We start from the raw sequence: 111,367 nt of genomic DNA, 5'->3' as shown, positions 1-111,367 counted from the left end.
ATCCAGACGACCGGTGCCGTCATAGATCAGCGCGGCCGGCATTGTGGTGATCGGCGCCACGAGGCGCGTCTTGAAACCTTCGACCGTCTGATAGAATCCGCCGCCGATCAGGCGAAGCTGGCCGGGACCCATATCGAAACGATAGGAGCAGGTGGCGCCGTAATTGCGGGTGCTGATCTTGGTTTCGATATTGTCGTTGACGCCAAGCCAGTCAGCGCCGGGATTGGTGTGTGCGCCGAAGGGTGTCGAAAAATCGCCCATGCAGTCGATCGAGTCGCCGAGACCAACCTTCACGCCGAGATAGGGGACCCAGTAATCCTCGGTATCATCCGCCGTGGTCGAACCGCCGCCGATGCCGTTGGTGCCGAGGCCATCGGTGGGATCGGTGTCCTTGACGTTCTTCAGCTTACGCTGCGGCATGACATAGGTCGCACCGGACTGCACGGCAAACCGCGAATTGTCGAAGAGAAGGTCGATATTGTATCCGCCGCGCTCCAGACCGCCGGCAAAGGATGGCGATGCAAGCGACGAAAAAAGAACGAGCGATGTTATGCCCTTGGAAAACCTACGAGATGCCATTGTGTCTCCCCCACTCCAGCAATTGATGTGACCCCACTCTAGTAAGTGTTCGCGTGATATGGCAACGCGCCCCTCAGCGGCGCTCCCGGCCATTGCAGTGGCTAATTTACGTAAAGAAATTGACGGACACGTCAAAAAATCTGGTTAATAAAATTTTTTTCGAACTTGGCGGCATTTCAGCGGTACTTTTGGGTTTTCATTCCAAACATTGCAGAAGCTGTATCAATCCGACAACAGTGGCACTTTTCGCCGGCAGGCCCCTTGTACGACAACAATCCACAGGCTGAGACGCCTAAAATCTGCTGGTTCGGGACCGAATCGCATGAGGCAGCAGTAAAAAAGACGCACCCCGCAAAGGGCGCGTCTTTGAAATAACTTACCAAAATGGGTCGGGGAAATTTACCCGGCTTCGCTCACCCTGGAAAGAGCGGTCGTCAGGCTGCCGATCTGACCCTTCAGTTCCTCAAGGCGCTCGCGTTCGGCCTCGACCACTTCGGGATTGGCATTGGCGACGAACTTCTCGTTGGAGAGCTTGCCGTCGATCCGGGAGATCTCGCCTTCCATCTTGGCAATCGCCTTTTCGAGCCGAGCCTTTTCGGCGGAAAGGTCGATCAGCTTGCCGAGCGGCAGGCAGATGGTGGCCTCGGCGACAACGATCTGTGCGGCACCCTTCGGCGCGTCCTCCGCCAGCGATATCGCCTCGACGCGCGCAAGCCGCTTGATGGCCGCGTCGTGGCGGAACAGCCTTTCACGCGTCAGGCTGTTGGCCTTGACGACGACGAGCGGGGCTGTCGCCGACGGCGGCACGTTCATTTCAGCGCGCACCGAGCGGATGCCGGAGACGAGGTCGATCAGCCAGTTGATCTCGTCGGCGGCGCCGTCGTCGGCATAGGAGGGCGCAGGCCATTCGGCGTGGCAGACCAGTGTGTCGCGCTCTTTGCCATCGCCTGCGGTATGGGCCCAAAGCTCTTCGGTCATGAAGGGCATGAAGGGATGCAGCAGCTTGTAGATCTCTTCGAGAATATAGGCGCTGCAGGCCTGGGCTTCAGCCTTGGCGCCCTCGTCCTCGCCGTTGAAGACCGGCTTCAAGAGTTCGAGATACCAGTCGCAGACCTCGTTCCAGACGAAGCGATAGAGCGCACCGGCGGCATCGTTGAAGCGGAAGGCTTCGAGTGCTTCCGTAACGTCACGTTCCGTACGGGCAAGTTCCGTCAGGATCCAGCGGTTGATGGTGAGCTCGGCCGCCTCCGGCACGAAATGCGGATCGCTCTTCGCCCCGTTCATCTCGGCAAAACGCGTGGCGTTCCAGAGCTTGGTGCCGAAATTACGGTAGCCGGCGATGCGGGCCGGATCGAGTTTCACGTCGCGGCCCTGCGCGGCCATGATCGCCAAGGTGAAGCGCAGCGCGTCGGCGCCGTATTCGTCGATCAGTTCCAGGGGATCGATGACGTTGCCCTTCGACTTCGACATCTTCTGCCCGTTCTTGTCGCGCACCAGCGCGTGGACATAGACGGTCTGGAAGGGCTCGACGGGCTGCCCGTCCTCGTCCTTCATGAAGTGCAGGCCCATCATCATCATGCGGGCGACCCAGAAGAAGATGATGTCGAAACCGGTGACGAGAACGTTGGTCGGGTAATAACGTGCCAGCTCCGGCGTCTCGTCCGGCCAGCCGAGCGTCGAGAAGGGCCAGAGCGCGGAGGAGAACCATGTGTCGAGCACGTCCTCGTCCCGCGTCAGGATCTCGCCCGGCTTGAAGTTTTCGAGCAGGTCCTCGACATAGGCCTTCATCGGCCCCTCATGCGAGAGGTAATGCTGGATCGCCGCCTGCAGCGCCTCTTCCTCGGTCTTTTCGACGAAGACCTGGCCGTCCGGGCCATACCAAGCGGGAATCTGGTGACCCCACCAGAGCTGACGGGAGACGCACCAGGGCTGGATGTTTTCCATCCATTCGTAATAGGTCTTGTCCCAGCTCTTCGGCACCATCCTGGTGCGGCCTTCGCGGACCGAGGCGATCGCCGGCTCGGCGAGCGTCTTGGCATCGACATACCATTGTTCGGTCAGCCGCGGCTCGATCGGCACGCCGCCGCGGTCGCCATGCGGGACCATGTGCTTGTGTGGCTCGATCTTGTCGAGAAGGCCGGCCTCTTCGAAAATCTCGACGATGACCTTGCGCGCATAGAAACGGTCCTGCCCTTCCAGGCGATCCCAGGCGCCATGCAGCGCCGCCGGATTGTCGAGGCCTTCGAGAAAATCCTCATTGTCCTTGATGGTGATCGTGCCGTCGATATTCAGGATGTTGATCGCGCGCAGGCCAGCCCGTTTGCCGACGTCGAAGTCGTTGAAGTCATGCGCAGGCGTGATCTTGACGGCACCGGTACCGGCGGTCGGATCGGCGTAGCCGTCAGCAACGACCGGAATGCGGCGGCCGACGATCGGCAAGATGACGTGCTTGCCGATGATCGACTTGTAACGCTCGTCCTCCGGATTGACGGCAACACCGGTATCACCCAGCATCGTCTCCGGTCGCGTGGTCGCAACGACCATATAGTCGCGCGTTTCCCATTCGGTCGGCTTGCCTTCCTCGTCGAAAGCGATCGGGTACTGGTAGGTAACGCCCGGCTCCAGCGGATAACGAAGATGCCAGAGATTGCCCTTGATCTCGTGCTGTTCGACTTCAAGGTCGGAGATCGCCGTCAGGAGCTTCGGATCCCAGTTGACCAGACGCTTGTCCTTGTAGATCAGCCCTTCCTTGTAGAGCGTGACGAAAACCTCGAGAACGGCCTTCGACAGGCCCTCGTCCATGGTGAAACGTTCGCGCGACCAGTCGCAGGATGCACCCAGACGTTTCAGCTGGTTGAAGATCAGTCCGCCCGATTCGGCCTTCCATTCCCAGACCTTGTCGATGAAGGCGTCGCGGCCCATGTCGCGGCGGCCCGGCAGCTGCTGTTCCATCAGCTTGCGCTCGACGACCATCTGCGTGGCGATGCCGGCATGGTCCATGCCCGGCTGCCAGAGCACGTCCTTGCCGCGCATGCGCTCGAAACGGACCAGGATATCCTGCAGCGTATTGTTCAGCGCATGGCCCATATGCAGCGAACCGGTGACATTCGGCGGTGGGATCACGATGGTGAAGGTCTCGGCCCCGGGCTTGGCGTTCGCGCCGGCGCGGAAAGCGTCCGCCTCATCCCATTTCGCGGCGATTTTTGGTTCGACGGCGGCGGAATCATAGGTCTTGTCGAGCATTTTCTGACCAATTTCGAGGTTCGAGGATGGAGGTTGTAAATAGGATGGCCACGGGCAAGTCAATAAAAAAGCCGCCCCGGAGACCGGAGCGGCTTTTCAGGAAAAAGCAATCCGATCAGCGGCGCGGGCCGCGTGCCACGCGCTCAATTTCTTCGCGCACCAACCGCTCGACCAGTGTCGGCAAATTGTCATCAAGCCATTCGCGCAGCATCGGGCGCAGCATGTCCTCGGCGATTTCGTCCAGCGAGCGGCGTTCAGCACCGTCGATCGCGGCGGCGAGCTCCTCGAAGGAACGGCTGATCTGCAGGCCGGCATCTTCCGAAAGCAGCGCCGGCTGGACCTCGTCCATAACGCTCGGCAGGAAACGCTCGACCGACGACTGAGCAGGCTCCATAGCCGGCGGCGCTGTTTCGACGGCAGGCGCCGGCTCGGCGACGGCCACCCCAGGCGCTTCCGTCAGCACCGGCTCGGCCGGCTGCTGGATCGGAGCATGCTGAGCAGGCGCTGCGGCAGCCGGGAAAAAGGGCTGTGAGGGTTGCGGTTGGGGTTGTGGCGCCACGGCGCGCGGCGGCTCCGGTATTGCGGCCGGTTGCGGTTCGGGCTGACGGAAGCCGCTCGGAATTTCGCGCAGTGCCTGACCGGCCTGCACGGCGCTGCGCTCGGAGGCGGCGCGCACGCGGGCGGCGACATCGGCAAGCGACAGCGCGCGGGCCGGCACTTCCGCTTCGGGGGTGCCGGCCGAATTGGCGGCGACAAAACGCGGATCGGAAGAGCGCATGACCGGTTCGGGGAATTCCACACCGGCATAGGTGTCGTCGACCGTCAAATGGATTTCGGAGCTGTTCTCATCCTCGTCGGCGCCGTAGACCGGCGGCAGGGATGGGGAAATCGCCTTGCCGGCGCCGGGCTCATTGCTTTCGATAATCTGGCGGATGGAGGCCAGAATTTCTTCCATGGACGGTTCACGCGCTACACTTGGCTGAGCCATATCTATCCCCGTTATTCCAAAACAACGACCGGATGGTGTGGAGCATTCATCCGAATCACCACGACCTTAGAATACCCCAGGCGGGAAAAAAATCATCGCGAATCAAATGAATGCGGCCATGCACAGTTTTGTTACCCAATGTTTGCCACCCGCAAAGCCTGCCGTGATTTTGTGGCGGCGTCAGGATAAATTATGTTTGTGAAGGCTTTCCAGCGGCGCTCATAAAAAACGGGCGCCGATGGCGCCCGTCGTTGAATTTCGTCGACAAGAACGATGTCAGAAAACGAATTCGCGCGCCTTGGCGAAACCCGGCAGCGGCTTGACCGAGGCATTGAAGAAGACGTTTTCCGAAACCGCGCCGCGTTCGGCGACGAAGACCTTGGCGCGGGCGGCATTGCCGTAACCCTCGACCGTGATCAGGCGGCCACCATCGCGCAGTTGACCGAGAAGGGCTGCTGGAACTTCCTCGACGGCGCCGTTGACGAAAATCAGATCATAGGGAGCGCCGGCAGCGTAACCTTTTTCGAGCGGGCCGGTGACGACCTCGACTTTGGCATAGTCGGCAAGCTTGGCCTTCGCCTCGGCGGCCAGCGTCTCGTCGCATTCGAGCGCGATGACGGAGCCGGCAACCATTGACAGCAGCGCCGAGGTGTAACCTGTGCCGCAACCGACTTCGAGGACGAAATCATCCTTGGTGATCGCGGCGAGTTGCAGCAGCTTGGCGAGCGGAGACGCCTCCATCAGGAATCGGGCCGGCTTTCCCGGTGCGGCGGCTGATATTTCGACATCGTTGTCGATATAGGCCAACAGCTTCGCCTTCTCCGGCACGAAAGCCTCACGCGGCACCGTGAGAAGCGCCATCAGCACGGAATGGGAGGTAACGTCCGTGGTGCGAACCTGAGTGTCGACCATCTTTACGCGCGCTGCTTCGAAATCCATCATGTCCTCTCGCTCTTTGAAAAGCGGTTCCTGTCCTTCGTCTCTTAATCCCCGCCACGGATGCTTTCAAGGCTTGGCAGCCGCCGGCGAAAAGAATCCGGCAGACGCCTCTTCCGCGCCACAGGAGACGGAGTGGACGCTGCAACTCCAGCGTGGAAGCTTCTGCCCCTTCATGATATGATCTGCAACGGAGGAAATGGGAGGAGCAGGCCATGTCTGCGATTTTCGAATATTTCACGCTGTTCGATTTCTTCATCCTCGCAGCGCTTGTCGGCATATTCTGCTGCGGGCTGCTGGACGGCGAAACGACCTGGAGGCGATAGCGCGCCGAACTACGCTCGGCGATCTCCCCCGCATCGCGTCTGCGGCAACCTCACGCTGGCGGACGCAGTTTTGACATGCGCTCCATTCCACTTGAAATAGCGGCGCGACCGCAGGTGCGCGCATTTTTCCAACAGTTCCAACCCTTTGCGACCGCACGCACATTAACGTTACGTCAACCATTTTGTTGCAGCGCCCTCACCTTCCGCTATGGGTGCGCGCATGCAAACCTTCCTGATCCAATCGCGCGGTATAGAAGCGCTTCACTACAACGCTGATGCCCGGCTGTTGCTGATCAAATACAGCAGCGGCGACATTCGCAGTTTCACCCGCATTTCGCCGCAGGGCATGCGACGGCTGCTCGGCGACGGCCCTGAAATCGATGACCGGTCTGAATTGAGCGATCTGCAATATCAGGCGGAAATCCGCAAAGGCGGCCTGAAGGCGCTCTACCGCCTCACCGGAATCAATCCGTCACAGTTCGATTTTTCGCCTGGCCAGCGGGTCTGGTAGCATTTGCGCCTGAAGCGCCCATGCAGCGCCCATCGTTTGGGCGCATTTCAGACGGGTTTGTCATGTGGGAAGATGTTGGAGGCCTCGCCCGGAATTGAACCGGGGTACAAGGATTTGCAGTCCTCTGCGTCACCACTCCGCCACGAGGCCTCACGCGCTCGTTATCTGAGCCGTGGCGAGCGTTTAGAATGATCGTAAGGAAATCGCAAGAGGGCATTTCGGAAAAACGCCATTCCACCTCTACCGAAAAGGGCATTTTCCGATCCCGGAACGGCACGGGTGCAGGCTGGAATTTCCATGACCGTCGCGATGCCCCATTTCCTGCCAATGATTGCATTTGAAACAAATTGGCAGCTTGACTTCGATCGCCGTCCAGGCCTCAATTATCCTCGGGAGGGTAAGGAGCTGCGATGGATTGGGCTGCCCTCAAATCTAAGCATATGCATGCCGCATACGATGCCGAAACCAGGGATCTCCATGTAAAGTTTCCCGGTTCTACGCCGGTGAAACACGCGAATATCCCACCGCACGTCTATCGGAACCTGCTGGAAACGGATGATCCGCACTTCTATTATAAATATTATATAGCGCCGTCTCGCGTATCACAGGGCCGTCGGCAACCGGTTTCCGTGGCGTCTTACACCATGAAGCTCGTCCTCCTCCTTGCCGCCTGCAGCCTGTTGATGGCGACCAGCCTCGACCCGGACCATGGCGGAGTTTTCGAGGAAAGCGAACTCAGATCCAACTAGACCCGAATTTGCATAGGCGGCACGCCCAGTTCCATCACAGGGCCGGCGGCAAGGCGGTTGGCTGTGGGGGCGAAATTGTCGCTTCTGTTCTGAGAACGATAACGACGATTGTTCCGGTCGCGGTCATTGTCGCCATTGCGCTCGTTGCGACCGTTGAAGTTGCGATAGTTGCGAGGTCCGCTATAGCCACCCTGGCCATGATCGACCACGCAGCCTTCGGGCCGGCGGCAGATGCCGCGGGCGTCGAAACCGCCGCTGTCGACACTCTGGGCCTCGGCGGGAGCGCCGGAGAGCATGCTCGCCGCGGACAGGACAACCACAAAAAATAGCTTCATTTCGTCACCTGGGCCATTGTGGCGCACTTACACTTCATAAACCACAAATGCGAAAAGCGCTCCACCGTTCCACGGGGGCGGCCGTCAGCCAGCTGGTTTCCCCCGCCTGTGCCACCAGACCGCCAGCCGACGCCGAAGCCGGCGCGCAAACGGCAGATCGTGCGAGAGCACGATGAAGCCAAGCGGCAGCATCCAGAAGCCGAGGATGGGCAGGAAGCCCAGGAACCCGCACAAGATGAGAGCTACGCCGAGCCCCATCCGCGCGATGCGCGAGCGCGGCAAGCCGATGCTGAAGGAGCCGAGCACAAGCCTGCCGCTGGCATGATCGATGCCGAAGCGCCTTGCCCGCGCCTCGCGCTTTTCGCCGCCCCTCGTCTCTCTGCGATCATTCCCTTTTGTCATTCCCCAGAGATGGGCGCAGGCAACCCAAATACAAGTTCATTTCATTTTTTTGAAAAAACCGCTTGGCAAATCGGGAAAGCGTTTGTATTAGCCCACTCACACCGCGCCAAGCAGTGATCCCTGGTAGCTCAGCGGTAGAGCATTCGACTGTTAATCGACAGGTCGCCGGTTCGAATCCGGCCCGGGGAGCCATTTTTTCAAGCAATCGCCTGTTTCGTTGATGAATCCGAAAGCAGGCGTTTTCTTCCCCCTCGGCGGACAACGCGCTTTTTACGACGGGTAGGCATTCGCTGGCCAACCAACCGCCGGCGGTGTAAAGCAAACGCCATGGCGTTAGATCCCGAAAAAGCATTTTTAGATTACAGTGCGGCGGACTGCAGCGTGCAGTTCTGGACCGCCAACGCACCGGCCGTGCAATTCACATCTTTGGAAGCCGCCGTCAGGTTCGCAAAAGACCATGGCGGCAGGTGGGAAGAGATTGAGATAACAGTCCATCTGCCGCGCGAGGACATCGCGTTCGCGACCGGAAAAGTGCATCAACTCATTGACGCTTTGCCAGGTGATCTCCGGAAAAAACGGTAATGGGATGGATGGGCCGTCGAAGGACAATCCGGCGCGGCCAGCCTCGGGATCTGCCACAAGCTCTCGTGCCGTTCATCGTCCGCAATCCAGTCGGCGTCAAATCGGTCGAGCTCTCCGATCGCCATGGCGATAGGAATCGGAATAGGCGGCGCATTCGGCCCGATACTGTTCGATGACGCTGCGATCGGCGCTGCCGTTGCGGCTGTCACTAAACGGAATGACCGCTTACGCAGCACCTCTCTCGCAAGCGACAAAGAGGCGGCTATCTCTAATAGCTACACGAACGGCCGTCACCGGGACGGAAGCCATCCGCACAGGCCCGGTTCATTGAATCGCCCGGCTGATATCCTGATGCCGTGCCATATGAATTCGGCGGCGTCGAGCAGGCCGAGGCCATGACGGCAAGACTGATTGCGCCGGCTGCGACAAATGCCCGAAATCTGTTCATCGATGCTTCTCCCGTTTAGGCCGTGACCGAGCGATGAAAGCCGCTGCTCTCCCTTCCAGATCACCTTTCGCCTGAAGATATAGGGGCGCTGCCCGGCTTGCGTTAGTTCCGAATGCGGAAGATTCTTGTCGCTTCCTATCAGCATCGTCGATGACCAAGCCGGCCGGGAACAAAGACCGTGGTTCAAAGTTGAGTGGCATCAACCACGTAACGTCAGGTTCTGACAGGAGGTCTTTCATGGGTCGCGGTATTTTGCTTTGGCTGCTTGGTGTTCCACTGCCGATCATCATCCTTCTTGCTCTGTTTATGCGATAGGAACAGATCATGTCGGTTTCAATGACAGGTGCCGGAGAGATTGCTACTCCGGTCGAATCCTCCAAATCCGCCATGGCATGGGGGCCTATCTTCGGCGGCGCCGCTGCGGCCATCGGAGTGACCCTCATTCTGTTGCTGCTTGGATCCGGGGTCGGGTTGACGATGGTGTCGCCCTGGTCGGGCCAAAGCAGTTCGCTCGGCACCGTGGGGGTCACGGCAGCGATCTGGCTCGTTGTCGTGCAATGGCTCTCCTCCGGGCTCGGCGGCTATATCACCGGGCGGCTGCGAACCAAGTGGGCGGCCGTCCACACTGACGAGGTGTTCTTCCGTGACACGGCGCATGGCTTCATAAGCTGGGCGCTGGCGACGATCTTCGTCGCCGGATTTCTCGCCTCGTCGCTGACTTCGCTTGCCGGTGCGGGCGCACAAGCCGTGAGTTCGGCCGCCACTGCCGCCGGTACTGCAGCAGCATCGTCGACTTCATCGCCTGTCGATCTCTCCACCGCCTATTTTACCGACGCATTGCTGCGTCCTGAACAGGCCCGAGCAGGCGCGACATCCGATGATACTGCGGCAACGGCTGAGGTCTCCCGCATTCTCCTCAACGGTGCCGCCGCCGGCCAGATCCCGGATGACGACAAGGCCTATCTTGCCACGATCGTCGCTGCGCGCACCGGCCTTTCCGAAGCCGATGCACGCACCCGCGTCGACACCGTCCTGAAGCGCATTGAAGACGCCAAGGTCGCCGCCCAGAAAGCCGCCGATGAGGCACGCAAGGCGGCCTCCACGACGGCCTTGCTCGGCTCGTTGTCACTTCTGATCGGGGCTTTCATCGCCGCGGCCGCTGCAGCTTTCGGCGGATCGCAACGCGACGAAGAGGAAGATCTTATCGTTACCTCCCGAACCTAGGGGCAGACGAAACGGGGACGCGAGGTCGAAAGGCTCCGCGTCCCAATTTTATCCGGGGCTATCCCTGCCTCGTGTGGCTGGTTCTCGGCCGCAGTGAAGCGGCTTCTCTCCTCAGTGGCGGTTTATTTCGCATAAAGCGGAACATGTGGCCATTGTGGAGCTTCGGTTAGGTCACACCCTTTCCGGAGAATAGAGATGGCCAAGAACACGTCCAAAACCTCGCCCTCGGACAATGCAACGATCCATGATCAGAAGCTGCACCGCGGCGCAGGCGGCGAGCTTCATCAGTTTGCCGAAGACGGCAAGCCTGTGCTGACCACCGCTCAAGGCGGCCCCGTGTCCGACGATCAGAATACGCTTCGCGTCGGCTCCCGCGGCCCTGCCCTCATCGATGACTTCCACTTCCGCGAGAAGATCTTTCATTTCGACCACGAGCGCATCCCCGAACGGGTCGTCCATGCCCGCGGTTACGGCGCCCATGGCTACTTCGAAACATACGCATCCCTGGCCGCCTATACCCGGGCCGATCTTTTCCAGCGGCCCGGCGAAAAAACACCGGCTTTCGTGCGGTTTTCGACCGTCGCCGGCAGCAAGGGTTCGTTTGATCTGGCGCGCGACGTGCGCGGTTTTGCTGTGAAGATCTACACCCAGCAGGGAAATTGGGATCTGGTCGGCAATAATATCCCGGTCTTCTTTATTCAGGATGCAATCAAGTTTCCCGACATCATCCATTCGGTAAAGCCGGAGCCCGACAAGGAATTTCCGCAGGCGCAGTCGGCGCATGACAATTTCTGGGATTTCATCACGCTGACGCCCGAAAGCATGCACATGATCATGTGGGTGATGTCGGACCGCGCCATTCCACGATCCTTCCGCTTCATGGAGGGTTTCGGCGTGCATACCTTCCGCTTCGTCAATGCAGCGGATGAGTCGACCTTCGTCAAATTTCATTGGAAACCGAAACTCGGTCTGCAGTCCGTCGCCTGGAACGAAGCAGTCAAGATCAATGGTGCCGATCCGGATTTCCATCGCCGCGACCTCTGGCAGTCGATCCAGTCGGGAGCCTTCCCGGAATGGGAACTCTGCGTGCAGCTCTTCGATCAGGACTTCGCCGACACGTTCGACTTCGACATCCTCGATCCAACGAAGATCATTCCGGAGGAGATCCTTCCGGTCAAAGCGATCGGCCGTCTCGTTCTCGACCGAATGCCGGAGAACTTTTTTGCGGAGACCGAACAGGTCGCCTTCATGACGCAGAATGTTCCTCCCGGCATCGACTTCAGCAACGATCCGCTTCTGCAGGGACGGAACTTCTCCTATCTCGACACGCAGCTGAAACGTCTGGGTGGTCCGAATTTCACACATCTGCCGATCAACGCGCCGAAGTGTCCCTTCCACAATTTTCAGCAGGATGGCCATATGGCGATGCGCAATCCTGTCGGGCGCGTCAATTACCAGCCGAACTCCTGGAATCAGGGGCCACGGGAATCGCCGGTGCAGGGCTATCGCCACTTCCCCGCCGAGGAACAGGGTCCCAAGGTTCGGCTGCGGCCGGAAAGCTTTGCCGATCATTACAGCCAGGCCCGGCAGTTCTACATCAGCCAGACCCCGCCGGAGCAACGCCATATTGCCGCGGCGCTGATCTTCGAACTGAGCAAGGTCGAAACGCCGGTCATTCGCGAGCGCATGGTCTCGCATCTGATGAACATCGATGAGACTCTGGCCAGCAAGGTCGGCCACGCCCTCGGATTCAAGTCGATGCCGAAGCCTGCCGACGCGGCCATGCCGACCCGGCAGGATCTCGAGCCGTCGCCGGCGCTCAGCATTATCGAGCGCGGCCCGGGTCGGTTCGAAGGACGCAAGCTCGGCATTCTTGTCAGCGACGGCAGCGATGCCGCTGTCTTCAAGGCGCTGCTTGCCGAGATCACCGAGCAGAAGGCAACATTCGAAGTGATCGCGCCGAAGATCGGCGGCGTGACGCTCTCGGACGGCAATTGGATCGAGGCGCATCAGATGATCGACGGCGGACCTTCGGTGCTTTACGACGCCGTCGCCCTCCTCCCCTCGGCCGAGGGAACCGGCGATTTGCTGAAGGAGGCAACGGCCCGCGATTTCGTGGCGGATGCCTTCGTGCACTGCAAGTTCATCGGCTATGTGGAGACAGCGCTGCCGCTGATGCAAAAAGCCGGCATTGCCGATTCTCTGGATGAGGGCGTGATTGCACTCGGAGCGGCGAAGGATGTCAGCGCCTTTATCAAGGCGCTTGGCAAACTGCGGGTCTGGGGTCGGGAGCCATCGGTCAAATTGAATTGACCGTCTCGTCGTCATGTTCGTAACGTAAAACCCGTGGAAACGCGGGTTTTAGGTCGTTTGCAGCGTCTATTTATCAGCCGGGGCAATGGAAGCTGTCCCGATCTGCTCTATTTTCCTTTTACGCGCTGTGGAGAGCCGTATGCACTGGCGCTTTCGACAGATCTCTGACTTGGCCGTCTCATGGGCAGGGCATCGTGTGGTCCCGGTCATGCTGATCGCGTTCATAGCTCTATGGGCGGCAGTGGGTCTCAGCATTTCCTTCCCACGGCAGTGGTTTCTGCTGACCAACATGCTCGGGACACTCACTATATTTTTCATTTTGCTGCTGGTGCAGCACTCCCAGAATCGGGACATGATGGCACTCCATGCCAAGCTCGATGAGTTGATCCGCTCAAGCAAGGCAGGAAACCACTGGATTGCGGCTGAGAAGAACGACGCCGACGCAATCGAGGGAATGCGCCAGCAACATCACGGCCAAATCTCAGAGAGCGCGAATTAGGCGGACGCTGCCTCTGCGGCAGATTTCTCATCCGCTTTTTCCTCGACGCATTCTGCCTTTTCGGCAAGGGTCTTGCTCATTTCCCTGAGTTCGCCCTCCTCCAGCTTTTCGATACCGACAAATTTGTTGGCGGCCTGGCTCGTCAGGATGAGTTCGTCAAGCTTGGCCTGCAAAGCCTTTCCGTCACGGTTCTGGCTGTTCTGCAACACAAACACCATCAGGAATGTGATGATGGTCGTGGTGGTATTGATGACAAGCTGCCAGGTTTCAGAATAGCCGAAAAACGGGCCTGACACCGCCCAGACGAACACAAGCGCCAGAGCCGCGACAAAGGTGAACGGCTTTCCCGAGAGGTCGGCGACGGCAGTTGCAAAGGAAGAGAAGAAGTTGGGTTTGTTCGACATCTGAAAGGCCTCGTTCAATCGCAGCATCAGTGCTGTCAATCGACAACATCAACTCCATATCCAGGCCGAAGTTCCTCGCGCCGCCGAGGCCGATCAAGTTGGGCGGCCGTCTTTGCTGTGCCAGCAAGCTGCCATCGAATTGGCAGCCTTCACAAGTTGAACCGCCGCCATGAAAAAGCCGGCCCTGGTGAAGGCCGGCTTTCCAAAACTATTCGCAGAAGATCAGATACGCGGGCCGGTCGAATACCGGCCACGTTCGGCATCCACTTCGGCCGGTGTATAGGGGTCAAGCGTATCGTCGAAGCGCTCCCAGCCGTTTTTGGTATAGGATGCGCGCCGCTCGGCAATGTCGACACTTTCGGAGCGGTCGAGAATCGCTCTGGCCGCCATGGCCTTATCATCCTCGACACGGGCTGTGACCAGCGAGCCGCCGCGACGGACGCCTTCGGCGTAGACGTGGGCGTCTTCTTCGGGCACACCCGATTTGACGAGCGCGCCAACCACGCCGCCTGCGGCCCCTCCGACGACTGCGCCGGCAGTTGCTCCGGCCAGCGTTGCGACCAGCCATCCCGCGGCAACGACAGGGCCGACACCCGGAATGGCGATCATGCCAAGACCCGTGAGCAGACCGCCAGCACCGCCTGCGAGAGCGCCGATCCCGGCGCCGGTGCCGGCGCCTTCGGCAGCGTTACTGCCCTGCCCCTCGACGGTGCGGCCATCGCCGGTATTCGAAACGATGCTGATTTCCTTCGATGCAATGCCGGCGGCTTCGAGCTCACCAACGGCCGACTTCGCATCTTCGTAGTTGTCGAACAGTCCTGTTACAGTCTTCATAATGTTATCCTTCGATGTTGAGGAAAGGGTCGGCCGTCACTTGACGACGATGTTGCCCTGGTAATCGAGTGCCACCTGCACCTGCTTGGCATCCTTGGTCGCGGACGCACGCCACACGCCCTGATCGTCAAGCTTGAGACCGGTGACGGCGCTGTAGCCCGCATCCTCAAGCCGCGACTTGGCCTGGTCTTCGGTGAAACTGTTCTTGCCTTGGACAGGCGCGCCCGGGTTGTTGGTATCAGGCGTCGCCACAGCCGGCGTTTCCTGGCTTGTCGTCGGTGTCTGGCTCTGTGCGAGCGAAACGGAGGCCGCCATCAGGAAGGCAGCCGTTGTCAGTAGAATCTTTTTCATTGGTTTCCTCGCGTTCATATCTTCATGGGGAAGATTGCCGCTGATAACCCGGTGCAAGCGGGTATGTTCCCTCGTTTTGCTAAAAGAAAATAAGATATCTGAATAACTTAGCGGGTGCGCTCCTCAGGAGAGCGCGCCCGCCCTTGGAAAGGCTGCCGTTCCAAAAATAAACATTGTGCAGTGCAGCAACCTTTCGTAGGCTGAAGCGTTTAGTCAGGCATCACCGCCATCCCGGCTGCTGATTGGCGGAGAGTTTCATGAGATCTATGTCAGACACCCTTGCACGCCTTGCTGCGCTGCGAGGAACACTTCGCACTCAACCCACGCAGGGCAACTCCGATCTCGTCGCCCTGGACGCGTTTGGCACAAACCCGGGTGCCTTGGGGGGCTACACCTATTTGCCGTCGAAGCGCGGGAAAAACATGGCCCTGGTCGTTGTCCTGCACGGCTGCACCCAGACCGCCGCCGGCTATGATAGCGGATCCGGGTGGTCGCGATTGGCCGAGGACTATGGCTTCGCGCTGTTGTTTCCCGAGCAGCAAAGGGCAAACAATCCAAACCTCTGCTTCAACTGGTTCAACCCGGAGGATATTCGCCGGGATTATGGCGAGGTCTCTTCCATTCGCCAGATGATCGCAAAGGTCGTTGCGGAACATGGTATTGACGGCAGACGTGTGTTTGTGACGGGGCTGTCGGCCGGCGGCGCCATGGCCGCCGCCATGCTCGCGACCTATCCCGAGTTTTTTGCCGGCGGCGCGATCATCGCAGGCCTGCCATACGCAAGTGCCGCGACCATTCCCGAAGCGTTCGACCGGATGCGCGGTCAAGGTGGCCCGACTGGCAAAGAGCTTGAACTGCGGTTGAGAAACGCTTCAAAACACAAAGGCCCGTGGCCGACATTGTCACTCTGGCAGGGGACCGCAGACAGAACCGTCGCCGCATCCAACGCGAATGCGATCATCGAGCAATGGAGACATGTCCACGGCGTCGGCGCATCGCCGGCGCGCATCGAAGATATCGGACAACATCAGCGTCAGGTCTGGACCGATCCGCACGGTAGCGAGGTGATCGAACTCTATACGATTGCCGGCATGGGTCACGGCACGCCACTCGATGTCGGCACCGGCTACGGGGCAAGCGGCCCCTTCATGCTTGACGTCGGAATTTCCTCGACTGTCGAAATTGCCAGGTCCTGGGGTCTCGTTCCCTCGTTTGAGAAACGGCGCGACGCGAGGCCCTCAGCTACTCAACCGGAAAATACCCCGGATCCATTTGGCGCGGGCAGCGACCGTGGCGGTATTCAGAAGGTCATTGAAGATGCCCTCCGGTCCGCCGGGCTGCTGCGCTAGGTATCGATGAGGGTTCCACGACATGTCGCTAATTAAAGTGGAGATTTGTAGACAAGATTAAATACGCGGAATAGGAATGGCGCTCATCGCATATGCCTGTACGGGGAGACACCATGGTTCCGCTTTCGCTTGTTATCGCAACTGCTTGCCGCCGCCGCATGGCGGCAGCCCTTGCCGCCGTGCTTTTTGCACCGGCAGCTTTTGCCGAAGAGATCGTCTTCAAGGATCAGGGAAACCGCGAGGTACGGCTGGCAAAAGCGGCCGAGCGAGTCGTCTCGATCGTCATCCCGATGGCGTCCACCGTCATTGCGCTGGATGGCAGCACCAGGAAGCTCGTCGGCATGAACCCGACGGCGAAGAGTGCCGTGGTCGAAGGGATTCTCGGAAAGATCTTCCCCGAAGCCAAGGATATTCCCTCCGACGTGACGGCGCCGAATTTCGTACCGAATGTCGAGGCGCTGACCGCCGCCAATCCCGACCTCGTGATCCAGTGGGGCGATCGCGGCGCCGATATCGTCGCACCGATCACCAATGCCGGCCTCACCACGATGCTGATCCTCTACGGCACGGAAGAGCTGACCCGCGACTATATGACCATGGCTTCGAAGGCGATCGGCAAGCCCGAGCGGATCGGCGAACTGGTGGAATGGCGCGACCGCGTCCAGAAGGATATCGAAGCCAAGGCGACCGTTATTCCCGATGACAAGAGGCCGAACGTTCTCTATCTCGGCCGCGCGCTCTCCGATATCAGCGCATCGGGCACCAAGGGCAATTACAATGCCTGGTCCATCGCGCTTGCGGGCGGGAAAAACGCCTCTGCCGAACTCAACGGCACGGTCTCGGTGAACAAGGAACAGATCGCGCAATGGAACCCCGACGTCATCTTCCTCAATGCTTTTGAGGCCAAGCTGAACGTCGACTGGGTCTATAAGGATCCGATCCTGTCCCTGACCAATGCCGCCAAATCCAAGCGAGTCTATAGGATGCCGCTCGGCGGCTATCGCTGGGATCCGCCGAACCAGGAATCACCGTTGTCCTGGATGTGGACCGCCAACCTGCTCCATCCCGATATCTTCAAATACGATCTGCGGGCGGAAATGAAGACGGCCTACAAGACGCTTTACAACTACGACCTGACCGACGGCGATATCGACAATATCCTTTGGCTGAAGGATCAGGGCGCCTCCGCCGACTACGCGCAGTTCGAGGCTAGGTAATGTCATGACGACGATGACGCAGGACGAGGCGGTGCCCGCTGCCCGCCGAATCCACCTCGCCAGGCAGACGCTGATTTTCGCCTTGCTGCTGGCGCTGCTGGTGATTGCCTTCACCGTCAGCCTCTGCGTCGGACGGTTCTCGGTGCCGCCAGGACGTGCGCTGGAGCTGATCTGGCAGGGGATCAGCGATCCGTCGCGGGAGCTTGCCGGGATCGACGAACGCATCGTCTTGCTGGTGCGGGCGCCGCGCGTGGTGCTGGCAGCACTTGCCGGCGCCGGGCTCGCCATCTCGGGCGCCGGCCTTCAGGGTGTGTTTCGAAATCCCCTGGTCTCGCCCGACATATTGGGCATATCCCAGGGTGCAGCCTTTGGCGGCGCCCTGGCGATCATGCTCGGTATCTGGGGATTTCCGCTGATCGCCATGGTGTTTTTCTGCGGCATGGCGGCCGTCATCCTGGTGGGACTGCTCTCGCGCATCAACGGCCGGTCGGAAACGGTGACCGTGATCCTGTCGGGACTGGTCATCAGTTCGATGTTCTCGGCGGTCGTCTCGCTGCTGCAATTCATCGCCGATCCCAACACATCCCTTCCCGCCATCGTCTACTGGCTGATGGGATCGTTTGCGACCGCCACCTGGGAACGCACGTTGGTGGCGGCACCGGGCCTCATCCTCGGAAGCTGCTTCCTGTGGATGCTCCGTTTCCGGCTCAACATCCTGTCGCTCGACGAGGCCGAGGCCCGCAGCCTCGGCGCCAATACGACACGCGAGAGATGGCTGGTCTTCTGCCTCATCGCCGTCATCGTCGGCAGCCAGGTCGCGGTCTCCGGCATCATCGGCTGGATCGGCATCGTCATTCCCCACGCCGCCCGCCTGCTGGTCGGTCATGATCACCGCGCGCTACTGCCGGCGGCCGCCGTGCTCGGCGCAGGGTTCATGGTCTGCATCGATACGCTCGCCCGCGCGGCGACGGCGGCGGAGATCCCGCTCGGCGTCATTACCGCCCTCGTCGGCGCGCCGATCTTCGCAACGCTGCTGCGTCATCACTATCGGGAAAGGACGGGATCATGATCGGCTTGACGGATGCGGTCGTCAGGTTCGGGACGCGCATCATTCTCGACCGTCTCAGCTTCTCGGTTGCCGTCGGGCGGTCGCTCGCCATTCTCGGCCCCAACGGGCGCGGCAAGACGACGACGCTGAAAGCACTGCTCGGTTTTCAACGGCTGGACGAAGGCAGCCGCGTCGCGCCCGCCATTGTCGGTTATGTCCCGCAGACCGGAAGCAGCAACCAGCGCTACCGCGCCATCGATGTCACCGTCATGGGACGGGCAGCGCATCTCGGCCTCTTCGGACAGCCGGGACCTGATGATTTCGAGATTGCCCATGCCGCGCTCGAGCGGGCGGGCGCTGCCCGCTTTGCCGATCATTTCTTCGACCGGCTTTCCGGCGGCGAACGGCAGCTCGTGCTTCTGGCACGGGCGCTCGCCACCGGCTCGCAGGCGATCGTCCTCGATGAGCCGGCAGCGGCACTCGACCTTCGCAACCAGGAGCGGCTGCTCGACCTGCTCAAGAGCCTTCGCGAGCCGCGCGACAAGGCGATCGCCTTCACCACACATGATCCGAACCATGCGCTCGCGGCCGCCGACGACGCACTGCTGATGATGCCTGATGGTCAATCGCTGTTCGGCCCGGTCGCGGAGACGATCACGCCGGACCATCTGGAACGGCTCTACGGGGTGCCGATGCGGGTTGTCGAGCTTGTCGGTCCGGCAGGCGAAAGACATCAGGCGGTCCTGCCCGCCTTTGCAGGAATTCGCGCCGCATGACCATTCTTCTCATCCAGTCGCACTATCAGGACCCCTTCACCCTGAGCGCGCCGGCTTTCGCGGAGGCAACCGCGCAGGGCAAGCTGATGACGGTACGCGAGACGGAGCTTGCGGAGGCGCATTTTGCCGCCGCAAGCGGCCTGATCACCACCATCCATCTCGATCAGATCGGCTTTCTCAAATATGCCTCGGCGGTGGCGTCCTTCCTCGATCGCGGCGGCCGGTGGATCTTCAACGGCCATATGCTCCGGCCGATCCTGCCGGAACTCGGCGTCTATATTCCCATGCCGCAGCCGAAGCGGTCAGACTTCGCCCAAATCAGGCGCTTCGATCATCCGGTCTTTGCCGGCATCGATCAGAGGATGCTGGAAACGAACCGCGGCGTCGCCGGGTTCTACGGCCGGGGACACAATCCGATGCCATCAGGCGCCGTCGCGATCAATACATTGGGACCGGCTGCGGTGCCCATCGACTGGATCTGGGCGCGGCCGGCGGGCGGAGAGGTATTGTCGCATGCCGGCAACGAATTCTGGGGTTGCGGAGACGATCCCGACATCCAGAAGCAGCTGGCCGGCCGCGCCATCGCCTGGCTGGCGGGGGAACTGAACCGATGAGCGTGCTCGCGATCCATCCTGGCGCCTACTACCATATCGAGACGCTGGAAGCGCCGCGTTACCGGCATTATTTCGACAGCCTGGTGCGGCCGGAGGACCTGCCCTCGGTCGAACTCGGCAAACACCAGGTGCTGTTCATTCCCTGCCGCACACCGGCGGACCGGTTGGCGCCGCATGCGGCCCAGCTGCGCGACTATCTCGATCAGGGCGGCACGATCGTCGCGACCGGCGAGACGGCCTGGCAGGCGTTCCTGCCTGCTATCCATTTCACACCTCAGCCGACGAACTGGTGGTGGTGGCTGACCGAGGGCGCCGATCTCGGCGTCAGGATCGCCTCCCCGCACCATTCACTGTTCGAACATCTCGGGCAGGACGACCTGACCTGGCATCTTCACGGCTGGTTCGATCCACCCGAGGGCGTCGAGGTTCTTGCGGTGAATGAGGAAGGCAAGCCGATCCTCTATGTGGACGAGGTCACGACGGCGGGGCGCATGGTGATCACCAGCCTCGACCCCTGCTTCCACCACGGATCGCATTTCATGCCGGCGACGACGCGTTTCCTGGATGGTTTTCTTCCCTGGATGCGCCGGGAATTGGACAAAGGAAGATCGAGATGAACGAAGCGAAGATCGAAGTTCTCGAAGACGGCAAGCCGCTTGCCTACGGCTTTGCCGATATCATGCACTATCATGGCTACGGTTTTCCCGGCGGTGTCGCCCATGCCTTCAAGGTGATGGAGCGCGCGTTTCCGCTGCTCAGCGTCGATGGACCACCGGAGCGCCGCGAAATCTCGATCCGCACGGCCTTTCGCGGTCCCGGCGGGCGTGACGCCTTCGAAATGGTGACGCGTGCGCTGACGGAAGGACGCTATAGCGTCGACCCCTCGCTCGACCGGACGGAGCGCGGCGACATCCTCGCTCGCTACGTCTTCGAACTCAGCTATCGCGGACGAACCGTCACCCTGCAATTGCGTGACGGCCATGTCCGCGAGGAGTTCATCACGCTCGGCCGCAAGACCGACCGGACGCCCGCGGAAGAGGAGCGCCTCGCCTGGCTCAAGCAGGAGATGGCCGACCGGTTGCTGGCGCTGCCGCCAGAGGCAGTTTACGAAGAGGCAACGGCCCGCTTTTGATGGCTGAGGACGAGTTCGTTCTGGACATCCTCCTGAAACCACATCACCCGCTGACGGACGTCGCTCTCCGGTATCCCGGCCGCCAGAAGCTGATCGGCAAGCCTGCGGCATTCGGCCTTCCAGAATTCCAGCGCATCCGCGCCATGCCGTCGGCCGAGTTCGCGGGCGCAACGCTCGATATTGGCAGTTCCGGTTCCGGAGGGGAAAGCAATCACCCTGCCTTCACTGGAGGCGGCGGGGCGGTGGGTCATTTCATCAGCCATCGAACACAGGTTCCCTTGATCCTGTTCGTTATCTAAGGGACTATGGTTAATGCTTTCTATTGCTGCAGTCAGAAGATCAATCAGGTGGATTTTTGGCGCTCCGCAATGTCACCAGACAATCGGATGGGTCTTGCCTGTGAGCACGTTCACGAACCCCTCCGGCGCCAGCTCCGACGGCGCGACCAGGACCCAGCGCCAGGGTGAGCAGGTAAGCGTTGCAAACGACAGGCGTTCGGGAAAGCCCGGCCACCATCGAGGCGAAAAGGTCGGCTCGTACATCCAGTCGATCCCGGCACCGGCCGCATAAAGAGCCTGCATCTCCGCATCGAGCGCTTCGGCCGAACGGGCCGTCATCAGGCCGCCGACCTCGTAGCGGACGCGGGCGAGAATCTTGCCGCCGGATACCAGCGCCCAGCCGCCCTGCTGCTCGTTCAGGGCATTGACGGCCAGCGCCATCGCCTCGTCCGACGAACCGACCGTCCAGATATTGTGCTTGTCGTGCCCGAGCGTGGAGGCGAGCGCCGTCTCCGGCGTGCGCGGTCCGGTGCCCAGCCAGAACATCCTGGAGATCTTGGCCTCCCCGGAAAACCGGTCGACAATCGAGAATTTGGTAACATTGCGCGCGGGATCCCGCTGCACGAGGCCATCTTCTACCGGCAATTCCATGGTGATGAAATCGTCGTGCCAGTGAAACGGCCGCAAAAGTGCTGTGTTGACCGTGGCCCGGTTCGGCGGCGCCTCGATGCGGAAATCGTCTGCCGTGACCGTCCTGTCTATGGTCACGGTGCGCGTCGCCCATTGCGGCCAGTCGATTTCCGGGCGCACGCCAATGAAGGTCGCACCCTCGGACACAGGACGCCCGTCCGCCCACACCTTTTCGATCGACAGGCTGCCGACGTCGCTGAGAAGAACGATATCGGCGAAGCGGCCCGGTGCGATCGATCCGACCCACGGCGTCAGCCGCATATGGCGCGCCGGATTGAGGGTGACGCATTGGATGGCGATCTCCGGCGCAAGGCCGTTTTCGATGGCGAGGCGGACATTGTGGTCGGTCGCACCGATTTTCAGCGTGTCCGAGGCGCTGCGGTCGTCGGTCACCAGGGCGATCTGCGACCAGTCCGTCAGCCCCTTGTCGATCAGGCCGCGGATGACCTCCGGCAGGGAATGTGGCCTGAGCTCGATGAAAAGACCGTGGAGGAGTTTCTGCCAGATCTCATCGAGGAACCAGCCTTCGTGATCGGAGGCGAGACCCGCCGCGGCAAAGGCGTTGATCGAGGCCATGTCGCGCAGTCCGGCACCGTGGCCTTCGATGACGCCGCGTTGTTCGAAGGTGGCGCCGATCATGCCCCACAGCCGGTTGTAGGAAGGATTGCCGGGATCGGATATGGACGGCCAGTCCATGACTTCGTCGAGCCCGGCGACCATCAGGCTTTCGGACAGGAAGGCCTTCTGTTCGTCGTAACCGAACCAGCCGCCACCCCACTCGTAGGCGGTCGGCGGCACGGCGGAGCCAGGCAGGGGAAAGATTTTCATCGGCGATCCGCGCCGGCGCGCTTCCAGCCAGAATTCCAGGTTGCGGGCGCCGTTGACGTTGGAAAATTCGTGGCTCGCCTCACACGTCCAGGTCACGCCATGCGGCATTACCAGCGCCGCCTCCCATTCGGGCGTCAGATGGGAGCTTTCGATATGTTTGTGTGCCTCGCCGAAGCCCGGCACGGCCGCAAGATCCGGCTCGGAAAAGCGCTCGTTCACCTCGCCAACATAACTGCCGGCAGGGCCGACATAGGCGATACGGCGGCCCTTGATGACGATCTCCTGATCGTCGAGCCATGTCCTGGTGTGGACATCGAGCAATCTGCCGACGCGCAGCAGCCTGTCGGCGGGCCGGCGTCCGAGCGCCGTCAGCACAAGATCCTGGCGCGTCCGAACCTCGTCGGACGCGTTGATCAGCAAGTCATCAGGAAGTGCGGTGCGCGAGGTAACCATGAATGAAATGCCCGTGAGACGCTGGAACCGCCGCGGACCGTAAAGACCACGCGCGAATGTGTAAAGCGCTGGCGCAACACGCTTTGCGATCAACAACAAGACGTCATCAACCGAGAGCTACTGATGGTTCGATCTTGGAAAATTCCCCAAGCAAGTACGCATTTGCCCAAGTATTGAGCTTGCGAGCCGATCGATCAAAAAATAGTATCCCTCAAATCCAAGGGGCATGATCCCGATTATCAACGCCGTTTTCACAGAAGGATATTGCTCATGAAGGCCAGACGTTTCGCCCGAATCCTGTCTCTTGCGCTGCTTGCCGCCGCCGGCGGCACCGCTGCGGCCCATGCGCAATCGAAGACGCTGACCATCTCCTGGTGGGGCTATAACGGCGAGAAGATGAACGCCAACATCATCACGCCCTTCAAGAAGATCTGCGGCTGCGAGATCGTGTTCGAGACCGGCAACAACGCCGACCGGCTCAACAAGCTGAAACTGCGCGATGGCAAGGGCGTCGATGTCATCTACCTCACCGACAGCTTCTCGCAGCTCGGCATCGAACAGGGATTGTTCCAGGAGATCGATCCCTCGAAGATCCCCAATCTTGCGGATATCTACGAACTGGGCAAGGCGCCTCAGGGCAAATACGGCCCCGCCTATACGATCGGGCGCGTCGGCATCGTCTATGATTCCGCCAAGGTCAACCCGCCGATCACCGCCTGGGGCGACCTGTGGCGCGACGATCTGAAAAGCTCCGTCTCCCTGCCCGGCATCACCACCACCGCCGGCCCGCTGGTCGTTCTGGAAGCCGGCAAGCATGGCGGCGCGGATGCCTATGAGGACACCGACAAGGCCTTCTCGGAAATCGAGGCGCTGAAGCCCAATGTCGTCAAGAACTACAACACCGGCTCGGAGCTGGTAAACCTGATATCGACAGGCGAAGTGCGCGTTGCGCTGGCCCAGGACTTTACCCTGGCATCGATGCAGGCGGCCGTTCCGACGATGACATGGGCCAAGCTCAAGGACGGCGACATCGCCACGCTGAATACGGTGAACATCCCGAAGGGTTCGGAAAATGTCGAACTGGCGCATCAGTTCATCAACTTCATCCTGTCCAAGGACGTCCAGCAGGCTGAAGCCGAACAAGGCGTCGATGCGCCGATCTCGACCAAGGTCAGCCTGACTCCGGATCAGGCGAAGATCTGGACCTATGGCGCGGATATGGTCGCGAGCCTCACCCGCATCGACTATGCCAAGATGAATGCCGCCAAGGCTGACTGGATCGACCGCTGGAACGAAGTCTTCGCTCAGTAAGCTGCCGGTATCCCGGCCCGAGGCCGGTTTATTGCCGGGCCTCGGTCAGACCTGGAAGCGCCGCACATCCGAGTCCGAGATGCGGCGCTCCCGATATCAGGACATGCCACGAGTTTTGAGATGAAGCATTTTGCCAGATGGGGATTGACGATGCCGGCGACGATTGCCGTCGTTGCGCTTCTCATCGTTCCCGTCGCCATCACCATCGCGGCGACGTTTGCGGAACCGAAGGGCGTGTTTGCGCCCTATGTGACATTCTTCAGCAGCGGCTTTCGCCGGGCGGTTCTTTACCGAACGCTGGAGATCGCTCTGATCACCACGGCGATCTCCCTCACCGTGGGTTTCATCACCGCCTATGTGATCGCCCAAATGCCCGGCCGCGCGAAGAGTATCATGATCATCGCAGCGGTTTTTCCACTGCTGACAGGTGTCGTCGTCCGATCCTTCGCATGGCTGATTATTCTCGGGAAGAACGGCATCCTCAACACCATGCTGATCTCGACCGGTATCCTCAGTGAGCCGCTTTCGATGCTCTATACCGAAGGCTCGGTGATCGTCGCCATGGTCTATCTCTTCGTTCCCCTGATGATCCTGACGCTCGTCGGCGTGCTTGAGGGCATCCCGCGCGATCTGATCGATGCATCGGCTTCGCTCGGCGCCAGACCGCTGATGACATTCCTTCAGGTGATCCTGCCGCTGGCGACACCCGGCCTCATCGTCGGCGCCGTGCTGGTGTTCACCGGCAGCTTCACCTCCTATGCGACACCGCAACTGCTCGGCGGAGAAAAGCAGATGATGATGGGGACCTTCCTCTACCAGCGCGCCATGGTCACCTTCGATTGGGTGGGTGCATCGACGATCGCCGCCATCATGGTGGTGCTGACGCTCGGCGTCGTCCTCATCATGAGCCGCGTTGCACGCCGGCTCAATCCGATGGCGGTGTGATGGACAGGCGCGTTCACCCGATCCTCGCCGCCTTCGCGGCCTGCGTTTTCTTCTTCCTGCTCGCACCGCTGGTCATCATCGTCGGTGCGGCCTTCAGCGACACGACCTATCTGACCTTCCCGCCGCAGGGCCTGACATTGCGCTGGTTCGTCAATATCTTCGAGATCGAGGCCTTCCGCACGACGGCGCTGACCAGCCTGCAGGTCGCCTTTCTCGGCACGGCGCTATCGCTGCTGATCGGCATCCCGGCCGCCTATGCGATCAACCGCTACCGGGTGGAATTGCCGCGCTGGCTTTCCACCATTTTCGTCCTGCCGATCCTGGTGCCGGAGATCGTCTTCGGATTCTCGCTGATGAAGTCGGTCACGATCGGCCTCGGGCTTCCGATCTTCATCAGCCTGCTGGTCGGTCATGCGCTGCTGATCCTGCCCTATTCGGTGCGGGTCGTCGGCGCCAGCCTGGCGGCCTTCGATTTTTCCGTCGAGGAGGCGGCGATCAGCCTGGGTTGCCCGCCGCTGAAAACCTTCCTGACCGTGGTCCTGCCAAATATCCGCGCCGGGGTCATTGCCGCCTTCATCCTCGCCTTCATCACCTCGATCAACGACGTGTCGGTGTCAGTCTTCCTGACCGGTCCTGGCATCTCGACGCTGCCGATCCAGATCCTTGCGCATATGGAACAGTTCTTCGATCCGACGATCGCCTCGGTATCGGTGCTGCTGATGTTCGTGACAGTCGGCGTCATGGCCGTCGTCGAGGCCACGCTCGGTCTCACCTTCCTGACAAAGTAGAACGCTCTTGACCGTATCCCTCACCATCGATTCCATCTCCGCCCATTACGGCAGCACTGAGGTTCTCAAGGACCTGTCGATCTCAGTCATGGCCGGGGAGCTGGTTTCCCTGCTCGGCTCCAGCGGCTGCGGCAAGACGACGACATTGCGCCTGGTGGCCGGTTTTCTGCAGCCGACCAGCGGCAGCATCAAGCTCGGCGAACGCGACCTCACCGGCCTTCCTGCGCATGCGCGCGACATTGGTCTGGTCTTTCAGAACTACGCGCTTTTTCCTCACCTGAGCGTGCAGGACAATGTCGCCTTCGGCCTGAGGCAGCGTCGTGTTCCCCAGCCGGAACGGACGAAGAGAACGATGGCCATGCTGGAGCGCGTCGGCCTTTCCGCCTTCGCCGACCGCCTGCCTTCGGCTCTCTCCGGCGGCCAGAAACAGCGCGTGGCGCTCGCCCGGGCACTGGTCATCGAGCCGCCGCTGCTGATGTTCGACGAGCCGCTTTCCAATCTCGATGCAAAGCTCAGGATCGACATGCGCGTCGAGATCAGGCAGCTCCAGCGCGCCAACGGCACGACATCGCTTTACGTCACCCACGACCAGGAAGAGGCATTCTCGATCTCCGACAGGGTGGCGATCATGAATGCCGGGCGCATCATGCAGCTCGATGCGCCGGAGGTGCTGTACCGCCAGCCGGCCAATGCCTTCGTCGCCCGGTTCGTCGGCTTCGAGAACCTGATCCGGATGAAGGTAACCGCGCGCAACGGAGCGATCGTGACCGCCGAAGCGACGGGCGGCGCACGGCTGCATCTGTCTCAGGATGCATTCGGGCCGATCAAGGACGACTTCGTGCTGGCCTGCCGCGCAGACGGCCTTGCCGTCAGCCGTGACGGCGATGGCATCGCCGCCGTGCTCGGCACCCGCACCTATCTCGGCCGGGCCTATCAGTATAAATGCGCGACATCGGCGGGAGAGATTACCGCCAATGGAGCTTTGTCCGACCCGCTGGAAACAGGGGCGTCCGCCGTACTGATCCCGCTTGCCGAGCAGTGCTGCATTCTCGACCCGGAAGATTGAGCCGCTGAGGAGAAACCATGGCCAGTATCAGCAATCAGGATATCGACGCCGTTCTTGCCCATGTGGACCGGAGCCTCGATGACAGCCTGGCGCGGCTTTTCGAGCTGATCCGCATTCCGAGCGTCTCGACCGACCCGGCTTATCGCGATCAATGCCGCGCCGCCGCCGAATGGCTGAGCCGGGATCTGGCTGCCATCGGCTTCGAAGCATCGGTGCGCAAAACGACCGGCCATCCGATGGTGGTCGCGCATGAAAAGGCGGCATCCGCACCGCATCTGCTGTTTTACGGCCATTACGATGTCCAGCCGGTCGATCCGCTGGCACTGTGGACCAGCGATCCGTTCGAGCCGCGCATGGAAGCCTTGCCGAACGGCGATACCGCGATCGTGGCGCGCGGCGCCTCCGACGATAAAGGACAATTGATGACCTTCGTCGAAGCCTGCCGCGCCTGGAAAAGCGTTACCGGGAAACTGCCGGTGCAGGTGAGCATGCTGTTCGAAGGCGAAGAAGAGGCCGGCAGTCCGAGTCTCGCACCCTTTCTGGATGCCACGGCGGACGAGTTGAAGGCCGATGCTGTTTTCGTCTGCGACACGGATATGTGGGATCGTGAAACGCCTGCCGTCACCACGATGCTGCGCGGTATCTACACCACGGAAATCGAGATCACCTGCGCCGATCAGGACCTGCATTCCGGCATGTTCGGCAATGCCGCACGCAATCCGCTGCAGGTGTTGTCAGACATCGTTTCAAGCCTGCGGCGAACCGATGGCGGCGTTGCGGTCGAAGGTTTCTATGACGGCGTGAAAGAGCTCCCCGACGCCATCAAGGCGCTGTGGAAAAGACTGCCCTTCGACGAGGAGGCCTTTCTCGGCGATATCGGCCTGAGAGATCCGGCCGGCGAGGCAGGCCGTTCCGTCCTCGAACAGATCTGGGCGCGGCCGAGCTGCGAGATCAACGGCATGAGCGGCGGCTATACGGGCGAAGGCTTCAAGACGGTCATTCCGGCGAAGGCAAGCGCCAAGATTTCGTTTCGACTGGTGGAAGGACAGGATCCCCAAGCGATCCGCGATGCCTTCCAGCGGCATGTGCGCGCACGTATCCCCAGGGATTGTTCGGTCAGTTTCAGGGATTATGGACTTTCGCCGGCCACCGTCATGCCGATCGACAGTCCGTTTCTCACCAGGACGCTTCAGGCGCTTTCGACAGAATGGCAATGCGAAGCGGCTCTTGCCGGCACGGGAGGCTCGATCCCCATCGTCGGCGACTTCAAACGCCGGCTCGGATGCGATGCCCTCCTGGTCGGCTTTGCCCGCTTCGACAACCGCGTCCACAGCCCGAACGAAAAATATGATCTCTCCAGCTTCCACAAAGGCATACGATCCTGGGTTCGTATCCTGGCGGCCCTCGCCGACTGACGCGCGGCACTGTAACAGTTTGAATTATGCAATAGGCTGTGGTGCGGCCAATGTCTTGCGGACCTTCGGGGCCGAGAATTAAAGCACTGTCCCATCCCTATCGACACCGAAGCAGCAGAGACCACCGATGAGGATATCAGCTCCCCGCGACTTCCTGAAAAGCCTGTTCGACGCGGCGGTTCGCGCCGCCGATCCGCTGACCGGCATCAAAGCGCATCTGCCTGACAGGCCGAAGGGAAGGACCGTGGTGATTGGCGCCGGCAAGGGCGCGGCGCAAATGGCGCGTGCCCTCGAAAGCGTCTGGGACGGAGCGATCGAAGGCCTGGTGGTCACCCGCTACGGCTATGGTTGCGAGACGCTCGGCATCGAAATCATCGAGGCCGCCCATCCGGTACCCGATGCCGCGGGGCTCGCCGGGGCAAAGCGGTTGATGGAAACGGTGAACGGCTTGACGGAAGACGATCTGGTGATCGCGCTGATCTGCGGCGGCGGCTCGGCGCTGCTGCCCGCTCCGCCGGAAGGGCTGACCCTCGAAGACGAGATCGCTCTCAACGAAATGCTACTTGCCTCGGGCGCGCCGATTTCGGCGATGAACGTCGTGCGCAAGCATCTCTCCACCATCAAGGGCGGAAGGCTTGCGGCAGCGACCAGAGCGAAGGTCGTCAGTCTTGTTGTCTCCGACATTCCCGGCGACAACCCGGCCCATGTCGCCTCCGGGCCGACGGTGCCGGATGGTTCGACACGACACGATGCGCTCGAGATCATCCGGCAATATGGATTGCAGCTGCCGCAGGCCGCACTCGACCATCTGAACTCGCCGAAGGCCGATGCCCCTCGCCCGGACGATCCGGTCTTCTCACGGCACGCGCACCACATCATCGCCTCCGCGGGCGTTTCGCTGGAGGCCGCTGCGGCACTGGCAAAATCGCAGGGGATCGAGCCGGCGATCCTTTCGGATGCGATCGAGGGGGAATCGCGCGACGTGGCGCTGGTGCATGCAGCGATCGCCCGCGAAGTATTGGGCCGGAACAGGCCGTTTTCGAAGCCGGTCGTCATCCTTTCCGGCGGCGAGACGACGGTGACGCTGCGCGCCAAGGGCGGCAAGGGCGGACGCAACGGCGAATTCGCGCTCGCCATGGGGCTTGCGATCGACGGACAGGAGGGCATCCATGTCCTTGCTGCCGACACGGACGGGATCGACGGCTCGGAGGATAATGCCGGCGCCTTTGCCGATGGCGGCACGGTGAAGCGCCTGCGCGCCGCCGGGCTCGATCCGCGCCGCCTGCTCGACGGCAATGACAGCTATTCAGGCTTTGCGGCCAGCGGCGATCTGTTTGAAACCGGCCCGACCGGAACCAATGTCAATGATTTCAGGGCTATCCTGATCCGTTAGCAGCCCGCGGCAATGGTGGGTCAGGTCTTGATCCGCCCCTGCCCGACCAGCCAGCCGACCGATTCCTGCACCGCCTGCAGCGACTGATATCTCGGGGTAAACCCAAGCAAGCGCCTGGCTTTGGCGATCGAGCAATTCGGGCTGCGGGCGATATGCTCCCAGGTCGCCTCCGCATCCTCGGCCGTCTGGCCTTTGGCCCAGGCATCGAACGGCGCGAAGGTGAGCTTCGGCTCATGCCCGAACCACCGCGACATGGATTCGGCGTAGCCGCGAAGCGTCAGCGCCTGCTGAGAGACCGCGTGGAAACTTTCGCCGATCGAGGCATTCCAGTTGGCGATCGCATCCATGAACATCGCCGCCACATCATCGGCATGGACGTGATGAACGGTCTCCAGACCGAAATTGGGCAGCGCCAGGGTCTCTCCGCGGGCAAGGGTTGAAAAGACCTGCAGGTTGAAATTGCCGGCTGGATTGAGCGGCGCCCAGCCCGGACCGACAATATGACCGGGATGGATGATGGTGGCCGGAAATCCGCGAAGCCTTGCCTGCTGTAGCAGGTAGGTTTCGATATCAGCCTTCTGCGTGCCGTAATCGCCGAAGGGAGATTTCGGCGCCTCTTCCAGCGTCGGCACGGCGCTGGCATGGCCATGCGTCCAGATCGTGCCGGTATGCAGGAAATGGCCGACATGCCCCGACAGCGCCGTCACCAGCTGCTCGGCACTTTCCAGCGTGAAGCAGATCATGTCGATGACGATATCGGCTTTCACTTCACGGACGGCCGGGCCGAAATCACCCACCCGCTCCATCGCCGCCCGATCCATCTGACGCTGATCGACAGAAGCCCAGGCATGGTTTTCCGTATAAGGCTTCGCCGTGCCGCGGCTGATCGTGACGACGTCATGACCTGCCTCCACCAGGCGGGGAACGAGATAGGTTCCGACATGGCCCGTTGCCCCGATTACCAAAACCCGCATCGTCATTCCTCCTTTGGCATTTCCGTGTCGAATATGCTGCGCTCAGGCGATCCTGCAAGCAGACTTTTCATGATCCAGGCGGCTGGGCCAGGCCCGCTACCGGTTCTTGAAAACAAGGCAGGTGCCGCCGTGTTTGCGGATCTGGTTGCAGAGATCATTGGCTTCCATACGCGTCTGCCGACCGATGCGGGCAGCGTAGCGCGGGCGAAAACCGAAGCTGCGATCGCGCTGGCGCAGGATCAGCGGCTGCTCGGCATTCAGGGGCGCAGGCAGATCCTGCACGGCATCGAGAAACATGCGTCGGGCCACCGCGACATTCGCATTCGCCGCAAGCTGGACGCCCCAGGGGGCCCATTCGCCCTCCTGACGCCAGGGCGTGTCCTTCAACGTCCGTCTCTCCGCGAGCGCCACGCAACCATCGATGAAGGACTTGTCCTTGTCGAGCGGGGCGGCCGCATCTTGCGGTGGGTTATCCTTCCATTCCTCGACCGTATGGGCAGTGATCGCCGTGACATAGCTGCGCGTTTCGTAGGGTAATCTTCCTGACGTAAGGTAAGATGCTAGGCCGTTTTCGCCGGCATTATAGGCGGCAGCGGCAAGGCCGAGATTGCCGAAGCGATTGCGCAGTTCGTCGAGATACTGCGCCGATTTCCGCAGGGCTTCCAACACCTGGTAGCTGTCTTCAAGACCGCGCAGTTTCGCCGTACCGGGCATGAACTGCGCAATCCCCTGCGCTCCTTTGAAGCTGACGGCATCGGGGCGAAAGGTGCTCTCGCGCCAGATGAGACGGGCGAAATAATCCGGCGGCAATTGATTGGCGCTGGCGAAATGCTCGATCGCGACGCAAAGGTCACGATTGAAACTGTCCTTACGGATGCAGAGCGCTTCACCCGATCCCGACGCTGAAGGACCTGAATAGAGACAGGCCGGCGGTCCCGCGCTTCCTTCCGGCTGAGCCGTGACCGCATCCACGTGGGAAAACAGAAGGCAAAGCGAAAGCATGGCCTTCGCCGATCTCCTCCCCATGTCGGACTGACATTTCCGGCCTATCATCGGATCTCGGCGGGTTCGAACTTCCATCGCGACGCGGAATTCTCAATACCATCGATACGGGTAGGAAGCTTCCCCCATTTCCATCTCTGCACCAGGTTTCTAATTTCGCCATCAATTTTGGAACAGATATATTCGACCTGCCAAGGTCGCAGCGTCATCCTGATCGCCAGGAAATCCCGAGCGAACGAGGACGCGCAGATGATTGATCTCCACTACTGGCCGACGCCGAACGGCAAGAAGGTTTCGATCTTCCTGGAGGAAACCGGCACGCCCTACCGGCTGGTGCCGGTCAATATCGGCCGGGGCGACCAGTTCAAACCCGATTATCTCAGGCTCAATCCCAATCACCGCATGCCTGCTATCGTCGACCACACGCCTGCCGACGGCGGCGGGCCGCTCAGCGTCTTCGAATCCGGTGCAATCCTCTTCTACCTCGCCGAAAAGACCGGAAGATTCTGGCCGCAGGATCTGCGCGGCAAATACGACGTGACGCAATGGGTGATCTGGCAGATGGCCAACCAGGGACCGAAACTCGGCGAAGCCGGTCACTTCCGCCGTCTCGGCGATCGCGAGGGCGATCAGTCCTATGCGGTGCGGCGTTTCACCGACGAAGCCAACCGCCTCTACGGTGTTCTCAACATGCGGCTTCGTGACCGGCGTTATCTCGCCGGCGACGAATTCACCATCGCCGACATCATCAGCTATCCCTGGACCGTCAACTGGCAGGCGCAGGGCCAGGACATCGACGAATTCAAGCATTTCAAGCGATGGTTCGAGGAGGTCGGCGCACGGCCCGGCGTCCAGCGCGGCCTTGCGGTCGGCGCCGACCTTGGCACCGACAACAGCAAGCTCTCCGAAGAGGAACAGTCGCGCATCCGCAAGATCCTCTACAACCAGCGCGCCCTTCCCGTTCCGGATTGAGCTTCGGCCCGGCTGGAGATAACCATAGCCACAACCGAGCCGGCAGCCAGCACCGGTCGGTCCCGGTTTCCAGGCGCTTTAAATCACCTGCCGGGGAGCCAGGGGGCTTGGACAGCAGCTGGCGTTGCGACTTGGGTGTGACTTGGGGGTGTAACCGGCAATGACAAGACCTGTAATCGGCATCATCGGGAATGCCCGCATCGTCGAAAGCCGATTTCCGGCTCAGCATGTCGGAGAAAACAATCTGCGGGCCGTGGCCGATGTCGCCGAAGCCTTGCCGCTGATGTTTGCCGGCAACCCCAAACTGGCCGATATCGCCGATCTGCTGGCTGTCGTCGACGGCATTCTGCTGACAGGCGCCAGAGCCAATGTCCATCCCAGCCGTTTCAACACGGTGCCGGATCCCAAGCATGAACCTTATGACGAGGATCGTGACGGGCTGGCGCTGCCATTGATCGAAGCCTGTGTAGCGCGCGGCGTTCCTATTTTCGGCATATGCCGCGGTTTCCAGGAAATGAACGTCGCGGCCGGCGGCTCGCTGCATCCCGAAATCCGGGAATTGCCCGGACGCATGAACCACCGAATGCCGCGCCTGGAAACCGGCGAGATCCATCCCGACCTCGCCATCGTTTTCGGCGATCGTCACGATGTTCAACTTATACAGGATGGGATGTTTGCACGCATCCTCGGCCGGGAGACGATCCGGGTGAACTCCCTGCATGGACAGGGCATTCTCGAGCTTGGCGACAGGGTCGTTGCCGAAGGCATTGCAGAGGACGGGACGATCGAGGCGATACGGTTCAAGGATGCGCCGGGATTTGCGCTCGGCGTGCAATGGCATGCCGAATACGATCCGCAGACCAACCCCGTGAACCGTGCGTTGTTTCAGGCATTCGGCGATGCGGTTCGGGCACGAAAAGCCACCGCTTAATCTGACAACTACGGCGATCATCACCGCCTTCCGCATCAACAAAAAGCCGCCGCGAAACTGCTTTCGCGGCGGCTTTGTAGCAGTTGGGAAGCAGCGATCAGGCGGTCGGCTGCTTGGTCTTCCTGAGATAGGGCAGAACCGTATCGAAGGAACCGAAACGCGTGATCGCGTCTTCGTTGGAAACCGCAGCGGTGATGATGACGTCCTCACCCTGGTTCCAGTTCGCCGGCGTCGCCACCTGGTGCTTGGCCGTCAGCTGGATGGAATCGATGGCGCGCAGGATCTCATTGAAATTGCGGCCCGTCGTCATCGGATAGGTCAGGATCAGTTTGATCTTCTTGTCGGGACCGATGATGAAAACCGAACGCACCGTCGCATTGTCGGCAGGCGTGCGGCCTTCCGAGCTCTCGCCGGCGCCGGCCGGCAGCATGTCATAGAGCTTGGCGACCTTGAGGTCCTTGTCACCGATCAGGGGATATTCGACGTCGAAACCGGTGGCGGTCTTGATGTCGTTCTTCCACTTGGCATGGCTTTCCACAGGATCGACGGAGATGCCGATGATCTTGGCACCACGCTTGGAAAACTCCCCCGCCAGGCCGGCCATGGCGCCGAGCTCGGTGGTGCAGACAGGCGTGAAATTCTTCGGATGCGAGAACAGGACGGCCCAGCCATTGCCGATCCAATCATGGAAGCTGATCGGTCCCTGGGTGGTGTCGGCGGTAAAATCGGGGGCAATATCGTTGATGCGTAAGCTCATGGTCGGCCCTCCAAAGCCTTGTGTTCAATGTTGTTCTTCTCAAATCGAGGCCATGGGATCCGTCCGCCGGGAGCGGTCGCGAGATTGCGGTCAACAGGATCGCACCGGCCGAAGGTAAAAGACTTCCCATTCCAGGATTTTAAGTAAGTCATATACCACGATTACCGAAGGCATGCTCTTTCGATTTCCGGCCTGCTCCGGCATTATTTTTCCGGCATGTGCGCGCGACAAAGAGACCGATGGTTTTCCATCGGTCCCGTCAAAAGCGGCAGGCACAACTGCCTTGCCCCTTGCTTCAGGCGGCCTGGATGGATTTGATCCTGTCGATGCCGCCGACAACAGGCGCGAAATCGTCCCATACGCCCTGGGCGCCCTTCTGCCATTCGTCGAAGGCTTCCGGCTTCAGGAGCTTCCGCCATGGCCAAGCGCCGTCTCGACGAATTTGGCTTCACCATCGACGATCAGCTGGTTGAAATAGGCGGCTCCTTCGCTGAAGGCCTGCTGGAACACCGCGCCATGCAGTGCGGTCATGCGCTGCTGGCCGACGGAATGCCCTCGCCCGAAAATGCGGCAATTTGATTATTTTTTGCGCATATCTATTTTTGCACAGTTTTCAGGCGACACCTTGCCAAAATTGCTGCAGCGCGTCATAAATATAGCAATGACGCATCGCGATCTGACAATTCTGGTGATCGACGAAAATGCCATTCGCGCCTCCATCATCGAAGAGGGGCTGCGCGAGGCAGGGCATGCGCACGTCACCGTGGTCCATGAGGTCAACGGCATTGCGCGAATCATCGAAACGCTGATGCCCGACGTGATCATCATCGATATCGAAAATCCCAATCGCGACATGATGGAGCATCTCTTCCAGCTGACGCGCACGGTCAGCCGTCCGATCGCCATGTTCGTCGATCGCTCCGACACCGCCTCGATCGAGGCCGCCGTCGATGCCGGCGTCTCGGCCTATATCGTCGATGGCCTGAAGAAGGAACGCGTCAAGCCGATCCTCGACATGGCCGTCAGCCGCTTCAACGCCTTCAGCCGGCTGCGGCGCGAGCTTGCCGATGCCCGCTCAGCGCTGGAAGAACGCAAGCTCATCGAGCGCGCCAAGGGCATATTGATGAAGATGCGCGGCCTGTCTGAGGAAGAGGCCTTCGCGCTGCTGCGGCAGACGGCGATGAACGAAAAGAAGAAGATGTCGGAAATCGCCCAGAGCGTCGTCACCGCCGCGGGGCTGTTGATGTAATGGCCGACCTGATGAATTTCCGGAGGAAACCGGAGTGGATATGATGACGAAGACCGCCAAATCAGGCGGCGAGTTGCCCTCGCCCATGCGCCTGAATGCCGAAGGACCGAAAGTGCTCAGGGCCGGTTTCATTCCGCTCGTCGATGCGTCAGTGCTGATTGCAGCGGCGGAATTCGGTTTCGCGCAGAAGGAAGGCCTGACGCTCGATCTCGTCAAGGATGTCTCCTGGGCGAATGTGCGTGACCGTCTGGCATTCCGCCAGTTCGATATCGCCCACATGCTGTCGCCAATGCCCGTCGCCTCCATGCTCGGCCTCGGCTCCAATCCCTCACCGACGATCACACCGTTTTCGCTGGGGCGCGGCGGCAATGCGATCACCCTGTCGACGCGGCTCTTCGACAGGATGCGCAATGACGCGGGACTGCCGGAAACGGCAGGCGCGCTCGACAATGCCCGCGCCCTGGCAAAAACACTGGCGGCGATGAAGGTGCGCGGCGAACCGCTGCCGACCTTCGGGGTCACCTATCCCTTCTCCTCGCATAATTACGAATTCCGCTACTGGCTGGCCGCCGGCGGCATCGATCCCGATAAGGACGTCAAGCTCGTCGTGGTGCCGCCGCCGATGACTTCGGATGCGCTGGCCGCCGGTGCGATCGACGGTTTCTGCGTCGGCGCGCCGTGGAATATGGTCGCTTCGGAGCGCGGCGTCGGCCGCATCGTCGCCGCCAAGCAGGATATCTGGCCGTCCGCCCCGGAAAAGGTGATCGGCATGCGGCCGGATTGGGCGGAAACCCATCCGGAAACCGTTTCCAGGCTGATCGTGGCGCTCGATGCGGCAGCCCGCTGGTGCGACCAGCCGGACAATCACGATGCGCTGGCGGCCGCTCTTGCCGACCCCCGCTATATCGCTGCCCCCGTCGAGATCATCCGCCGCGTGCTCGCCGGCGAATTCAGCCTCGACGCAAAGGGCAACCGGCGCATCATCGCCGATTATTTCATGTTCCATTCCGGATTCGCCAATTATCCTCGGCCAAGCCAGGCGCTGTGGATATACAGCCAGATGATCCGCTGGGGGCAGGCCGAGGCCAGCCTCAACATGGCAAGGGCTGCCGCGTCCGCCTACCGCCCGGATCTCTATCGGACAGCGCTCGGCGACGGCAACGCACCCGATGATGCCGATATCCGCATCGAAGGCGGCGACGAGGGCGACCGTTTCATGGACGGCCATGTCTTCGACCCGGCGAGGCTGCCTGATTATGTCGCAGGCTTTGCCGTCAAAAGCGCCCTGCCCTTCGTTACCGGCGACGAAATCTGATCCACGCCCGCCTGCCCAAAACGCCAGCAAGGATCTGCGCCCCACATGGCAAGCGCACAAAAGATTAGCACAACTGTCGACAGCTCGAAAAACAAGCAAACGGCCGATTTCGAGAAATGTAAATAAATCAATACATTACACAAAAAGCGACAAACTGGCACGCAGCTTGCAAGGATATTACCGCACCGGTCAAAGGCGATCTGCGCAGAAAGAGCGCCAGCAGGCGTTCACGGAAGACACGGAGATCCTCTTCAAATGGAAGAAGCAGATCTCGGTGATTTGAAATCAAATACCTGGGCGATCATGTCGATTGTCTCCGGGTAACCGGCCGGAAGGCCCAAGAATTCGGCGTCCAACGGCGGGCGCCACCAGCAAAGCCGCTGATCAGGATATTTCGCGCACCTCGTGTATGCGCGTCCTGACCAGCGGCTTTTTGTTTTAACCCTCAGCGATGGATCGGCACGACCTTGTCGGGCCCCGGAGAAGTTATGTCTGTCATCGAGAAAGTGCCACCCATGTCCGCCGGCGAACCAGCCAAAGCATTGTGGATTTCCACGGTCGCCTTCACCCTCTGTTTTGCCGTCTGGACGATCTTCGCGATCATCGGCATTCGCATCAAGCAGGATCTCGGGCTGAACGAGGCCGAGTTCGGCCTGCTGGTCGGCACTCCGGTGCTGACCGGTTCGCTCGTGCGCATCGTCCTCGGCATCTGGACGGGGCGTTACGGCGGCCGTCTCGTTTACACGCTCACCATGCTGGCCGCCGCATTGGCGACCTTCCTGCTCTCCTATGCCCAGACTTATACGCAAATGCTGATCGCCGGCCTCGGTGTCGGCCTTGCCGGCGGCTCGTTTGCGGTCGGTGTCGCCTATGTCTCGCCTTTCTTTCCGGCGGAGAAGCAGGGAACCGCGCTCGGCATCTTCGGCGCCGGCAATGTCGGCGCAGCCGTGACCAAATTCGCCGCTCCTTTCGTGCTGCTCGCCTGGGGCTGGCAGGCGGTTGCCGAGATCTGGGCCGTCTGTCTGGCGCTGATGGCAATCGTCTTCTGGTTCACCACGACCGATGATCCGGCCTACCGTCTCCGCCGCGAGCGCAACGTCGCGTCCAAGAGTTTTGCCCAGGAATTCGCGCCGCTGCAGAACGTTCAGGTCTGGCGCTTCTCGCTCTACTATTTCTTCGCTTTCGGCGGCTTCGTCGCCCTGTCGCTGTGGCTGCCGCGCTACCTCGTCGGCGTCTACGGCTTCAACCTCGAAACTGCCGGCATGATCGCGGCCGCCTATTCCATTCCCGGCAGCATCTTCCGCGCCTTCGGCGGCGTGCTGTCGGACAAGAAGGGCGCGCGCAGCGTCATGTATACGATGTTTGCCGTGTCGGCCGTCGCCACCCTCATCCTGTCGCTACCGGCTGCGACCATCACGCCGGTCATCTTCATCGTGGTGATCTTCGTGCTCGGCTTCTTCATGAGCCTCGGCAAGGCCGCCGTCTACAAGCACATTCCGGCCTACTATCCGGAAAACGTCGGCGCAGTCGGCGGCGTCGTCGGGATGATGGGCGGCCTTGGCGGCTTCATCCTTCCGATCGCCTTCGGCCTCCTCAAGGACATGACCGGCCTCTGGTCCAGCTGTTTCCTGCTGCTGTTTGCGATCGTCGTCACCTCACTCATCTGGATGCACCTGTCCGTCAAGCAACTGTCGCGCCAAGGGCACTCGGCGCCCGTGGCTGCAACCTGATCTAAGGACTTGGAAATATGACCGAAAAACTCGTCATCATCGGCAATGGCATGGCGCCCGGGCGCATGCTGGAGCACCTCTTCGAACAGGCGCCCGGACGCTATGAAGTTACGATCTTCAATGCCGAGCCGCGCGTCAACTACGACCGCATCATGCTGTCGCCGGTTCTCTCCGGCGAGAAGGATTACGAGCAGATCATCATTCACGGTGACGGCTGGTATATCAAGCACGGCATCATGCTCTACAAGGGCCACAAGATCGTCAATATCGATCGCGTCGCCAAGACCGTCACCTCCGACCACGGCGTCACCGAAAGCTACGACAAGCTGGTGATCGCAACCGGTTCGGTGCCCTTCATCATCCCCGTTCCCGGCAAGGATCTGCCCGGCGTCATCACCTATCGCGATCTCGACGACGTGCAGGCCATGCTGCTTGCCGCCCAGTCGCGCGAAAAGGCTGTCGTGATCGGCGGCGGCCTGCTTGGCCTGGAAGCAGCCGCCGGTCTTGCCCAGCGCGGCATGGACGTCACCGTGCTGCACGTCATGCCGACGCTGATGGAGCGCCAGCTCGATCCCGCCGCCGGCTATCTATTGCAGAAGGCGGTGGAGGAGCGCGGCATCAAGGTCATCTGCAAGGCCAATACCAAGGCGATCATCGGCAACGGCAAGGTCGAAGGCATCGAGCTTGACGACGGCCGCATCATCCCGGCAACGCTTGTTGTGATGGCCGTCGGCATTCGTCCCAGTGTCGGCCTTGCGAAGGACGCCGGCATTGCGGTCAATCGCGGCATCGTCGTCGATTCCGGCATGCAGACCTCGGATGGCGATATTCTCGCGCTCGGCGAATGCGCCGAAGTGGGCGGCATGGTCTATGGCCTCGTTGCGCCGCTCTATGAAATGGCCCGAATCGCTGCCGCGCATCTCTCTGGCGATCGCTCGCCCGCCTTCGTTCACGCCGATACGCCGACCAAGCTCAAGGTCACCGGCATCGAGCTTTATTCACTCGGTGACTTCGCCGACGGCGACGACCGCGAGGAGATCGTGCTGCGCGATGCCAGCGCCGGCGTCTATAAGCGCCTGGTGCTGAAGGACAACAAGATCATCGGCACTGTGCTTTACGGCGAGACCGCCGACGGGGCATGGTTCAACGATCTGAAGAAGAAGGCCACCGATATTTCGGAGATGCGCGAGACGCTGATCTTCGGACAGGCCTATCAGGGAGGGTCGCCGCTGGACCCTATGGCGGCCGTTGCAGCCTTGCCGGATGACGCGGAGATCTGTGGCTGCAACGGCGTATGCAAGGGCAAAATCACTTCGACGATTTCAGGCAAGGGGCTGACGTCGCTCGACGACGTCCGTGCCCACACGAAGGCATCCGCCTCGTGCGGCTCCTGTACCGGCCTCGTCGAGCAACTCATGGCACTGACGCTCGGCGACAGCTACAATCCGGCCGCCGTCCAGCCGATGTGCACCTGTACCGAACTCGGCCATGACGATGTCCGCCGTCTGATCAAGGCCAAGGGCCTGAAGAGCATACCTGCCGTCATGCAGGAGCTGGAATGGAAGACTTCCTGCGGCTGCGCCAAATGTCGGCCGGCGCTCAACTATTACCTCGTCTGCGACTGGCCGGACGAATATGCCGACGACTACCAGTCGCGTTTCATCAATGAGCGCGTGCATGCCAATATCCAGAAGGACGGCACCTACTCCGTCGTTCCGCGCATGTGGGGCGGCGTCACCAATTCGAACGAGCTGCGCGCCATCGCCGATGTCGTCGACAAATTCGAGATCCCGATGGTCAAGGTGACCGGCGGCCAGCGCATCGACCTGCTCGGCATCGAGAAGGAAGACCTGCCCGCCGTCTGGGCCGATCTCGGCAAGGCCGGCTTCGTCTCCGGCCAGGCCTATGCCAAGGGTCTGCGTACCGTGAAGACCTGCGTCGGCTCGGACTGGTGCCGCTTCGGTACGCAGGACTCCACCGGTCTCGGCATTCGCATCGAGAAATTCATGTGGGGCTCCTGGACGCCGGCCAAGCTGAAGATGGCCGTCTCCGGCTGCCCGCGCAACTGCGCGGAAGCGACCTGCAAGGACATCGGCGTGATCTGCGTCGATTCCGGTTTCGAGATCCATTTTGCCGGTGCGGCCGGTCTCGACATCAAGGGCACGGAGGTTCTTGGGCTTGTCCGGACCGAGGACGAGGCGCTGGAGCATATCGTGGCGCTGACGCAGATGTACCGCGAGCAGGCCCGCTATCTCGAGCGCATCTACAAGTGGGCCAAGCGCATCGGCCTGGAGGAAATCCGCCGCCAGATCATGGGCGATGCCGAAAAGCGCCAGGCCTATTACGACCGCTTCGTCTTCAGCCAGAAATTTGCCCAGGTCGATCCCTGGTCGGAGCGTGTTTCCGGCAAGGACAAGCACGAGTTCAAGCCGATGGCGACGATCGGCTATCCGCAGGCAGCCGAGTAAGGAGATGGACATGAACTGGCCCAATGAAAACTGGCATCCAATCGGTGACATCTCCGACATCCCCTTACGCGGCGCGCGCTGCGTGAAAACACCGCAGGGCAAGATCGCCGTCTTCCGCACGGCTGAAAACGAGGTCTTCGCCATCGAAGACCATTGCCCGCACAAGGGCGGCCCGCTCTCCCAGGGCATCGTGCATGCCAAGGCGGTCACCTGCCCGTTGCACAACTGGGTGATCTCCCTCGAAACCGGCAAGGCGCTCGGCGCCGACGAGGGCCAGGTGCGGACCATCCCGGTCCGCAATGAGGACGGCGCCCTCTTCATCGCGCTCGAAAGCCTGATGATGGCGGCGGAATAGATGGCGGCTGAGGTCAAGACCACCTGTCCCTATTGCGGCGTCGGCTGCGGCGTCCTCGCCACGGTCGATGAGGCCGGAACCGTCAGCGTCAAGGGAGATCCCGAGCATCCGTCGAATTTCGGCCGGCTCTGCTCGAAGGGGTCGGCCCTTGCCGAAACCATCGATCTCGACGGCCGGATTCTCTATCCCGAAATCGCAGGCGAACGGAGCGGTTGGGACGAAGCACTTGACCTGGTCGCCCGGCGTTTTTCTGAAACGATCGCCGAACACGGGCCTGACGCTGTCGCCTTCTACGTCTCGGGCCAGTTGCTGACCGAGGATTACTACGTCGCCAACAAGCTGATGAAGGGCTTCATCGGCTCGGCCAATATCGATACCAATTCAAGGCTCTGCATGTCCTCCTCCGTGGCGGGGCATCGCCGCGCCTTCGGCGCCGACACGGTGCCCGGAACCTATGAGGATATCGAACTCGCCGATCTGGTGATCCTGACCGGCTCCAACCTTGCCTGGTGTCATCCCGTCATCTACCAGCGGCTTGCCGCCGCCAAGACGGCGCGGCCCAACATGCGGATCGTCGTCATCGATCCGCGCCGGACGATGACATGCGATATCGCCGACCTGCACCTGGCGATCCGCCCCGACGGCGACGTCGCGCTGTTCATGGGACTGCTTGCCCATCTCGCGACAAGCCCGGCCATCGATCAGAACTATATCGGCGCCCATACGGAAGGTTTCGGCGAGGCTTTTGCGGCGGCCGCAGCACTTGATATCAACGAACTCCTGGAACGCACCGGCCTGCCGGCCATGCAGATCAGGGAGTTCTTCCGCCTGTTCGAGACGACGCCGAAAGTCGTCACCTGCTACAGCCAGGGCGTCAATCAATCCGCCTCCGGCACCGACAAGGTCAATGCCATCCTCAACTGCCACCTGGCGACCGGCCGCATCGGCCGTCCCGGCATGGGACCGTTCTCGCTGACCGGCCAGCCGAACGCCATGGGCGGGCGCGAGGTCGGCGGCCTTGCCAATATGCTTGCCGCCCATATGGCGATCGAGAATACCGATGACCGGGACCGCGTGCAGCGCTTCTGGAATTCGCCCGTCATCGCCGCAAAACCCGGCCTGAAGGCGGTCGACATGTTCCGCGCCGTGGCCGACGGACGCATCAAGGCGCTCTGGATCATGGCCACCAATCCCGTCGTCTCGATGCCGGATGCCGATAGCGTCGAAAGCGCGATCGCCGCCTGTCCCTTCGTCGTCGTGTCGGACATCCTCAAAGAGACGGATACGACCCGGCACGCAGACGTGCTTTTGCCCTCGCTCGGCTGGGGCGAGAAGGACGGGACCGTCACCAATTCCGAACGGCGCATTTCCCGGCAGCGGCCGTTTCTAGGGCTCCCCGGCGATGCAAGAGCCGACTGGTGGCAGCTTGCCGAGGTCGGGCGCCGCATGGGATTTGCCGCCGCCTTCGATTTTGATGCGCCAGACGCAATCTTTGCGGAGCACGCCGCGCTTTCCACCTTCGAAAATAACGGCAGCCGCGATTTCGACATCGGCGCGCGCGCCGATATCAGCGGCGACGCCTATGACGAGCTTTCGCCCTTCCAGTGGCCGCAGCCGGCAGGGACCGCACCCGGCGTCACCCGCTTCTTCGCCGAGGGTGGATTCTTCCATCCGGATGGCAAGGCACGTTTTGTCGCGGTCAAACCGCCGGCCACGGATCGCACCAGTGCCGATTTCCCCTTCACGCTGAATACCGGGCGCATCCGCGACCAGTGGCACACGATGACGCGAACCGGAAAGAGCGCACGCCTTTCCGCCCACATCGCCGAACCCTTTGCCGAGATCCATCCGCGTGACGCGATCGAGACCGGTATATCAAGCGCCGGTCTGGTCGAGATCGAAAGCCCCCATGGCAAGGCGATCGTCCGGGCGCTGGTGACCGATCGTCAGGCTCGCAGCGGCGTCTTTGCGCCGATGCACTGGAACGATCAGTTCGCCGCGAAAGCGCGGATCGATGCCGTGGTCGCGCCGATCACCGATCCCGTTTCCGGTCAGCCGGCGTCGAAGAATGTTGCTGTCGCCATCCGGCCCTTCCGCGCCACCCATTATGGCTTCGCCGTCTCTGCTACAAAACCGGCCACGCCCAACGCGGCCTATTGGGCGCTGGCGAAAGCCTCCGGCGGCTGGCGGCTGGAGCTTGCCTTCGGTGAAGCTGTCGAAGACTGGACAGCCTGGTGCCGGGCGGTGTTCGCCATTCCGGCCGAGGTCGAACCACTGGGTTATGCCGACCGGCAATCCGGCGACCTCAGGCTAGCCTTTTTCGATGGCGAGGTCCTGCTTGCCGCGCTGTTTCTCGCCCGCGAGCCGGTCGCCGTCGCGCGCAATTGGGCGATCTCGCAGCTTACTGCCTCGCATGGCGACCTCAGGAAGCGCTTTGCGCTGGTCGCTGGCCGTCCCGGAGCCGGCAGGCCGGATCCGGGCGCCACCGTCTGCTCCTGCTTCAGCGTCGGAGTCAATCAGATCGCTGCCGCCGTGCGCGGCGGATGCCACAGCGTCGAGGCGGTCGGCAAGGAAACGAGCGCCGGAACCAATTGCGGCTCCTGCCGCAGCGAAATCGGCAGGATCATCGATCGATGTCTTGCCGCAGCCGCGGAGTGAAAGCGCAAAGGATGCTGTAACGCGGCGGGACTGATGTCAGGCCGTGGCGGGGACGATCAGCATCTTACGCTCGGCAGAGATGCGAACCGCGATCTCGTCATAGGATGAGAGCGTCGGATGGGGCGTTTCCATCTTGTCGTGATGGGTTGCGGTGACGACCATGACATCGGCGCCCGCCGCTTCGCCGGCGGTGATGCCGGCTGCGACATCCTCGAATACCAGGCAGTCCCGCGTGCCGACGCCGAGGCGTTCGGCGCCGAGAATGTAACATTGCGGATCGGGTTTTCCGACCTTCACGTCCTCCGCCGTCACCATGAATTTCGGCAGCGGCAGCCCCGCCGCCTCCAGCCGCCTGTGGGCAAGGCGCAGAGGCGAGGAGGTGACGATCGCCCAGCGATCCGGCGGCAGTGAACTCAAAAATGCCGCAGCACCCGGGATGGCAACGACATCGCTGACATCGGCGATCTCGGCCTCGGTCACCAGCCTGGATTCATGTTCGGGATCGACGCCGGGCAGGTTCAGCCGGGTGATCGTGTCGATGCCGCGCGATCCGTGCATCTTCGGCAAAAAGGTTGCGACATCGAGCCCGTGGCGCCTTGCCCAGTCACTCCATGCACGCTCGGCCGCACGGATCGAATTGAGGATGGTGCCGTCCATATCGAACAGGAAGGCGGCATAAGGCTTCTCGAAGCCGCGGGGCATCGGCAGGGACAAAGGCGGATCCTTTTAAGGAAGAGTGTCGGATGGTCGTCGTATCGCTCGATCAAACGGCAAATCATGGCCTTTTGCAAGCTTTCGCGAGACGAGCCTATCCACACGCCCGGCCACTCGGATCAACGAAGCAGCTTTAGCGAGCCCGTCAGCGAGCGGATCCATTTCGTCGGGCCGGCGAGCCCGACGCCGTCGATGACCTCCGACGAGAGGTCGCGTTCGGGCATCGAAGCCTCATAATCGGCATAGACGTGCAGCGCTCGAGCAAAACGCGGGAACGGCACCACCAGCGCCCCTTCGGGCGCCGGCAGTGCCTTCAGCAAGAGCGATCTCAGATCGGCCGCTGCCGCCTGCAGCACCGGAACCGGCTTATTGGCACTGACATGAAATGCCCGACCGGCATGATCGCTCAGCCGTGCCCCGGCAAGTGCGGGTGCCGCGGCACCGAGGCCGATCGACAGCACCGCAACCGTATTGGCGAGTTCGCCGGCCGGCAGCCCCGGCTCGACGATCACGGCGACACGCCAGTCCTCAACCATCATTCGTCCGCTCCTTCTCGGTTCGACGTCCTCACCCTATCGAAAGGCAGAGAAATATCCTGCCTATTCCTGACGTCTCACATCCAAATCAGGTAGGATTTTCCCGGCGACCGAAAAAATTCGAAAGGACATACCGATCATGGAATTCGAGCCGGGAGATATCCGCATATTGAAGGCGCTGCAAAGCGAGGGGCGGCTGACGAACCAGGAGCTTGCCGAACGCGTGGGGATGTCGACCTCGCCTTGTTGGCGCAGGGTGAAAAGGCTTGAAGAGGCCGGCGTCATCCGCGGCTATCAGGCTGTTGTCGATCGCCGCGCCGTTGGCCTCGGCGTCCTCGCTTTCGTCCGCGTCCAGATCGACACGCATTCCCATGACGAGGCCGAACGGTTCGAACGCGAGGTCGGCGCACTGGAAGCGGTGGTCGCCTGTTATTCCGTCGCCGGCGAGGCCGATTTCCTTTTGCAGGTGGTCGCGGCCGATCTCGACAGCTATGCCGAATTCGCCATGACGGTGATCCGCCGCCTGCCCGGCATCAAGGAGATGCATACGATGTTTGTGCTGAAGGACATCAAGGCATCGACGATCCTGCCCGTTCAGACGGCGGCCGCCAGCCGTTCGCGCTGAAGTCATCGCCTGCCTCGCTGCCTATGCCTGCGGGCTGGAGGCTGCGGAGAGGCTTCGCCTAAAAGGCTGTGCTGGCGGTCGTGGTGATCAGGTCGCAGGAGAGCCGGAGGCCGATCGGATCGTGGCAAAAATCATCCGCGGCGCCGGCGAGTTCCAGTCCGGCTGGAGCGTCGGCACGCAGGTAGGTCTGTGTGGTCAAGTCGACGCGCACCGGAACGGCGGTCCAGAGCGAGGGACGGCTGACGTTGATCGCGGAAATTTTAGTCTTGTCATTCCTGACGGCGTAAGAGGCGACCGCCATGCCGCTCACCGTCAAGGTGAGTGCAAGTGCGATCTGGAGACCGAGATCTGCGGCTTCGCGAAAGGAGATGAACATTGCGGCCTCATGCCACGGTTTTTTAGTATCTCCGCATGCAAGTAGGGCATGCGCTGGCACCGATCCAGCGACATCGCCCGTTAAGGTTTACGCATAACCATGTCGGCCACGCCGTGCGGCTTGAATGCAGGTTTTCGGCAAATTTCGGAACAATGATTCAGCCTGGCAGTTACATCAGGGTCATCCAAGATGAAAATCCAAGGAGGATATATCCCATGTCTAGATCCCTTATCGCCGCTTCGTTACTCGCGATCGGCATGGCATCGTCGGCCTTTGCCCAGTCGAACCCGGATCCGATCGGGCCGACGAATGGCGGCTCGACCGATCCGAGCTCGGGTACCTATTCGTCCGATTACACCAACGATGACAATGGCATACGCCCGGTCCCCGTCTCGCCGGTCGATCCGATGACGACCCAGAGCATCGGGCGGCCGCAGACGATGGAATGCCCCGGAATGCCGCAACAGATGTCCGGCGTCGACACGCGCGGCGGCCAGAGCGGTGCATCGATCAGCGAAGCCTGCCGCGAATACGACAACTGAGCGGACAGTCCCCCGCTCTGAGCATGTCGCACAAACGTGCGCCATGCTTGAAAAAGGCCGGTTCACACCGGCCTTTTTCATGACAGCCATGAAAGCTTTTCTTTCGGATGAAACTTTTGATCCGCGTGTTCCGTACCGCCGTAACAGCTTGAAAGAACACGAACGGGAATGGCTTCATTGGCAAAGGACACGGCAACACCTGTTATCCTCTGGTTTCGCAAGGACTTGCGCCTTGACGACAACCAGGCTCTCAACGCCGCCCATCACTCCGGACGGCCGGTCATCCCTCTCTATATCAGAGAGCCGCAGGCGGCAGGCACCGGTCCACTGGGTGCCGCGCAGGCCTGGTGGCTGCACCATTCGCTGGCGGCGCTGGACGGCTCGCTGGGCAAGCGGCAGGGGCGGCTGGTGCTGGCCAGCGGCGATGCGCTTGCGGTGCTCTGCGCCCTGATCAGGGAAAGCGGCGCGGAAGCCGTCTTCTGGAACCGGCGCTACGATCCATCCGGAATGTCGATCGACATCCGGATCAAGCACGAACTGGAGAAGCAGGCGGTCGAAGCGAGAAGCTTCGGCGGTCAGTTGCTGCACGAACCTTCCCGGCTAATGACCGGCAATGGCACGCCCTATCGCGTCTATACGCCATTCTGGCGCGCGCTGGAGGGTGGCTGCGAACCGGAGCCGCCGCTGGATGCGCCGGCGAAACTGCTTCTCGCATCGCAACTTCCGAACTCGGAAAGGCTGGAGAGCTGGAAGCTGCTGCCGGTGAAACCGGATTGGGCAGGCGATTTCGCCGATCTCTGGACACCTGGCGAAGAAGGCGCCCGGAAGAAGCTCCATGCTTTCGCCGAGGACGCACTCGACGGCTACAAGCAAAACCGCGATTATCCGGCAAGACCGGCAACATCGATGCTGTCGCCGCATCTGGCTCTCGGCGAGATATCCCCTGCCCGCATCTGGCACGCGACACGCGGCCTGTCGAAACGGGTGCCGGCAACCGATATCGTGCATTTCCGCAAGGAGATCGCCTGGCGCGAATTTTCCTATCACCTGCTCTTCCATTTCCCGCGTCTTGCCTCGGCCAACTGGAACGATCGTTTCGACGGCTTCGAATGGCGCAACGACGGCGAGGATTTCAAGGCGTGGTGCAGAGGGCTGACCGGTTATCCGATCGTCGATGCCGGCATGCGCCAACTCTGGCGCCACGGCTGGATGCACAATCGCGTGCGCATGATCGTCGCCTCCTTCCTTATCAAGGATCTGATGATCGATTGGCGACGCGGCGAGGCCTGGTTCCGTGACACGCTTGTTGATGCCGATCCCGCCAACAATGCGGCAAGCTGGCAGTGGGTGGCAGGCTCGGGAGCCGACGCCTCGCCGTTCTTCCGCATCTTCAATCCGGTGCTGCAGGGCGAAACCTTCGATCCCGGCGGCGACTATGTCAGAGCTCATGTGCCGGAGCTTCGAGGGCTCGGGGCAAAATACATCCACCGGCCATTCGAGGCGCCGCAAGGCGTGCTCGACGAGGCCGGCATCACGCTGGGCCAAACCTATCCGAAACCGATCGTCGATCATGCGAACGCACGCAACCGAGCGCTCGCCGCCTACAACGCCACGAGGGATGCCGCATGAACGCGCATGTCCGTCCCGCATCGCGCCGGCTGAAGATCGCCGTCATCGGCTCCGGCATATCGGGCGCCTCCGCTGCCTGGGCGCTGAACACCGTGCACGACGTCACGCTCTACGAGAACCAGGCGCGGGCCGGTGGCCATACGGCGACCGTCGACGTCGATTACAACGGCTTTCGGATTGCGGTCGACACCGGCTTCATCGTCTATAATGAACAGAATTACCCCAATCTGACGGCGCTGTTTGCCGAGCTCGGCATTGCGACGCATGCCAGCGACATGAGCTTTTCGCTCTCGCTCGACCACGGCAGGCTGGAATGGAGCGGCGGCGGACTGTCCTCGGTCTTCGCGCAGAAGCGCAACCTGCTGCGGCCGTCATTTCTGTGGATGATCCGCGAGATCCTGCGCTTCAACCGCAGCTGCCTCGAAGATCGGGCCGCCGGCCATCTCGCCTCACGCTCGATCGGCGATTATCTCGACTGGCGCGGCTTCTCGCCCGGTTTCACCAACAATTATCTGATGCCGATGGCGGCGGCAATCTGGTCGACGCCGTCCGCCCGCATGCTGCAGTTTCCGGCCGAGCACTTCGTCAATTTCTTCGACAATCACCGGCTGATCTACCGCCGGCAGCACCAGTGGCGGACGGTCACCGGCGGCAGCCGCACCTATCTCGACCGGCTGCTTCGACCCCTCGGCGAACGGGTGAAACTTTCCTGCGGCGTGCGCGCCGTCATCCGCTCCGAGCACGGCGTGACGCTCATCGACGAAACGGGCGGCGAACACCTGTTCGACAAGGTGATCTTCGCCTGCCATAGCGATCAGACGGCACGCCTGCTCGCCGATGCCAGCGATAGGGAAAGCAGGCTCTTTGCCGCCATTCCCTACCAGCCGAACCGCGTCGTCCTGCACCGCGACCAATCGTTGATGCCGCAGCGGCGCAAGCTTTGGGCCTCGTGGAACTATTTGCGCTCCAGCCGTGAAGAGGGAAATGCCGGCGTTGCCGTCACCTACTGGATGAACCGGCTGCAAGGCATCGACGACAATTTTCCGTTGTTCGTCACTCTCAATCCCGACCGGGAGCCGGAACGTGACAAGGTGTTTGCCGAATTCACCTACGACCATCCGCAATTCTCGGCGGACGCCATGGCTGCACAACAGGCGCTTGTCACCATTCAGGGACAAAGCCATTGCTATTTCGCCGGCGCCTGGACGGGCTACGGATTCCACGAGGATGGCCTCGTTTCCGGTCTGGCGGCGGCGGAAGCCTTGGGCGGGATCATCCCCTGGCGAACTACCCGAACCGCCATCCTCAAGCCTCAACCGGACGTAGCGGCATGACAGGGCGCGGCGAAAAACACGGCATGAATACGATGACCAACGGCCCTCCACCAGATGCCGCGGCAACGCTCTATGTCGGCGACATCATGCATCAACGGATGAAACCGTTCGGTCATCGCTTCCGCTACCGCGTCTTCTCGCTGCTCGTAGACCTCGACAGGCTGGATGAGGCTGGCAGGCTATCGTCGCTGTTTTCCGTCAATCGGCGCAATCTTGTCTCGTTCCACGAGAAGGACCATGCCAGTGCCGGGAGCGCGACGCTGCGCGCCTATGTCGACAGGCTGTTCGCCGAGACGGGGCTCGACCGCGCGGACAGGATCCTGCTCGTCTGTTACCCCCGAATTCTCGGCTATGTCTTCAACCCGCTCTCTGTCTATCACGCCTATGATGGCGGCGGCGCACTCGTCGCGATGATCTATGAGGTGCGCAATACGTTTGGCGAGCGGCACAGCTATGTCTGTCCCGTCGGCCCCGGTGAGATGTCGGAAAGCGGGCTTCGCCAGAGCTGCGACAAGCGCTTCCACGTTTCGCCCTTCATCGGCATGGCGGCGCGTTATCATTTCCGCATGCTGCCGCCCGGTGCCGAAATCCGCTGGCGCATCCTGGAAAACGATCATGAAGGCCCGCTTCTCTCGGCGACATTTTCCGGAAGGCACATGCAATTGACCAGCGCCTCGCTGCTGGGGCTGACGGCGCGCATCCCCTTCCTCACCTTCAAGATCATTGCCGGGATCCATTGGGAGGCGCTGAAATTGTGGCTGAAGGGCGCTCGCTACATCAGGCGTCCGGCACCGCCGCCTGAAGTAAGCGTCCGACAGCCCCGCCCGCTTGCGGAAGCCGCGGAATGACATGACAGCCTCGTTGCCCCGCGCAAAGGAGCCGTAACTTTTTGAACTGCTAAATCTATTCCGATTTCGGGAATTATGCGGTAGCGTTCGATGCAATGGCCGAGGGGGCGGCCGTGCATATCATAATGGGTGTATCGTCGTCCCTAACCGGCACGAAAATGCTGGAGGAGAAAAGATGAGCAAGGCGCAGGATTGGAACCTGCTGGCTCGTGATGCGGTGACGCTGACGGCCGAAAATATGTCCCGCATAGTGAAGGGTCTGCCCTTCAAGGCAAGGCTAGCCCTGCGCGGACTTCTGCACATGCAGCACGGTTCGCTTGCCGTCACACTCCCCGACGGCCGCAGGCTGCTGGTCGAGGGCAAAAAGGCGGGACCGAAGGCGGCACTCCACCTCCGCAACTGGAACCTTGCCTATAGGGCGCTGACGAGCGGCACGATCGGCGTCGCCGAAACCTATATGGATGGCGACTGGGACAGCCCCGACATCGCCGCCTTCCTCGAGCTCTTCCTCGTCAACGGCGAGGCCGCGCACAGCTATGCGCATGGCAAGGGCGGCCTCGGCCGCCTTTTCGAGCGCGTCCGCCATTGGATGAACGCCAATACCAAGACGGGCTCGAAACGCAACATCTCCGCCCATTACGATCTCGGCAACGATTTCTACAGGCAATGGCTCGATCCGAGCATGACCTATTCCTCAGCGCTCTATTCCACGGGCGCCAACGACCTGCAATCGGCCCAGAATGCCAAATACCGGGCGCTTGCCGAAGCGACCGGCATCGGCCCCGGCGACCACGTGCTTGAGATCGGCTGCGGTTGGGGCGGTTTTGCGGAGTTTGCCGCAAGCGAGCTGAACTGCAAGGTAACAGGCCTGACGATCAGCCGCGAGCAACTCGCCTTTGCCGAGGAGCGCATCCAAAAGGCCGGCCTCGACGACCGCGTGAAATTCCGCTTCCAGGATTACCGCGATGAAACAGGCCTCTACGACCGGATCGTCTCGATCGAGATGTTCGAAGCGGTCGGCGAGAGGTACTGGCCATCCTATTTTTCAAAGCTCAGGCAATGTCTGAAGCCGGGCGGCAAGGCCGGCCTGCAGATCATCACCATCCGGCCGGAATCCTTCGACCAGTATCGCAGCAACCCCGACTTCATCCAGAAATACGTCTTTCCCGGCGGCATGCTGCCGACGCGCAATCATCTGGCCGAGCTTGCCGGCAAGGTCGATCTGTCGCTGGTCAAGGATTTCGGCTTCGGGCTCGACTATGCCCGCACGCTGGCCGAATGGCGCGAACGCTTCTGGTCGGTCTGGGAGCGCATCCGCCCGATGGGCTTCGACGAGCGTTTCAAGCGGCTCTGGGAATTCTACCTGTTCTATTGCGAAGCCGGCTTCCGCGCCCGCAACATCGATGTGCGCCAGGTCGTGTTCTCGCGCCGTTGATCATTCCGCCGGATGCGGCGTCGCCGGATGGTGACCAGCCAAGGGCGGCCGCTCCCGCCAGCCGGTCGCGCGGTTCACCAGCGCGAAATAGGCGCTGTAAGGCAACAGGCGTCCGAGCTTCAGCATGGTGGTGAAGCGCTTCGGGAAGGTGATCTCGAAGACCTGCGATTTCAACCCGGCAGCAATCTGCCGGGCGGCCTCCTCGACCGATACCAGGGCCGGCATCGGAAAGGCGTTCTTCCGCGTCGCCGGCGTATCGACGAAGCCCGGGCTGACGAGCTGGATGCGGATGCCCATCTTATCGAGATCGAATTTCAGGCTCTCGGTCATATTGATCAACGCCGCCTTGGTGGCGCCGTAGGCAGCGCCTGTCGGCAGGCCGCCATAGCCGGTGACGGAGGAGACGATGGCGATCTGCCCCTGCTCCTTTTCCTTCATATGGCGGATTGCCGGCAACAGGCAGTTGACGACGCCGGAAAGATTGACGGCGAAGCTCTTCTCGAAATCGGCGCGGTTCAGATCCTCGGCATGAACAGGCAGGTAGACGCCGGCATTGAGGATCGCCATGGCGAGCGTGCCGTGCTCATATTCGATGGAAGCCATGATATGTTCCATGTCCTCGGCATCGGTGACGTCGCCGTCGAGAACGACAATACTGCCGGAAAGGCCGCTGGCCTCGGTCTGCAGCTCGACCAGCTTTTCATGGCTTCTGGCAGTGACGGCGACCTTGTATCCTTCGCCGGCCAGCTTCAGCGCCAGCGCCCGGCCGATGCCGGAACTCGCGCCCGAGATCCAGACGATTCCATGTTCGGGACGGGCGATGAAATCACGCATGACATGTTCCTCCGGGCTGCCTGATCAATGTGAAAACAGGTCCGGAAGTTCCTCACCTCTCCCGGATTTATGGCTCTATCACACCATTGTGGCTGCTTTCAGCCGATCAGGTCGCCGATCAGCTGACGAAAGGATCCCGTGAGTCTGACCGGCCCGTCGGAAACGGCAAAGGCGATGCAAGGCCTGTCCTTTTCGGCGACCGGCCGATGGTCGACCGTCTCGTCGGCAATAGAGATGTCGCCGGGGCCGAAGCGGCCGCGTTCATCGTTGAAGGCGCCGTCGAGAATGAGGATCAGTTCCATGCCCTTGTGGGTGTGCGCCGGCAAGGCGCGGCCCGGACGGATCCACATCAGGTTGACCTCGCAGCCGTCCATGTCGAGCGGATATTCCCTGAAGCCCGGCAGCCGCGTGCGCCAGGGCACATCCTCGGCCTCGAAGCCGACGAGATCGCGCAAGGCTTGGGGAAACAGCGCGTTTTCCGGCCGCGCCGCCGCCGGCGGCGGCGTTCCGGGAGATGCAGAGGAAAAGATCGTCGCAAGCCGCCCGTCGCGATCGGCAATAGCCGCTTCAGGCACGTTTTCCAACGCTTCGCCGGCCAGCAGCTCGAGGCTGTTCACCAGGCTGCGATTGTCCGGTTTCATTTCGAGATGAGACTGTACCAGCACGCGCGCCGGCTCGGGCAAGGAGCCGGCAACATAATGCGCCATCAATGCATCGATCGTGTCGATCTGCTCGTGAACCATGTCTGTTTCGGTCACGCCCTGTTGCCGCGCTCCGTTTCGCTTTGTCGTCATCCGTACGGGGAAAGTCAATCTTCGGATCACCCTCACAGGGCGGGATTGCGGGCCGTACACAATTTCGGGGAGGAAAGCGAAATTTTATCGTGTCCAACAGAGGCGTGGAATAGCTTTTCTTGCCAACCCAGCCTTGTGAAGGGAAAAGACCGTTCCTAAAGTAAGAGTTCGAATAGAGGCAGATTCCATGACCTTCCACCCCTCCGTCCTCGAAGCCATCGGCAACACGCCCCTGATCAAACTCAAGGGCGCCTCAGAGGTGACCGGCTGCACCATTCTCGGCAAGGCGGAGTTCCTGAACCCCGGCCAGTCGGTGAAGGATCGCGCCGCGCTCTACATCATCCGCGACGCAGAGCGGAAGGGACTGCTTCGCCCGGGCGGCGTCATCGTCGAAGGCACGGCCGGCAATACCGGTATCGGCCTGACGCTGGTCGCCAAGGCGCTCGGTTACCGCACCGTCATCGTCATCCCGGAAACGCAGAGCCAGGAAAAGAAAGATGCGCTGAAGCTGCTCGGCGCCGAACTGGTCGAAGTGCCCGCCGTTCCCTACAAAAACCCGAACAACTATGTGAAGGTATCCGGGCGGCTGGCAGAACAGCTGGCGAAGACCGAGCCGAACGGCGCAATCTGGGCAAACCAGTTCGACAACGTAGCCAACCGTCAGGCGCATGTCGAAACGACCGCCAAGGAAATCTGGAAAGACACCGACGGCAAGGTCGACGGCTTCATCTGCTCCGTCGGCTCCGGCGGCACGCTGGCCGGCGTGGCGGCCGGCCTCAAGGCTTTCAAATCAGACGTCAAGATCGGCATCGCCGACCCCGACGGCGCTGCACTCTATGAATTCTACCAGAACGGCACGCTGAAATCCGAAGGATCCTCGATCACCGAGGGCATCGGCCAGGGCCGTATCACCGCCAATCTCGAAGGCTTCACGCCCGATTTCTCCTATCGGGTCTCCGATGCCGAAGCGCTTCCCTATCTTTTCGATCTCGTCGAGAACGAGGGCCTGTGCCTCGGCGGCTCGACAGCCATCAACATTGCCGGCGCGGTCAATCTCGCCCGGGATCTCGGCCCCGGTCACACGGTGGTGACAATCCTCTGCGACTACGGCAACCGCTATCAGTCGAAGCTCTTCAACCCGGATTTCCTGACGTCGAAGGGACTACCCGTTCCGGGCTGGATGGCCAAGTCGCCTGATATCCACGTTCCCTACGAGCCCGCGTGAGACCCCATGCCCGTTAATGCCCTCTATCGTGACGACTTCTATCTCTCGACGTGCGAAGCGGTCGTCACGGCCGTTCACGAAGACGGGGGCATCGAACTGGATCAGACCTGTTTCTATGCGACATCAGGTGGCCAGCCTGGTGATACCGGTGAGTTCGAACGCGCCGACGGCAGCAAGATCGCGCTCGGCCAGACGAAGCATGGTCCGAGCAAGGATATCATCATCCATGTGCCGCTCGAAAACGAGCCGAGGCCTGTGATCGGCGAAACGCTGGTGCTGCATGTCGACTGGCCGCGCCGCTACAGGCTGATGCGCATGCACACGGCCTGCCACCTGCTTTCCGTTGTCTGCTCCTATCCGATAACCGGGGCTGCCGTCGGCGAGGAGGAGAGCCGCGTCGATTTCGACATGGCCGAGACGATCGACAAGGATGAGGTGACGGCCAAGCTGATGGAACTGGTCGGTGACAACCATCCGGTCTATCTGCAGTGGATCACCGACGAGGAGCTTGTCGCCAATCCTGACATCGTCAAATCGAAGAATGTACGCCCGCCGATCGGGCTCGGGCGCGTCAGCCTCGTCTGCATCGGCGAGAACTCCTCGATTGACAGCCAACCCTGCGGCGGCACACATGTCTCCGAGACCCAGGAAGTCGGCCGGATCCATATCGCCAAGATCGAAAAAAAGGGCAAAGAGAACCGGCGCTTCCGCATCCGCTTCGGCACGCCCGGCGACGAAGCCTGACCATCAAGGGAGACCATCATGAGTGAGACCAAGAGCCGTTTCGTCGTTTCGGCCGATTGGCTGCAGTCCGAACTCGGGAAAGCCGATCTGCGCGTGCTGGACGCCTCCTTCTATCTACCGGCGCAAAAACGCGATGCCGATGCCGAATATGCGGCCGGCCATATTCCCGGCGCCATCCGCTTTGACCAGGACAAGATCGCCGACCACTCGACATCACTGCCGCACACGATCCCCTCGCCCGACTATTTCGCCACCGAAGTCGGGCGGCTCGGCATCAGCGAGAAGGATCGGATCGTCGTCTATGACGGCATCGGCCTGTTCGCCTCGCCACGCGTCTGGTGGCTGTTCCGGGTGATGGGGGCAAAGAATGTCTTCGTGCTCGACGGCGGCCTCGATGGCTGGAAGGCAGAAGGCCGTCCGCTGGAAACCGCAGCACCCAACCTTGCGCCGGCGAGTTTCACGCCTGACTTCGACGAAAGCCGCGTGGTGACGCTCGATAGAATGCGCGACATCGTCTCCAGCGGTGCCATGCAAATCGCCGATGCCCGCAGCGCCGGCCGCTTCGCCGCCGCCGAGCCCGAACCGCGTGCCGGCATGCGCTCCGGCCATATGCCGGGCGCCCGCAGCCTGCCTTCCGGCGTATTTGCCAACCAGGGCCGGTTCAAATCGCTGCCCGAACTCAGGCAGACGATCGAGGATGCCGGCATCGATCTTTCGAAGCCCGTCGTCACCTCTTGCGGCTCGGGGATCACCGCAGCGATCATCACGCTGGCGCTGGAATCGCTCGGCCATAACGACAACAAGCTTTATGACGGCTCGTGGAGCGAATGGGGCAGCCGTGACGATACGCCCATCGTTACCGGTCCGCCGACACCGGTCAAAGCCTGATCGCCATGGGGAAGACACCTGCTTCGCTGAAAGCTCACATCACCCGGCTCGAAATGACGTCGCCGCCGAAGGCAAGCATGCCGGTGCCCGTCAATATCCAGACGGCGATCATGCGCGCTCCCCAGATTCCGCTACCCTTCTATCGTTATCTCTACCGGCAGGTGGGCGCGCGCTGGCAATGGGTGGACCGGTTGCGCATGAGCGACGAGCAGCTTGCCGAGACATTGAACGACAAGCGCAACAATATCAGCGTTCTCTATGTGAACGGCGCACCCGCCGGATTCTACGAATATTTCTGCGAAGACGAGGATGTGATCGAGCTCAGCCATTTCGGCCTGATCGAACATGCGCTCGGTCTCGGCATCGGCAAATGGTTCCTGCTGCAGGCGCTCTATGCCATCTGGTCGCTCAATCCGAAGCGGGTCACCACCACCACCAACAATCTCGACCACCCGCGCGCGCTGCAGCTCTATCAGATGTACGGCTTCTCCCCCGTCTCCACCGGCACCGGAATCGTCCGGCCGCTGAGCGACAAGGAGCTTCTGGAGCTCGCGCGGAAAAGTTGACGGCCTCCTCCCCGACATAGGTGGAGATGACTAACGCTGTGTAAGGCTGTTCGGGCGGCGCGGATCGTTGCGGCGCTCGAAATCGAGCGTGCGGCCCGACTGTTCCTTGAGCTCCGCCACCTCCCGGCGCAGAGCCCTCAGCTCTTCCAGTATTTCGGCATTCTGTTGCGCCAGCAGCGCGAGATCGACGTCGGCCAAGGGTTTCTCCTTTTCGTCATGCAGTGTTGCGGCGGACCCGGAAAGGCTCTAGCCGTGCCGGTGGCCGGTGATCAGCCATGCGCGCGAATCGAACTGAATTCCATGGGATGTCTGGTGCGCTCGCAGCATGTCGAGTAGACGCGCCCGTATTTCGGACGCAGCAGTGGGATGATTGAGAGCCGTCTCGACATTTTCAAATGTCTGAATAGTCGCCAATGCAGTCTCAGGATCCGGACCGTAGAACACAGGCTCGCTGATTTCACGAAACTCGACGGCAGTGAACCCGGCCGTCTCGAGCAATCGAGACGTCACCGAGGGTTCGCTCAGTGAAAAGGCTTTGCCGGCCGCAACCGGACCGGTTGAATCCGGGTTGAGCGCCTCATGTATAGCGGTCGCCCACTCATTGCGATCTCTGCCCTGCCAGACCATGAAAACGAAACGCCCGCCCGGCCGTACGGCGTTGGCGATATTGGCGAAGGCGGCCGCCGGATCGGCAAAGAACATGACGCCAAATCGGCTGATGCAAAGGTCGAACCCCCCTTGTGCGAAGAAATGGTTCTGTGCATCCGCCACTTCGAACGTAACATTGGACAACCCCTCCTCGGCGCTGCGGCGACGGGCGATATCCAGCATCGTCACGGACAGGTCGATTCCATGCGCTCGTCCTGTTTCTGTAACACGAGCGGCATCACGAGTGGTTTGTCCGGCGCCGCAACCGATATCGAGCACACAATCAGACTGCCCAACCGCGGCGGCGACCCGAAAATGCGCGTTATGAAGAGCAAGCTCGGCATCATAGAAGTCCGCGAAATTCAATGCCGTTTCGTCAGCCATGATCTATCCCTAGAAACCGAAATTCGTGAGGAGTTAGCCGCCCGGCCCGCGCAGCCTCTCAGACCCAGCATGGGCCGTACATGTACCGTCCCGATCGTGTATCACGGGATGAAGACGCCAGACATACCCGCCGCGGCGACGAGAGACACGATTGACGCGACGATAGCATTATACCGCAGAGGCAAGCTGGCCCACGATCGCCCAATGCCTGCGGCGCGCAAGAAACGGGTGGCTTGCACGCTCGTCCGGGTGCATTTCATGGCAATCACAAAGGAGATCTGCCATGACCGCCATTCGTTTTGTCGCCATGCCGACGACCGACGCCGAACACCTCTGGAACGGCGGGCGCGACGCCTATGACAGGCTGCCCGAGACGATCGTTTCCGATGGTCCCGGCCATCCCTGCCGCCACTGCCTTCAGAATATCGATGCCGGCAAGGCGTTGCTGGTCTTCGCCTACCGGCCCTTCCCGAAGCTGCAGCCCTATGCCGAAACCGGCCCGGTCTTCCTGCACAAGCAACCTTGTGCACGTTATGCCGCCGAAGAGATCATGCCGCCGGTGCTGACGACGAGTCGCGACTTCATCGTCCGCGGCTATAGCGAGAACGACCGCATCGTCTACGGTACCGGCGCGGTGACTGAGATCGGCGATATTCCGGCCTATGGCGAAGAGCTGCTGGGACGATCTGATATCGCCTATGTGCATGTGCGCTCCGCGCGCAACAACTGCTTCCAGTGCCGGATCGACAAGCTAAAGGCGCCGGCCCTGGCGGAGGCTGGCGCCTGATCGGCGGCCGTCGAGGCGCAACAAGAAGTCGTGAATTCGCCGGCACGCTCCTTCTGCTGTAATCGGCGGGCCGTTTCGGTTTCCCCGGACGAATGCTGCCAGGATCGCGCCCTCGAATGTTATCAAACGCCGCGTAAAGCAATGATCCGCGAACCTGCGGCAGCCTGCCGTTGGTGTGCGAGCGGCGCATATTCGGGCGATGCAAAGAGACCACGGATGGCATCCATATCGAGAAACTCGATGATCAGCATATTCGTCGCCTGCCAGCCTTCGAGTTCGAGGGGGGCGTCATCGAGAGCGATGAGACGGCCGCCGGCCTTTGCCACCAGAGGCAGGGCCTTCGAACGGTAATCGGCAATGGCTTCGGGGTCGTGGATATCAAGATCGACAACGAGGTAGGCGGACATGATTATATCCTTTCAATCAATGTGAAGTTTGGGATGTGTGTTTTGCGTGCGGCGGCGCGCCTTATGGCAAGTGCCGCCACTTAACCATGCGCTTCCGGAGATCGAGTGTGCCGCCATCCACGGTGAAGCTGCCGTCGCCACGATGATGCATGGTCCGCCGTTCCTTGCGGGCCTCGTCGATCCAGATCCTCTTCGCTTCGAGGATGAAGAGATTGTATCGATCGACGAGGCTCGGATCGGCAAGACGGCATTCGATATTGGCAAGGCAGTCCACCAGCAACGGCGCCGCGACATCCTTTGCTGGACGAGTCCCCAAGCCGAACCGCTCGAACTTGTCCACCGTGTCACCGGAGCAATTGCCGATGTCCACCACGGTTTCGGCAAGATCGGTGGCTGGAATCGCAATCACGCATTCGCCGGTCTTTTTCAAAGTCTGGTGGCTGAAGTCCCAGGGGCCGATGACGCAACCGATCAGCGGCGGTGCGTGCTGGACCATCATGTGAAAACCCATTGTCATCACATTGGGCGTTCCCTCAAGGCTCGTCGTCACAAGAACGATCGGGCCCGGTTCGAGCAGGCGATAGGCCTGGGAAGCGGAAATCTCTTTCATCGTGCGGTTCCTTCGCGAGTTTCTTCCCCGCACGTATGCAGGGAAGCTGAAAGACCTTCTGGCGTGGTTACCAGCCCTGTTCGACCGGCAGAACGAAGAGTTCCGCGACATTCACATGTGCGGGCGCCTGCGCCGCAAAGACGATGGTGTCGCCGATGTCCTCGCCCTGCAGGAACGTCATTTGCTTGGCAAGATCGTCCATCTGCTTGATATAGCCGGGTTCGGTGATGTGATCGTACAGCTCGGTCGCCACGGCACCCGGCTGGATGCAGGTCACCCGAATATTGTGCTTCTGGCCCACTTCCATGCGCAGGCCGTCGGAGAACGCGGCCACCGCGTGCTTGGTGGCGCAATAGATCGACAGGCCTTTGAAGACCTTGCGGCCAGCGATCGACGACATGTTGAAGATGTGGCCGGAATGTTGATTGATCATCTGCGGCAGAACGGCAGCCGTGGTATTCAGCAGGCCCTTCACATTGACGTCGACCATCCGGTGCCATTCGTCGACTTTGAACTGATCGACATCCGAAAGCGGCATCAGACCGGCATTGTTGACGAGAATGTCGATCGAACCATAGGCACCCAACAGCTTTTTGACGCCGGCTTCGACGGAGGCTGGATCGACCACGTCCATTTCGATCACAAGGGCTTCACCGCCCCTGGAGGCGATCTCCTTTTGGAGGCCTTCAAGTTTGTCGGTGCGACGGGCGGCGATCCCAACCTTTGCGCCGGCCTCGGCGAGCTTCAACGCGGTAGCGGCGCCGATGCCGCTCGAGGCGCCGGTGACCAGCGCGATTTTTCCACTGATATTCGTCATGGTTTATCTCCTTGTCTGGCGCCCTTCCAACCGAAAGGACGGTCGTGTTCGACAAGGAGGAACATAAGGAAGCGGGCATGATCCCTCTCTCGGGACCTTGCGGGACCTGTTGGGATCTTGCTCAAAACCGCAAGGACCAAGCTGAATTCCTAAAGCATGCCACGCAAAACTGTGCAGCGATTTTGCGAGACATGCGCAAAAACAAAGGCCTAAAAGCGCAAGGAGCCAATCTGAAAGATCGCGACGCGTTTTAACTGCGACGGTAGTCGCTGGGGGAGACGCCGGCCTCCCGGCGGAAAATCTGAGCAAAATGGCTGGGGCTCGAATACCCCACGGACATGCCGATCTCGATGATGCTGGTGCTGGTTTCCTGCAGAAGTTGCTGGGCTTTGGCTATGCGTTGGCGAATGAAGTAATGGGATGGGGAAAGGCCGGTGGCTTTCTTGAAGAGGCGGCTGAAGTGAAAAGCGCTCATGCCGGCCGTTTGCGCCAGACGTGCGAGATCAAACGGCTCTTGAAGGTTGGCTTCCATGAATGCGATGGCCCGCCGTAGCTTGGCGCCCGGGAGGGCATTTGACGGCCGTGTCTCTGCATCAAATGTTGCATATTGTCGAATAAGATGAACAGCGAGCGTCTGCGCCAATCCCTGCACGAAGAGCCGACTTCCCTGCCCTTCTGCCGTCAGTTCAGCATGGATCAGTTCCAGCATGGTGGAAAGATGCTGGTCGCGGCCGCCAGATACGTCGCGCAGGCGCATGGCGCTGGCAGCCTTGCCGAGAACCCCTTCCGCCACCCGGTCGAACAACGGAACGGAGAGATAGAGATGCATTACCTGGAAAGGTTCGTCTCCCTCGGCATGCCAGCGCATTTCGTATGGCGTGGGCGACCGCGTCAGAAAAAAGTCCCCAACTTTGACTGTATTGGCCTCCCACTCCCCGCCCAGATCGCGTTCCTCGACACATGCTTGGCCTGAGATCACCCAAACAACGAGAGGCTCGGCGACTGCCGGAACAAGAAAGGGGTGTTGCACCTTCAGGCGGGAAAACACCTGCACGAATATGTCGGTCCAGGCTGGGCCATCCCCGCTGACGAGTGTTCTGCCGGCAATATATGTTTCGAGCCCGGTCGGTGACGTTCGAAGCGGAACCGGCGATGTTTGCTCTCGACTCTCAACCGTCATTGCTGCTCCGTTTGGATGGCGACTGCACATCGGCATGATACGATGGCAACTGTTCGGGAGGGACACAACTCATCGCGCTGCCTGACGAGGAAAAACATAGCTCCAACGCCGCCGACGGTCGCGGTTCGATTACAGGTGCGCCGTCATACAAAGAAGGCGGCATCCCTTCGGATACCGCCCTGCCGATCGAAGAATAATGCTGTAAGCCATCACCTTGAGTGAGATAGCTTACGCTACGTTCAGTACGCTCTCCGGCGCGAAAGCTTCGTAACCCAGTGCGTCGGCGACCGGCTTGCTGGTGATGCGGCCCTTGTGGACGTTGAGACCATTCCTCAGATGCTTGTCTTCGGCGATGGCGCGCAGGCCGCGATCGGCAAGCGCCAGACCATGAACCAGCGTGGCATTGTTCAGCGCATGCGCCGAGGTGACCGGCACGGCGCCCGGCATGTTGGCGACGCAATAATGCACGACGCCGTCAACCTCATAGGTCGGATCGGAATGGGTCGTCGCATGCGAGGTCTCGAAGCAGCCGCCCTGGTCGATGGCGACATCGACAATGACGGAGCCCTTCTTCATGCCGGAAAGCATTTCCCGGGTGACGAGCTTCGGAGCAGCAGCGCCGGGGATCAGCACCGCGCCGATAATCAGGTCGGCCGAAAAGACTTCCTCCTCCAGCGCCTGGATGCTGGAATAACGGGTGTGGATGCGGCCGGAAAAGATATCGTCGAGCTGGCGTAGGCGCGGCAGCGACTTGTCGAGGATGCTGACATCGGCGCCGAGACCGGCGGCCATCCGGGCCGCATGCAGGCCGACGACGCCGCCGCCGATCACCGCGACCTTGGCCGGCAGCACGCCGGGTACGCCGCCGAGCAGGACGCCGAGGCCGCCGTTGGCTTTCTGCAGCGCGGTCGCTCCTGCCTGGATCGACAGGCGTCCTGCCACTTCCGACATCGGCGCCAGCAGCGGCAGGCCGCCGCGCTCGTCGGTCACCGTCTCATAGGCAATCGCGGTCACCCCGGAGGCGATCAGACCCTTGGTCTGTTCGGGATCCGGCGCCAGATGCAGATAGGTGTAGAGAAGCTGACCGTCGCGGAGTTGCGCCCATTCAGAGGGCTGCGGCTCCTTCACCTTGACGATCATGTCGCACTTTTCGAAGATATCTTTAGCAGAGGCGGCGATCTTGGCGCCAGCCGCGGCATAGGCGGCATCATCGGCGCCGATGCCGGTGCCCGCCTTGGTCTCGACCCAGACTTCGTGCCCGTGGGCGACATATTCGCGCACCGAAGCCGGCGTCAGGCCGACGCGATATTCATGATTCTTGATTTCCTTCGGGCAACCGACACGCATTGGCGTTCCTCTCATGTCACTCCGCAGTCGCGGATCTCCTCAGACGATGAATCCAATCATCAAGGCCGCGAAATGTCCTTGCAAAGACGATTTGCACAAATGCATTTTTTCGGCGATTATTGTGCAATGCCCCTCTTTCTTCGAAGGTTCTTCGAATGGCCGATCTCGACACCATCGATCTTGCGATTCTGAAGGTGCTGCAGGCCGATGCCCGCATCACCAATGCCGAGCTTGCCGAAAGGATCGGACTGTCGCCTTCGGCCTGTTCACGCCGGCTCGACATCTTGGAAAGAAGCGGCGTCATCGACGGCTACCATGCCCGCCTTTCGCACAAGGCGCTCGACTACAAGATGATCGCCATCGTGCATATCTCGCTCTCCGGCCAGTTCGCCAAGACGCTGGCCGAATTCGAGGCGGCGGTGAAGCTCTGCCCCAACGTGCTCGTCTGCTACCTGATGTCGGGCGAATACGATTATATCCTGCGCGTCGCCGCGCGCGATCTCGAGGATTATGAGCGCATCCACCGCGACTGGCTGTCTGCCCTGCCCCACGTCGTCAAGATCAATTCCAGTTTCGCGCTCAGAGAAATCATCGACAGGCCGAATGTCGGCCTTTGAGGCCTTGCATATTCATTGAAAGCCTGCCCAGACTTTCGGTGCGCGCGGGCGTTTCCCGCTCAACGGCATGTCATGACATCGAAGACCCACGGCTATATTTTCGCCCTGCTGGCAATCACCATCTTCTCCTTGCAGGACGCGATCTCGAAACATCTGGCATCGACCTATCCGCCGATCTTCGTGACGATGATCCGCTACTGGGCTTTCGCGCTCTTCACGATCATTCTCGCCTCGAAGATGCGCGGCGGTCTCAAGGCGACGGCCCGCACCAAGCGGCCTTTCCTGCAGGTGACGCGCGGCGTTCTGCTTGCGATTCAGGTGGTTCTCGCCATCACCTGTTTTGCCATGATCGGCCTTGCCCGTTCACAGGCGATCTTTTCCGCGACGCCGATCCTGATCGCGCTGCTGGCAATGCCGATCCTCGGCGAGCGGGTCGGGTGGCGGCGGTGGGCGGCGATCGGCGCCGGACTGTTCGGGGTGTTGCTGATCCTGAAGCCGGAAGGCGAATTTTTCGACCTCAAGCTGCTTCTGGCCGTCATTTCCTGCTTCAACTTCGCCTTCTATGTCATCGCCACCCGCCTGGTCAGCCGCGACGATTCGTCGATGACCAGCTTCTTCTATACCGGCGTCGTCGGCGGCGTCACGATGACGCTGGTCGGACCATTCTACTGGAGCTGGATGTCGCCGGGCGACTGGGGCTGGATGGCGCTCGTCTGTATGACCAGCATCTCCAGCCATTATTTCCTCATTCGCGCCTACGATATTCTCGATGCTGCCGCCGTCCAGCCGCTGACCTATCTGTCACTTGTCTACGCCTCGATCATCGGCATGGTGATCTATGACGAAACGCTCAGCATCAACATGATCGTCGGCTCGGCGATCGTGGTCGCCGCCGGCATCTTCACGGTCTGGCGCGAACATGTAGTGGGACGCAGAGCCGCCGCGGCAAACTGACGGTTTCACTGCAATTTTAGCCAAGCCCCTAAAACCATTTCAATTTTCGGGCGCTATGCTCCCTCGCTGTAGAAGGGAGACAGTATGACTCGTAATTTGAAAATCACGGCCCGAAAGGCCGACCGGAAAAGCTGCCGCGTTTTCGGCAATGTCAAATATCTGAACAGCCAGGTGGATGCCCGCATTCTCAACCTGTCGGTAACCGGCGCCGCCCTGGAGATGAAAGGGCCGTTCCATGCCGCCTCCGGCAGCAAGGTGCGGATCGAGGCCGAAAACCTCGGGCTGCTCGAAGGCGTCATCCGCTGGAAGCACAACGGCCGCGTCGGCATCCAGTTCGACGTGAACTCTAATGCGCGGGCACAGGTGTCCTCCTATTTCCGATTCTTCCATAAAGAAGTCCGGCCGGTACTGGCGACCCGCCCGTTGACCATATCAGGCGCCAATGGCGATCGGACGCCTCACTTGGCGGCATCGACACTGAAATCGTAAGGCTGCACCGCCTTTGCCCCGAAGGAGCGGCTAAGATCGTTCCAGTAGCTGCGGTTGACGTTGACGTCGAGGGTGACCGCCCCTTGCGTCTACGACAGCCTGACGCCTCCGAAGTCGATGGCGGCGCTCTTGGCGTTGACGGCGGAGCAGGATCGATCCTGCCGATGATCCGTCCCCGATGAAATTTCAGCCGGACCACTGCACCATAAATTGTATTTCGGAGCCACGCTGCTTTCCCGGCGGATTGTTTTGACGTCCTGTCATTTTCGCAGTGTACTCCACGGCAAATCGTCCTAATTCTGACGGGCCGGACGATGCATGATCCTTGAAGGAGAGTTTCCATGTCTTCTATTTTCGATGTTGGCGTAATGAGCCGCCGTTCCCTGCTCGGCGGCCTCGCCGCCACTTCCGCCCTGGTGCTGCTGCACCCCTTCAGCGCGCGGGCCAGCGCCAACCAGGCGCATCTGAGGCTGATGGAAACGACGGATATTCACGTCAACGTCTTCCCCTATGACTATTATGCCGACAAGCCGAACGACACGATGGGTCTTGCCCGCACCGGGACGATCATCGACGGCATCCGCGCCGAGGCCGTCAACTCGCTGCTGATCGACAATGGCGACGTGCTGCAGGGCAATCCGATGGGCGACTACATGGCCTATCAGCACGGCATGAAGGAGGGCGACGTCCATCCGGTGATCAAGGCGATGAACACGCTCGGCTATACGGTGGCAACGCTCGGGAATCACGAGTTCAACTACGGCCTCGACTTCATGTTCAAGGTACTCTCGGGCGCGAACTTCCCCTTCGTCTGCGCCAACCTGACCAAGGGCCAGCTTGCCTCGGACCCGAAGCAGGACGACCTCTTCTTCAAGCCCTACGTCGTCTTGGAAAAACAGATCAAGGACGGCGCCGGTAATGAGAGCCCGGTCAAGATCGGCTTCATCGGCTTCGTCCCGCCGCAGATCATGCTCTGGGACATCAAGAACCTCGAAGGCAAGGCGCAAACGCGCGATATCGTCGAGGCCGCCAAGGCCTGGGTTCCCGCCATGAAGGAGGCCGGCGCCGATATCGTCATCGCACTCTCCCATTCCGGCATCGACGGCAGCGCACCGTCCGAAAAGATGGAAAACGCCTCACTGCATCTGGCGGCCGTCGACAGGATCGACGCCATCTTCACCGGTCACCAGCATCTCGTCTTCCCCGGCCCGAAGAGCTGGGACGGCATCGCCAATGCCGATCCGGTCAAGGGCACCCTGCATGGCAAGCCCACCGTGATGGCCGGCTTCTGGGGCTCGCATCTCGGCCTGATCGACCTGCTGCTCGAAAAGGACGGCAATAGCTGGAAGATCGTCGATTTCACCGCGGAAGCCCGGCCGATCTATCATCGCGACGACAAGAAGAAGGTGGTGGCCGATTACGCAGACAAGAAGGAAGTGGTCGAGGCCGCCAAGGCCGAGCACGAGGCGACCCTTGCCTATGTCCGCACCCCGGTCGGCAAGACGTCCGCACCGCTCTACTCCTACTTCGCGCTGGTCGCCGACGACCCTTCGGTGCAGGTCGTCTCACAGGCGCAGACCTGGTACATCAGGCAGATGCTCGCCGATACCGCTTTCAAGGACCTGCCGGTGCTTTCGGCGGCGGCTCCCTTCAAGGCCGGCGGGCGTGGCGGCGCCGACTACTATACCGACGTTCCAGCCGGCAATATCGCCATCAAGAACGTCGCCGATCTCTATCTCTACCCGAACACGGTGCAGGCTGTCGCCATCACCGGCGCACAGGTGAAGAACTGGCTCGAAATGTCGGCCGGCATGTTCAATCACATCGAAGCGGGCTCGAAGGACGCGCCGCTGCTCAACAGCGACTTCCCGTCCTATAATTTCGACGTGATCGACGGGGTCACCTACCAGATCGACCTGTCGCAGCCGCCGAAATATGATTCATCCGGCAAGGCGATCAATCCGGACGCCAACCGCATCCAGAACCTCGCCTTCGATGGCAAGCCGATCGATCCGGCCCAAAAGTTCGTCGTCGTCTCGAACAATTACCGCGCCGGCGGCGGCGGCAATTTCCCGGAGATCACCGCAGACAAGGTGATCTTCCAGGCGCCGGATACCAACCGCGACGTCATCGTCCGCTATATCCATGACCAGGGCACGATCAATCCGTCGGCCGACGCAAACTGGACCTTCAAACCGCTTCCCGGTACGACCGCGACCTTCGAAAGTGGCCCGAAGGCGAAGCAGTTCCTCGGCGAGGTAAAGAGCGTCAAGATCGAGGATGCCGGCGAAGGCGCCGACGGTTTCTCCAAGTTCAGGCTGGTTCTCTAGAGCGCCGTGCGTCCTTTCGGACGCACAAAGGACGCTCTAACACCTTGAATCTACGCATCGAAGGATATGTAGACGAAGGCGCGGCACCCGCGCCTTCATCATTCTGCCGCGAGCGGTGCCGCGGGTTCCTGGAGTTCGGCCATCTGCGCATGGAAATCGGCCTGGCTCGGGCAATGGGAAAGCCGCGAGCGGAACGCATCAATCATCCAGGTGGCGGCAGGTCCGGGCGGGTTGGCGAGCTGGCGCACCGAATATATCGGATACTCCCCCTGTTCATAGGCATCCAGATCGAGATGGACGAGCGTGCCGCTCACCAGATCGTCATGGATCAGGGAAGCCGGGAGGCCGCCCCAGCCAAGACCGGCTTTGATGAGCTGGTGCTTCGTTGCAATATCGCTGACGCGCCAGGTCTTGTAGGACAGAACGTTGAAATCGCGGCCCTTCGTCCGGCCCGACGCATCGGTAACGACGAGCTGCACTTCCTCACGCACATCGCCCAGCGTCAGCGGCCGGCCAATCCCAGCCAGCGGGTGGTTGCGCGCGGCAACCGGCAACATGAAGGAATGACCGATCCGCTCCGTAACGATCGAATCGTCCTGCTTGACGACTGCGCCGCCAATGCCGATCGTCGCCTTGCCGCTGAGGACGAGATCCATGACCATTCCGAGCTCGCCGACATTGAGGTTCAACGAAACGGTGGGAAACATCTCGCGGAATTCGCGCAATACATCCACCATGGCCCGTGACGGCACCATGACGCTGATGGCGACGGACACCTCCGCTTCGAGCCCTTCCCTCAGGCTCTTGACCCGCGCCCGCATGACCTGCAGGTCGCCCAGAATGCGCCGCGCATCCTCCAGCATCGCCTTGCCCGCTTCCGTCAGCTTCGGCTGGCGCGCACCGGAGCGCTCGAAAAGCGGCACTTCAAGCTGCGCCTCCAGATTGGCGATCGTATAGCTCACCACCGATTGCGCCCGGTTCAGCGCCCGCGAAGCGGCCGAGAAGCTGCCGGTTTCGGCAACGGTCAGAAACACCTGCAATTGGTCCAGCGTTGGGTTCGGCAGCATCTTCCATCCATTCCATCGATAGTTTCGATCGACATTATCCCCGTTTTTTCGATAGCAGGCCAGACCTATTTTCCTGATCGAGACTGCGGCTCATCTCCCAGCAACGGGCCGTCAAATTCAATTCGAAAGGAAATGCACCATGTCGTCCATCCTTCTTCTGACGTCCAGCCCGCGTGCCGAATCGCTCTCGACGCCGATCGCCGTCGATCTCGCCGAAAAGCTGAAGAGCCAGAACCCGGGCAGCGTCGTCGTCCGCCGTGACCTGGCCACCAACCCGCTGCCGCATATCGATGACCTCTTTACCGGCGCGATCCGCAAGCCGGCAGAAGCCCGTACCGCCGAAGAAATCGCAGCCATCAAAACCTCCGACGAACTCGTCAACGAGTTGTTTGCCGCCGACACGATCGTCATCAGCACCGGCCTGATCAACTTCAACATCTATTCGTCGCTGAAGACCTGGATCGACAACGTCGCCCGCGCCGGCGTGACCTTCAAGTACACGGAAAGCGGCCCGGTCGGCCTCCTGACCGGTAAGAAGGTTTATGTGGTACTGGCTTCCGGTGGGGTCTATTCGCAGGGACCGGCTGCTCCGCTGAACCATGCCGTTCCGTACCTGAAGTCGGTTCTCGGCTTCCTCGGCATCACCGATGTCGAGACCATCTATGTCGAAGGCCTGGCCTTCGGACCGGAAGCTGCCGAAAAAGCCATCGGCGCCGCCAAGTCGCGCGTCCAGGAAATCGCCTTAGCCGCCTGATCGGCGCCTAAAACGCTCCATGGAACGGCCGGCTCTCGCCGGCCGTTCGTCATTTGTCGATATCGGCGACAAAATCCCGGACGGTCGCCAGGATTTCGGCCGAGAGTTCTTCATCGGATGAAATCCTGGCAAGGCCAACGCCGCCGGCCATCATCGCGAAGGCCATGATCGCCTTGCGCCGCCGTTCTCTATCGTCCGCTCCCGCAGCCTTGCCCGCCAATGACGCGAAATTACGCCGGAGCCCGTCCGTCGCGATCCCCCGCGCCTTCTCGCCGCTGCGGGATATGTCGGAGGTCAGCGCGGCAAAAGGGCAGCCCTCACCCGGATTGTCACGGTGATAGGCGCTGACATAACGATCGGCGACATCGGCGGCCGTCATCTCCGCCGGGTTGATGCCTTCGGCCTCCAGCTTGCGTCCCCATGAATCGAAAGCGGACTGGATCGCCTCGGCGACCAAATCGTCGCGGGAGGCGAAATGCTTGTAGAAGCCGCCGACGGTCAGTCCGGCTTCCTTCATCAGGTCGGCGACGCCGATACCGTCAAGCCCCTCCTCGCGCAGCCGCTTCGACGCGGTCTCGACAATCTTCTCGTGCGTCTTCTGTTTCTCCAGCTGCGAACGGCCCATCCGAAATCTCTCCAGTACTGCTTCTTGACTCATATGGATTACTATCGTAATCCTGATAGATAACGATCATAATCTAGATCGTTGCCAATTCCAAGAGGAGCATGAATCATGCGTCTAAGAAACAAGATCGCCCTGATCACCGGCGGAAACAGCGGCATCGGTCTTGCGACCGCCCGAGTCTTCATCGATGAGGGCGCCAGGGTCGTCATCACCGGCCGCAACCCGGAAACGCTCGCCGCTGCCGAAAAGGCGCTCGGGGCCGGCGTGCTGGCGCTGAAGGTCGATGTCACCGATGCCGCCGCCACCGAAAAGGCCTTTGCGGAAGCCGCCGGAAAGGTCGGCAAGTTCGACATCGTCTTCGCCAATGCCGGCATCGGCGGCGCGACGCCACTTGGTGACACCTCGCCGGAGCAGTTCAACCAGATCATCAGCACCAATCTGACGGCGGTTTTCTTCACGGTGCAATCGGCCCTGCCGCATCTCAATGACGGCGCTTCGGTGATCCTCAATGGTTCGGTGCATGCCGTGCTCGGCGCTCCCGGCTGGTCGGCCTATGCGGCGACCAAGGCGGCGGTCCGGGCGATGACGCGCAATATGGCGTCCGAACTTGCGCCGCGCGGCATCCGCGTCAATCAGGTAACGCCAGGCGGCACGAAGACGCCGATCTGGTCGCCGATGGCCCAGACGGAAGATGCAATGTCGGCGCTCGAGGCCCGCATCGGCGGCATGAGCCCGCTCGGCCGCATGAGCGAAGCCGACGAAATCGCCAAGGCGGCGCTCTATCTGGCTTCGGATGATTCGGCCAACGTCACCGGCATCGAGATCACCGTCGATGGCGGCATGACGAGCGCCCCCTCCGGCGCCAAGATTTTTCGCGCCGCCTGAACCTGCCGGGCCGGGCAAGTGACCTTGCCCGGCCCCGCCGTCAATCTCCTCGCCGACCCGGTCCGCCGTCCTCGAGCGCTGCTATTTTCTCCTGAGGACGCTTGCTTCGTTTGCGCCTGTCGCGCGCTGGGCAATACGAAACAGGACAAGTGCGAAATTCAGGACGGCAAGCATGAGCACGACGTACAGCATGGTCTGCACGCCGGAGGAAACGATCAGATTGCCGGCGATCAGCGGAAAGCCGAAGACGCCGATGATATAGGCCAGCGAGAACAACAGAAGTGATTGCGGCATAAGGCCGGCGGGAGCCTCATTGGCAGCCAGGCCGTTGATGACGGAATAGGTCAGCCCATAGCCCAGACCCAGCATCGCTGCGCCTCCGAGATAGGCAAGCTGACTTGATATCAGCATCAGGAACAGCAGGATCGATGCCAGCGTCAGGCTGGTCAGGATCAAGAGCGAATAGAGCGGGTCCTTCTTGACCACATAGCCCGCCACGAACAGCCGGCTCAGAATCGCGGCGGACATGAAGCCGATGAAGAACAGGGAGTAGTCGAACCCGTGCGCCTTGGCGTAGCTGGTCTGAAAGCTGGACAGCCCGCCGAACATCGCACCGCCGATGCCGACCATGACGATGGAATAGATGGCCGGCGAAGCAATCACCTCCCGCGTCGCGCCAAACGAGATCTTGTTGACATGCGGCAAGATCTTGCCGGCCTTGGTCAGCCTGATGTGGAGCAAAAAGTAAAGCGCACCGCCGGCGAGACTGGAGAGGAAGGCAAATACGAAGGCTGTCTCGATCGGCATCGACCAGCCGGTGGCAATGCGGCCAATGATCGGTCCAGCGCCGATGCCCGACATCATCGATCCCGAAAGCAGGGCAAAAAACCTGATGCGGTGCACGGGCTCGACGATCGCGGCGACCAGAATGGGTCCGAGCGTATAAAACGCGCCCCAACCGATGCCGAGGATGAAACCGACAATCATCAGGCTCAATCCCGCCGATGGGATGATGGCGAATCCCAGCGCCGATGCCGCAAGAAACAGTCCCGAAACAGCCACCGCCCGCGCCGAGCCGATGGCATCCGCGATGTGGCCGGAGAGGATCACCATAATGACGGTGCTGACAGTGGCGGCCGAAATGATCAGACCGGCCAGCGCCTCGTCGCCGCCACGCTGACCCACCAGCACCGGGATCAGAAAGGTCACGCCATAAGCGATCGAAAGAAGAAACCCTCCGATACACAAAACGGCGAACTCGCCGCCATCGACTTTCTTCCGTGCCATTGAATCACTCATGTCTCCACGCCCTTCGCAGGAAAACTCATCCGGGATATTGCGGCAATGGAGATCACGTTTGGATTTTACGAACAAGCCGTTTTTATGTTTCCACTAACATATTGAAAATACTGAAATCCAATGACAAATGTTGCGGTTGGAGCAACATCCTCAACATCGAGTTCAGTCAAGTGGGAAGAGTTTCAAAATTAAGGCCAGCCGGACTAATTGAGTTTCACCACGCCTGAGCGGCCGACGACGCAGTTGCGGCCGCTCTTCTTCGCCGCGTAGAGCCTGCCGTCGGCAGCCGTCAGCACGGCGGTGAAATCGACGCCGTCCTCATCGGCGGTCGCAACGCCGATACTGACGGTGACCGGCCTGTCATCCGGCGTCTTGACGCTGGTCGCGATCGTCCAACGGAGGCGCTCGGCGAGCCGCAGCCCCTCCTCGTGGTCAGTGCCTGGGCAGACGGCAACGAATTCCTCGCCGCCGAAGCGGAAGACGCGGTCGCTGGACCGCAGCGTCGTGCCCAATCGGGCGGCGATCGCCTTCAGCACTTCGTCGCCCTGGAGATGGCCGTAGCCGTCATTGACATCCTTGAAGTGATCGGCATCGAGAATGAGGACGGTGGCGAACAGGCCTTGCTTCAGCGCCTCGCGCAGCATCAGCGGCGCTTCCATCTCCATGCGCGTCCGATCGTAGACGCCGGTGAGCATATCGCGGCCGGTGCGCTCCAGAAGATCGTTGTAGCGCTCGCGGAATGTCAGGTCGCCGAACACGTCGCTGATCGAGCGTGCAGACACGGCCGCCCGACCGCGGCGAATGTAATACTCATAGATGGCGAACATCGCCGCATAGAGGCAGACGGCAAACATCTTTGCCTTCCAGCCGCCCCAGAAGGCGGCGATCGGCACTCCCAAGAAATAATGCAGCGCGGAAAAGAAGCCGATCTGGTCGAAAGTCAGCAGCACGAAGCCTGAAATCAGGAAGCGCAGGACGACGCGGCGGCGGAAGAAGTCGCCGAGTTTTTCGTACAGCAGGATGATGCCGAGCGAATCGACATAGAGCAGCGCCGTGCCCCAGACCATCAGCCAGCCCATCTCCTTGAGGAAATCGACGTCGGGGGTGTGGTCCGGCGACATCTGCAGGGGCTGGTGCAGCTGGAGCACCCCGGCGATGCCGACGGTGAGCAGGTTACCGAGGAACAGGCCATAGATCGGCTGGCGCACCGTCGCGGCATCCTCCTGCAGATAAAGCATCAGGATCATCATCAGCTTGCCGGAGAAGAAGACGGATGAACCCGGCGATACGTCCCCGAACGGCAGCGAGACGTAGAAGACCGCCGCCAGATAGGTCTCCATGAAATGCATGACGCCGAGCGCCGTCAGGAAAACCCCGAGACCGAGCCGATGACGGAAATGCAGAAGCGTCACCATCAGCGCGAAATAGGCGATGGCTTCGACGACGAAGAGAAGGAGGTTGAGTGTCTCCATCACGATAGCTCGGCTCCGGACATCCGCCCTCGGTCTCCTGCCGGCGCGGCGATCGCGACAGCGAATCCTTTGGTCGATCGTCGGAAAAAGTCAAACACGAGGGCGTCCTGCAAATCCTGCAGGAGATACCTTTCACCCCAATCCTTTAAGATTGCGTGAGTGAGATCGCGTTCGCCGGCGGGGGCCCGGGGTCACCCGATTGATAAACAAGAACAATTGCGGGCCGGCATCGCGTGCTGATCCGGCGGATCCCGATTTCAGACCTGACGAATCTTTTCGCCGTCACCAAAGAGTGACGAACCATGCTGATCGATGATCTGATGCGCCTTGCGCACCGTGCATTCGATCGCGTCGTCGGAGGAAGAAAACAGATCGGCGCGAATGAAATTGCGCACCAGCACCTCGTCGCCGACCTTCTTTTCAATGCGGCCGGCAAGGCGATACTGGCTGCCTTCCCTGCGCGGCTCGGCATAGATCGTGCAATCGCCGTAAAGCTGGGGCTCGCCGGAAGGGCCTGCCGCTTCCGTGGCCGGTTTGCCGCCGCCGGAGAACATCGAAAAGATATTTGAAATGAACGAAGCCATGCTCCGCCTTTAGCACGACGGCATCGCTGTCGCCAAGTCAAATGATCAGGTTGGCGAGGATCTCGTTTTCGGTGATATCCTCGTAACCCATGCCGGCAGCTTCGAAATTTCCGATCAGCCGGGCGAAATTCTCAGGCGCCTTGGTTTCGATGCCGATCAGGATCGAGCCGAAGTTGCGTGCCGATTTCTTCAGATATTCGAACCGGGCGATATCGTCGTCGGGACCGAGCAGATTGAGGAAATCCCTGAGCGCGCCGGGGCGCTGGGCGAGCCGCAGGATGAAGTATTTCTTCAGCCCCGCGTAACGCATGGCTCTTTCCTTTACGTCAGGCAGACGCTCGAAATCGAAATTGCCGCCGGAGACGACGGCAACGACGGTCTTGCCACGGATCGTTTGGCCGTCCATCGCGGCGATCGCCGTCAGCGACAGGGCGCCGGCCGGTTCCAGCACGACGCCTTCGACATTCAGCATCTCCTGAATGGTGACGCAGATGGCGTTCTCCGGCATCAGATGCACTTGGCTTGCCGGGAAATGGCGAAGGGCGGCGAAATTCAGGTCGCCGATGCGGGCGACGGCGGCGCCATCGACGAAATTGTCGACCTTGGCCAGTGTCGTCACCTTGCCCGCCTCGATGCTGCGCCTGAGGCTCGGCGCGCCGGCGGGTTCAGTGAAGACGAAGGCCGATTTCGGCACGGTGCCGTCGAGATAACCGGTGATGCCGGCGGCAAGTCCGCCGCCGCCGACCGGCAGGACGACCATGTCGGGCACGGTTCCTTCCGGCAGCTGCTGCATGATTTCGGCGGCGACCGTCGCCTGGCCCTCGATGATGTCCTCATGGTCGAAGGGCGGCACCATGACGCCGCCGACCGCCTCGACATGTTCGCGGGCGGCCTGGTAGCACTGGTCGAAGAAGTCGCCGAACAGCCGGATGGTGATGAATTCGGCGCCGAACATGCGGGTCTTGTCGATCTTCTGCTGCGGTGTCGTCACCGGCATGAAGACGACGCCCGGCACCCCGAAATGGCGGCAGACGAAGGCAAAGCCCTGGGCATGATTGCCGGCCGAGGCGCAGACGAAAGTCTTGCCGGCCGCACCCTGCCCGATCGCCTTGCGGAAGAAATTGAAGGCGCCGCGGATCTTGTAGGAGCGCACCGGCGACAGGTCCTCGCGCTTCAGCCAGATGTCGGCCCCGTAGCGGGCCGACAGATGGTCGTTCAGCTGCAGTGGCGTTGCCGGAAACAGGCTGCGCATTGCCTCTTCGGCGCTTTCGACATCAAGTCTCGTCACGGGCGTGATCCATTCTCATGATTGCAGCGCCGCTATGGCACAGGCCGGCCGGCAATAGAAAGCCCGCTTCGACCATTTGCAGTTCGCTCCTGGGAAGCTTTTCTTAAGCCAATCGCAAAATCAGCGGCACATGAACTGATTTTAACTGTCAATGAAAAGGCCAGCCACTAATATGAAGCCATGATCACATTCAAACTCGCAAAACCGCTCGCCTGGCTGCTGCTCGCCTTCATCCTCGTCGTCACGATTTCACCGATCGGGCTGAGGCCGGATACAGTGACGACGGTCAATACCGATCGCGCAAGCGCCTATGTTCTCCTCGGCCTTGCCTTTGCGCTCGCCTATCCGAAACAGTGGAAATTGGTGGCGGTGCTGCTGATCGCCGGTGCGGTTGGCATCGAATATTTGCAGTACTTCTCGCCGACGCGGCATCCGCGCCTGCATGACGCGGGTATCAAGGCCATGGGTGCCGCCGTCGGGCTGCTCGCCGGCTGGGTGATCAACAGGCGGCGCGACACGAAAGCGCCCAACGCGCTTCCCCTAGCGGAACGCTGATTGTCCCAGCTTAGAAAGCGCGCAACTGCACTGCCCAAAAGAACAGTGGTATTGCAGCCATCGCAGTTCCCAGAACAAGTGCGACACTGGTCTTGAAGATTCGGATGCGCCGAACCCTCGCCCCACTCCAATCGTAAACCATCGTCTTACTCCCACAAGACAACACTTACTCAACCGCCGCGGCGCAATCCTTGCACCGAAAATGTCATTGTCAAGCAACAACGCGCTTTTACGCACAAAATACAGGCATATTCAAACAGGATTGTGAAGATGGTGCGGGCGACGGGGGTCGAACCCGTACAGCCAAGGCCGAGGGATTTTAAGTCCCTTGCGTCTACCAGTTTCGCCACGCCCGCTTGCTGCGTTTTCAATATCTTGCGTCATTGGCGATGGGAAGAGCCGCGAGGCGTAAAATTGTGCTCGTTTTGTCGGCTGCGCCAACGAAAACGGATAAGGCGCGGCGAGCCTCACGCCCGCCGCACCCTTCATCATGTCAGTATCAACGCTCAGGCGAGCTTGGCGGCCAGCTTGGCAACATGGGCGCCCTGGTATTTCGCGCCTTCCAGCTCGATCTCGGAGGGCTGGCGCGAGCCATCGCCGTTGGTGATGGTGGACGCGCCGTAGGGCGAGCCGCCCTTGACTTCCTCGGTGCCCATCTGGCCCTGGAAGGCATAGGGAAGGCCGGCAACGACCATGCCCTGGTGCAGGAAGGTCGGGATGAAGCCGAGGATGGTCGATTCCTGGCCGCCATGCTGGGTGGCCGAAGAGGTGAAGACCGAACCAATCTTGCCGACGAGCTTGCCGGCGAACCAGAGGCCGCCCGTCTGATCCCAGAAATTGCGCATCTGCGAGGCGACCGTGCCGAAGCGGGTGCCGGCACCGACGATGATCGCGTCATAATCCGCCAGTTCGTCGACGGTGGCGATCGGAGCGGCCTGATCGACCTTGTAATAGGAAGCCTTGGCGACCTCTTCCGGAACCAGTTCCGGAACGCGCTTGACGGTGACCTCGGCACCGGCCGACTTCGCGCCTTCGGCGACGGCATAGGCCATGGTTTCGATATGGCCGTAAGCCGAATAATAAAGGACGAGAACCTTCGCCATCTTCTATCTTTCTTGAAACATCGGGTTGAATTTCGTGACCGGAGGATGTCTATCAGCCCGCCTGCTTGAACAAAGCCCCGGCCTGAAGAACTCAGTGTTCAACTGATGTAGACGAAAATTCACTTGCCTTTTCATTTCAGCAAAATGGACGCAGATGCTGCCGTCCGATAACCGCTTGCACTTGCGGCATAATGCTCCGGCTGTTTGCAAAGAGATCGAACGGCGCTACCTATTCACCAGCTTCACATTACGGAACATCCCATGAGCCAAGACATCGTCGTCACCGCCGCCATGCTCGCCATCGGCGACGAACTTCTTTCCGGCCGCACCAAGGACAAAAATATTGGCCATCTCGCCGATCTGCTCACGCTTTCCGGCATCGACCTCAAGGAGGTGCGCATCGTCGCCGACGACGAGGAGGCGATCGTCGAGGCGCTAAATGCGCTTCGCGGCAAATATGATTACGTCTTCACTTCGGGCGGCATCGGGCCGACGCATGACGACATCACCGCCGACGCCATCTCCAAGGCTTTCGGCCTGCCCTGCGAATACGACGAAACGGCGATGACGCTGCTGGCCGAAATGTATCGGCGCCGCGAGATGGAATTCACCGAAGCCCGCCAGCGCATGGCGCGCATGCCGCGCGGGGCCGTGCATATCGCCAATCCCGTCTCGACGGCGCCTGGCTTCATCATCGGCAATGTCCATGTCATGGCCGGCGTCCCGCAGGTCTTCCAGGCAATGGTCGACAATGTGCTGCCGGCGCTTCGGACCGGCACGCCGGTGCTGTCGCTCGCCATCGCCTGCCCTTACGGCGAAGGTGAAATCGGCACGCCCTTGACCGCGATCCAGAAAGCGCATCCGGAAACCAGCATCGGCTCCTACCCGCGCTATATCGGCCAGAAATTCTCGACCGAGATCGTCGTGCGCGGCCGCTCGCAGGCAGTGATCGATGCGGCCGGCGCCGAGGTGCAGGCGATGATCGAAGCCATCCGCCGGAGGAAGGACATCACAGAAAACCATTCTGCCGAGGCTTGAAGGAAACGCCGGAACGGGGGTCATCCTTGATCCCTGTCAAGGAACAGCAGAAGGGGCCGGTGCATTCCTTCCCTCGCGCACGCCATTTCAGCGCAAGGAGAATTGATATGTCTTACAAAACCATTCTCGCCATACTCGATACATCCGATAATAGTGCTGCGGTTGCCGATTTCGCCTTTGCCATCGCCGCTGAAAGCGGTGCCCATGTGATCGGCCTGCATGCCGAAATCATCTCCGCCGTGCCGCTGGTGGCGCCGATGGAAATCCCCGATCCCGTCGCCGTGCAGGCGCTGCAGGACATGGCGCATAGCGAAACGCTCGCGGTTGAGCGCATCTTCCGGGCAAAAGCGGCTGCGACAGGCGCCTCCTACGAGTGGCGCAGCTTTGCGACCTCAACCGGCTACGGCTCCGCGCCGCTGATCGAAAGTGCACGCAGCGCCGACCTTCTGATCGCCTCGCAGGCCGATCCGGCCAAACCTTCCGACAGCCAAGTCGACGTCGACAGCTTCCTTTTCGAAACCGGCCGGCCGGTGCTGATGATCCCCTATATCATCCGCCAGCCGAAGCCGATCAAACGCGTGCTGATCGCCTGGAACGGCTCGAAGGAGGTGGCGCGCGCGACCTTCGACGCGTTGCCGATCCTCAAAGCCGCCGAGGAGGTGGAGATCTTTTCGGTCGATCCGGCCGACACGGCGCTGCAATCGCCGCTCACCGCCGGCGCCGAGATTGCCGCCACACTCGCCCGTCATGGCGTGAAGACGACGCTTTCGACGGCCCAAAGTGTGGACAAGAACGCGTCGCATGTCATCGAGAACCGGCTTTCGGACAGCAGCATCGATCTTCTCGTCATGGGCGCCTATACGCATTCCTGGCTCTGGCAGATGATCTTCGGCGGCACGACGAAGAGCTTGCTGCAATCGATGACGGCGCTGACCCTGTTGTCGCGATGATCCTCTTGCCGCAATCATTGCTGCTCTTGCGTTTTGCCGGCAAATCCCGCTAATTGCAGCGACCGATGAGAGCTTCGAGCCTCGGCCACAACTCGCGCAGTGCAGCTCGCGATCTCGCGCAGCTGCAGCTCGCGATTTCGCGCAGTTTCGGCTACGCGATTTCTCGTTTTGCCGATCGCCGTTCCAAGCCCATCTGGTCGCCGGCAAACGGCGTATCGTTTTTCATGCCGCGGAGCAGCCCGAATGTCCCTTCCCGATAAAGCCTTTCCCGTTTCCTGGGATCAGTTCCACCGCGATGCACGCGCCCTTGCCTGGCGGCTAGCCGGCCTCAATCAGGCGTTCAAGGCGATCGTCTGCATCACCCGCGGCGGCCTCGTTCCGGCGGCGATCATCTCACGCGAGCTGAACATCCGGCTGATCGAGACCGTCTGCGTCGCCTCCTATCATGATTATGTCAACCAGGGCGACATGGTGCTGCTCAAGGGGATCGCGCCCGAACTTCAGGAAAATGGCGGCGAAGGCGTGCTCGTCGTCGACGACCTGACGGATACCGGCAAGACCGCCGCCCAGGTGCGCGCCATGCTGCCGAGGGCGCATTTTGCTTGCGTCTATGCCAAGCCGAAGGGCGTGCCGACGGTCGACACCTTCGTCACCGAGGTGAGCCAGGACACCTGGATCTACTTCCCCTGGGACATGGGCTTCACCTATCAGGAGCCGATCGCCAAAGGCGCAGGCTGATCGCCACCGATCACAGCGCGCGGCCTTCGTATTTACCACTTGAAATTGTTCCAGTTTTTGTCTGCGGGGTTTCCTGAATCCGCTATCGGGAGCAGCACATCTATTTTATCGTGTTCGCATAAACTCGACAGCTGCGAATCGCATCAAATTGCGCTTAAAGCGTGCAGCAAACGATGTGATATAGGGAAACAAGATGGCGCGGTGGGGGCGTAGAGCAGCGGTTGTGACCGTCGGGCTGGCGGCATGTCTGTTTTCCCTCACGCCTGTCCGCGCCGAGCCTGCCTATATCCCCCTTGTGCGCGACTATGTCGAGAAGCAGATCCGGCCAATGGTGGAAACGCCATTGGTGCTGAAGGCCATTGCCGAGCAGAACGCGGAGTTCGGCAACGTCAGCGAAATGGATATGCGGGTGCTCGATGACACTTACCGATCTGAGGTCGATCAGCATCACCTGCATATGGTCAAGCTGCTGCTCGACAGATCCGTGTCGCATTACCTGAAAGCCAGGCAGGACGCCTCGCAGGGAGCGATCGTCGAATTTTTCGTCACCGATAGTCATGGACTGAATGTCGGGCAGAGCATCATTACCGCCGACTACTGGCAGGGCGACGAAGAGAAATATCTCAGAACCTTCGCCAACGGCTCGCGAGAGGTCTTCATCGACCGGGCCGAGCGCAACGAATCCACTCAGATACTCGAGACGCAGGCGAGCTTCGTGGTCATGGACGAAGAGAACAGGCCGATCGGCGTGGCCACCGTTACCATCGCCATCGACGCGCTTTAAGACCGCTCGTTTTCTCGCCGAATCGCCATGCGCATTTGCGCCGGAAATGCCATCACAAGATTTGCCGCAGGGCGCTTTTTTATCGTTCCGGCCTTTTCCTTAGCCGGCAACGCCTGCAAGCCATTGTAATTTCAGCGCTCCCCGGCTTTCCCCAATCTCCACAGGCGCATCCACAACATGTTGTGGTTAGCAATCAATTAAAAGCCAGCCCTTGACGGAATCAGCTGTTTCAAACTTTACTGTTTTCGATGTTGCGGCGGCGACAGGACCGGAGGTAACGAGCCCGGTTCCCTTTTGAAAATCAGGACGCAGAATCAGGGTGATGCGCCGGGAGCGGTTCAGACCCGACAGGTTCTCTGCGCGGTTTTCAGCCTCCAAAAAAAGTGACGTCGGGACTGGCGATAATAAGCTGTTAATACTATATTTAGCGTTTGCAGCCACCATCACCACAAGATACAGGAAGGACATCTCCGGATGACACCCCTGTCACGATACGGAAACGAGGCTGGCTGCACGACGACAAAGTGCCGCCGGATAGGAATTTTGCGCCCCGGTCGCTGGGGATCGGGCGCCAACACGAGGTCAAGACCATGCGCATCGAACGTCGTTTCACGAAGGCCGGCCAAGGCGCCTATGCGGATATCGAATTCCGCAAGGCGACGAGCGAGATCAAGAACCCCGACGGTTCGATCGTGTTCCGCCTCGAGAATATCGACGTTCCCGCGCAGTTCTCCCAGGTCGCGACCGACGTTCTGGCGCAGAAGTATTTCCGCAAGGCTGGCGTCCCCACCCGCCTGAAGAAGGTCGAGGAAAACGACGTTCCCTCCTTCCTGTGGCGCTCCGTTCCCGACGATGCTGCGCTGAAGACCCTGCCGAAGGATGAGCAGACCGGCTCCGAAATCGATGCGCGCCAGGTTTTCGACCGTCTTGCCGGCACCTGGACCTATTGGGGCTGGAAGGGCGGCTATTTCTCCTCCGAGGAAGACGCCGCGGCCTTCAAGGACGAGCTTGCCTATATGCTCGCCACCCAGCGCGTCGCCCCGAACTCTCCGCAATGGTTCAACACCGGCCTGCACTGGGCCTACGGCATCGACGGCCCAGGCCAGGGCCATTTCTATGTCGATCCCTTCACCGGCAAGCTGACCAAGTCCAAGTCGGCCTACGAACATCCGCAGCCGCATGCCTGCTTCATCCAGTCGGTCGAGGACGATCTCGTCAACGAAGGCGGCATCATGGACCTCTGGGTGCGTGAAGCGCGCCTGTTCAAATACGGCTCCGGCACGGGCTCCAACTTCTCCATGCTGCGCGGCGAAGGCGAAAAGCTTTCCGGCGGCGGCCGCTCCTCCGGTCTGATGAGCTTCCTGAAGATCGGCGACCGCGCCGCCGGCGCCATCAAATCGGGCGGCACGACGCGCCGCGCCGCCAAGATGGTGGTCGTCGATATCGACCATCCCGACATCGAGGAATACATCAACTGGAAGGTCAAGGAAGAGCAGAAGGTCGCGGCCCTGGTCACCGGCTCGAAGGTCGTCGCCAAGCATCTGAAGGCGATCATGAAGGCCTGCTTCAATTGTGAAGGCGGCGACAACGGCGATTGCTTCGACCCGGCCAAGAACCCTGCCCTAAAGCGCGAAATCCGCGCTGCCAAGAAGGACCAGGTTCCGGAGAACTACGTCCAGCGCGTCATCCAGTTCGCCCGCCAGGGCTATAAGGATCTCCAGTTCAAGACCTACGACACGGATTGGGATTCGGAAGCCTACCTCACGGTATCGGGCCAGAACTCCAACAACTCCGTCTCGATCAAGGACGACTTCCTGCGCGCCGTCGAGAATGATGGCGATTGGAACCTGACCGCCCGCAAGGATGGCAGGGTGATGAAGACGCTGAAGGCGCGCGATCTCTGGGAAACGATTTCCTACGCTGCCTGGGCCTCGGCAGATCCGGGCATCCACTTCAACACGACGATGAACGACTGGCACACTTCGCCGGCCGGCGGCCCGATCCGCGGCTCGAACCCGTGCTCGGAATATATGTTCCTCGACGACACGGCCTGCAACCTTGCCTCGCTGAACCTGCTGCAGTTCAAGGACAAGGCCACCAAGCGCATCAACATTGCCGATTACGAACATGCAGTTCGCCTGTGGACCGTTGTGCTCGAAGTCTCGGTGATGATGGCGCAGTTCCCGTCGAAGCGCATTGCCGAACTCTCCTACGAATACCGCACGCTCGGTCTCGGCTACGCCAATATCGGCGGCCTGCTGATGTCGTCGGGCATTCCCTACGACTCCACCGAGGCCCGCGCCATTGCCGGTTCGCTGACTGCGATCATGACCGGCGTCTGCTATGCGACGTCGGCCGAAATGGCTGCCGAACTCGGGCCCTTCCCGAACTTCGCGCCAAACCGCGAGAGCATGCTGCGGGTCATCCGCAACCATCGCCGCGCCGCCCATGGCGAAACATCGGGCTATGAGGCCCTGTCGATCAACCCGGTCGCGCTGATCCATTCGGAAAACCCGGACCAGGATCTCGTCGCCCATGCCAAATCGGCCTGGGACAAGGCGCTCGAGCTCGGCGAACAGCATGGCTATCGCAATGCCCAGGTCTCGGTCATCGCGCCCACCGGCACGATCGGTCTCGTCATGGATTGCGACACCACCGGCATCGAGCCCGACTTCGCCCTCGTCAAGTTCAAGAAGCTCGCCGGCGGCGGCTACTTCAAGATCATCAACCGCGCCGTGCCCGAAGCGCTGCGCACGCTCGGCTATTCGGAGAGCCAGCTCGCCGAGATCGAGGCCTATGCCGTCGGCCACGGCAACCTGAACCAGGCGCCGGCGATCAACCCCTCGACGCTGAAGACCAAGGGCTTCACCGACGAGAAGGTGGAAGCCGTCAACGCCGCGCTGAAGAGCGCCTTCGACATCAAGTTCGTCTTCAACCAGTGGACGCTCGGCGCCGACTTCCTGAGGGACACGCTGAAGGTTTCCGACGAACAACTGTCCGACATGAGCTTCAGCCTGCTCGACCATATCGGCTTCTCGAAGAAGGACATCGAAGCCGCCAACATCCATGTCTGCGGTGCGATGACGCTGGAAGGCGCGCCCTTCCTCAAGAATGAGCATCTGCCGGTCTTCGATTGCGCCAATCCCTGCGGCAAGATCGGCAAGCGCTACCTCTCTGTGGAAAGCCACATCCGCATGATGGCGGCGGCCCAGCCGTTCATCTCGGGTGCGATTTCCAAGACGATCAACATGCCGAACGAGGCGACCGTCGAGGATTGCAAGAACGCCTACCTGCTCTCCTGGAAGCTCGGCCTCAAGGCCAACGCGCTCTATCGCGACGGCTCGAAGCTGTCGCAGCCGCTCAATGCCTCGCTGATCGAAGACGAGGATGACGAGGATGCGCTGGAGGAACTGCTGCAGGCGCCGGTCGCCGCCCAGGCCGTCACCATCACCGAGAAGATCATCGAGCGGGTGATCGAACGCGTTTCGCGCGAACGCGAGAAGCTGCCGAACCGCCGCCAGGGCTACACCCAGAAGGCCGCCGTCGGCGGACACAAGGTCTATCTCCGCACCGGCGAGTTCGGCGACGGCCGCCTCGGCGAGATCTTCATCGACATGCACAAGGAAGGCGCTGCCTTCCGCGCGATGATGAACAATTTCGCCATCGCCATCTCGCTCGGCCTGCAATATGGCGTGCCGCTCGAGGAATATGTCGAGGCCTTCACCTTCACGAAGTTCGAGCCGGCCGGCATGGTCATCGGCAATGACGCGATCAAGAACGCCACGTCGATCCTCGACTACGTCTTCCGCGAACTTGCCGTCTCCTATCTCGGCCGCCACGACTTGGCGCATGTTGATACGTCCGACTTCTCCAACACCGCGCTCGGCAAGGGCATCCAGGAGGGCAAGACCAACCTGCTCTCCACCGGCTGGACCCGCGGCTACAAGCCGACCCTGGTCTCCGGCACCGGCGGCGAACGCCAGGCAGCGGCCGAGCCCAAGGGTGCGGCGACTGCCGCCCCTGCCCGCGCTGCTTCCACCGGTACCGTGACTGCCTTTGCCGGCAGTGCCGCCCGCAAGCTGGAGCCGACGGTCGCCATCTCCACCTCCGAAATCGTCGCCTTCAAGCGCGACTATGAGGAGCGCGCCAAGGAACTGGCGGAAGAGATTGCCGAAGAGGTGATCGACGAAATCACCAGCGACGCAACCGCCCTCTTCTCCGACAAGGCGGCGGCCGACGCGGCCACGGCGAAATCCGAAGCCAAGAAGCGGGAGGCCGAACGCCGCCAACGCTCGATCATGCAGGGCTATACCGGCAACATGTGCTCGGAGTGCCAGAACTTCACGATGGTGCGGAATGGGACCTGCGAGAAGTGCGACACGTGTGGTGCTACGAGCGGGTGCAGCTGAGTGGGCGCTTGTTGTCTAGCGCGCCCCGTTGAAAGGCGTCCGACACAAACTGATCGATAGTCAAAAGCCGCCGACAGTCAGCTGCCGGCGGCTTTTTATTTGGCCGAGACGATCGCCACTCGTTTGAAGCTCGAGATAGACGCCGTGGTCTTCTTGCCTTCTACTCCGCGCTCGCCGCAGCCGACGGTGAAACCGCCTCGTACTTAATCTCAATACCTACGGGAGTTGGCATCGCATTTGTGCCATTGCATATCCATTCCGGCTTCATCCTCATGGCCATAGCACCAGTCGACGCGATTGAGCAGCGGACTGATCTGCTTGCGCCGTTTGCAGGCCCGCTCCGTCTCGATGCCGTAGCGATCGGTGCTGCCGCGGCAGATGTCGTCCAGTCCTATCCACTGCTGGATCAACCGATCCGGCGCTTTGGCTCCTTTGTCCGTGGCGATCACCTTTCCGGTCTCGGACTCGATCTGCAGGGAGGCGGTGTTCCACACGAAAGAGAATTCCGCCATCCCGGAGGTTGTCCTACCCGTTTCTCGGTTTCGAGCAAACCACTCGACAATTCCCGACATTTCGCATTTTCCAGCGCAGCTGGCGGTCACGGAGCCGGGTTTGACGCTGTATATGCGTTCTGGCCAGCGTTGGGCGAAGGCTGCCTTGTCTTTCAAGACGACGTCTTTGTCGACCACGGTCCCGAAGAAGGAAACCTGATCGGCATAGACGCTCTTCATGAAATCAAGCGCAGAAGCGCTGTCTTTCGACCATTCGTCATTGTAACGGTTGACGAAATCAACCGCCTCCGTGGTCAGGTCGCCGGGTGCGGCTGCGGTGGCCTCCTCGGAAGCGCTTGGGTCTGATGGCGTGACGGCGGGTGTGGCGCTCACCTGTGGCGCAGCGCCCGGCGGTGGCGGCTCGCCCGCCGATGGCGAGGACATGTCCTCGGGCGTGATGATATTCCAGTCTCGCATTTCCGCAGCGGTGAGATACCTTATATCGGTGCTGTCAATCGACAGGCTGAGCTGCAGCAGATTGGGGCTCACCCCCATGTCGGTCAAATATCCGATGATCTCGCCGGTCAGCGATTGAACAGACGAGACTGCCAAATTGCTGTCCATGGCGGCATCTTCGGATAGGGAAACCCGATGCACGCCGATGGACCCCGGCTCGGCAAATCTTTGAACGCCACCGACGAAGGCGAAGGCGCAAGCCGATGCGCATTCCACGGCTCTGAGCTGGATCGTTCGCGCATTCAACGCGCGGATGGTGCGGCCGAACTCGATCGCGACGATCACGTTTCCACCGGGCGAGTCAAAGGTAATATAGGCCGGCTGGAACTGCTTGTACTCGTCGACAAGCGCCTTCGGATCGTCGGAGATTTCGAACGCGCCCTTTATCGCAAGGCCGCGCTTGCCCGGCGCGCCGTCGAGACGTTCATAGGAATTGCCGCATGCGTCTCTTGCGCCAGGGCGGCGAAAGCCAGCAGCATCGATATGAACGACACGGATTTCCGTATTCTTCTCCAGCCTTCGAGCACGTGTATTTCTCCCGTCGTCACTCGCAGCATATCTTGCTCACGTATGTATTGCCGGGGGTGATCATCAAATCCCATCAGCGTTCAATGCGATCAAACCCGTGTCCATTACGAGTTTGAAGATCAACAGCTTTGACGAGAACATTTCAGACCTACCCCAGCGACCTGATCAATGCACAAGGAGCGATCTTCTGGCAAGCGGCACAATCAGAAGTGATAAGACACGGTAAACGCCGGTAGCTCGCCGCGATCGATAGATCCCAGCCCAGGCGATCCGACGCGGTGCCGGCAATTGATGTGGGAGCAGCAGGAAAAAGGCAGTGCGCCTTCGGATTTCGTGTGGTTAGGCCTGCCGTTATGGTTTCACCCGGTCAGGATGCGCCGCCTGGAAAGCGGGCAGTTCGGCGCATCTGGCGTCGATATCGACGATACGCGTGAAAGCGGTCAGATCCACGCCCCAGCGGCGGGCGTTGTAGACCTGGGGAACGAGACAGAGGTCCGCCATCGTCGGTGTATCTCCGAAGCTGAACGCGCCATCGCCGTTGCCGATCATGGCTTCCAGTTTGCGAAGCCCGTCGGTGATGAAATGCTTCATCCATTCCTCGCGGGCATCCGTCTTGTCTGTTAGCGTCATGAGGTGCGAGACGACATGCAGGTTGCAGATCGGATGGATGTCCATGGCAACCGCATATGCGAGGGCGCGGACTTTCTGGCGATCGGCGATATCCGATGGCAGCAATCCGCATTCCGGTCGGGTCTCGGCCAGATATTCGATGATAGCAAGCGACTGCGTCAGTGTTTTCCCATCGATCACCAGTGTCGGCACGAAGCCCTGCGGGTTGAGCGCGAGATAGTCCGGCCTCCTGTGCGCGCCCTCCAACAGGTTGATCGGCACGGTCCGATAGTCGACGCCCAGGAGATTGAGCGCGATGCGGACGCGATAACTCGCCGATGATCGCCAGTAGTCGTAGAGAACGACCTCGTTCATTGCCGCCCGGCCCCCTCGTATTTCTCGACCGTCTGCTCGATCGCCCCGAAGATCGAATGGCCGGCATGATCCTTCATCTCGATGCGGACCTGATCGCCGAACTTCATGAAGGGGGTCTTCGGCGATCCGGTCTCGATGGCCTCGATCATCCGGAGTTCAGCGATGCAGGAGTAACCGTTTCCTCCCTCCTCCACCGGCTTGCCGGGGCCGCCGTCCAGCTTGTTGGACACCGTTCCCGAGCCGATGATCGTGCCGGCCGCGAGATGGCGGGTTTTGGCGGCATGGGCGATCAGCTGGCCGAAATCGAATGTCATGTCGATGCCGGCGTTGGCCTTGCCGAATGCCTTGCCGTTCAAGCTCACCAACAGTGGCAGGTGCAGCTTGCCGCCATCCCAGGCGTCTTCGAGTTCATCCGGCGTTACGGCGACCGGCGAAAATGCTGAGGCCGGCTTGGACTGGAAGAAACCAAATCCCTTCGCCAGTTCGTCGGGGATCAGACCGCGCAGCGACACGTCGTTGACGAGCATCAGCAGGCGAATGGCGCTGCGCGCCGCTTCCGGGCCGGAACCCATGGCGACGTCGCCGGTGATGACGGCGACCTCGCCCTCCATGTCGATCCCGTAAGCCTCGTCGGCCATCACGATCGGCTCGCGCGGAGCGAGGAAAGTGTCCGACCCGCCTTGATAGATCAGCGGATCGGTCCAGAAGCTCGCCGGCATCTCGGCGCCGCGCGCCTTGCGCACCAATTCGACATGGTTGACGTAAGCGGAACCATCGGCCCATTGGTAGGCCCGCGGTAGAGGTGACGTTGCGTCATGTTCGTGAAAGCGGATCGTCGGCTGGGCTCCGGTCTCGATGCCTTCGGCAATCAATGCAAGCCTCGGCGCCACATGCTCCCAGTCGTCGAGTGCTGCCTGCAATGTGCGGGCGATGTGGCCGACTTCCGAACAGCGGGTCAGGTCGCGGGAAACGACGACCAGCCGGCCGTCCCGCGTAGAGTCCTTCAACGTCGCAAGTTTCATGTCCGAATTCCTGTGCTGGAGGATGTCTTCGCTTGATGCTTCACTTGATACTTCACTTGAATCCGGGGGTTCCGTCGAACTTGCGTTCCAGGCCGTCCCAGCACTCGAGGTAGTCATCCTGCAGCGTTTCGAGCTCGGCCGCATATTTCGTCAGTTGCTGCGGGTACCGGGTCTCGAACATGAAGGCCATGGTGTGATCGAGCTTCACCGGCTTGAGCTCGGTATTGGATGCCTTTTCGAAGGCGAGCGCATCCGGCCCGTGGGGAAGCATCATGTTGTGCAGGCTCATGCCGCCCGGCACGAAACCCTCCTCCTTGGCGTCGTACTGGCCGTGGATCAGGCCCATGAATTCGCTCATGATGTTGCGGTGGTACCAGGGCGGACGGAACGTATGCTCGGCGACCAGCCAGCGCGGCGGAAAGATCACGAAATCGACATTGGCGGTGCCGGCATCTTCGGTGGGCGCGGTCAGCACGGAAAAGATCGACGGATCGGGATGGTCGAAGCTGATGGCGCCGACCGGAGAAAACGTCCGCAGGTCATATTTGTAAGGCGCGTAATTGCCGTGCCAGGCGACCACATCGAGCGGCGAGTGGCCGATCTCCGTGACATAGAATTTTCCGCACCACTTCACATGGACGCGGCAGGGCGTTTCCTTGTCCTCGAAGGCGGCGACCGGTGTCTTGAAGTCGCGCGGGTTGGCCAGGCAGTTGGCGCCGATCGGCCCGCGGTCCGGCAGCGTGAATTTCGCGCCGTAATTCTCGCAGATATAGCCACGCCACACCGTCTGCTCGCCGCCCCTCAAAATCTTGAACATCATGCCGCGCGGGATGAGGCATATTTCCAGGGGCTCGACATCCATGATGCCCATTTCGGTGAACACTCTGATGGCGCCGAGCTGCGGCACGATCAGCAGTTCACCATCGGCGTTGAAGAAGTAATCGTCGACCATGTCCTCATTGAAGAGGTAGGCATGGGCCGACATGCCGACCTGGGTGGTGGCATCGCCTGCCGTCGTGATGGTCCGCACTCCCTCGAGAAAGGTCAGCTTTTCCGTGGGCGCGGGGATCGGATCCCAGCGAAGCTGGCCGAGAGGCAGCGAATGCTCGTCCAGGCAGGGTGCGGTTTTCCAGAGCGGATAGGAAGCGTTGGAGAAGCGGCGGGTGTGGCGCACGCTCGGTCGAATGCGATAAAGCCAGGACCTTTCATTCGTGCCGCGCGGCGCGGTGAACGGCGAGCCGGACAGCTGCTCGGCATAGAGGCCGTAATTGCATTTCTGCGGGCTGTTCTGGCCCTGCGGTAAGGCGCCGGGCAGCGACTCGGTTTCGAAGTCGTTGCCGAAGCCCGGCATGTATTTCAGCTTGTTTGCCGTCGCGGCTTCACTCTCGGAAGCCTGGATCGATGTCTGGTCCATTCTCAACTCCTCCCCGAAAACGCCGCAGCGCCGCGGGTCTGAAAACCCGCGGCGCTTAGAGTTTACTCCGCCGCCGTGCCGATGACACCACGCTTGATCTGATCGGCCTCGATTGACTCGAACAGCGCACGGAAGTTGCCCTCGCCGAAGCCCTCGTCGCCCTTGCGCTGGATGAATTCGAAGAAGATCGGGCCGATGACGGTCTTAGAGAAGATCTGCAGCAGGATTTTCGTCATGCCGCCATTCACCACGCCTTCGCCGTCGATGAGGATGCCGTGCTTCTTCATGCGCTCGATCGGTTCGCTATGGCCGTTCACCCGTTCATAGGACATGTCGTAATAGGTCTCCGGCGGACCCGGCATGAAGCGCAGGCCGTTATCGGCCAGCCTGTCGGTCGCGTCGTAGATGTCCTCCGTTCCAACGGCGATGTGCTGGATGCCCTCGCCCCGGTACTTCTTCAAATATTCCTCGATCTGGCTGGTATCGTCCTTCGATTCATTCAGCGGAATGCGGATCTTGCCGCAGGGTGAGGTGATGGCGCGGCTGACCAGACCTGTGATGCGGCCATCGATATCGAAGAAGTGGATCTGCTTGAAATTGAACAGGTTGCGGTAAAAATCCCACCACTTGTCCATGTTGCCGCGGAAGACGTTGTGGGTGAGATGGTCGAGATAATAGAAGCCGATCCCCTGGGGATGCGGGTTGCGCTCGCCAAGCCAATCGAACTCGGCATCGTAAACCGATCCCTTTGCACCATAGGTCTCGACGAAATAGAGCAGCGAGCCGCCAATGCCGACGATCGCCGGGACGTCGAGCATCTTGTCGTCCCCTTCATAGGGAACGGCGCCCTTCGACACCGCATGATCGAAGGCGTGCCTGGCGTCGACGACGCGCCATGCCATCGACGGGGCGCAGGGACCATGAGCTGCGACGAAACGGGCGGCATGGCTGCCGGGTTCGGCGTTCAGGACATAGTTGATATCACCCTGGCGCCAGACGGTGATGTCCTTGGTCTTGTGCCTGGCGACCGCGACATAGCCCATGCGTGTGAAGAGCTCGCTGAGCTTCTCGGGCTCGGGATGGGCGAATTCGACGAATTCGAAGCCGTCGGTGCCGGCCGGGTTGTCGGGGGTGATTTCCGAAGGCGGCGCGTCATGTGGAAAAGGGCCCATTTTCTCCTCCTGAGGATTGAACCTTGACTGGTGCAAAGTGTGGCCCAAAACGCGCGCAAAGTTCTTGCATTCTTCATGTTCCAAGAAGATATTATGCACGGTTCGTGAGTATTTTGGAGATTTTGCGCAATGGATGAACAGCTCGACAAATTGGATTTGCGCCTGCTCCAGGAACTTCAAAAGGACGGACGGTTGACGAACAACGAGCTCGGCGAGCGGATCGCGCTTTCACCGTCGCAATGCTCGCGCCGGCGCACGAGACTGGAGGCTGAGGGATATATTCGCAGCTACCGCGCCTACCTCGATCAGCAGAAGCTGGGTCTGGATATGCTGGTGGTCATTTCGGTGACGCTTGCCACCCACAACCGGGACAATGCCCGCCGGTTTTCGCAGCTGATCAACGGACTGCCGGAAGTTCTCGAAGCCTATGCGCTGACCGGTGAAATGGACTATCACCTGAAAGTGGCGACCCGCGGGCTCGCCGACCTCTCCAAATTCGTCAACGACGTTCTGTTGCCGCACGAGTCGGTGCAGCATGTGAAGACGTCGATCGTGCTCGACACGCTGAAGACATTCGAAGGCTTTCCGGTGCACATGCCGGGTCATTGATACGGCGACAGCATCGCCCTAGACGCATCTCAATCAGAGCGGCAGTTCGGTCGAGAATTTCAGCTCGCGCAGCACGAAGCTCGAGACGACGGTGCGCACATGCGGATTGCGCATGAGGTAGCGGGTCATGAAGGCTTCGTAGCTTTCCACGTCCCTCGCCCGGATCTTCAGCATATAGTCGAAGGCACCTGACAGGGCGTAACACTCCATGATCTCCGGCCGCTCCAGCACAACGGAAGCGAAAGAGGCAACCGCCTCTTCGTGGTGATCCTCCAGCGTCACATGGGCAATGACGCAGAGCTTGAGATCGAGTTTTCCGGGATCGAGCAGCGTCACCCGCTTGCGGATGACGCCGTCGGCTTCCAGTTCCTGGATCTTCCGCCAAGCCGAACTCTGCGACATGCCGGCCTTTTCGGCCAGGTCTGCCAGCGAAAGGCTGCCGTCGGCCTGAACGAGTTGCAGAAGCTTGCGGTGAAAATTCCCAGTTTCTTTCATTTTATGCGCCGCTTTCGGGAAGATTTGCCAACAGTATGGCAACAGCCAGCACGAAAGAAAAGAAAATCCTCCAAACCTGGATCATAATGGGAGGAATAGCGCCGCATCTGGGAGGATCAGCGAATGACCAAGGAAAGCAGCTACACCGCCAAACTGCCCGGCCCGGACGGCCTCTATGACTATACCCCGGATGAAGATGCGATATGGGGCGAGCTCTACCGGCGTCAGATGAAGCTGCTCGCCGATACGGCGTGCCGCGAATATCTGGACGGCGTCAAATTGCTGGGACTGACGCCTGATAAGGTGCCTCAGCTTCTCGATGTGAACAGACGCCTGAACGAGACCACCGGCTTCGGCGTCGAAGGCGTGCCGGCCCTCATTCCGCCCTCACGCTTTTATGAGCTTCTGTCGCAAGGCAAATTCCCGCTTGCAACCTTCCTGCGCCGTCGCGAACATATCGACTATATCGAGGAACCGGACCTGTTCCACGAGGTTTTCGGCCACTGCCCGATGCTCACCAATCAGAGCTATGCCAATTTCGTCCGGCATTTCGGCGAAACCGCCGTCGGTCTCGGCAAGGGTTATTCCTGGCATCTGTTCCGCATCTTCTGGTTCACCGTCGAATTCGGCCTGATCAACACGCCGCAGGGCCGGCGCTGCTTCGGCGCGGGCATCGTCTCATCGCCAAGCGAAGCGAAAGCGGCAATGGAAGGCAAGGCCTGCGAGTTCCGGCCGTTCGATCTCATGAGCGTGCTGAGAACGCCCTACCGGATCGATATCCTCCAGCCGATCTATTACGTTATCGACAGCTTCGCCGATCTCGAAGCGATCGTGGAGCAGGATATCGAGGGCATGATCCTCAAGGCGAAATCGCTCGGTGATTTCGCCCCCGCTTTCGAAGCCAAGGCGTCGTGAATCGCTGACGATCAGGCGGCGGGTGCGGGCCTCACTTCGGCGTGGCTGCACTTCGATTGACGAAGTCCACCAGGACTCCTGGCTTGACCATGCCGGCCAGCTCTTCGGCGTCCCAGTTCGTCAGCCGCACGCAGCCATGCGATCCAACCTTGTCGATGAGCTTCGGCTCCGGCGTGCCATGGATTCCATAGGTCGGTTCGGTCAGATCGATCCACACCGTGCCAACCGGGCCATTCGGTCCTTTCGGGATGGTCAGGACCTTGTCGTTCTTTCCCTGCTTGAAGTTGCGCTTCGGGTCATATCGGTAGACCGGCATCTTCGCCACGCCCTTGACCTTATGCTTGCCCGACGGCGCCGGATTGTCTTCGCTGCCGATCGTCGCGGGATAGACGGCAAGCAGTGATCCGTCCTCGGCATAGGCGAGCACCTGCCCCGTCTTCTTGTCGGCTTCGATCCTCTTGACCTTTCCTTCCCTCGGCGGACCTGAGTTCACGACCCACACCGTATCGCCGGGAGCGAACTGCGAACCCGGGTTGAGGGCATTGAGAAGATCGATACCCATGTGGAAGCGCTCGGACAGCTTCTCGGCAACGTTCACATATCCCAAGCTCTGCATCTTCGCCTTCTCGCCATAGTCCTCGGGGATCTTGTCGACGAGGCCGGCAGCATCCTCCGCCGAAACGACGTAGCTTTCAACGATCGGGGCGACGATCGGGCCATTGCCTTCCAGGTGGGAGATGACTTCCGGATCCAGCCTGCCATCGACAGGAAGCTTGTTCATCGCCTCGAAGCCGGCCACGGCCTTGCTGACGTTTTCCCCGTAGAGGCCATCGATCTCGCCTGGAGACGAACCCGCCCGGTCGAGCAGAACCTGAAGGCGGGCGATCGCCGGGTCTGGATCTGCGGGCTTGGGCTTGCCTGCCTCAATGGAAGCAATCGACGCGGTATTGATGGCTTCGGGTTGGAGTTCCCGCGCGCTCGCACCGCCAACGGAGATGGTGAGAGCGAGCAGCGACATCGGCAGGGCTGTTTTCATGGACGACAAATGGCCAGCGCTGCAACTTGTTCCATTGCGACGAGACGGTTGGAGAATTCCGCCGACAGCGCACGTATCGGCCATATGTTCACGATGATTTCAATGTCCGGCCCCTGCAAATTCGGTACAACCGCCATTTGATCCGAAGGAGCCCATCAATGCCGCGCGAGAACGTCAATGACCTGATGGTTTTTCTGGCGGTCGCCCGAGAGAAGAGCTTTACGCGCGCCGCTGCGAAGCTGGGCGTGTCCCAGTCGGCACTCAGCCATATCGTCCGCCAGCTCGAGGCGCGCCTGGGCATCCGCCTTCTGACCCGGACCACCCGAGCCGTTTCGCTCACCGAAGCGGGAGAACGATTATTTCAAGGCGTGGGGCCACATTTCGACGAGATCGATGCTCAGCTCGACGCTCTCACGGCGCTCCGGGAAAGACCCGCCGGGAACATTCGCATCACGGCATCCGATCACGCTATCAACTGCATCATCTGGCCGAAGCTTCAGCGCTTCCTGCCGGACAACCCTGACATCAAAGTCGAACTGATACGCGAGAACGGACTGTCCGACATCGTGACGGAGCGCTTCGACGCGGGCGTCCGGATGGGAGAGCAGGTGGCGAAAGACATGATCTCGACGCGCATTGGGCCTGATTTCCCTTTTGCCGTCGTTGGCGCGCCCTCCTATTTCGACAGCATGGGGATTCCGGAGCATCCGCAGGACCTCGTCCGCCACAACTGCATCAACGAGCGCCTGCCGACCTACGGGGGCTTCTGGGCATGGGAGTTCGAAGACAATGGGAAAGAAATCAGGATCAGAGTGGAGGGACAGCTTGCCTTCAACAACTCCTATCAGAGTGTGGAAGCGGCTCTGCACGGACTTGGCCTGGCATACGTGCCGGAAGATGTCGCTCTTGCCCATATCGCAAAGGGCCATCTGAGACGCGTGCTGCAATCCTTTTCACCACACTGGGATGGCTACCATCTCTACTATCCCAGCAGAAGGCAGTCCTCTCCAGCCTTCGTCGCTCTGGTGGATGCGCTACGCCATCGAAGCTGATGGGTAAGTGCCTGCCAATGTATTCCTCAATGAATTGTCTTCGGCCGCTTCTTCGTATGCGAAATGTCATCGAGCGTCGCCATTAGCTTTTCGAACTCGTTCAGGACACGATTGAACTCGGCGTCCTGCATGCTGACGATTTCCGAGATCGTCGAAGACACGGAGGCGATGAGGGTGTCGATCCAAACGCAGCGCTCGGCCGGCACGTTTCCGAGCGCCTCCCGCCGATGCGCCTTCAGTTCGTGGAGGATGCGAACGATGAGGGCTCCTCTATCCGCCCTGCTCAAGAACGGGAGCCTTGTCTGCGCCTGCTGGATTTCCGTTATCAGCGTCGTTGCCATCCCCGATCTCCAACCTCTAATACAACCGGTTATCACAACCGCAGCGTTTGTAACACGGACTTTGGTCCGACATCCCGGTCAGTGCAGCTTGGCATAGACCGCGCCCACCCCCGATGATCAATTGCGCGTCGCAAGGAGATCCGACATGTCGCAGGAGCGTCTCGGTCCATCCCATGGTTGATATGTGTTGTCTTCCGGTCGATACGACTTGTAGCGAGCAGCGCACCGGGCTGCCGCCTGTGCATTCGCTTTCATGCCGACGCGTTCATCGGATTCCGCGGTGATCTGCCGGAACGGCGGCGAGCACTCGCGGGTCTCGCCGCTATAGGATCGATAAGTGTTCGTTTCGGGATTGAAGGAGCGGTAGCGTTCCCCACACCAGGCAAGGTGTTCGGCCGAAAGTTTTGGCTGAGGCGGCGGAAGTTCGGTTGACGGGCGAGCGGCATCCGATCTTGCCGCTGACATCATGATCGCCGGCGCCTCGGTGACATAGCTGGAATAGAGCGGCGGAATTCGCTCATAGCGCTGCTGCCGCGGGTCGATTTTCACTGGCGTCGTCGTCCATAGATCGCGTGCTGCGAGGTCGTTGAAGGTGTGTGGTTCGGACTCCGCCACGACGTGGGACGCGACAGATGCGGCAGCGATGCAGGCTCCGACAGAGCTGACAATGCCAAAGGCAAGGGATGCGATGGCGTTCATTGTCCCGAACCTTGCTGTTGCGCCTGGGGAACCCAGACGCGGCCGACAGCCGCGCTCTCTCGGCCGCCGGTAGCGACAAGCACGGCGAGAATGCCGGCAATAGCCAGCATGATGGCGATCAGCGGCACGGCCAGACCACCGGATTTCTCTTCGGAATAGATCATGTTCCTCTCCTCAGGCCCGGCGGCGCAGGGCCGCCGGCTCGTTGCTTTGGCCGCACGACGACGCTGGCGTCCGTCGTGCGGCGGTTCTCGGGTCCTTAAAAGTTGATTTCCGGAAGGAAGGTGCGGCAGAGGCCGCGCAGAGGATCAGGTCACTTGATAACCTGGATCACCTTGCGGGACGACGGTTCGACGATGACGCGTTCATCATTGACCACCGCGTAAGCATAGGTGGGGTCGTCCGGAATGGGCGTGACGACGACCGTCTCCGGCAGGGGTTGACCGATAACGACCTTTTCCTTCACGACCACGCGTGCCGAGGGCGCCGGGGCCTCGCGGACATAGGTGACGACCTTTGCCGGCGGCGGATCGATCGCCGTGCCCACGACTGCGCCGGCAACGCCGCCGACAGCAGCGCCAACGGGACCACCGACGATCGCTCCGGTGATTGCACCGCCGGCCGCACCATTGACGGTCGAGGATTGGGCGAATGCGACGCCCGACATGAGGGTCGCGGCAGTTGCTGCGCCGACGATAAGTTTGGAGAGCATTGTTTCCTCCTTGTGTTGGAGCGGCCTTCGTGACCGCTGCCAAACCAACTGGCTGGAGGCGGGGTCGTTCCACGCCCCGGACCTCAGTCTGAGCGATCCCGGCCTTTGGTCCTAAACCCATTCCAACGTCCGTTGCCGACGCTATTTCAGAATCCAGAAGCCGCGTAATCGCGGGCATAAGCAGGAGATCGAAGGAGATGGCGCGATCCAACCGTCGGGAAGCCGGACGCAGGCGCCTGGCGATGCGCCTGCCGCAGATGCGGAAGCTGATCATGGAAGCGCGCGACCCGTGGCTGCTCGAGCTCTTCGAAGCCTATCAGATGGCAGTCGAAGCCCGCGACTCCGTTCGAAAGCGACGGTTCAATCCGAACCTGGTGCAAGAGTACGACGAGACCTGTTTGGTGATCGAGCGGCACGTCATCCGCGCGATAGAGGACGCCTCCTACGCAGACCCGCTAAAGTCCGATGAGCCGTCATATCCGGGCGGATAGATCTCTTGGACCGCCTGAGGAAGCGCCTGATCGAGACGACACCCCGCGCCACGCAGCATTATGGTGCGCGGCCGGCGGCGATGAGCGCGCTCATGCCGCCGCTAGGACGGGCTCCGTAGCGCGATTCCACGCGCTCGGCCACTTGATCGACGATTTCCGACATACGTTCCGGCGCCCGCTGTTCGATTTCTCCCCTGAGCGGAGTGCCTTGGCAGAACGCCGCAGCCACGTCGCGCGCGGTGGCTGCGACGGATGTCAATTCGACCCGATCGCAGGACACCGCATCAAACCCCGCCGCAGTCAGTTGCGCCTTGATCAGATCGGGGTCGAAGTAGGAATATGGCAAGCGCCTGAAAAAATCCGGCGGATCTGACGGGAAGAACCTTCCCAGGCATTCATCCACACATCTTGCGAAATCGTTGGCCTCGAGTGAATCCCACGTCGAGAACAGAAAATGACCGCCGCTGCGCAACACTCTTTTAGCCTCGCCATAGGCCTTCGGCTTATCAGGAAAGAACATCACGCCGAACTGGCAGACGACGAGATCGAACATCGAGGGCGCAAACGGCAGATCTTGCGCATCGGCGTGCATCCAGTGGGTCCGCGACAGCGTCAGCGAAGATGCGCCGACGTCAATCATCGCCTGGCTGAGGTCGGTAGCAACGATCTCGGTTGCTGGATCAAGCCTCGCCCGCAGAGCGCGTGTCAAAGCGCCCGTCCCCGCAGCGACCTCGAGAACACTGCCTGGTTGCGACCGTTCGGCGATGATTGCCATTTCCGATGCATAGGGTTCGAAGAGGATCGGCACGAGAAAGGTCTCGTATAGGTCGGCAACGCTTTCCGGAAAAAGCGCCAGAGATCCGGCGCCGGCGCCGCCTTCGATATCGATAGAAGCTGTCACTCGCAAACCTCCAGACCCGAGCCCATCGAGCCTGAAATATGCCTGAATCTGCGAATGTCCACGGGATCAGACCTTGGTCCCACCCTTCTCCGACCCAAGCCCCAATGTGGAACGGGCACCGGTTCCGCTCCGTTTCGAACGATACCGAAGGAGATCCGAACATGTCCCGGACTAATAGATCCCGAATCAATGGCGCCTGCAGCGCGTCCGTTTTCGCTCTTGTTATCGTTCTGGCCGCCCTTCTCTACGTTTTCGGCGCAGCCATGTCGGGCGATAGCCTCCGGTTGACCCAGAGCATAGCGGGCGCCGAGATCTTCGATACGAGGAATGCACCCTGACACCGTTTGGAAAAACTCTAAAGAAGCGGTAGGTTATTCTGCAAGTCTCTCGCCGGTATCAAAATGAATTGGCTTCGCCGCTGGAATGCCCGCACCCTCGCCTCCCAGTTCTTCGTCGCGGGTGGGCTCATATCGATCGCCACCATGTTCTTGGTGGGCATTCTCGTCACCCACCTCATAGAGGAGGCAGTCATCCACAATTCCGGTGCTGCAACGGCACTATATGTGGACAGCGTCGTCGCGCCGCTGCTTCCCGACATGCAAAAGGAATCGCTGCTGGACGAAGGCAGTGCCCAGGCTCTCGACGAGACGCTCGGCCAGGGTGCGCTCGGCAGGCGTCTTGTTTCGTTCAAGCTGTGGCGAGGCGACGGCACCATCCTTTATTCGAACGAGAAGGAACTGGTGGGAAAGAGATTCCCGGTCAACGACAAACTCCGCAGCGCATTCGCAGGGTCTCTGGTTGCGCGCTACGAGATCGCCAGCGATCCGGAAAGCAGCGAGGAGCGCGCACTCGGCAAGCCGCTCATGGAAATCTACAATCCTGTCCTCCAGCCTTGGTCCGGACAGGCGGTCGCCGTCCTTGAGTTCTACGAGACGGCAGAAGGACTGAGCGACAGTCTGGCGCATGCCAGGCTCCGGAGCTGGGGCGCCGTCGCCGCTCTCACGGCAATCTTTTTCCTTATTCTCTCCGCTCTGGTATTTCGGGGCAGTCGCACGATCGAGGCGCAACGCAAGGATCTCAAGGAACGGGTCAATGAACTGTCTGCGCTGCTTTCGGAAAATCGCGGGCTTCAGCGGCGGCTGCAGCGCGCCTCCCAGCGGGCGGCGGCGCTCAACGAAACATATCTGCGCAGCATCGGCGCCGATCTGCACGACGGTCCGGCCCAGCACATCGCCTATGCCTCATTGCGGCTGGACAGCGATTTGTTGATCAACGCTTCCACAGAGCCCGAAGCACGCGAGAAAGAGCTTTCCTGGATACGCTCGAGCCTTGCCGAGGCGATGACGGAGATCCGCAATATCTGTAGCGGGCTGGTGCTGCCGCAGATCGAGAAGTCATCGATCACCGAGATCGTCATGCGGGTCGTCGAAGCGCATCAGCATAAGACAGAAACCAATGTCGAAACCGTCATCGACGAGGATGGACCTGAACTTGCTCCTGCCGTGAAGATCTGTATCTATCGCTTCGTCCAGGAAGCCTTGAACAACGCCTATCGCCACGGCGGCGGCGTTCAGCAGGCTGTCAGCGCCGTCTCGCACAAAGGCCATGTCCGTGTCGAGGTCAGCGATCGCGGCAATGGCTTCGATCCGACCGAGGTGAGGCCAGCGAGCCTCGGTCTTGTCGGACTTCGGGAACGCATCGACAGCCTCGGAGGATCCTTCGACATCAAGACAGGGGAAGGTGGGACGACCGTGACCATGACCTTCGAGCCTATGGAAGTGGGAGATTAGAGATGACATCAATCACCATCGGCGTCGTGGACGACCACCCGCTTTTTCGCGAGGGCGTCACGCGCAGCTTGTCGGAGATCAGCAGCTTTGTCGTCATTGGCGAAGGCGCCAGCAGCGATGACGCGGCGATGATCGCTTCGGACAACCGCCCCGACATTATGCTCCTCGATGTCTCGATGCCCGGCGGCGGGCTGTCTGCGATCAGCAACGTCCTGGAGCGGAGCCCGACGACGAAAGTGCTGATGTTGACGGTATCCGAGGAGGTGGACACCTTGCTTGACGCTCTGCAACGGGGCGCGATGGGTTATGTTCTGAAGGGTGTCGGCTCCCGCGGTCTCGCCGAAGCAATCCAAACCGTCCTCGGTGGAACGCGATATATCTCGCCAACCATGTCGGCAAAGGTCATGGAGAATTCACTGAATGGCGGAACGTCGGATAAAAGCAGTCTGACGCCACGGGAACGCGAGGTGATGGATCTTGTCGCTCAAGGCTTGTCAAACAAGCATATCGGCTTGCGTCTCGGCCTGCAGGAAAAGACCGTGAAACACCATATGACCCAGATTCTGAGCAAGCTCGGCGCCTCGAACAGGACGGAAGCGGCTCTGCAATGGCGCGAACTGCATTAAAACAAGATTCAGCTTTTAGCGAAAGAAACGGCTCAATCGGAGGGCATCGTTGGCCGTCGCCTGCCGGCTTACGATCGTCCGCCCTTTCGAGTCCTTCATGATGTAGCGGCCACTGCGCAGGCTTTCCGTGATGCCATTCGCGTGACGGACATTGATCGAGCCATCGGACGCTTCGGTCGCTTTCGTTCCCGATCCTCCCGACGCCCCTGTAGAAGAGGTATTTGAAGAGGAACTGGAAGAGGATCCAGAACCGCTACCGGAGTTGCCACCGCTATTGCCATTTCCCGAGCCATTGCCGCTGCCGCCACTATTCCCATTCCCTCCCCCGTTGCCATTGCCGCTGTTGCCGTTCCCTCCCCCATTGCCGTTACCGCCGCCATTGCCGTTGTTGCCGTCTTTTGCCTGTGCGCGTTCCACCGCCAGACCAGGAAGGAAACCGTCGAGATTCAAAGTGGCTGGCGATGCGGCAGCGACCAGGGCGATGGCCGCGCTGCCGCCCAATCTCAGAAAATCGCGTTTCCGGATATTCATGCAATAGCCTCGTTCGGCGGTTCTTCGCCGTTTTCCATACAATATATGCCATATGGCGCATGAGATTTCTCGCTTTTCCCAATGCAGAATGCAACCGACCTAGGTAGTAGGCACTGGCAAGACTTTGGTCCGACTGATTGATTGTGACCCTCGTCGTCCAGAAAAGTCCGAGCGATTGCGCGCGCCGGCATTGCTCGTTTCGCGCGTCGCTGTTGCTCTGTGAGGCGCGGAAGCATTTCTATGGAACTTCTCCGCTCGTCGTCGCTTTGTTTGTCGAAGTGCAACAGAGGAAACCCCGATGGCAAACCCGAACGAATCCCCCGCAGTCCAATCCATGCGAAAAGAACAGGCAGAGCAGCGGAAGCAGTCCCGAAAGGGCGAACTCGACAGCGCAATCGAGGACACTTTTCCGGCCTCCGACCCGGTGTCAGCCACCCACACCTCAATTCCTGCCGGGCGCAGCGACGTCGAGGCCGCCGAGCGCGTGAAGCGAGAGCCCGATCCCACCAAACTCGACGAGGCGTTTCCGCTCGCGGATCAAGCTCTGCGCTCGACCGGCGAATTCGCCCGTTCCTCCGAAGGATTTGATGCCGATCACGAGAAGATGCGCGCGCTTCAGAAAGAAGCCGGTCGGATAGCGGAGTCGGCTTCGGAGCTGGCTTCCGGGACAGCCCGCCTGGCAAAGGCGGAAGCAAGCAGCTTCGTCCACGACCTCGAGGATCGGATACGCCGGCAGCCGCTGACAGCAGTTGCGATCGTCGCCGGCATCGCCTTCGTCTTCGGTGCGACGCGTTGAGGCGCCAGCCATGGCCGGCAAGACATTCCGAGGAGGAAATTTAAGAGCGTTTCTAGAGCATGTCCGGCGGGGGCCCGGCTTCCGGGAGTATGATGAAAATCGCAACCTACAACGTCAATGGGATCAATGGACGGCTGGACATCCTGCTGCGCTGGCTCAAGGAGGACGCCCCTGATGTGGTGTGCCTCCAGGAACTGAAGACAGACGACGCGGGGTTTCCGCGAAGGGAGATCGAAAGGGCCGGCTACGGCGCCGTCTGGCACGGACAGCGATCCTGGAACGGGGTAGCCATCCTGGCCAAGGGCAAGACACCGATCCTGACGCGGCGCGGACTTCCCGGCGATCCCGATGATAGCCACAGCCGCTATATCGAAGCTGTCGTCGACGGCATCGTGATCGGGTGCCTGTATCTTCCGAACGGAAATCCGTTCCCGGGCGTCAAGTTCGAGTACAAACTCCGGTGGTTCCGTCGCCTGCACGAATACGCCGCCGAACTCCTCGAGCTCGAGGTGCCTTCGATCCTGGCCGGCGACTTCAACGTCATGCCGACGGAGATCGACGTCTATAAGCCGGAACGCTGGCTGGACGATGCCCTCTTCAGACCGGAAGTGCGCAAGGCCTATGCGCAACTCGTCGGCCAGGGCTGGACCGACGCCATCAGGCATCTGCATCCGGGCGAGCGCATCTACACCTTCTGGAAATATTGGCGAAACAGCTTCGAACGTGACGCGGGGCTTCGGATCGACCACTTCCTGCTCAGTCCGGCCGTCGCGCCATGGCTTCGATCGGCGACGGTCCGGAGAAAACCGCGCGGCTGGGAACATACGAGCGACCACGCGCCCGTCATAATCGAGCTCGACGTTTCCGAAGCCGGAGCCGACCTATGAGCCTCGGCCACCGCTGGCCGACCAGCGAGGGAACCCGTCATGTCGCCGAGCGTTAGCGTGCAAAGCGCCGATGCGGAGAATCGTTTTCCTGCATCGCAATTCCCCAACCTGAGGTGACCGCTATGGACGAAAGCAAGAACTACCTCAACACCGATGAGATCCAGGCCGACGACCAAATGTCGCCGAAGCCTATCGAAGGCAAGAATCCGCCAAGGCGAATGCGCAGAAGCGAGGAAGCCATTGCCGAAGGCTCTGACGACACCGAGCGAGTTCGTGTTCCGCCCGCGGTTGCGAATCCTGATTGATCAGCCGATCTGGCGTCCCCTCATTCGTCCGACCTCAGTCGTAGATGCGGCCCGTCAACCAGGATGGCCAGTCCCGCTCGAAGAAGGACTTGGCGCTTTCATCGAAACTACGGTTCGCCTGCGTTGAAAGCCTTATCTCATCACCATCGAGACGAACGACGATCTGCTCCTTGCGATGCGATTCGCGTTCTTTCCGGAAGCGATAATCCGGCAATGGACCTGAGCGCGCGAGCGGCGTGGATTCGCCCGCTATATCGCATATCGCTCGCGCCCCACGGCTGCCGCCGCCACCGCGAATGAAGAAATCAAGCGCGCTGAGCACGGCTTCCGAGGCGAGCGCCATATGCCGCCATTGCACGCCTCGGACCGCCTCCGCTGCGCGACCATAGGCGACGCCGTTGGCGCGGATGTCCACATTCAGTTTGCGCGCTTCGATCAAGGCTCGGGCCACATTCTGCTGATCGCAGAGGATGCCAGCCTTCTCGCTCATTCGCGCCTGCACCTCCGAGCGGATCGATTTGACGGTGAGTGGGCTCTCGGTGCGAAGGGCGGCAAGGAGATCGGAGATGCCTGTCTCTGCCGTACCGGTTATATCCCCTGAAGCTGTCCGCTTCGCCCTGCCGCTCGCGCTGATGTGCTCGGCCGCGCGGGTGCCGAAGACCTGCCCGGCATTGAGCGCCGCTCCCCCCGGCCTCGTCACCCCATGGGTGCCCGCGGCCTCCCCGACCGCGTAACAGCCGCCGAGATTGCTGCGGCCCCAGGTGTCGATCATGATGCCGCCGTTCATATGCTGGTTGTTGACCGCAAATTCGAGCGGCTCTTCGGCAATATCGATCTTATAGCGGCGGTAGAGCTCGATCGCGAGCGGGTTCATATGCTTCAATCGATCGATCGGCATGTCCTGGTCGGCGCCGGCCTTGCCGAGATAGTCGCGGACATCTTCGTCCAGTCTTTCCAGGCTGAACGGCAGATCGCCCGGTACGGACAGCGGATTGCGGTTGAAGTCCATGAAAACGCGCCGGCCAGCGGCAGTTTCGCTGGAGATGGCGAGATCGACCAGGCTGGAGCCGAAATCGAGCATGCGCGTCGCATGAAAGGGCCACTGATAGCCCTTGCGGAAGACGTTCGACGCCAGTTCTTGCGTGCTGCGGTAATAGTCTGCCAGGAAGTGGTGTTCGACGCCTTCGCTATCGATCGAATAGATATGCGGGATCGCCTGGACATAGGTGCCCGACAGGTTCCATGGAAATCCTTCCCTGCGCGTTCCGATGCCGAACTGGCTTTCGGTCAGGTTGACGAGTTCGACGCCGGCTTCCAGCGCCAATCCAAGAGAGCCGAAGCAGCCATTGGGATAAACGCTGTCGCGATAGAGTTCGCCCGGCCCGCCGGCGGCGAGCACGATCACGCTGCTGACGAACAGCGCGATACCCAGCGGATTCTGCTCTGTACGGTCGCTGGCGCGCATGACAAGCATGCCGACGACATGACGGTCAGCCCCCTCGCCCCCAGTGAGGATCTTGACCGCCGTGGTCTGGTTGTAAAACGGCACGCCCAGTCGGATCGCCTCCTCGGCCAGCACCTTGACCATCAGGCGCGAGGTGCGCGGGCCGCAGCTGGTGGCGCGCCCGACCTCATCATGATCGGTCTGATATCTCAGCGTTCCCCCAAGCGGATCCTGGGGCAGCGGCAGGCCCAAGAACTGGAGCGACGCCATCATCCGCGACGAGCCCACCGCCTCGACGTAGGCCGTGTCCTCGTCCATCGCGCCGCCGCTGCGGATGGATCGGGCCATCGCCTTGTAATTGTCGCCCTGATCCGCCGTATTCGCAGTGTGCAGGGTCTGCTTGTCCGATCCCGAACAGGCCGAGGTTCCACCCCACGCGCTTTGGCTGACGATAACGACGTCATCGCCGCGCCGCTTCAATTCCACCGCCGCCCGCAGACCTGCCGCGCCGGATCCGACGACGATGCAGCCGGCCCGATAGACCGGCACCTCAACGCCGGCGAGCCGGACCGTTTCCGAAGGAGCGGCCTCGGGTGGCAGCCGCGGCATGTCGACATCGGTCAGCGCGTCGAGAATTTCCTGCGGAACGTCCATGGTCATTGGCGTTCAGCCAGCGGGATGTCGACCCAGCGCCTCTGCCGGGAAGACTCCATGCATGCGTCGACGATCTGGCAGATGTGGTGACCGGTCTCGAATGTCGGCCACATCGGCCTGTTGGCAACGATCGAGCGGATCACCTCGGCCACTTCGATGATCTTGCTTTCATTATAGCCTAATCCGAAATTCGGCAGCGGGAGAAAAGCCCGGAAGGTCGAATTTTCAGGTCCCACGTCGATCTCCCGGAAGCCGCGCCGCCCCGTCCGGTCGTCGTTGGAGTAGAAGCGCAGCCGGTTTATCTCGTCATAGTTAAAGGCGATGCTGCCTTTCGTTCCGTAGATTTCATAGGTCTGCATGAACTTGCGGCCGGTCGCGACACGGCTGAAATCGACGATTCCGCCGGCGCCGTTTTCGAACCGGCAGAGCAGGTTCGTTGCATCGGGGTTGGTGATATCAGCCCAGGACTCGTTGCCTGTCAGTTTCACCTGCTCACCATAGGCAAGACCCTCGACGACAGGCCTGCGCGGCGTCACGATCAGATTGTCGGCGATCAAGGAACTGACGCGGCCAACCAGGAAATCCATGAAACTGAAAATGTGCGAGCCGGTATCACCGACGATCCCGGTCGGCGCAAGCTTTCCATCGGCGCGCCACATGAACGGCGCATAGGGATCACCATACATGTCGACGTGCTGGCAGCCGCGGAACAGCTTGATCTCGCCGATTTCGCCGGATTGAATGATGTCTTTCGCAAGATCATGGACCGGGTTTCGGGGGAAGGCGTGCCCGACGCGGGTAATGACGCCCTTTTCCCTGGCGATGTCGGCCAGCTCCCGCGCTTCAGCGGCGGTGTTTGCCAATGGCTTCTCGCAGTAGACATGTTTGCCGGCCAGCAAAGCCGCCTTGGCCACCTCGTAGTGAAGATGGTCAGGCAGGCAGATATCGATCAGATCGACATCGGGATCCGCGACCGCCAGTTTCCAATCCCCAAGAATTTTTGCGCCCGGCGCTCGGTGGTCAATATCCTCGGCTGCCGTCGAGGGGCCTTCGACGAGAGCGACGACCCGCGCCGTTCCGTCCGACACTCCGAAGAAATGCGGAAAGGTCTGGTAGGCCATCGTGTGGACCTTCCCCATCCAGCCCGAGGCGCCAAGCACGGCCACTTTGACTTCAGACATTGTCGTCTCTCCTCTCGACGCGGCTCACCGGATTTCGGCGCGAGCCCGAGGCCGCGCATCGTTGCGTTCGTAGGCGAAAATGGTGGGGGCAAGTGCCGGCAAGCCCCGAATGAGGTCCGACCCTTTTTCACCGACCATGATCGTCGGGGCGTTGGTGTTGCACGACGGCACGCGCGGCATGACGGATGAATCGCATACCCTCAGGCCTTCGAGGCCATGGACCTTGAGATCGAGCCCGACAACCGCGTCAGGCCCCGTCCCCATCTTGCAGGTACCGACCGGATGATGATCGGTCTTTGCGTTGGCGCAGCCATAATCGAAGAGCTCTTCGTCGGTCATGACATTCGGTCCCGGAAGCCTTTCGGCCATGACATAGGGCTTCAGCGCCGCCTGCTGCATGATCTCGCGCGCGAGCTTGAGCCCCTCCAAAGACATCTTCCTGTCGTGAGGATCCGACCAGTAATTGGGGTCGATCAAGGGCGCGGCAGCCGGGTCGGCGGATGACAGACGGACCGTCCCGCGCGAGCGCGGATGCAGATAGGCAGAGTTGAGCGTCACACCTGCATTCTTGAGCCGCTCGACGCCCGCTTCGATGCCCGATCCCAAACCGAGGTGGAACTGGATATCAGGGGAACGCGCTTGCGGATCGGCGTACCAGAAACCGCCGGTCTCGAAGAGCGACGAGGCGACCGGACCGGTGCGGAACAGGACATACTGAAGCCCTGCCCAAAGCGTGCGGTGGATCTTTGCGACGCCGTCATAGGTGTGATCGCCGGTGCATTCGGATATGACGAAAAGATCCAGGTGATCCTGGAGGTTGCCGCCGACACCCGGCAGATCGTGAAGCACCTTGACGCCAACCGAGCGCAGATGGTCGGCCGGTCCGATGCCGGACTGCAGAAGCAGCTTCGGCGATCCGATAGCGCCGGAAGAAATCAGCACTTCGCGTTCGGCGCGGATGATCTCCTGGCCGCGCGCGGTCACGATCTCGACGCCTGTCGCACGGCCTCCCTCGACGATGATGCGCGCGACGCGAGCGCCGGTCCGGACCGTCAGGTTCTTGCGGTCCTTGATCGGCGAGAGATAGGCGAGCGAAGCCGACGACCGGCGGCGATTGCGCTGCGTCAGTTGGTAAAATCCCACGCCCGCCTGCTGGCGGCCGTTGAAATCGTGGTTGTAGGGAATGCCGAGTTCCTGCCCCGCACGGATATAGGCGTCGCAGATCGGCAGCGGCGCAGCCGGCATCGAGACCCCCAGCGGACCGCCATAGGCGTGGTAGTCGTCGGCGAAGCGCTGGTTGTCCTCCGCGCGTTTGAAATAGGGAAGGATCGAGCGGTAATCCCAGCCCTCGCAGCCGTCCTCCCGCGCCCAGAGGTCATAATCCGCAGCGTTGCCGCGGGTATAGAGCTGTGCGTTGATCGACGAGCCGCCACCGATGACTTTCGCCTGCGTATAACGCAGCACCCTGCCTTTCATGTGCTTCTGGGGAACGGTTTCCCATCCCCAGCTGGCGACGCCTTTGGTCATCTTGGCGAAGCCGGCCGGCATGTGAAACAGCGGATTCCAGTCGCCTCCACCCGCTTCGAGCAGGAGGACACTGACATCAGGATCTTCGCTCAGCCGGCTTGCCAGCACGCATCCTGCCGGACCGGCGCCGGTGATGATGTAATCGAATCCCATTTTACTGTCCTGTTGCATCCGGCCTGGCGACCGCCAGCGCCTCTGTCATGCCCGCAAAGTCCTTCGCCGCAATGTGATCCGCCACTCTCAGCGCCTGGGCGGCGACGGTGAGCGCAGGATTGACCGCCGCCGAGGTGGGGAGGAAACCGGCGTCGACGACGAAGAGGTTCTGGTGATCGTAGGAACGGCAGTACGGATCCAACGGCGCTGTCGCGGGATCGTTGCCGATGCGTATCGTTCCGCATTGATGGGAGGGCGTGCGTTTGTCGAAGGGCCGCGACAGCACGACCGGAAATCCGATCGATTTCAGGATGACCTTCAGCTTGGCGACAAGGGCAAGATGGGCGTCCCAGTTGCTTCGCTGCCATTGAAGAATGATCCGGTCTCCATCGACCATGACCCGGCTTTCGGGATTGGGCACGTCCTCGCTCATGGCATAGAAGTCGATGGCATGAGTTGTGATGAAGCGCAGAAACCATTCCGGAGCCTGCGGCAGAGAGCCCTTGAGGACTTTCTCGGAAATGCGGCCCAGGAGCTGCACATTGCCGAGCGGTGGTCCTCCCTCACCGTCCGAGAGATAGAAGTCGTTAAAGGCAAACGTCTTCTGGTAGACAGCCGTGTTCCTGAATTTTGGCGAGACGCCGATAACGGCCGACGCATTGTGGTTCATGAAGTTGCGGCCCACCTGATCGGAAGAATTCGCCAGGCCGCTTGCGAAGCGGTCGTTTTTCGAGCGCAGCAAAAGCACGGAGGACTGGACCGCCCCGGCGGCGAGGATGACGATCTTCGCCGAAACGGTCAGCGTCTCACCGTTCTTGACATAGGTCACCCGGTCGATCCGGTTCCCCGCGCCCATGTCGAGCCTCGTCACGCGCGCATTGGTTTCGAGCCGGACGTTCTCGTGCTTCAGCGCCACGGCAAGGGCTGCAGTCTCGGCGTCCATCTTGCCGTCCCGTGAATTGGGATGCGCATCCCAAGGCGTGCGTGCCTTGGAGAGCCAGGCATCGAGATCCAGGCCGAGCGGCAGGGAAAACGGATGCAGGCCTTTCTTCTTGAGACGCGCCCTGACATCAGCGATCGGCGCCTCGTCAGGGACCGGCGGATAGTCGTAGGCAGCCGAATGATACGGTTCCGTGGGATCCTCGCCCAGACTGCCGCGAACCTGATACATCAGTTCCGCCCGGCAATACCACGGCTCCAGGGTTTCATAGGGAAACGGCCAGGCCGGCGACACACCTTCCCGGTGCTCGATGACGTCGAAATCCTGCTCGCGATAGCGCGACAAGACCGCGCCGTAAAACTTCGAATTCCCGCCGACATTGTAGTAGTTGCCGGGGTTGAATCCCTTGCCGTTCGCCTCGTACCAGGTTTCCTTCGGCCGAAAATGCCCGCGCTGGAAGATGGCGCGCTGGTCGCGATTGACCGGAAGATCGGCGATGTGATCGCCGGCCTCGAGGATCAATATCCGGGCGCCGGTCACCGCCAGGCCGGCGGCGACCGTGGAGCCGCCGACGCCTGAACCGATGATGACGATATCTGGTGAACCGCTCATATCAGCACCTGGCCATCACCCGATCCTCGCCTGGCTTTGTGGATCGAAGAAGACGGCCTTATCGAGATTGAAGGCCAGTCGGGTTGTCTGGCCTGGCGCGATACCGGCATCGGCGCGCAGCCGGGCGACGACGGACTTGCCGCCGAGCTTGGTGACGGCGAAGGTGTCGGAGCCGGCCGGTTCGACCACCTCGATCAGGCAGTCGCCCTCGCTCAGCATGCGCGCCTTGCGGTCGGCGCCATCCGGATCGGTCAAGGCCTCGGGGCGGATGCCGAAGATCACCTGTCTGCCGGTATAGGTGGTCAGGCCATTGTTGCCAGCCATGACGGGGAGCTTGAGCGGGGCGGCATTCGGCCGCTCCAGCGAGACTTCCAGCCCGCCGGCGCCGTTTTCGACGGTGGCGGTCAAGAGGTTCATCGCCGGCGATCCCATGAAGTCGGCGACGAAGATATTGGAGGGGCTGTTATAGATCTCGGCCGGCGTGCCGAACTGCTGCAGCACCCCGTCCTTCAGCACGGCGATCTTGGTCGCCAGCGTCATCGCCTCGATCTGATCATGGGTGACATAGACGAAGGTGGTGCCCATGCGCTGATGCAGCCGCTTGATCTCGGTGCGCATGTCGACCCGCAGCTTGGCATCGAGATTGGAGAGCGGTTCATCGAACAGGAAGACCTGCGGATTGCGCACCAAGGCTCTCCCCATGGCGACGCGCTGGCGCTGGCCGCCCGACAGCTGGCTCGGCTTGCGGTCGAGCAGATGGCCGATCTGCAGCATGTCGGAGACCTGCTTGATCGCCTTGGCACGTTCGTCCTTCGGCACGCCGCGGATCTCCATGCCGAAGGCGATGTTGCCCGCCACCGTCATGTTCGGATAGAGCGCATAGGACTGGAACAC

Annotated in this window: 110 protein-coding genes, 3 tRNA genes and 3 pseudogenes (1 of these 116 cut by a window edge); 60 read left to right on the top strand and 56 right to left on the bottom strand. The window is 60.9% G+C overall.

Annotated features, from left to right (window positions below; genetic code table 11):
• The 4 genes from EEQ99_RS23840 to EEQ99_RS23825 form a co-directional block, all read right to left on the bottom strand.
• Positions 1–579, bottom strand: partial view of an OmpP1/FadL family transporter gene (locus EEQ99_RS23840; RefSeq protein ID WP_047614769.1) — the 5' end (the start) only. Its footprint begins 699 nt before the window's first position; the window shows 579 of its 1,278 coding nt (coding positions 1–579); its start codon is at positions 577–579; its stop codon lies beyond the left edge, outside the window.
• A gap of 399 nt (positions 580–978) precedes the next feature.
• Complete coding sequence (locus EEQ99_RS23835) at positions 979–3,822, bottom strand: valine--tRNA ligase (RefSeq protein WP_047614767.1); 2,844 nt, start codon at positions 3,820–3,822, stop codon at positions 979–981.
• Positions 3,823–3,937: 115 nt separating this feature from the next.
• Positions 3,938–4,810: a DUF2497 domain-containing protein gene (locus tag EEQ99_RS23830; RefSeq protein ID WP_063475453.1), complete on the bottom strand. Its 873-nt coding sequence runs from the start codon at positions 4,808–4,810 to the stop codon at positions 3,938–3,940.
• A gap of 276 nt (positions 4,811–5,086) precedes the next feature.
• The gene (locus tag EEQ99_RS23825) at positions 5,087–5,752 is read right to left on the bottom strand and encodes a protein-L-isoaspartate O-methyltransferase family protein (protein WP_174824495.1); all 666 of its coding nucleotides are present in this window, start codon (positions 5,750–5,752) and stop codon (positions 5,087–5,089) included.
• A gap of 528 nt (positions 5,753–6,280) precedes the next feature.
• Between EEQ99_RS23825 and EEQ99_RS23820 the strand changes: the two genes are divergently transcribed.
• A complete protein-coding gene (locus EEQ99_RS23820) occupies positions 6,281–6,583 on the top strand; it encodes a hypothetical protein (protein ID WP_097543837.1) in 303 nt (100 codons plus the stop codon).
• Between the two features lie 76 nt (positions 6,584–6,659).
• On the opposite strand, the gene EEQ99_RS23815 is transcribed toward EEQ99_RS23820, so the two are convergent.
• Positions 6,660–6,733: transfer RNA gene (locus tag EEQ99_RS23815), tRNA-Cys, on the bottom strand.
• Between the two features lie 260 nt (positions 6,734–6,993).
• On the opposite strand from EEQ99_RS23815, the gene EEQ99_RS23810 reads away from it, so the two are divergent.
• Positions 6,994–7,332, top strand: a complete 339-nt coding sequence (locus tag EEQ99_RS23810) for a KTSC domain-containing protein (RefSeq protein ID WP_097543836.1) — start codon at positions 6,994–6,996, stop codon at positions 7,330–7,332.
• Here the strand turns inward: EEQ99_RS23810 and EEQ99_RS23805 are convergent.
• Together EEQ99_RS23805 and EEQ99_RS23800 are read right to left on the bottom strand one after the other, a co-directional pair.
• Positions 7,329–7,667 (bottom strand): hypothetical protein, encoded by a 339-nt coding sequence (locus EEQ99_RS23805; protein WP_047614762.1) that lies wholly within the window; start codon positions 7,665–7,667, stop codon positions 7,329–7,331. The genes EEQ99_RS23810 and EEQ99_RS23805 overlap by 4 nt on opposite strands.
• Positions 7,668–7,751: 84 nt before the next feature.
• Complete coding sequence (locus tag EEQ99_RS23800) at positions 7,752–8,069, bottom strand: hypothetical protein (protein ID WP_047614760.1); 318 nt, start codon at positions 8,067–8,069, stop codon at positions 7,752–7,754.
• A 117-nt stretch (positions 8,070–8,186) separates the two neighbouring features.
• On the opposite strand from EEQ99_RS23800, the gene EEQ99_RS23795 reads away from it, so the two are divergent.
• A tRNA-Asn gene (locus EEQ99_RS23795) sits at positions 8,187–8,261 on the top strand.
• 135 nt (positions 8,262–8,396) lie between these two features.
• The gene (locus EEQ99_RS23790; RefSeq protein ID WP_017991185.1) at positions 8,397–8,651 is read left to right on the top strand and encodes a hypothetical protein; all 255 of its coding nucleotides are present in this window, start codon (positions 8,397–8,399) and stop codon (positions 8,649–8,651) included.
• Between the two features lie 268 nt (positions 8,652–8,919).
• Here the strand turns inward: EEQ99_RS23790 and EEQ99_RS35210 are convergent, their stop codons facing one another.
• Positions 8,920–9,099: a hypothetical protein gene (locus EEQ99_RS35210; RefSeq protein ID WP_080759894.1), complete on the bottom strand. Its 180-nt coding sequence runs from the start codon at positions 9,097–9,099 to the stop codon at positions 8,920–8,922.
• A 324-nt stretch (positions 9,100–9,423) separates the two neighbouring features.
• Here EEQ99_RS35210 and EEQ99_RS23780 point away from each other — a divergent pair, with 324 nt between their 5' ends.
• From EEQ99_RS23780 to EEQ99_RS23770, 3 genes are all read left to right on the top strand, one after another.
• Positions 9,424–10,323: a hypothetical protein gene (locus tag EEQ99_RS23780; RefSeq protein ID WP_097543835.1), complete on the top strand. Its 900-nt coding sequence runs from the start codon at positions 9,424–9,426 to the stop codon at positions 10,321–10,323.
• A gap of 195 nt (positions 10,324–10,518) precedes the next feature.
• Positions 10,519–12,636: a catalase gene (katE, locus tag EEQ99_RS23775; protein ID WP_097543834.1), complete on the top strand. Its 2,118-nt coding sequence runs from the start codon at positions 10,519–10,521 to the stop codon at positions 12,634–12,636.
• 139 nt (positions 12,637–12,775) lie between these two features.
• Positions 12,776–13,135 (top strand): low affinity iron permease family protein, encoded by a 360-nt coding sequence (locus EEQ99_RS23770; RefSeq protein ID WP_047614753.1) that lies wholly within the window; start codon positions 12,776–12,778, stop codon positions 13,133–13,135.
• Here the strand turns inward: EEQ99_RS23770 and EEQ99_RS23765 are convergent.
• The 3 genes from EEQ99_RS23765 to EEQ99_RS23755 all read right to left on the bottom strand — a co-directional run bounded on the left by EEQ99_RS23765 (position 13,132) and on the right by EEQ99_RS23755 (position 14,724).
• Complete coding sequence (locus EEQ99_RS23765) at positions 13,132–13,539, bottom strand: low affinity iron permease family protein (RefSeq protein WP_047615366.1); 408 nt, start codon at positions 13,537–13,539, stop codon at positions 13,132–13,134. The two genes, EEQ99_RS23770 and EEQ99_RS23765, sit on opposite strands and share 4 nt — an antisense overlap.
• 222 nt (positions 13,540–13,761) lie before the next feature.
• Positions 13,762–14,373 (bottom strand): general stress protein, encoded by a 612-nt coding sequence (locus EEQ99_RS23760; RefSeq protein ID WP_097543833.1) that lies wholly within the window; start codon positions 14,371–14,373, stop codon positions 13,762–13,764.
• A 36-nt stretch (positions 14,374–14,409) separates the two neighbouring features.
• Complete coding sequence (locus EEQ99_RS23755; protein WP_047614749.1) at positions 14,410–14,724, bottom strand: PepSY domain-containing protein; 315 nt, start codon at positions 14,722–14,724, stop codon at positions 14,410–14,412.
• Between the two features lie 257 nt (positions 14,725–14,981).
• On the opposite strand from EEQ99_RS23755, the gene EEQ99_RS23750 reads away from it, so the two are divergent.
• The 7 genes from EEQ99_RS23750 (at position 14,982) to EEQ99_RS23720 (ending at position 20,860) form a co-directional block, all read left to right on the top strand.
• Positions 14,982–16,073 carry an extracellular catalytic domain type 1 short-chain-length polyhydroxyalkanoate depolymerase gene (locus tag EEQ99_RS23750; RefSeq protein WP_097543832.1) on the top strand — a complete coding sequence of 364 codons (1,092 nt, stop codon included), beginning with the start codon at positions 14,982–14,984 and terminating at the stop codon, positions 16,071–16,073.
• Between the two features lie 113 nt (positions 16,074–16,186).
• Positions 16,187–17,290, top strand: a complete 1,104-nt coding sequence (locus tag EEQ99_RS23745; RefSeq protein ID WP_174824494.1) for an ABC transporter substrate-binding protein — start codon at positions 16,187–16,189, stop codon at positions 17,288–17,290.
• 4 nt (positions 17,291–17,294) lie between these two features.
• Complete coding sequence (locus EEQ99_RS23740) at positions 17,295–18,359, top strand: FecCD family ABC transporter permease (RefSeq protein WP_052213365.1); 1,065 nt, start codon at positions 17,295–17,297, stop codon at positions 18,357–18,359.
• The gene (locus tag EEQ99_RS23735; protein WP_063475434.1) at positions 18,356–19,114 is read left to right on the top strand and encodes an ABC transporter ATP-binding protein; all 759 of its coding nucleotides are present in this window, start codon (positions 18,356–18,358) and stop codon (positions 19,112–19,114) included. The genes EEQ99_RS23740 and EEQ99_RS23735 overlap by 4 nt, the downstream gene beginning before the upstream one ends.
• Positions 19,111–19,728 carry a hypothetical protein gene (locus EEQ99_RS23730; RefSeq protein WP_097543830.1) on the top strand — a complete coding sequence of 206 codons (618 nt, stop codon included), beginning with the start codon at positions 19,111–19,113 and terminating at the stop codon, positions 19,726–19,728. The genes EEQ99_RS23735 and EEQ99_RS23730 overlap by 4 nt, the downstream gene beginning before the upstream one ends.
• Positions 19,725–20,345, top strand: coding sequence for a hypothetical protein (locus EEQ99_RS23725; RefSeq protein WP_097543829.1), 621 nt, complete (start codon positions 19,725–19,727; stop codon positions 20,343–20,345). Before EEQ99_RS23730 ends, EEQ99_RS23725 begins: the two co-directional genes overlap by 4 nt.
• Entirely contained in the window at positions 20,342–20,860 is a 519-nt protein-coding gene (locus EEQ99_RS23720) for a hypothetical protein (protein WP_097543828.1), read from the top strand. Before EEQ99_RS23725 ends, EEQ99_RS23720 begins: the two co-directional genes overlap by 4 nt.
• Here EEQ99_RS23720 and EEQ99_RS23715 read toward each other — a convergent pair.
• Both EEQ99_RS23715 and EEQ99_RS23710 read right to left on the bottom strand, forming a co-directional pair.
• Positions 20,833–21,123, bottom strand: coding sequence for a DUF6074 family protein (locus EEQ99_RS23715; RefSeq protein ID WP_080759889.1), 291 nt, complete (start codon positions 21,121–21,123; stop codon positions 20,833–20,835). The genes EEQ99_RS23720 and EEQ99_RS23715 overlap by 28 nt on opposite strands.
• 108 nt (positions 21,124–21,231) lie before the next feature.
• A pseudogene (locus EEQ99_RS23710) lies at positions 21,232–23,307 on the bottom strand (adenine deaminase).
• A 72-nt stretch (positions 23,308–23,379) separates the two neighbouring features.
• Between EEQ99_RS23710 and EEQ99_RS23705 the strand changes: the two are divergent.
• The 6 genes from EEQ99_RS23705 (at position 23,380) to EEQ99_RS23680 (ending at position 30,027) form a co-directional block, all read left to right on the top strand.
• Positions 23,380–24,420, top strand: coding sequence for an ABC transporter substrate-binding protein (locus EEQ99_RS23705; protein ID WP_047614733.1), 1,041 nt, complete (start codon positions 23,380–23,382; stop codon positions 24,418–24,420).
• 120 nt (positions 24,421–24,540) lie between these two features.
• On the top strand, positions 24,541–25,365 hold the full coding sequence (locus tag EEQ99_RS23700) for an ABC transporter permease (protein WP_047614731.1): 825 nt from the start codon (positions 24,541–24,543) through the stop codon (positions 25,363–25,365).
• Positions 25,362–26,153 carry an ABC transporter permease gene (locus tag EEQ99_RS23695; RefSeq protein WP_047614729.1) on the top strand — a complete coding sequence of 264 codons (792 nt, stop codon included), beginning with the start codon at positions 25,362–25,364 and terminating at the stop codon, positions 26,151–26,153. The genes EEQ99_RS23700 and EEQ99_RS23695 overlap by 4 nt, the downstream gene beginning before the upstream one ends.
• Positions 26,154–26,160: 7 nt before the next feature.
• Positions 26,161–27,219: an ABC transporter ATP-binding protein gene (locus tag EEQ99_RS23690; protein ID WP_047614727.1), complete on the top strand. Its 1,059-nt coding sequence runs from the start codon at positions 26,161–26,163 to the stop codon at positions 27,217–27,219.
• 17 nt (positions 27,220–27,236) lie between these two features.
• Entirely contained in the window at positions 27,237–28,634 is a 1,398-nt protein-coding gene (locus EEQ99_RS23685) for a dipeptidase (RefSeq protein ID WP_097543827.1), read from the top strand.
• 127 nt (positions 28,635–28,761) lie between these two features.
• The gene (locus EEQ99_RS23680; RefSeq protein WP_097543826.1) at positions 28,762–30,027 is read left to right on the top strand and encodes a glycerate kinase type-2 family protein; all 1,266 of its coding nucleotides are present in this window, start codon (positions 28,762–28,764) and stop codon (positions 30,025–30,027) included.
• Between the two features lie 20 nt (positions 30,028–30,047).
• Here EEQ99_RS23680 and EEQ99_RS23675 read toward each other — a convergent pair whose 3' ends face one another.
• Together EEQ99_RS23675 and EEQ99_RS23670 are read right to left on the bottom strand one after the other, a co-directional pair.
• A complete protein-coding gene (locus tag EEQ99_RS23675) occupies positions 30,048–31,001 on the bottom strand; it encodes an NAD-dependent epimerase/dehydratase family protein (protein WP_047615362.1) in 954 nt (317 codons plus the stop codon).
• Positions 31,002–31,097: 96 nt separating this feature from the next.
• A complete protein-coding gene (locus EEQ99_RS23670) occupies positions 31,098–32,081 on the bottom strand; it encodes a lytic transglycosylase domain-containing protein (protein ID WP_174824493.1) in 984 nt (327 codons plus the stop codon).
• Positions 32,082–32,252: 171 nt separating this feature from the next.
• Between EEQ99_RS23670 and EEQ99_RS23665 the strand changes: the two genes are divergently transcribed.
• Both EEQ99_RS23665 and EEQ99_RS23660 read left to right on the top strand, forming a co-directional pair.
• Positions 32,253–32,975, top strand: coding sequence for a glutathione binding-like protein (locus EEQ99_RS23665; RefSeq protein WP_047615359.1), 723 nt, complete (start codon positions 32,253–32,255; stop codon positions 32,973–32,975).
• A gap of 160 nt (positions 32,976–33,135) precedes the next feature.
• The gene (locus EEQ99_RS23660; RefSeq protein ID WP_047614721.1) at positions 33,136–33,906 is read left to right on the top strand and encodes a gamma-glutamyl-gamma-aminobutyrate hydrolase family protein; all 771 of its coding nucleotides are present in this window, start codon (positions 33,136–33,138) and stop codon (positions 33,904–33,906) included.
• A gap of 97 nt (positions 33,907–34,003) precedes the next feature.
• Here the strand turns inward: EEQ99_RS23660 and EEQ99_RS23655 are convergent, their stop codons facing one another.
• Both EEQ99_RS23655 and EEQ99_RS23645 read right to left on the bottom strand, forming a co-directional pair.
• Positions 34,004–34,663 carry a peroxiredoxin gene (locus EEQ99_RS23655; protein ID WP_017964008.1) on the bottom strand — a complete coding sequence of 220 codons (660 nt, stop codon included), beginning with the start codon at positions 34,661–34,663 and terminating at the stop codon, positions 34,004–34,006.
• Between the two features lie 295 nt (positions 34,664–34,958).
• A pseudogene (locus EEQ99_RS23645) lies at positions 34,959–35,176 on the bottom strand (TRAP transporter substrate-binding protein); the annotation flags it as partial.
• Between the two features lie 148 nt (positions 35,177–35,324).
• On the opposite strand from EEQ99_RS23645, the gene EEQ99_RS23640 reads away from it, so the two are divergent.
• From EEQ99_RS23640 to EEQ99_RS23610, 6 genes are all read left to right on the top strand, one after another.
• Positions 35,325–35,912: an ANTAR domain-containing response regulator gene (locus EEQ99_RS23640; protein ID WP_047614717.1), complete on the top strand. Its 588-nt coding sequence runs from the start codon at positions 35,325–35,327 to the stop codon at positions 35,910–35,912.
• 34 nt (positions 35,913–35,946) lie between these two features.
• Positions 35,947–37,227, top strand: coding sequence for a CmpA/NrtA family ABC transporter substrate-binding protein (locus tag EEQ99_RS23635; protein WP_174824492.1), 1,281 nt, complete (start codon positions 35,947–35,949; stop codon positions 37,225–37,227).
• 488 nt (positions 37,228–37,715) lie between these two features.
• Positions 37,716–38,957 (top strand): MFS transporter, encoded by a 1,242-nt coding sequence (locus tag EEQ99_RS23625; protein ID WP_047614713.1) that lies wholly within the window; start codon positions 37,716–37,718, stop codon positions 38,955–38,957.
• Between the two features lie 17 nt (positions 38,958–38,974).
• Complete coding sequence (nirB, locus tag EEQ99_RS23620; protein ID WP_047614711.1) at positions 38,975–41,425, top strand: nitrite reductase large subunit NirB; 2,451 nt, start codon at positions 38,975–38,977, stop codon at positions 41,423–41,425.
• Positions 41,426–41,429: 4 nt separating this feature from the next.
• Positions 41,430–41,780: a nitrite reductase small subunit NirD gene (nirD, locus tag EEQ99_RS23615; RefSeq protein ID WP_047614709.1), complete on the top strand. Its 351-nt coding sequence runs from the start codon at positions 41,430–41,432 to the stop codon at positions 41,778–41,780.
• Entirely contained in the window at positions 41,781–44,438 is a 2,658-nt protein-coding gene (locus tag EEQ99_RS23610) for a nitrate reductase (RefSeq protein ID WP_097543824.1), read from the top strand.
• Positions 44,439–44,474: 36 nt separating this feature from the next.
• Here EEQ99_RS23610 and EEQ99_RS23605 read toward each other — a convergent pair whose 3' ends face one another.
• Together EEQ99_RS23605 and EEQ99_RS23600 are read right to left on the bottom strand one after the other, a co-directional pair.
• A complete protein-coding gene (locus EEQ99_RS23605) occupies positions 44,475–45,152 on the bottom strand; it encodes an HAD family hydrolase (RefSeq protein ID WP_047614706.1) in 678 nt (225 codons plus the stop codon).
• A 119-nt stretch (positions 45,153–45,271) separates the two neighbouring features.
• Entirely contained in the window at positions 45,272–45,691 is a 420-nt protein-coding gene (locus EEQ99_RS23600; protein ID WP_028757668.1) for a DUF2000 domain-containing protein, read from the bottom strand.
• 136 nt (positions 45,692–45,827) lie between these two features.
• Here EEQ99_RS23600 and EEQ99_RS23595 point away from each other — a divergent pair, with 136 nt between their 5' ends.
• A complete protein-coding gene (locus EEQ99_RS23595; RefSeq protein WP_028757669.1) occupies positions 45,828–46,313 on the top strand; it encodes an Lrp/AsnC family transcriptional regulator in 486 nt (161 codons plus the stop codon).
• Between the two features lie 58 nt (positions 46,314–46,371).
• Here the strand turns inward: EEQ99_RS23595 and EEQ99_RS23590 are convergent, their stop codons facing one another.
• Positions 46,372–46,689: a hypothetical protein gene (locus tag EEQ99_RS23590; protein ID WP_028757670.1), complete on the bottom strand. Its 318-nt coding sequence runs from the start codon at positions 46,687–46,689 to the stop codon at positions 46,372–46,374.
• A 215-nt stretch (positions 46,690–46,904) separates the two neighbouring features.
• Here EEQ99_RS23590 and EEQ99_RS23585 point away from each other — a divergent pair, with 215 nt between their 5' ends.
• The 5 genes from EEQ99_RS23585 to EEQ99_RS23565 all read left to right on the top strand — a co-directional run bounded on the left by EEQ99_RS23585 (position 46,905) and on the right by EEQ99_RS23565 (position 52,477).
• Positions 46,905–47,231: a hypothetical protein gene (locus EEQ99_RS23585; protein ID WP_028757671.1), complete on the top strand. Its 327-nt coding sequence runs from the start codon at positions 46,905–46,907 to the stop codon at positions 47,229–47,231.
• Positions 47,232–47,408: 177 nt separating this feature from the next.
• The gene (locus tag EEQ99_RS23580; RefSeq protein WP_097543917.1) at positions 47,409–48,860 is read left to right on the top strand and encodes a cryptochrome/photolyase family protein; all 1,452 of its coding nucleotides are present in this window, start codon (positions 47,409–47,411) and stop codon (positions 48,858–48,860) included.
• Positions 48,857–50,194, top strand: coding sequence for an NAD(P)/FAD-dependent oxidoreductase (locus tag EEQ99_RS23575; RefSeq protein WP_097543822.1), 1,338 nt, complete (start codon positions 48,857–48,859; stop codon positions 50,192–50,194). Before EEQ99_RS23580 ends, EEQ99_RS23575 begins: the two co-directional genes overlap by 4 nt.
• Positions 50,191–51,042: a DUF1365 domain-containing protein gene (locus EEQ99_RS23570; protein WP_047614700.1), complete on the top strand. Its 852-nt coding sequence runs from the start codon at positions 50,191–50,193 to the stop codon at positions 51,040–51,042. The genes EEQ99_RS23575 and EEQ99_RS23570 overlap by 4 nt, the downstream gene beginning before the upstream one ends.
• A 175-nt stretch (positions 51,043–51,217) precedes the next feature.
• The gene (locus EEQ99_RS23565; RefSeq protein WP_047614699.1) at positions 51,218–52,477 is read left to right on the top strand and encodes an SAM-dependent methyltransferase; all 1,260 of its coding nucleotides are present in this window, start codon (positions 51,218–51,220) and stop codon (positions 52,475–52,477) included.
• On the opposite strand, the gene EEQ99_RS23560 is transcribed toward EEQ99_RS23565, so the two are convergent.
• Both EEQ99_RS23560 and EEQ99_RS23555 read right to left on the bottom strand, forming a co-directional pair.
• Entirely contained in the window at positions 52,478–53,311 is an 834-nt protein-coding gene (locus EEQ99_RS23560; RefSeq protein WP_029867993.1) for an SDR family NAD(P)-dependent oxidoreductase, read from the bottom strand.
• A gap of 98 nt (positions 53,312–53,409) precedes the next feature.
• Positions 53,410–54,069, bottom strand: coding sequence for a ChrR family anti-sigma-E factor (locus EEQ99_RS23555; RefSeq protein ID WP_029867992.1), 660 nt, complete (start codon positions 54,067–54,069; stop codon positions 53,410–53,412).
• Positions 54,070–54,292: 223 nt separating this feature from the next.
• Between EEQ99_RS23555 and EEQ99_RS23550 the strand changes: the two genes are divergently transcribed.
• Genes EEQ99_RS23550 through EEQ99_RS23535 form a run of 4 tightly spaced genes read left to right on the top strand, consistent with a single transcriptional unit; the run spans position 54,293 to position 57,528 of the window.
• Positions 54,293–55,330 carry a cysteine synthase A gene (locus EEQ99_RS23550; RefSeq protein WP_029867991.1) on the top strand — a complete coding sequence of 346 codons (1,038 nt, stop codon included), beginning with the start codon at positions 54,293–54,295 and terminating at the stop codon, positions 55,328–55,330.
• Positions 55,331–55,336: 6 nt separating this feature from the next.
• Positions 55,337–56,074 carry an alanyl-tRNA editing protein gene (locus EEQ99_RS23545; protein ID WP_029867990.1) on the top strand — a complete coding sequence of 246 codons (738 nt, stop codon included), beginning with the start codon at positions 55,337–55,339 and terminating at the stop codon, positions 56,072–56,074.
• Positions 56,075–56,092: 18 nt separating this feature from the next.
• Positions 56,093–56,962, top strand: a complete 870-nt coding sequence (gene sseA / locus EEQ99_RS23540) for a 3-mercaptopyruvate sulfurtransferase (protein WP_029867989.1) — start codon at positions 56,093–56,095, stop codon at positions 56,960–56,962.
• Positions 56,963–56,967: 5 nt separating this feature from the next.
• Positions 56,968–57,528, top strand: a complete 561-nt coding sequence (locus tag EEQ99_RS23535; RefSeq protein WP_029867988.1) for a GNAT family N-acetyltransferase — start codon at positions 56,968–56,970, stop codon at positions 57,526–57,528.
• 30 nt (positions 57,529–57,558) lie between these two features.
• On the opposite strand, the gene EEQ99_RS34700 is transcribed toward EEQ99_RS23535, so the two are convergent.
• Positions 57,559–57,726: a hypothetical protein gene (locus EEQ99_RS34700; RefSeq protein ID WP_164735956.1), complete on the bottom strand. Its 168-nt coding sequence runs from the start codon at positions 57,724–57,726 to the stop codon at positions 57,559–57,561.
• Positions 57,727–57,774: 48 nt separating this feature from the next.
• A complete protein-coding gene (locus tag EEQ99_RS23530; RefSeq protein WP_029867987.1) occupies positions 57,775–58,563 on the bottom strand; it encodes a class I SAM-dependent methyltransferase in 789 nt (262 codons plus the stop codon).
• 280 nt (positions 58,564–58,843) lie between these two features.
• Here EEQ99_RS23530 and EEQ99_RS23525 point away from each other — a divergent pair, with 280 nt between their 5' ends.
• Positions 58,844–59,347: a DUF1203 domain-containing protein gene (locus EEQ99_RS23525; protein WP_029867986.1), complete on the top strand. Its 504-nt coding sequence runs from the start codon at positions 58,844–58,846 to the stop codon at positions 59,345–59,347.
• Between the two features lie 122 nt (positions 59,348–59,469).
• On the opposite strand, the gene EEQ99_RS23520 is transcribed toward EEQ99_RS23525, so the two are convergent.
• From EEQ99_RS23520 to ald, 5 genes are all read right to left on the bottom strand, one after another.
• Positions 59,470–59,754 carry a DUF1330 domain-containing protein gene (locus tag EEQ99_RS23520; RefSeq protein ID WP_028757378.1) on the bottom strand — a complete coding sequence of 95 codons (285 nt, stop codon included), beginning with the start codon at positions 59,752–59,754 and terminating at the stop codon, positions 59,470–59,472.
• Positions 59,755–59,815: 61 nt separating this feature from the next.
• Complete coding sequence (locus EEQ99_RS23515; protein WP_029867985.1) at positions 59,816–60,364, bottom strand: flavin reductase family protein; 549 nt, start codon at positions 60,362–60,364, stop codon at positions 59,816–59,818.
• Between the two features lie 67 nt (positions 60,365–60,431).
• Positions 60,432–61,181 carry an SDR family oxidoreductase gene (locus EEQ99_RS23510; protein ID WP_028757380.1) on the bottom strand — a complete coding sequence of 250 codons (750 nt, stop codon included), beginning with the start codon at positions 61,179–61,181 and terminating at the stop codon, positions 60,432–60,434.
• Positions 61,182–61,431: 250 nt separating this feature from the next.
• Positions 61,432–62,361: a helix-turn-helix domain-containing protein gene (locus EEQ99_RS23500; RefSeq protein WP_028757382.1), complete on the bottom strand. Its 930-nt coding sequence runs from the start codon at positions 62,359–62,361 to the stop codon at positions 61,432–61,434.
• Positions 62,362–62,589: 228 nt separating this feature from the next.
• Positions 62,590–63,708 carry an alanine dehydrogenase gene (gene ald, locus EEQ99_RS23495; RefSeq protein WP_028757383.1) on the bottom strand — a complete coding sequence of 373 codons (1,119 nt, stop codon included), beginning with the start codon at positions 63,706–63,708 and terminating at the stop codon, positions 62,590–62,592.
• A 155-nt stretch (positions 63,709–63,863) separates the two neighbouring features.
• On the opposite strand from ald, the gene EEQ99_RS23490 reads away from it, so the two are divergent.
• The 4 genes from EEQ99_RS23490 to EEQ99_RS23475 all read left to right on the top strand — a co-directional run bounded on the left by EEQ99_RS23490 (position 63,864) and on the right by EEQ99_RS23475 (position 68,098).
• The gene (locus tag EEQ99_RS23490; protein WP_028757384.1) at positions 63,864–64,325 is read left to right on the top strand and encodes an Lrp/AsnC family transcriptional regulator; all 462 of its coding nucleotides are present in this window, start codon (positions 63,864–63,866) and stop codon (positions 64,323–64,325) included.
• 72 nt (positions 64,326–64,397) lie between these two features.
• The gene (locus EEQ99_RS23485) at positions 64,398–65,279 is read left to right on the top strand and encodes a DMT family transporter (protein WP_029867983.1); all 882 of its coding nucleotides are present in this window, start codon (positions 64,398–64,400) and stop codon (positions 65,277–65,279) included.
• Positions 65,280–65,363: 84 nt separating this feature from the next.
• Positions 65,364–65,768, top strand: a complete 405-nt coding sequence (locus EEQ99_RS23480; protein WP_029867982.1) for a PilZ domain-containing protein — start codon at positions 65,364–65,366, stop codon at positions 65,766–65,768.
• Positions 65,769–66,109: 341 nt separating this feature from the next.
• On the top strand, positions 66,110–68,098 hold the full coding sequence (locus EEQ99_RS23475) for a bifunctional 2',3'-cyclic-nucleotide 2'-phosphodiesterase/3'-nucleotidase (protein WP_127431169.1): 1,989 nt from the start codon (positions 66,110–66,112) through the stop codon (positions 68,096–68,098).
• Positions 68,099–68,196: 98 nt separating this feature from the next.
• On the opposite strand, the gene EEQ99_RS23470 is transcribed toward EEQ99_RS23475, so the two are convergent.
• Positions 68,197–69,165 carry a LysR family transcriptional regulator gene (locus EEQ99_RS23470; protein WP_029867980.1) on the bottom strand — a complete coding sequence of 323 codons (969 nt, stop codon included), beginning with the start codon at positions 69,163–69,165 and terminating at the stop codon, positions 68,197–68,199.
• 139 nt (positions 69,166–69,304) lie between these two features.
• Here EEQ99_RS23470 and EEQ99_RS23465 point away from each other — a divergent pair, with 139 nt between their 5' ends.
• On the top strand, positions 69,305–69,919 hold the full coding sequence (locus tag EEQ99_RS23465; RefSeq protein ID WP_029867979.1) for an FMN-dependent NADH-azoreductase: 615 nt from the start codon (positions 69,305–69,307) through the stop codon (positions 69,917–69,919).
• Positions 69,920–69,968: 49 nt separating this feature from the next.
• Here EEQ99_RS23465 and EEQ99_RS23460 read toward each other — a convergent pair whose 3' ends face one another.
• Positions 69,969–70,544 carry a TetR/AcrR family transcriptional regulator gene (locus tag EEQ99_RS23460; protein ID WP_029867978.1) on the bottom strand — a complete coding sequence of 192 codons (576 nt, stop codon included), beginning with the start codon at positions 70,542–70,544 and terminating at the stop codon, positions 69,969–69,971.
• 108 nt (positions 70,545–70,652) lie between these two features.
• Between EEQ99_RS23460 and EEQ99_RS23455 the strand changes: the two genes are divergently transcribed.
• Positions 70,653–71,429: an SDR family oxidoreductase gene (locus EEQ99_RS23455; protein ID WP_029867977.1), complete on the top strand. Its 777-nt coding sequence runs from the start codon at positions 70,653–70,655 to the stop codon at positions 71,427–71,429.
• 81 nt (positions 71,430–71,510) lie between these two features.
• On the opposite strand, the gene EEQ99_RS23450 is transcribed toward EEQ99_RS23455, so the two are convergent.
• The 4 genes from EEQ99_RS23450 to ilvA form a co-directional block, all read right to left on the bottom strand.
• A complete protein-coding gene (locus EEQ99_RS23450) occupies positions 71,511–72,728 on the bottom strand; it encodes an MFS transporter (RefSeq protein WP_029867976.1) in 1,218 nt (405 codons plus the stop codon).
• A gap of 203 nt (positions 72,729–72,931) precedes the next feature.
• Positions 72,932–74,203: a GGDEF domain-containing protein gene (locus EEQ99_RS23445; protein WP_049813629.1), complete on the bottom strand. Its 1,272-nt coding sequence runs from the start codon at positions 74,201–74,203 to the stop codon at positions 72,932–72,934.
• A 254-nt stretch (positions 74,204–74,457) separates the two neighbouring features.
• Entirely contained in the window at positions 74,458–74,784 is a 327-nt protein-coding gene (locus tag EEQ99_RS23440; protein WP_029867973.1) for an HlyU family transcriptional regulator, read from the bottom strand.
• A 37-nt stretch (positions 74,785–74,821) separates the two neighbouring features.
• Positions 74,822–76,072, bottom strand: coding sequence for a threonine ammonia-lyase (ilvA, locus tag EEQ99_RS23435; RefSeq protein WP_029867972.1), 1,251 nt, complete (start codon positions 76,070–76,072; stop codon positions 74,822–74,824).
• A 180-nt stretch (positions 76,073–76,252) separates the two neighbouring features.
• Here ilvA and EEQ99_RS23430 point away from each other — a divergent pair, with 180 nt between their 5' ends.
• Entirely contained in the window at positions 76,253–76,627 is a 375-nt protein-coding gene (locus EEQ99_RS23430; RefSeq protein WP_029867971.1) for a VanZ family protein, read from the top strand.
• 271 nt (positions 76,628–76,898) lie between these two features.
• Here EEQ99_RS23430 and EEQ99_RS23425 read toward each other — a convergent pair.
• Together EEQ99_RS23425 and wrbA are read right to left on the bottom strand one after the other, a co-directional pair.
• Positions 76,899–76,983 (bottom strand) — tRNA-Leu (locus EEQ99_RS23425).
• A 150-nt stretch (positions 76,984–77,133) separates the two neighbouring features.
• Positions 77,134–77,730: an NAD(P)H:quinone oxidoreductase type IV gene (gene wrbA, locus EEQ99_RS23420; RefSeq protein WP_029867970.1), complete on the bottom strand. Its 597-nt coding sequence runs from the start codon at positions 77,728–77,730 to the stop codon at positions 77,134–77,136.
• Positions 77,731–77,991: 261 nt separating this feature from the next.
• Between wrbA and EEQ99_RS23415 the strand changes: the two genes are divergently transcribed.
• The 4 genes from EEQ99_RS23415 (at position 77,992) to EEQ99_RS23400 (ending at position 81,240) form a co-directional block, all read left to right on the top strand.
• Positions 77,992–78,768 carry a competence/damage-inducible protein A gene (locus tag EEQ99_RS23415; protein WP_029867969.1) on the top strand — a complete coding sequence of 259 codons (777 nt, stop codon included), beginning with the start codon at positions 77,992–77,994 and terminating at the stop codon, positions 78,766–78,768.
• 107 nt (positions 78,769–78,875) lie between these two features.
• Positions 78,876–79,718, top strand: a complete 843-nt coding sequence (locus EEQ99_RS23410) for a universal stress protein (protein ID WP_029867968.1) — start codon at positions 78,876–78,878, stop codon at positions 79,716–79,718.
• Between the two features lie 243 nt (positions 79,719–79,961).
• Positions 79,962–80,456, top strand: coding sequence for a xanthine phosphoribosyltransferase (gene gpt, locus EEQ99_RS23405; RefSeq protein ID WP_029867966.1), 495 nt, complete (start codon positions 79,962–79,964; stop codon positions 80,454–80,456).
• Positions 80,457–80,649: 193 nt separating this feature from the next.
• Positions 80,650–81,240: a hypothetical protein gene (locus tag EEQ99_RS23400; protein ID WP_029867965.1), complete on the top strand. Its 591-nt coding sequence runs from the start codon at positions 80,650–80,652 to the stop codon at positions 81,238–81,240.
• A gap of 186 nt (positions 81,241–81,426) precedes the next feature.
• On the opposite strand, the gene EEQ99_RS34695 is transcribed toward EEQ99_RS23400, so the two are convergent.
• On the bottom strand, positions 81,427–81,708 hold the full coding sequence (locus tag EEQ99_RS34695) for a hypothetical protein (RefSeq protein ID WP_029867964.1): 282 nt from the start codon (positions 81,706–81,708) through the stop codon (positions 81,427–81,429).
• Between the two features lie 122 nt (positions 81,709–81,830).
• Here EEQ99_RS34695 and EEQ99_RS23395 point away from each other — a divergent pair, with 122 nt between their 5' ends.
• Positions 81,831–85,649, top strand: a complete 3,819-nt coding sequence (locus EEQ99_RS23395) for a vitamin B12-dependent ribonucleotide reductase (protein WP_029867963.1) — start codon at positions 81,831–81,833, stop codon at positions 85,647–85,649.
• 209 nt (positions 85,650–85,858) lie between these two features.
• Here EEQ99_RS23395 and EEQ99_RS23390 read toward each other — a convergent pair.
• The 5 genes and pseudogenes from EEQ99_RS23390 to hppD form a co-directional block, all read right to left on the bottom strand.
• Positions 85,859–87,183: pseudogene (locus EEQ99_RS23390) on the bottom strand (COG3904 family protein).
• Between the two features lie 352 nt (positions 87,184–87,535).
• Positions 87,536–88,168, bottom strand: a complete 633-nt coding sequence (maiA, locus tag EEQ99_RS23385; RefSeq protein WP_097545182.1) for a maleylacetoacetate isomerase — start codon at positions 88,166–88,168, stop codon at positions 87,536–87,538.
• Positions 88,165–89,190 (bottom strand): fumarylacetoacetate hydrolase family protein, encoded by a 1,026-nt coding sequence (locus EEQ99_RS23380; protein WP_029867961.1) that lies wholly within the window; start codon positions 89,188–89,190, stop codon positions 88,165–88,167. The genes maiA and EEQ99_RS23380 overlap by 4 nt, the downstream gene beginning before the upstream one ends.
• Before the next feature lie 52 nt (positions 89,191–89,242).
• Positions 89,243–90,604 (bottom strand): homogentisate 1,2-dioxygenase, encoded by a 1,362-nt coding sequence (gene hmgA / locus EEQ99_RS23375; RefSeq protein WP_097545181.1) that lies wholly within the window; start codon positions 90,602–90,604, stop codon positions 89,243–89,245.
• Positions 90,605–90,666: 62 nt separating this feature from the next.
• Positions 90,667–91,776: a 4-hydroxyphenylpyruvate dioxygenase gene (hppD, locus tag EEQ99_RS23370; RefSeq protein WP_029867959.1), complete on the bottom strand. Its 1,110-nt coding sequence runs from the start codon at positions 91,774–91,776 to the stop codon at positions 90,667–90,669.
• Between the two features lie 129 nt (positions 91,777–91,905).
• Between hppD and EEQ99_RS23365 the strand changes: the two genes are divergently transcribed.
• Positions 91,906–92,385: an Lrp/AsnC family transcriptional regulator gene (locus EEQ99_RS23365; protein ID WP_029867958.1), complete on the top strand. Its 480-nt coding sequence runs from the start codon at positions 91,906–91,908 to the stop codon at positions 92,383–92,385.
• 33 nt (positions 92,386–92,418) lie between these two features.
• Here EEQ99_RS23365 and EEQ99_RS23360 read toward each other — a convergent pair whose 3' ends face one another.
• Positions 92,419–92,880, bottom strand: a complete 462-nt coding sequence (locus EEQ99_RS23360) for an Lrp/AsnC family transcriptional regulator (protein ID WP_029867957.1) — start codon at positions 92,878–92,880, stop codon at positions 92,419–92,421.
• A 123-nt stretch (positions 92,881–93,003) separates the two neighbouring features.
• Between EEQ99_RS23360 and EEQ99_RS23355 the strand changes: the two genes are divergently transcribed.
• Positions 93,004–93,795: a phenylalanine 4-monooxygenase gene (locus tag EEQ99_RS23355; protein WP_047614550.1), complete on the top strand. Its 792-nt coding sequence runs from the start codon at positions 93,004–93,006 to the stop codon at positions 93,793–93,795.
• A gap of 31 nt (positions 93,796–93,826) precedes the next feature.
• On the opposite strand, the gene EEQ99_RS23350 is transcribed toward EEQ99_RS23355, so the two are convergent.
• Positions 93,827–94,840, bottom strand: a complete 1,014-nt coding sequence (locus EEQ99_RS23350) for a L,D-transpeptidase family protein (protein ID WP_097623493.1) — start codon at positions 94,838–94,840, stop codon at positions 93,827–93,829.
• Between the two features lie 149 nt (positions 94,841–94,989).
• On the opposite strand from EEQ99_RS23350, the gene EEQ99_RS23345 reads away from it, so the two are divergent.
• The gene (locus EEQ99_RS23345) at positions 94,990–95,883 is read left to right on the top strand and encodes a LysR family transcriptional regulator (protein WP_047614549.1); all 894 of its coding nucleotides are present in this window, start codon (positions 94,990–94,992) and stop codon (positions 95,881–95,883) included.
• Positions 95,884–95,909: 26 nt separating this feature from the next.
• Here the strand turns inward: EEQ99_RS23345 and EEQ99_RS23340 are convergent, their stop codons facing one another.
• The 4 genes from EEQ99_RS23340 to EEQ99_RS23330 form a co-directional block, all read right to left on the bottom strand.
• Positions 95,910–96,224, bottom strand: a complete 315-nt coding sequence (locus EEQ99_RS23340) for a hypothetical protein (RefSeq protein WP_047614547.1) — start codon at positions 96,222–96,224, stop codon at positions 95,910–95,912.
• Between the two features lie 117 nt (positions 96,225–96,341).
• A complete protein-coding gene (locus EEQ99_RS23335) occupies positions 96,342–96,923 on the bottom strand; it encodes a BA14K family protein (protein ID WP_047614545.1) in 582 nt (193 codons plus the stop codon).
• A complete protein-coding gene (locus EEQ99_RS34690) occupies positions 96,920–97,087 on the bottom strand; it encodes a hypothetical protein (RefSeq protein ID WP_164735955.1) in 168 nt (55 codons plus the stop codon). Before EEQ99_RS34690 ends, EEQ99_RS23335 begins: the two co-directional genes overlap by 4 nt.
• Positions 97,088–97,236: 149 nt before the next feature.
• Entirely contained in the window at positions 97,237–97,635 is a 399-nt protein-coding gene (locus EEQ99_RS23330) for a DUF1236 domain-containing protein (protein WP_047614544.1), read from the bottom strand.
• A gap of 197 nt (positions 97,636–97,832) precedes the next feature.
• Between EEQ99_RS23330 and EEQ99_RS23325 the strand changes: the two genes are divergently transcribed.
• Complete coding sequence (locus EEQ99_RS23325; RefSeq protein ID WP_047614542.1) at positions 97,833–98,126, top strand: hypothetical protein; 294 nt, start codon at positions 97,833–97,835, stop codon at positions 98,124–98,126.
• 58 nt (positions 98,127–98,184) lie between these two features.
• Here the strand turns inward: EEQ99_RS23325 and EEQ99_RS23320 are convergent, their stop codons facing one another.
• Entirely contained in the window at positions 98,185–99,027 is an 843-nt protein-coding gene (locus EEQ99_RS23320; protein WP_097545179.1) for a class I SAM-dependent methyltransferase, read from the bottom strand.
• A gap of 401 nt (positions 99,028–99,428) precedes the next feature.
• On the opposite strand from EEQ99_RS23320, the gene EEQ99_RS23315 reads away from it, so the two are divergent.
• A complete protein-coding gene (locus EEQ99_RS23315; protein WP_097545178.1) occupies positions 99,429–100,817 on the top strand; it encodes a sensor histidine kinase in 1,389 nt (462 codons plus the stop codon).
• Between the two features lie 2 nt (positions 100,818–100,819).
• Entirely contained in the window at positions 100,820–101,443 is a 624-nt protein-coding gene (locus EEQ99_RS23310; RefSeq protein WP_047614536.1) for a response regulator, read from the top strand.
• A 15-nt stretch (positions 101,444–101,458) separates the two neighbouring features.
• On the opposite strand, the gene EEQ99_RS23305 is transcribed toward EEQ99_RS23310, so the two are convergent.
• Positions 101,459–101,974, bottom strand: a complete 516-nt coding sequence (locus EEQ99_RS23305; RefSeq protein WP_097545177.1) for a hypothetical protein — start codon at positions 101,972–101,974, stop codon at positions 101,459–101,461.
• Between the two features lie 298 nt (positions 101,975–102,272).
• Between EEQ99_RS23305 and EEQ99_RS23300 the strand changes: the two genes are divergently transcribed.
• From EEQ99_RS23300 to EEQ99_RS23290, 3 genes are all read left to right on the top strand, one after another.
• Positions 102,273–102,770 carry a hypothetical protein gene (locus tag EEQ99_RS23300; RefSeq protein WP_097545176.1) on the top strand — a complete coding sequence of 166 codons (498 nt, stop codon included), beginning with the start codon at positions 102,273–102,275 and terminating at the stop codon, positions 102,768–102,770.
• Positions 102,771–102,862: 92 nt separating this feature from the next.
• Entirely contained in the window at positions 102,863–103,657 is a 795-nt protein-coding gene (xth, locus tag EEQ99_RS23295) for an exodeoxyribonuclease III (protein WP_097545175.1), read from the top strand.
• A gap of 122 nt (positions 103,658–103,779) precedes the next feature.
• Positions 103,780–103,962, top strand: a complete 183-nt coding sequence (locus EEQ99_RS23290; RefSeq protein WP_097545174.1) for a hypothetical protein — start codon at positions 103,780–103,782, stop codon at positions 103,960–103,962.
• Positions 103,963–103,996: 34 nt separating this feature from the next.
• Here the strand turns inward: EEQ99_RS23290 and EEQ99_RS23285 are convergent, their stop codons facing one another.
• The 5 genes from EEQ99_RS23285 to EEQ99_RS23265 all read right to left on the bottom strand — a co-directional run.
• Complete coding sequence (locus EEQ99_RS23285) at positions 103,997–106,066, bottom strand: FAD-dependent oxidoreductase (RefSeq protein WP_097545173.1); 2,070 nt, start codon at positions 106,064–106,066, stop codon at positions 103,997–103,999.
• Positions 106,063–107,241, bottom strand: coding sequence for a Gfo/Idh/MocA family protein (locus tag EEQ99_RS23280; RefSeq protein WP_097545172.1), 1,179 nt, complete (start codon positions 107,239–107,241; stop codon positions 106,063–106,065). The genes EEQ99_RS23285 and EEQ99_RS23280 overlap by 4 nt, the downstream gene beginning before the upstream one ends.
• Positions 107,242–107,265: 24 nt before the next feature.
• Entirely contained in the window at positions 107,266–108,921 is a 1,656-nt protein-coding gene (locus EEQ99_RS23275; protein ID WP_097545171.1) for a GMC family oxidoreductase, read from the bottom strand.
• Position 108,922: 1 nt separating this feature from the next.
• The gene (locus EEQ99_RS23270) at positions 108,923–110,473 is read right to left on the bottom strand and encodes a GMC oxidoreductase (protein WP_047614523.1); all 1,551 of its coding nucleotides are present in this window, start codon (positions 110,471–110,473) and stop codon (positions 108,923–108,925) included.
• 15 nt (positions 110,474–110,488) lie between these two features.
• Positions 110,489–111,367: ABC transporter ATP-binding protein (locus EEQ99_RS23265; RefSeq protein ID WP_127431168.1), on the bottom strand; the 879-nt coding region annotated here is incomplete at its 5' end.

The sequence above is a fragment of the Rhizobium anhuiense genome (assembly GCF_003985145.1).
In the GTDB taxonomy this organism is placed as follows: domain Bacteria; phylum Pseudomonadota; class Alphaproteobacteria; order Rhizobiales; family Rhizobiaceae; genus Rhizobium; species Rhizobium anhuiense.
Note: the sequence above shows the minus strand (reverse complement) of the source record. Positions and strands in the feature narration are given on the sequence as shown.

What these genes read in the sequence shown, in the direction of transcription:
- EEQ99_RS23745 (WP_174824494.1), top strand. Translation starts at nt 16,187, where the DNA reads ATGGTTCCGCTTTCGCTTGTTATCGCAACTGCTTGCCGCCGCCGCATG.
- EEQ99_RS23410 (WP_029867968.1), top strand. Translation starts at nt 78,876, where the DNA reads ATGTCTTACAAAACCATTCTCGCCATACTCGATACATCCGATAATAGT.
- EEQ99_RS23770 (WP_047614753.1), top strand. Translation starts at nt 12,776, where the DNA reads ATGCACTGGCGCTTTCGACAGATCTCTGACTTGGCCGTCTCATGGGCA.
- EEQ99_RS23640 (WP_047614717.1), top strand. Translation starts at nt 35,325, where the DNA reads ATGACGCATCGCGATCTGACAATTCTGGTGATCGACGAAAATGCCATT.
- EEQ99_RS23625 (WP_047614713.1), top strand. Translation starts at nt 37,716, where the DNA reads ATGTCTGTCATCGAGAAAGTGCCACCCATGTCCGCCGGCGAACCAGCC.
- EEQ99_RS23780 (WP_097543835.1), top strand. Translation starts at nt 9,424, where the DNA reads ATGTCGGTTTCAATGACAGGTGCCGGAGAGATTGCTACTCCGGTCGAA.
- EEQ99_RS23300 (WP_097545176.1), top strand. Translation starts at nt 102,273, where the DNA reads ATGGCAAACCCGAACGAATCCCCCGCAGTCCAATCCATGCGAAAAGAA.
- EEQ99_RS23730 (WP_097543830.1), top strand. Translation starts at nt 19,111, where the DNA reads ATGACCATTCTTCTCATCCAGTCGCACTATCAGGACCCCTTCACCCTG.
- EEQ99_RS35210 (WP_080759894.1), bottom strand. Translation starts at nt 9,099, where the DNA reads ATGAACAGATTTCGGGCATTTGTCGCAGCCGGCGCAATCAGTCTTGCC.
- EEQ99_RS23800 (WP_047614760.1), bottom strand. Translation starts at nt 8,069, where the DNA reads ATGACAAAAGGGAATGATCGCAGAGAGACGAGGGGCGGCGAAAAGCGC.
- EEQ99_RS23735 (WP_063475434.1), top strand. Translation starts at nt 18,356, where the DNA reads ATGATCGGCTTGACGGATGCGGTCGTCAGGTTCGGGACGCGCATCATT.
- EEQ99_RS23450 (WP_029867976.1), bottom strand. Translation starts at nt 72,728, where the DNA reads ATGAGTGATTCAATGGCACGGAAGAAAGTCGATGGCGGCGAGTTCGCC.
- EEQ99_RS23765 (WP_047615366.1), bottom strand. Translation starts at nt 13,539, where the DNA reads ATGTCGAACAAACCCAACTTCTTCTCTTCCTTTGCAACTGCCGTCGCC.
- EEQ99_RS23520 (WP_028757378.1), bottom strand. Translation starts at nt 59,754, where the DNA reads ATGTCCGCCTACCTCGTTGTCGATCTTGATATCCACGACCCCGAAGCC.
- EEQ99_RS23685 (WP_097543827.1), top strand. Translation starts at nt 27,237, where the DNA reads ATGGCCAGTATCAGCAATCAGGATATCGACGCCGTTCTTGCCCATGTG.
- EEQ99_RS23430 (WP_029867971.1), top strand. Translation starts at nt 76,253, where the DNA reads ATGATCACATTCAAACTCGCAAAACCGCTCGCCTGGCTGCTGCTCGCC.
- EEQ99_RS23360 (WP_029867957.1), bottom strand. Translation starts at nt 92,880, where the DNA reads ATGAAAGAAACTGGGAATTTTCACCGCAAGCTTCTGCAACTCGTTCAG.
- EEQ99_RS23810 (WP_097543836.1), top strand. Translation starts at nt 6,994, where the DNA reads ATGGATTGGGCTGCCCTCAAATCTAAGCATATGCATGCCGCATACGAT.
- EEQ99_RS23510 (WP_028757380.1), bottom strand. Translation starts at nt 61,181, where the DNA reads ATGACGAATATCAGTGGAAAAATCGCGCTGGTCACCGGCGCCTCGAGC.
- EEQ99_RS23545 (WP_029867990.1), top strand. Translation starts at nt 55,337, where the DNA reads ATGCCCGTTAATGCCCTCTATCGTGACGACTTCTATCTCTCGACGTGC.
- maiA (WP_097545182.1), bottom strand. Translation starts at nt 88,168, where the DNA reads ATGAACGAGGTCGTTCTCTACGACTACTGGCGATCATCGGCGAGTTAT.
- EEQ99_RS23380 (WP_029867961.1), bottom strand. Translation starts at nt 89,190, where the DNA reads ATGAAACTTGCGACGTTGAAGGACTCTACGCGGGACGGCCGGCTGGTC.
- EEQ99_RS23750 (WP_097543832.1), top strand. Translation starts at nt 14,982, where the DNA reads ATGAGATCTATGTCAGACACCCTTGCACGCCTTGCTGCGCTGCGAGGA.
- EEQ99_RS23790 (WP_017991185.1), top strand. Translation starts at nt 8,397, where the DNA reads ATGGCGTTAGATCCCGAAAAAGCATTTTTAGATTACAGTGCGGCGGAC.
- EEQ99_RS23680 (WP_097543826.1), top strand. Translation starts at nt 28,762, where the DNA reads ATGAGGATATCAGCTCCCCGCGACTTCCTGAAAAGCCTGTTCGACGCG.
- EEQ99_RS23760 (WP_097543833.1), bottom strand. Translation starts at nt 14,373, where the DNA reads ATGAAGACTGTAACAGGACTGTTCGACAACTACGAAGATGCGAAGTCG.
- hppD (WP_029867959.1), bottom strand. Translation starts at nt 91,776, where the DNA reads ATGGGCCCTTTTCCACATGACGCGCCGCCTTCGGAAATCACCCCCGAC.
- EEQ99_RS23835 (WP_047614767.1), bottom strand. Translation starts at nt 3,822, where the DNA reads ATGCTCGACAAGACCTATGATTCCGCCGCCGTCGAACCAAAAATCGCC.
- EEQ99_RS23600 (WP_028757668.1), bottom strand. Translation starts at nt 45,691, where the DNA reads ATGATGGTTGAGGACTGGCGTGTCGCCGTGATCGTCGAGCCGGGGCTG.
- EEQ99_RS23660 (WP_047614721.1), top strand. Translation starts at nt 33,136, where the DNA reads ATGACAAGACCTGTAATCGGCATCATCGGGAATGCCCGCATCGTCGAA.
- EEQ99_RS23475 (WP_127431169.1), top strand. Translation starts at nt 66,110, where the DNA reads ATGTCTTCTATTTTCGATGTTGGCGTAATGAGCCGCCGTTCCCTGCTC.
- EEQ99_RS23535 (WP_029867988.1), top strand. Translation starts at nt 56,968, where the DNA reads ATGGGGAAGACACCTGCTTCGCTGAAAGCTCACATCACCCGGCTCGAA.
- EEQ99_RS23525 (WP_029867986.1), top strand. Translation starts at nt 58,844, where the DNA reads ATGACCGCCATTCGTTTTGTCGCCATGCCGACGACCGACGCCGAACAC.
- EEQ99_RS23290 (WP_097545174.1), top strand. Translation starts at nt 103,780, where the DNA reads ATGGACGAAAGCAAGAACTACCTCAACACCGATGAGATCCAGGCCGAC.
- EEQ99_RS23415 (WP_029867969.1), top strand. Translation starts at nt 77,992, where the DNA reads ATGAGCCAAGACATCGTCGTCACCGCCGCCATGCTCGCCATCGGCGAC.
- EEQ99_RS23330 (WP_047614544.1), bottom strand. Translation starts at nt 97,635, where the DNA reads ATGCTCTCCAAACTTATCGTCGGCGCAGCAACTGCCGCGACCCTCATG.
- EEQ99_RS23315 (WP_097545178.1), top strand. Translation starts at nt 99,429, where the DNA reads ATGAATTGGCTTCGCCGCTGGAATGCCCGCACCCTCGCCTCCCAGTTC.
- EEQ99_RS23590 (WP_028757670.1), bottom strand. Translation starts at nt 46,689, where the DNA reads ATGTTCATCTCCTTTCGCGAAGCCGCAGATCTCGGTCTCCAGATCGCA.
- EEQ99_RS23830 (WP_063475453.1), bottom strand. Translation starts at nt 4,810, where the DNA reads ATGGCTCAGCCAAGTGTAGCGCGTGAACCGTCCATGGAAGAAATTCTG.
- EEQ99_RS23480 (WP_029867982.1), top strand. Translation starts at nt 65,364, where the DNA reads ATGACTCGTAATTTGAAAATCACGGCCCGAAAGGCCGACCGGAAAAGC.
- EEQ99_RS23355 (WP_047614550.1), top strand. Translation starts at nt 93,004, where the DNA reads ATGACCAAGGAAAGCAGCTACACCGCCAAACTGCCCGGCCCGGACGGC.
- EEQ99_RS23400 (WP_029867965.1), top strand. Translation starts at nt 80,650, where the DNA reads ATGGCGCGGTGGGGGCGTAGAGCAGCGGTTGTGACCGTCGGGCTGGCG.
- EEQ99_RS23455 (WP_029867977.1), top strand. Translation starts at nt 70,653, where the DNA reads ATGCGTCTAAGAAACAAGATCGCCCTGATCACCGGCGGAAACAGCGGC.
- EEQ99_RS23610 (WP_097543824.1), top strand. Translation starts at nt 41,781, where the DNA reads ATGGCGGCTGAGGTCAAGACCACCTGTCCCTATTGCGGCGTCGGCTGC.
- wrbA (WP_029867970.1), bottom strand. Translation starts at nt 77,730, where the DNA reads ATGGCGAAGGTTCTCGTCCTTTATTATTCGGCTTACGGCCATATCGAA.
- EEQ99_RS23585 (WP_028757671.1), top strand. Translation starts at nt 46,905, where the DNA reads ATGTCTAGATCCCTTATCGCCGCTTCGTTACTCGCGATCGGCATGGCA.
- EEQ99_RS23305 (WP_097545177.1), bottom strand. Translation starts at nt 101,974, where the DNA reads ATGAATATCCGGAAACGCGATTTTCTGAGATTGGGCGGCAGCGCGGCC.
- EEQ99_RS23575 (WP_097543822.1), top strand. Translation starts at nt 48,857, where the DNA reads ATGAACGCGCATGTCCGTCCCGCATCGCGCCGGCTGAAGATCGCCGTC.
- EEQ99_RS23755 (WP_047614749.1), bottom strand. Translation starts at nt 14,724, where the DNA reads ATGAAAAAGATTCTACTGACAACGGCTGCCTTCCTGATGGCGGCCTCC.
- gpt (WP_029867966.1), top strand. Translation starts at nt 79,962, where the DNA reads ATGTCCCTTCCCGATAAAGCCTTTCCCGTTTCCTGGGATCAGTTCCAC.
- EEQ99_RS23340 (WP_047614547.1), bottom strand. Translation starts at nt 96,224, where the DNA reads ATGGCAACGACGCTGATAACGGAAATCCAGCAGGCGCAGACAAGGCTC.
- EEQ99_RS23345 (WP_047614549.1), top strand. Translation starts at nt 94,990, where the DNA reads ATGCCGCGCGAGAACGTCAATGACCTGATGGTTTTTCTGGCGGTCGCC.
- EEQ99_RS23490 (WP_028757384.1), top strand. Translation starts at nt 63,864, where the DNA reads ATGGCCGATCTCGACACCATCGATCTTGCGATTCTGAAGGTGCTGCAG.
- EEQ99_RS23805 (WP_047614762.1), bottom strand. Translation starts at nt 7,667, where the DNA reads ATGAAGCTATTTTTTGTGGTTGTCCTGTCCGCGGCGAGCATGCTCTCC.
- EEQ99_RS23270 (WP_047614523.1), bottom strand. Translation starts at nt 110,473, where the DNA reads ATGAGCGGTTCACCAGATATCGTCATCATCGGTTCAGGCGTCGGCGGC.
- EEQ99_RS23500 (WP_028757382.1), bottom strand. Translation starts at nt 62,361, where the DNA reads ATGACGGTTGAGAGTCGAGAGCAAACATCGCCGGTTCCGCTTCGAACG.
- EEQ99_RS23740 (WP_052213365.1), top strand. Translation starts at nt 17,295, where the DNA reads ATGACGACGATGACGCAGGACGAGGCGGTGCCCGCTGCCCGCCGAATC.
- nirD (WP_047614709.1), top strand. Translation starts at nt 41,430, where the DNA reads ATGGACATGAACTGGCCCAATGAAAACTGGCATCCAATCGGTGACATC.
- ald (WP_028757383.1), bottom strand. Translation starts at nt 63,708, where the DNA reads ATGCGTGTCGGTTGCCCGAAGGAAATCAAGAATCATGAATATCGCGTC.
- EEQ99_RS23655 (WP_017964008.1), bottom strand. Translation starts at nt 34,663, where the DNA reads ATGAGCTTACGCATCAACGATATTGCCCCCGATTTTACCGCCGACACC.
- EEQ99_RS23280 (WP_097545172.1), bottom strand. Translation starts at nt 107,241, where the DNA reads ATGTCTGAAGTCAAAGTGGCCGTGCTTGGCGCCTCGGGCTGGATGGGG.
- EEQ99_RS23515 (WP_029867985.1), bottom strand. Translation starts at nt 60,364, where the DNA reads ATGAAAGAGATTTCCGCTTCCCAGGCCTATCGCCTGCTCGAACCGGGC.
- EEQ99_RS23820 (WP_097543837.1), top strand. Translation starts at nt 6,281, where the DNA reads ATGGGTGCGCGCATGCAAACCTTCCTGATCCAATCGCGCGGTATAGAA.
- EEQ99_RS23440 (WP_029867973.1), bottom strand. Translation starts at nt 74,784, where the DNA reads ATGGCTTCGTTCATTTCAAATATCTTTTCGATGTTCTCCGGCGGCGGC.
- EEQ99_RS34690 (WP_164735955.1), bottom strand. Translation starts at nt 97,087, where the DNA reads ATGATCTATTCCGAAGAGAAATCCGGTGGTCTGGCCGTGCCGCTGATC.
- EEQ99_RS23670 (WP_174824493.1), bottom strand. Translation starts at nt 32,081, where the DNA reads ATGGAAGTTCGAACCCGCCGAGATCCGATGATAGGCCGGAAATGTCAG.
- EEQ99_RS23675 (WP_047615362.1), bottom strand. Translation starts at nt 31,001, where the DNA reads ATGCGGGTTTTGGTAATCGGGGCAACGGGCCATGTCGGAACCTATCTC.
- EEQ99_RS23720 (WP_097543828.1), top strand. Translation starts at nt 20,342, where the DNA reads ATGAACGAAGCGAAGATCGAAGTTCTCGAAGACGGCAAGCCGCTTGCC.
- EEQ99_RS23570 (WP_047614700.1), top strand. Translation starts at nt 50,191, where the DNA reads ATGACAGGGCGCGGCGAAAAACACGGCATGAATACGATGACCAACGGC.
- katE (WP_097543834.1), top strand. Translation starts at nt 10,519, where the DNA reads ATGGCCAAGAACACGTCCAAAACCTCGCCCTCGGACAATGCAACGATC.
- EEQ99_RS23285 (WP_097545173.1), bottom strand. Translation starts at nt 106,066, where the DNA reads ATGACCATGGACGTTCCGCAGGAAATTCTCGACGCGCTGACCGATGTC.
- EEQ99_RS23275 (WP_097545171.1), bottom strand. Translation starts at nt 108,921, where the DNA reads ATGGGATTCGATTACATCATCACCGGCGCCGGTCCGGCAGGATGCGTG.
- hmgA (WP_097545181.1), bottom strand. Translation starts at nt 90,604, where the DNA reads ATGGACCAGACATCGATCCAGGCTTCCGAGAGTGAAGCCGCGACGGCA.
- EEQ99_RS23365 (WP_029867958.1), top strand. Translation starts at nt 91,906, where the DNA reads ATGGATGAACAGCTCGACAAATTGGATTTGCGCCTGCTCCAGGAACTT.
- EEQ99_RS23705 (WP_047614733.1), top strand. Translation starts at nt 23,380, where the DNA reads ATGAAGGCCAGACGTTTCGCCCGAATCCTGTCTCTTGCGCTGCTTGCC.
- EEQ99_RS23595 (WP_028757669.1), top strand. Translation starts at nt 45,828, where the DNA reads ATGGAATTCGAGCCGGGAGATATCCGCATATTGAAGGCGCTGCAAAGC.
- EEQ99_RS23725 (WP_097543829.1), top strand. Translation starts at nt 19,725, where the DNA reads ATGAGCGTGCTCGCGATCCATCCTGGCGCCTACTACCATATCGAGACG.
- EEQ99_RS23565 (WP_047614699.1), top strand. Translation starts at nt 51,218, where the DNA reads ATGAGCAAGGCGCAGGATTGGAACCTGCTGGCTCGTGATGCGGTGACG.
- EEQ99_RS23560 (WP_029867993.1), bottom strand. Translation starts at nt 53,311, where the DNA reads ATGCGTGATTTCATCGCCCGTCCCGAACATGGAATCGTCTGGATCTCG.
- EEQ99_RS23470 (WP_029867980.1), bottom strand. Translation starts at nt 69,165, where the DNA reads ATGCTGCCGAACCCAACGCTGGACCAATTGCAGGTGTTTCTGACCGTT.
- EEQ99_RS23485 (WP_029867983.1), top strand. Translation starts at nt 64,398, where the DNA reads ATGACATCGAAGACCCACGGCTATATTTTCGCCCTGCTGGCAATCACC.
- EEQ99_RS23325 (WP_047614542.1), top strand. Translation starts at nt 97,833, where the DNA reads ATGGCGCGATCCAACCGTCGGGAAGCCGGACGCAGGCGCCTGGCGATG.
- EEQ99_RS23460 (WP_029867978.1), bottom strand. Translation starts at nt 70,544, where the DNA reads ATGGGCCGTTCGCAGCTGGAGAAACAGAAGACGCACGAGAAGATTGTC.
- sseA (WP_029867989.1), top strand. Translation starts at nt 56,093, where the DNA reads ATGAGTGAGACCAAGAGCCGTTTCGTCGTTTCGGCCGATTGGCTGCAG.
- EEQ99_RS23465 (WP_029867979.1), top strand. Translation starts at nt 69,305, where the DNA reads ATGTCGTCCATCCTTCTTCTGACGTCCAGCCCGCGTGCCGAATCGCTC.
- xth (WP_097545175.1), top strand. Translation starts at nt 102,863, where the DNA reads ATGAAAATCGCAACCTACAACGTCAATGGGATCAATGGACGGCTGGAC.
- EEQ99_RS23665 (WP_047615359.1), top strand. Translation starts at nt 32,253, where the DNA reads ATGATTGATCTCCACTACTGGCCGACGCCGAACGGCAAGAAGGTTTCG.
- EEQ99_RS23715 (WP_080759889.1), bottom strand. Translation starts at nt 21,123, where the DNA reads ATGGCTGATGAAATGACCCACCGCCCCGCCGCCTCCAGTGAAGGCAGG.
- EEQ99_RS34695 (WP_029867964.1), bottom strand. Translation starts at nt 81,708, where the DNA reads ATGTCCTTCCTGTATCTTGTGGTGATGGTGGCTGCAAACGCTAAATAT.
- EEQ99_RS23700 (WP_047614731.1), top strand. Translation starts at nt 24,541, where the DNA reads ATGAAGCATTTTGCCAGATGGGGATTGACGATGCCGGCGACGATTGCC.
- nirB (WP_047614711.1), top strand. Translation starts at nt 38,975, where the DNA reads ATGACCGAAAAACTCGTCATCATCGGCAATGGCATGGCGCCCGGGCGC.
- EEQ99_RS23310 (WP_047614536.1), top strand. Translation starts at nt 100,820, where the DNA reads ATGACATCAATCACCATCGGCGTCGTGGACGACCACCCGCTTTTTCGC.
- EEQ99_RS23550 (WP_029867991.1), top strand. Translation starts at nt 54,293, where the DNA reads ATGACCTTCCACCCCTCCGTCCTCGAAGCCATCGGCAACACGCCCCTG.
- EEQ99_RS23395 (WP_029867963.1), top strand. Translation starts at nt 81,831, where the DNA reads ATGCGCATCGAACGTCGTTTCACGAAGGCCGGCCAAGGCGCCTATGCG.
- EEQ99_RS23825 (WP_174824495.1), bottom strand. Translation starts at nt 5,752, where the DNA reads ATGATGGATTTCGAAGCAGCGCGCGTAAAGATGGTCGACACTCAGGTT.
- EEQ99_RS23335 (WP_047614545.1), bottom strand. Translation starts at nt 96,923, where the DNA reads ATGAACGCCATCGCATCCCTTGCCTTTGGCATTGTCAGCTCTGTCGGA.